General features: G+C 59.5%; 88 protein-coding genes and 2 pseudogenes (1 of these 90 running past the window's edge). 41 read left to right on the top strand and 49 right to left on the bottom strand.

Going from position 1 to position 115,343, the window contains the following annotated elements; translation table 11 throughout:
• Positions 1-22, top strand: partial view of a DNA alkylation repair protein gene (locus BLL42_RS26195; RefSeq protein ID WP_071555464.1) — the 3' end only. Its footprint begins 1,082 nt before the window's first position; only the last 22 of its 1,104 coding nucleotides appear in the window; its start codon lies beyond the left edge, outside the window; it ends in the stop codon at positions 20-22.
• Positions 23-536: 514 nt separating this feature from the next.
• Here BLL42_RS26195 and BLL42_RS26190 read toward each other — a convergent pair.
• Complete coding sequence (locus BLL42_RS26190) at positions 537-1,436, bottom strand: LysR family transcriptional regulator (protein ID WP_071555463.1); 900 nt, start codon at positions 1,434-1,436, stop codon at positions 537-539.
• A gap of 134 nt (positions 1,437-1,570) precedes the next feature.
• Between BLL42_RS26190 and BLL42_RS26185 the strand changes: the two genes are divergently transcribed.
• Entirely contained in the window at positions 1,571-3,220 is a 1,650-nt protein-coding gene (locus BLL42_RS26185; protein ID WP_071555462.1) for a GMC family oxidoreductase, read from the top strand.
• Positions 3,221-3,389: 169 nt separating this feature from the next.
• Entirely contained in the window at positions 3,390-5,012 is a 1,623-nt protein-coding gene (locus BLL42_RS26180; protein ID WP_071555461.1) for an MFS transporter, read from the top strand.
• Positions 5,013-5,094: 82 nt separating this feature from the next.
• On the opposite strand, the gene BLL42_RS26175 is transcribed toward BLL42_RS26180, so the two are convergent.
• Positions 5,095-6,528: a serralysin family metalloprotease gene (locus tag BLL42_RS26175; protein WP_071555460.1), complete on the bottom strand. Its 1,434-nt coding sequence runs from the start codon at positions 6,526-6,528 to the stop codon at positions 5,095-5,097.
• A gap of 279 nt (positions 6,529-6,807) precedes the next feature.
• Here BLL42_RS26175 and BLL42_RS26170 point away from each other — a divergent pair, with 279 nt between their 5' ends.
• From BLL42_RS26170 to BLL42_RS26140, 7 genes and pseudogenes are all read left to right on the top strand, one after another.
• Complete coding sequence (locus tag BLL42_RS26170; RefSeq protein WP_071555459.1) at positions 6,808-7,161, top strand: hypothetical protein; 354 nt, start codon at positions 6,808-6,810, stop codon at positions 7,159-7,161.
• A gap of 395 nt (positions 7,162-7,556) precedes the next feature.
• A pseudogene (locus BLL42_RS30595) lies at positions 7,557-7,849 on the top strand (hypothetical protein).
• Between the two features lie 285 nt (positions 7,850-8,134).
• Positions 8,135-10,849 carry a magnesium-translocating P-type ATPase gene (gene mgtA, locus BLL42_RS26160; protein ID WP_071555458.1) on the top strand — a complete coding sequence of 905 codons (2,715 nt, stop codon included), beginning with the start codon at positions 8,135-8,137 and terminating at the stop codon, positions 10,847-10,849.
• Between the two features lie 112 nt (positions 10,850-10,961).
• A complete protein-coding gene (locus tag BLL42_RS26155; protein ID WP_071555457.1) occupies positions 10,962-11,171 on the top strand; it encodes a hypothetical protein in 210 nt (69 codons plus the stop codon).
• Between the two features lie 28 nt (positions 11,172-11,199).
• Positions 11,200-12,894 carry a Na/Pi cotransporter family protein gene (locus BLL42_RS26150; RefSeq protein WP_071555456.1) on the top strand — a complete coding sequence of 565 codons (1,695 nt, stop codon included), beginning with the start codon at positions 11,200-11,202 and terminating at the stop codon, positions 12,892-12,894.
• A complete protein-coding gene (locus tag BLL42_RS26145; protein ID WP_071555455.1) occupies positions 12,882-13,235 on the top strand; it encodes a DUF2493 domain-containing protein in 354 nt (117 codons plus the stop codon). Before BLL42_RS26150 ends, BLL42_RS26145 begins: the two co-directional genes overlap by 13 nt.
• A gap of 97 nt (positions 13,236-13,332) precedes the next feature.
• Positions 13,333-15,258 (top strand): DNA topoisomerase III, encoded by a 1,926-nt coding sequence (locus BLL42_RS26140; protein WP_071555454.1) that lies wholly within the window; start codon positions 13,333-13,335, stop codon positions 15,256-15,258.
• An 8-nt stretch (positions 15,259-15,266) separates the two neighbouring features.
• Here the strand turns inward: BLL42_RS26140 and BLL42_RS26135 are convergent, their stop codons facing one another.
• Positions 15,267-15,869, bottom strand: coding sequence for an antibiotic biosynthesis monooxygenase (locus BLL42_RS26135; RefSeq protein ID WP_071555453.1), 603 nt, complete (start codon positions 15,867-15,869; stop codon positions 15,267-15,269).
• Between the two features lie 79 nt (positions 15,870-15,948).
• Positions 15,949-16,593, bottom strand: a complete 645-nt coding sequence (locus tag BLL42_RS26130; protein WP_071555452.1) for a hydrolase — start codon at positions 16,591-16,593, stop codon at positions 15,949-15,951.
• A 176-nt stretch (positions 16,594-16,769) separates the two neighbouring features.
• Here BLL42_RS26130 and BLL42_RS26125 point away from each other — a divergent pair, with 176 nt between their 5' ends.
• On the top strand, positions 16,770-17,663 hold the full coding sequence (locus BLL42_RS26125) for a LysR family transcriptional regulator (protein ID WP_071555451.1): 894 nt from the start codon (positions 16,770-16,772) through the stop codon (positions 17,661-17,663).
• A gap of 101 nt (positions 17,664-17,764) precedes the next feature.
• On the opposite strand, the gene BLL42_RS26120 is transcribed toward BLL42_RS26125, so the two are convergent.
• The 6 genes from BLL42_RS26120 to BLL42_RS26095 form a co-directional block, all read right to left on the bottom strand.
• The gene (locus BLL42_RS26120; RefSeq protein WP_071555450.1) at positions 17,765-18,853 is read right to left on the bottom strand and encodes a polyamine ABC transporter substrate-binding protein; all 1,089 of its coding nucleotides are present in this window, start codon (positions 18,851-18,853) and stop codon (positions 17,765-17,767) included.
• A gap of 49 nt (positions 18,854-18,902) precedes the next feature.
• Positions 18,903-20,204: an NAD(P)/FAD-dependent oxidoreductase gene (locus tag BLL42_RS26115; protein WP_071555449.1), complete on the bottom strand. Its 1,302-nt coding sequence runs from the start codon at positions 20,202-20,204 to the stop codon at positions 18,903-18,905.
• 154 nt (positions 20,205-20,358) lie between these two features.
• The gene (locus BLL42_RS26110) at positions 20,359-21,483 is read right to left on the bottom strand and encodes an agmatine deiminase family protein (RefSeq protein ID WP_071555448.1); all 1,125 of its coding nucleotides are present in this window, start codon (positions 21,481-21,483) and stop codon (positions 20,359-20,361) included.
• Between the two features lie 104 nt (positions 21,484-21,587).
• Positions 21,588-22,688, bottom strand: a complete 1,101-nt coding sequence (locus BLL42_RS26105) for an extracellular solute-binding protein (protein ID WP_071555447.1) — start codon at positions 22,686-22,688, stop codon at positions 21,588-21,590.
• Position 22,689: 1 nt separating this feature from the next.
• On the bottom strand, positions 22,690-23,598 hold the full coding sequence (gene aguB / locus BLL42_RS26100) for an N-carbamoylputrescine amidase (protein ID WP_071555446.1): 909 nt from the start codon (positions 23,596-23,598) through the stop codon (positions 22,690-22,692).
• A gap of 4 nt (positions 23,599-23,602) precedes the next feature.
• Positions 23,603-24,655 carry an agmatine deiminase family protein gene (locus BLL42_RS26095; RefSeq protein WP_071555860.1) on the bottom strand — a complete coding sequence of 351 codons (1,053 nt, stop codon included), beginning with the start codon at positions 24,653-24,655 and terminating at the stop codon, positions 23,603-23,605.
• A 147-nt stretch (positions 24,656-24,802) separates the two neighbouring features.
• Between BLL42_RS26095 and BLL42_RS26090 the strand changes: the two genes are divergently transcribed.
• On the top strand, positions 24,803-25,675 hold the full coding sequence (locus BLL42_RS26090) for a LysR substrate-binding domain-containing protein (RefSeq protein ID WP_071555445.1): 873 nt from the start codon (positions 24,803-24,805) through the stop codon (positions 25,673-25,675).
• 13 nt (positions 25,676-25,688) lie between these two features.
• Here BLL42_RS26090 and BLL42_RS26085 read toward each other — a convergent pair whose 3' ends face one another.
• On the bottom strand, positions 25,689-26,003 hold the full coding sequence (locus tag BLL42_RS26085) for a DUF3303 domain-containing protein (RefSeq protein WP_071555444.1): 315 nt from the start codon (positions 26,001-26,003) through the stop codon (positions 25,689-25,691).
• Between the two features lie 232 nt (positions 26,004-26,235).
• Positions 26,236-27,153: a LysR substrate-binding domain-containing protein gene (locus BLL42_RS26080; RefSeq protein ID WP_071555443.1), complete on the bottom strand. Its 918-nt coding sequence runs from the start codon at positions 27,151-27,153 to the stop codon at positions 26,236-26,238.
• 177 nt (positions 27,154-27,330) lie between these two features.
• On the opposite strand from BLL42_RS26080, the gene BLL42_RS26075 reads away from it, so the two are divergent.
• From BLL42_RS26075 to BLL42_RS26060, 4 genes are all read left to right on the top strand, one after another.
• A complete protein-coding gene (locus BLL42_RS26075; protein WP_071555442.1) occupies positions 27,331-28,659 on the top strand; it encodes an MFS transporter in 1,329 nt (442 codons plus the stop codon).
• Between the two features lie 35 nt (positions 28,660-28,694).
• Positions 28,695-29,951, top strand: a complete 1,257-nt coding sequence (locus BLL42_RS26070; RefSeq protein WP_071555441.1) for a CaiB/BaiF CoA transferase family protein — start codon at positions 28,695-28,697, stop codon at positions 29,949-29,951.
• Complete coding sequence (scpB, locus tag BLL42_RS26065; RefSeq protein ID WP_071555440.1) at positions 29,948-30,748, top strand: methylmalonyl-CoA decarboxylase; 801 nt, start codon at positions 29,948-29,950, stop codon at positions 30,746-30,748. Before BLL42_RS26070 ends, scpB begins: the two co-directional genes overlap by 4 nt.
• Before the next feature lie 164 nt (positions 30,749-30,912).
• Positions 30,913-32,325: a M15 family metallopeptidase gene (locus BLL42_RS26060; RefSeq protein WP_071555859.1), complete on the top strand. Its 1,413-nt coding sequence runs from the start codon at positions 30,913-30,915 to the stop codon at positions 32,323-32,325.
• A 9-nt stretch (positions 32,326-32,334) separates the two neighbouring features.
• Here BLL42_RS26060 and BLL42_RS26055 read toward each other — a convergent pair whose 3' ends face one another.
• The 5 genes from BLL42_RS26055 to BLL42_RS26035 form a co-directional block, all read right to left on the bottom strand.
• The gene (locus BLL42_RS26055) at positions 32,335-32,517 is read right to left on the bottom strand and encodes a DUF1289 domain-containing protein (protein ID WP_071555439.1); all 183 of its coding nucleotides are present in this window, start codon (positions 32,515-32,517) and stop codon (positions 32,335-32,337) included.
• 109 nt (positions 32,518-32,626) lie between these two features.
• Positions 32,627-34,012 carry an ATP-binding protein gene (locus tag BLL42_RS26050; RefSeq protein ID WP_071555438.1) on the bottom strand — a complete coding sequence of 462 codons (1,386 nt, stop codon included), beginning with the start codon at positions 34,010-34,012 and terminating at the stop codon, positions 32,627-32,629.
• Positions 33,988-34,653: a response regulator transcription factor gene (locus tag BLL42_RS26045; protein ID WP_071555437.1), complete on the bottom strand. Its 666-nt coding sequence runs from the start codon at positions 34,651-34,653 to the stop codon at positions 33,988-33,990. Before BLL42_RS26045 ends, BLL42_RS26050 begins: the two co-directional genes overlap by 25 nt.
• A gap of 125 nt (positions 34,654-34,778) precedes the next feature.
• A complete protein-coding gene (locus tag BLL42_RS26040; protein ID WP_071555436.1) occupies positions 34,779-35,216 on the bottom strand; it encodes a hypothetical protein in 438 nt (145 codons plus the stop codon).
• 29 nt (positions 35,217-35,245) lie between these two features.
• Entirely contained in the window at positions 35,246-36,013 is a 768-nt protein-coding gene (locus BLL42_RS26035; RefSeq protein WP_071555435.1) for a COG4705 family protein, read from the bottom strand.
• A gap of 345 nt (positions 36,014-36,358) precedes the next feature.
• Here BLL42_RS26035 and BLL42_RS26030 point away from each other — a divergent pair, with 345 nt between their 5' ends.
• The 4 genes from BLL42_RS26030 to BLL42_RS26015 all read left to right on the top strand — a co-directional run bounded on the left by BLL42_RS26030 (position 36,359) and on the right by BLL42_RS26015 (position 43,549).
• A complete protein-coding gene (locus BLL42_RS26030; protein ID WP_071555434.1) occupies positions 36,359-37,231 on the top strand; it encodes an undecaprenyl-diphosphate phosphatase in 873 nt (290 codons plus the stop codon).
• Positions 37,232-37,846: 615 nt separating this feature from the next.
• Positions 37,847-38,890, top strand: a complete 1,044-nt coding sequence (locus tag BLL42_RS26025) for an efflux RND transporter periplasmic adaptor subunit (RefSeq protein WP_201788739.1) — start codon at positions 37,847-37,849, stop codon at positions 38,888-38,890.
• The gene (locus tag BLL42_RS26020; protein WP_071555432.1) at positions 38,887-42,123 is read left to right on the top strand and encodes an efflux RND transporter permease subunit; all 3,237 of its coding nucleotides are present in this window, start codon (positions 38,887-38,889) and stop codon (positions 42,121-42,123) included. Before BLL42_RS26025 ends, BLL42_RS26020 begins: the two co-directional genes overlap by 4 nt.
• 1 nt (position 42,124) lies before the next feature.
• On the top strand, positions 42,125-43,549 hold the full coding sequence (locus tag BLL42_RS26015; RefSeq protein ID WP_236721937.1) for an efflux transporter outer membrane subunit: 1,425 nt from the start codon (positions 42,125-42,127) through the stop codon (positions 43,547-43,549).
• 90 nt (positions 43,550-43,639) lie between these two features.
• On the opposite strand, the gene bcsC is transcribed toward BLL42_RS26015, so the two are convergent.
• The 9 genes from bcsC to bcsE are packed head-to-tail and all read right to left on the bottom strand — an operon-like array spanning position 43,640 to position 57,393.
• A complete protein-coding gene (bcsC, locus tag BLL42_RS26010; RefSeq protein ID WP_071555430.1) occupies positions 43,640-47,128 on the bottom strand; it encodes a cellulose synthase complex outer membrane protein BcsC in 3,489 nt (1,162 codons plus the stop codon).
• Entirely contained in the window at positions 47,116-48,231 is a 1,116-nt protein-coding gene (gene bcsZ / locus BLL42_RS26005; RefSeq protein ID WP_071555429.1) for a cellulose synthase complex periplasmic endoglucanase BcsZ, read from the bottom strand. The genes bcsC and bcsZ overlap by 13 nt, the downstream gene beginning before the upstream one ends.
• A 4-nt stretch (positions 48,232-48,235) precedes the next feature.
• Positions 48,236-50,530, bottom strand: a complete 2,295-nt coding sequence (bcsB, locus tag BLL42_RS26000; RefSeq protein WP_071555428.1) for a cellulose biosynthesis cyclic di-GMP-binding regulatory protein BcsB — start codon at positions 50,528-50,530, stop codon at positions 48,236-48,238.
• Positions 50,527-53,121: a UDP-forming cellulose synthase catalytic subunit gene (bcsA, locus tag BLL42_RS25995; RefSeq protein WP_071555427.1), complete on the bottom strand. Its 2,595-nt coding sequence runs from the start codon at positions 53,119-53,121 to the stop codon at positions 50,527-50,529. The genes bcsB and bcsA overlap by 4 nt, the downstream gene beginning before the upstream one ends.
• Complete coding sequence (gene bcsQ, locus BLL42_RS25990) at positions 53,118-53,840, bottom strand: cellulose biosynthesis protein BcsQ (protein WP_071555426.1); 723 nt, start codon at positions 53,838-53,840, stop codon at positions 53,118-53,120. The genes bcsA and bcsQ overlap by 4 nt, the downstream gene beginning before the upstream one ends.
• Positions 53,837-54,079 (bottom strand): cellulose biosynthesis protein BcsR, encoded by a 243-nt coding sequence (bcsR, locus tag BLL42_RS25985; RefSeq protein WP_071555425.1) that lies wholly within the window; start codon positions 54,077-54,079, stop codon positions 53,837-53,839. Before bcsR ends, bcsQ begins: the two co-directional genes overlap by 4 nt.
• Positions 54,049-55,677: a cellulose biosynthesis protein BcsG gene (gene bcsG / locus BLL42_RS25980; RefSeq protein WP_071555424.1), complete on the bottom strand. Its 1,629-nt coding sequence runs from the start codon at positions 55,675-55,677 to the stop codon at positions 54,049-54,051. The genes bcsR and bcsG overlap by 31 nt, the downstream gene beginning before the upstream one ends.
• The gene (gene bcsF / locus BLL42_RS25975; protein WP_071555423.1) at positions 55,664-55,855 is read right to left on the bottom strand and encodes a cellulose biosynthesis protein BcsF; all 192 of its coding nucleotides are present in this window, start codon (positions 55,853-55,855) and stop codon (positions 55,664-55,666) included. Before bcsF ends, bcsG begins: the two co-directional genes overlap by 14 nt.
• Positions 55,852-57,393 carry a cellulose biosynthesis protein BcsE gene (gene bcsE, locus BLL42_RS25970; protein WP_071555422.1) on the bottom strand — a complete coding sequence of 514 codons (1,542 nt, stop codon included), beginning with the start codon at positions 57,391-57,393 and terminating at the stop codon, positions 55,852-55,854. The genes bcsF and bcsE overlap by 4 nt, the downstream gene beginning before the upstream one ends.
• Positions 57,394-58,072: 679 nt before the next feature.
• Between bcsE and BLL42_RS25965 the strand changes: the two genes are divergently transcribed.
• The 3 genes from BLL42_RS25965 to BLL42_RS25955 all read left to right on the top strand — a co-directional run bounded on the left by BLL42_RS25965 (position 58,073) and on the right by BLL42_RS25955 (position 60,121).
• Positions 58,073-58,420, top strand: coding sequence for a DUF2946 family protein (locus BLL42_RS25965; protein WP_161492358.1), 348 nt, complete (start codon positions 58,073-58,075; stop codon positions 58,418-58,420).
• 85 nt (positions 58,421-58,505) lie between these two features.
• Entirely contained in the window at positions 58,506-59,531 is a 1,026-nt protein-coding gene (locus tag BLL42_RS25960; RefSeq protein ID WP_071555420.1) for a TonB-dependent receptor, read from the top strand.
• A gap of 110 nt (positions 59,532-59,641) precedes the next feature.
• Entirely contained in the window at positions 59,642-60,121 is a 480-nt protein-coding gene (locus BLL42_RS25955; protein ID WP_236721936.1) for a TlpA disulfide reductase family protein, read from the top strand.
• 109 nt (positions 60,122-60,230) lie between these two features.
• Here BLL42_RS25955 and BLL42_RS25950 read toward each other — a convergent pair whose 3' ends face one another.
• The gene (locus tag BLL42_RS25950; RefSeq protein WP_071555418.1) at positions 60,231-60,584 is read right to left on the bottom strand and encodes a BON domain-containing protein; all 354 of its coding nucleotides are present in this window, start codon (positions 60,582-60,584) and stop codon (positions 60,231-60,233) included.
• A gap of 310 nt (positions 60,585-60,894) precedes the next feature.
• Here BLL42_RS25950 and BLL42_RS25945 point away from each other — a divergent pair, with 310 nt between their 5' ends.
• A complete protein-coding gene (locus BLL42_RS25945) occupies positions 60,895-61,458 on the top strand; it encodes a Spy/CpxP family protein refolding chaperone (protein WP_236721935.1) in 564 nt (187 codons plus the stop codon).
• Between the two features lie 122 nt (positions 61,459-61,580).
• Here BLL42_RS25945 and BLL42_RS25940 read toward each other — a convergent pair whose 3' ends face one another.
• Complete coding sequence (locus BLL42_RS25940; RefSeq protein ID WP_071555416.1) at positions 61,581-62,192, bottom strand: MiaE family protein; 612 nt, start codon at positions 62,190-62,192, stop codon at positions 61,581-61,583.
• Between the two features lie 227 nt (positions 62,193-62,419).
• Here BLL42_RS25940 and uspL point away from each other — a divergent pair, with 227 nt between their 5' ends.
• Entirely contained in the window at positions 62,420-63,286 is an 867-nt protein-coding gene (uspL, locus tag BLL42_RS25935) for a universal stress protein UspL (protein WP_071555415.1), read from the top strand.
• An 83-nt stretch (positions 63,287-63,369) separates the two neighbouring features.
• On the opposite strand, the gene glgB is transcribed toward uspL, so the two are convergent.
• The 3 genes from glgB to BLL42_RS25920 are packed head-to-tail and all read right to left on the bottom strand — an operon-like array spanning position 63,370 to position 70,966.
• Positions 63,370-65,589 (bottom strand): 1,4-alpha-glucan branching protein GlgB, encoded by a 2,220-nt coding sequence (gene glgB / locus BLL42_RS25930; RefSeq protein ID WP_071555414.1) that lies wholly within the window; start codon positions 65,587-65,589, stop codon positions 63,370-63,372.
• A gap of 10 nt (positions 65,590-65,599) precedes the next feature.
• Positions 65,600-68,941, bottom strand: a complete 3,342-nt coding sequence (treS, locus tag BLL42_RS25925) for a maltose alpha-D-glucosyltransferase (RefSeq protein ID WP_071555413.1) — start codon at positions 68,939-68,941, stop codon at positions 65,600-65,602.
• Positions 68,942-68,971: 30 nt separating this feature from the next.
• Positions 68,972-70,966 (bottom strand): alpha-1,4-glucan--maltose-1-phosphate maltosyltransferase, encoded by a 1,995-nt coding sequence (locus tag BLL42_RS25920; protein WP_071555412.1) that lies wholly within the window; start codon positions 70,964-70,966, stop codon positions 68,972-68,974.
• 184 nt (positions 70,967-71,150) lie between these two features.
• Here BLL42_RS25920 and BLL42_RS29855 point away from each other — a divergent pair.
• The 3 genes and pseudogenes from BLL42_RS29855 to mapR form a co-directional block, all read left to right on the top strand.
• Positions 71,151-71,231 (top strand): annotated as a pseudogene (locus tag BLL42_RS29855) (DUF3203 family protein); the annotation flags it as partial.
• 195 nt (positions 71,232-71,426) lie between these two features.
• On the top strand, positions 71,427-72,839 hold the full coding sequence (gene ccoG, locus BLL42_RS25915) for a cytochrome c oxidase accessory protein CcoG (protein WP_071555411.1): 1,413 nt from the start codon (positions 71,427-71,429) through the stop codon (positions 72,837-72,839).
• Positions 72,840-72,936: 97 nt separating this feature from the next.
• Positions 72,937-74,346 (top strand): GntR family transcriptional regulator MpaR, encoded by a 1,410-nt coding sequence (gene mapR / locus BLL42_RS25910; protein ID WP_071555410.1) that lies wholly within the window; start codon positions 72,937-72,939, stop codon positions 74,344-74,346.
• 78 nt (positions 74,347-74,424) lie between these two features.
• Here the strand turns inward: mapR and BLL42_RS25905 are convergent, their stop codons facing one another.
• The 8 genes from BLL42_RS25905 to BLL42_RS25870 form a co-directional block, all read right to left on the bottom strand.
• A complete protein-coding gene (locus BLL42_RS25905; protein WP_071555409.1) occupies positions 74,425-75,171 on the bottom strand; it encodes an SDR family oxidoreductase in 747 nt (248 codons plus the stop codon).
• An 87-nt stretch (positions 75,172-75,258) separates the two neighbouring features.
• Positions 75,259-77,340, bottom strand: coding sequence for a putative bifunctional diguanylate cyclase/phosphodiesterase (locus tag BLL42_RS25900; protein ID WP_071555408.1), 2,082 nt, complete (start codon positions 77,338-77,340; stop codon positions 75,259-75,261).
• A 286-nt stretch (positions 77,341-77,626) separates the two neighbouring features.
• Positions 77,627-79,108, bottom strand: a complete 1,482-nt coding sequence (locus BLL42_RS25895) for an efflux transporter outer membrane subunit (protein ID WP_071555407.1) — start codon at positions 79,106-79,108, stop codon at positions 77,627-77,629.
• Positions 79,105-82,212 carry an efflux RND transporter permease subunit gene (locus tag BLL42_RS25890; RefSeq protein ID WP_071555406.1) on the bottom strand — a complete coding sequence of 1,036 codons (3,108 nt, stop codon included), beginning with the start codon at positions 82,210-82,212 and terminating at the stop codon, positions 79,105-79,107. Before BLL42_RS25890 ends, BLL42_RS25895 begins: the two co-directional genes overlap by 4 nt.
• Positions 82,209-85,313 carry an MdtB/MuxB family multidrug efflux RND transporter permease subunit gene (locus BLL42_RS25885; RefSeq protein WP_071555405.1) on the bottom strand — a complete coding sequence of 1,035 codons (3,105 nt, stop codon included), beginning with the start codon at positions 85,311-85,313 and terminating at the stop codon, positions 82,209-82,211. The genes BLL42_RS25890 and BLL42_RS25885 overlap by 4 nt, the downstream gene beginning before the upstream one ends.
• Positions 85,310-86,623, bottom strand: coding sequence for an MdtA/MuxA family multidrug efflux RND transporter periplasmic adaptor subunit (locus BLL42_RS25880; RefSeq protein WP_071555404.1), 1,314 nt, complete (start codon positions 86,621-86,623; stop codon positions 85,310-85,312). The genes BLL42_RS25885 and BLL42_RS25880 overlap by 4 nt, the downstream gene beginning before the upstream one ends.
• A 178-nt stretch (positions 86,624-86,801) precedes the next feature.
• Positions 86,802-87,302: a thiol peroxidase gene (tpx, locus tag BLL42_RS25875; protein WP_071555403.1), complete on the bottom strand. Its 501-nt coding sequence runs from the start codon at positions 87,300-87,302 to the stop codon at positions 86,802-86,804.
• A 214-nt stretch (positions 87,303-87,516) separates the two neighbouring features.
• Positions 87,517-87,960 (bottom strand): SRPBCC family protein, encoded by a 444-nt coding sequence (locus tag BLL42_RS25870; protein ID WP_071555402.1) that lies wholly within the window; start codon positions 87,958-87,960, stop codon positions 87,517-87,519.
• 272 nt (positions 87,961-88,232) lie between these two features.
• On the opposite strand from BLL42_RS25870, the gene BLL42_RS25865 reads away from it, so the two are divergent.
• Positions 88,233-89,639 (top strand): DUF1254 domain-containing protein, encoded by a 1,407-nt coding sequence (locus BLL42_RS25865; RefSeq protein ID WP_071555401.1) that lies wholly within the window; start codon positions 88,233-88,235, stop codon positions 89,637-89,639.
• A gap of 91 nt (positions 89,640-89,730) precedes the next feature.
• Here BLL42_RS25865 and BLL42_RS25860 read toward each other — a convergent pair whose 3' ends face one another.
• Positions 89,731-90,225, bottom strand: coding sequence for a DUF934 domain-containing protein (locus BLL42_RS25860; RefSeq protein WP_071555400.1), 495 nt, complete (start codon positions 90,223-90,225; stop codon positions 89,731-89,733).
• Positions 90,222-91,895 (bottom strand): nitrite reductase NirA, encoded by a 1,674-nt coding sequence (gene nirA / locus BLL42_RS25855; protein ID WP_071555399.1) that lies wholly within the window; start codon positions 91,893-91,895, stop codon positions 90,222-90,224. The genes BLL42_RS25860 and nirA overlap by 4 nt, the downstream gene beginning before the upstream one ends.
• 430 nt (positions 91,896-92,325) lie before the next feature.
• On the opposite strand from nirA, the gene ccoN reads away from it, so the two are divergent.
• Together ccoN and BLL42_RS25840 are read left to right on the top strand one after the other, a co-directional pair.
• Positions 92,326-93,753 carry a cytochrome-c oxidase, cbb3-type subunit I gene (gene ccoN / locus BLL42_RS25845; protein ID WP_071555397.1) on the top strand — a complete coding sequence of 476 codons (1,428 nt, stop codon included), beginning with the start codon at positions 92,326-92,328 and terminating at the stop codon, positions 93,751-93,753.
• 58 nt (positions 93,754-93,811) lie between these two features.
• A complete protein-coding gene (locus BLL42_RS25840; protein WP_071555396.1) occupies positions 93,812-94,033 on the top strand; it encodes a hypothetical protein in 222 nt (73 codons plus the stop codon).
• Between the two features lie 71 nt (positions 94,034-94,104).
• On the opposite strand, the gene BLL42_RS25835 is transcribed toward BLL42_RS25840, so the two are convergent.
• Together BLL42_RS25835 and BLL42_RS25830 are read right to left on the bottom strand one after the other, a co-directional pair.
• Complete coding sequence (locus tag BLL42_RS25835; RefSeq protein WP_071555395.1) at positions 94,105-94,599, bottom strand: hypothetical protein; 495 nt, start codon at positions 94,597-94,599, stop codon at positions 94,105-94,107.
• 70 nt (positions 94,600-94,669) lie between these two features.
• Positions 94,670-95,440, bottom strand: coding sequence for an AraC family transcriptional regulator (locus BLL42_RS25830; RefSeq protein ID WP_071555394.1), 771 nt, complete (start codon positions 95,438-95,440; stop codon positions 94,670-94,672).
• A gap of 79 nt (positions 95,441-95,519) precedes the next feature.
• Between BLL42_RS25830 and BLL42_RS25825 the strand changes: the two genes are divergently transcribed.
• Positions 95,520-96,212, top strand: a complete 693-nt coding sequence (locus BLL42_RS25825; protein ID WP_071555393.1) for an aspartate/glutamate racemase family protein — start codon at positions 95,520-95,522, stop codon at positions 96,210-96,212.
• A gap of 1 nt (position 96,213) precedes the next feature.
• Here BLL42_RS25825 and BLL42_RS25820 read toward each other — a convergent pair whose 3' ends face one another.
• Positions 96,214-96,735, bottom strand: a complete 522-nt coding sequence (locus BLL42_RS25820) for a GNAT family N-acetyltransferase (protein ID WP_071555392.1) — start codon at positions 96,733-96,735, stop codon at positions 96,214-96,216.
• Between the two features lie 292 nt (positions 96,736-97,027).
• On the opposite strand from BLL42_RS25820, the gene BLL42_RS25815 reads away from it, so the two are divergent.
• The gene (locus BLL42_RS25815; protein ID WP_071555391.1) at positions 97,028-97,321 is read left to right on the top strand and encodes a putative quinol monooxygenase; all 294 of its coding nucleotides are present in this window, start codon (positions 97,028-97,030) and stop codon (positions 97,319-97,321) included.
• A gap of 98 nt (positions 97,322-97,419) precedes the next feature.
• Here the strand turns inward: BLL42_RS25815 and BLL42_RS25810 are convergent, their stop codons facing one another.
• Positions 97,420-97,791 (bottom strand): DUF6124 family protein, encoded by a 372-nt coding sequence (locus BLL42_RS25810; protein WP_071555390.1) that lies wholly within the window; start codon positions 97,789-97,791, stop codon positions 97,420-97,422.
• Between the two features lie 431 nt (positions 97,792-98,222).
• Here BLL42_RS25810 and BLL42_RS30275 point away from each other — a divergent pair, with 431 nt between their 5' ends.
• Together BLL42_RS30275 and BLL42_RS25805 are read left to right on the top strand one after the other, a co-directional pair.
• Positions 98,223-98,741, top strand: a complete 519-nt coding sequence (locus BLL42_RS30275; protein WP_174553342.1) for a hypothetical protein — start codon at positions 98,223-98,225, stop codon at positions 98,739-98,741.
• Positions 98,738-99,340, top strand: coding sequence for a hypothetical protein (locus BLL42_RS25805; protein WP_129586981.1), 603 nt, complete (start codon positions 98,738-98,740; stop codon positions 99,338-99,340). The genes BLL42_RS30275 and BLL42_RS25805 overlap by 4 nt, the downstream gene beginning before the upstream one ends.
• A gap of 95 nt (positions 99,341-99,435) precedes the next feature.
• On the opposite strand, the gene BLL42_RS25800 is transcribed toward BLL42_RS25805, so the two are convergent.
• A complete protein-coding gene (locus BLL42_RS25800; RefSeq protein WP_071555388.1) occupies positions 99,436-104,337 on the bottom strand; it encodes an NAD-glutamate dehydrogenase in 4,902 nt (1,633 codons plus the stop codon).
• Between the two features lie 505 nt (positions 104,338-104,842).
• On the opposite strand from BLL42_RS25800, the gene BLL42_RS25795 reads away from it, so the two are divergent.
• Entirely contained in the window at positions 104,843-105,199 is a 357-nt protein-coding gene (locus BLL42_RS25795; protein WP_071555387.1) for a hypothetical protein, read from the top strand.
• Positions 105,200-105,282: 83 nt separating this feature from the next.
• Entirely contained in the window at positions 105,283-105,501 is a 219-nt protein-coding gene (locus BLL42_RS25790; RefSeq protein WP_054597004.1) for a DUF2970 domain-containing protein, read from the top strand.
• A gap of 10 nt (positions 105,502-105,511) precedes the next feature.
• Here BLL42_RS25790 and BLL42_RS25785 read toward each other — a convergent pair whose 3' ends face one another.
• Positions 105,512-106,597 carry an ABC transporter substrate-binding protein gene (locus BLL42_RS25785; protein ID WP_071555386.1) on the bottom strand — a complete coding sequence of 362 codons (1,086 nt, stop codon included), beginning with the start codon at positions 106,595-106,597 and terminating at the stop codon, positions 105,512-105,514.
• 519 nt (positions 106,598-107,116) lie between these two features.
• On the opposite strand from BLL42_RS25785, the gene BLL42_RS25780 reads away from it, so the two are divergent.
• Positions 107,117-108,775 carry a nitrite/sulfite reductase gene (locus BLL42_RS25780; RefSeq protein WP_071555385.1) on the top strand — a complete coding sequence of 553 codons (1,659 nt, stop codon included), beginning with the start codon at positions 107,117-107,119 and terminating at the stop codon, positions 108,773-108,775.
• A complete protein-coding gene (locus tag BLL42_RS25775; protein ID WP_071555384.1) occupies positions 108,759-109,253 on the top strand; it encodes a DUF934 domain-containing protein in 495 nt (164 codons plus the stop codon). The genes BLL42_RS25780 and BLL42_RS25775 overlap by 17 nt, the downstream gene beginning before the upstream one ends.
• Positions 109,254-109,368: 115 nt before the next feature.
• Here BLL42_RS25775 and BLL42_RS25770 read toward each other — a convergent pair whose 3' ends face one another.
• Complete coding sequence (locus tag BLL42_RS25770) at positions 109,369-112,809, bottom strand: leucine-rich repeat domain-containing protein (RefSeq protein ID WP_330220788.1); 3,441 nt, start codon at positions 112,807-112,809, stop codon at positions 109,369-109,371.
• 217 nt (positions 112,810-113,026) lie between these two features.
• Positions 113,027-114,049, bottom strand: a complete 1,023-nt coding sequence (sohB, locus tag BLL42_RS25765) for a protease SohB (RefSeq protein WP_071555383.1) — start codon at positions 114,047-114,049, stop codon at positions 113,027-113,029.
• Positions 114,050-114,254: 205 nt separating this feature from the next.
• On the opposite strand from sohB, the gene BLL42_RS25760 reads away from it, so the two are divergent.
• Positions 114,255-114,965 (top strand): histidine phosphatase family protein, encoded by a 711-nt coding sequence (locus tag BLL42_RS25760; protein WP_071555382.1) that lies wholly within the window; start codon positions 114,255-114,257, stop codon positions 114,963-114,965.
• A gap of 50 nt (positions 114,966-115,015) precedes the next feature.
• On the top strand, positions 115,016-115,330 hold the full coding sequence (locus BLL42_RS25755) for an SCP2 sterol-binding domain-containing protein (RefSeq protein ID WP_008015934.1): 315 nt from the start codon (positions 115,016-115,018) through the stop codon (positions 115,328-115,330).
• Positions 115,331-115,343 lie beyond the last annotated feature (13 nt).

Below are 115,343 nucleotides of genomic sequence, written 5' to 3'. Positions count from 1 at the left end.
CGCGTTTGAAATTACTCCATGACCCCAGCGGTTTTGATCGGCGTACACCTGCAAGAGATCGGTCGGCTATCAGGCCGCCAAGATCAAAAGATCGCAGCCTGCGGCAGCTCCTACAAATATCACCCACCCACAATGAAGCAGCCCCACCACCACTCAACAGGCCGAGCGTTAGCTCGCCTGCCGCTTTTGATCTTGATCCACCCGCCCCTTCGGGAGGCTGAGTGGAGGTGTTTATCAGGGGGCTGGCGCGCAGCGCCGTACGGCGCAGCCGGACACATCGAGAGGAGGTCGAAGCGAAGCCGACCGTAGGCGATGCCCCCTGATGGACACCGGAGCGAGGGAACGCCGAGCCTAGGCGAGGGGCCGTACGCTTGGGGCGAGACTTTTTGGTTACTTTTGAGGCGTTTGTCAAAAGTGACACGCTGTAAGAGCGGAACCATAAGGGGCCGTTACCGCAGCAACGGATATGTACACCTGCAAGAGATTGGTCGGCTATCAGGCCGCCAAGATCAAAAGATCGCAGCCTGCGGCAGCTCCTACAGTTCAGAGGTGGGCCCAAGCAGCAGCGTCTGCTCGCGATCACACAACCCCACCACGTAATCCCACAACACCCGCAATCGCACCGACTTGTGCAGCTCGCGGCGGGTGCTGATCCAGTAGCTGCGCTGGATGCTCTCGGCCGGCAGCAGCGGCACCAGTTCCGGGTCGTTACTGGCCATGTAGCACGGCAACACGGCGATCCCCAATCCCGAGCGTGCCGCCTGCTGCTGGGCGATCACGCTGGTGCTGTGGAACACCACTTGAGGGTTACGGCAGAAGCTGTTGAGAAACATCAATTCCTGACTGAATAACAGATCGTCGACGTAACCGATCCAGGCATGCCGCGCCAGGTCGTCACGGCTGCGCAACGGTGGCGAGCGATCAAGGTAGGCCTGACTGGCGTAAAGCGCCAGGCGGTAATCGGTGAGTTTACGAGTGACCAGCATATCGGCGGCCGGACGTTCCAGATGAATGCTGATCTCGGCTTCGCGGTTGAGGATGCTGACGAAGCGCGGCACGGCCACCAGTTCCACCTCCAGCCCCGGATAGCGATCAAACAAACCCTGCATGCGACTGGCGAGGAACATGATCCCCAAGCCCTCGGTCACCCCGACGCGGATCTTGCCCAGCGGCGCGCTGGATTGGGTGATTTCCTCCTGCGCCAGCAAGGCGACGTTTTCCATGGCTTCAGCATGTTTAAGCAGTGCTTCGCCGGCCGGCGTCAGTTGGTAACCCTGGGCTTGCTGGACGAACAACGCAGTGCCGAGGCTGGTCTCGATGGCCTCAATGTGCCGCGCCACGGTGGCGTGGGTGGTTTTCAGGCGCCGGGCGGCGGTCAGCAAGCGGCCGCTGCGTTGCAATTCGAGAAAAAACCGCAGGTCATTCCAGTCGAACATCAGCCTTCCTTGAATGCTTGGGAGCAGATCACTGTTTAAAAACGCACAGCAGCTGAGCAAAAACTAACATTCTTTTGCCGAAAACTAACAACTAGGATGGATCCCAATAAGAACAACACGCTGCGAGGTCATGGATGCAACCTGCCGTTGATGCATACGATTACATCGTGGTCGGCGCCGGGCCAGCCGGTTGTCTGCTGGCCAATCGACTCTCCGCCAACCCGCAACACCGGGTGCTGCTGCTTGAAGCCGGCGGGCGCGATAACTATCCCTGGATTCACATTCCGGTCGGTTACCTGTTTTGCATCGGCAACCCGCGCACCGACTGGTGCTTCAAGACCGAAGCGCAAACCGGCCTGCAAGGCCGCAGCCTGAGCTACCCGCGCGGCAAGGTGCTGGGCGGTTGCTCGTCGATCAACGGCATGATCTACATGCGCGGTCAGGCTGGCGACTACGACCGTTGGGCTGCCGAAGGCAACCCCGGCTGGAACTGGAACGACGTACTGCCGCTGTTCAAGCAAAGCGAACACCATTTTGCCGGCGACTCTGCGTTTCACGGCGCCGCCGGGGAGTGGCGCGTCGAACGCCAACGGCTGTCGTGGCCGATTCTCGACGCCTTCCGTAGCGCCGCCGAACAAAGCGGCATCGCCAACCTTGATGACTTCAACCAGGGCGACAACGAAGGTTGCGGCTACTTCCAGGTCAACCAGAAGGCCGGGATACGCTGGAATGCTGCGAAGGCTTTTCTCAAACCGATTCGCCAGCGACCGAACCTCACCGTGCTGACCGACGTCGACGTCGACCGCGTGCTACTGGAAAACGGTCGAGCATCAAAAATCAGTGCGCGCTGGCAAGGCAAGGCAACCACCTTCGTCGCCCACCGGGAAATCATCCTCAGCGCCGGTTCCGTCGGTTCGCCAAGCATCCTGCAACGTTCCGGCATTGGCCCGAGCGGCCTGCTCAAACGCTTGGGGATCGGCGTCGCCCACGAACTCAACGGGGTCGGCGGCAACCTGCAGGATCACTTGCAGCTGCGGCTGATCTACACACTGGAAAACGCCCGGACCCTGAACCAGATCGCCGGCAGCCTGTGGGGCAAAATCGGCATGGGCTTGCGCTATCTGTACGACCGCAGTGGCCCGTTGTCGATGGCCCCAAGTCAACTCGGCGCTTTTGCCCGCTCCGGGCCGGAACAAACCTCGGCGAACCTCGAATACCATGTCCAGCCGCTCTCGCTTGAGCGCTTCGGCGAACCCTTGCATGCGTTCCCGGCGTTCACCGCCTCGGTGTGCGACCTGCGCCCGAAAAGTCGTGGTCGAGTCGAGATTCGTTCGGCCGACCCACAGCAGGCGCCGCTGATTCAGCCCAATTACCTGAGCCATCCCGAAGACCTGCGCGTGGCCGCCGATGCGATTCGCCTGACCCGACGCATCGTTGCCGCGCCGGCCCTGCAACCGTTCAAACCGGTCGAATACCTGCCGGGCGCGGCCTTGCAAAGCGAAGAACAACTGCACGAAGCGGCCGCGCGCATCGGCACGACGATTTTCCACCCGGTCGGCACCTGCCGCATGGGCAACGATGCCGATGCAGTGGTCGATGCCCAACTGCGGGTTCACGGCATTCCCGGTCTGCGCATCGCCGATGCGTCGATCATGCCGCACATCACCTCGGGCAACACCTGCTCACCTACACTGATGATCGCCGAGAAAGCGGCGCAGCTGATTCTCGCCGCCACACCAAGGAGCCTTACGCCAAACCAACTGAACACAGAAGAACACGCGTAGGCGCTGCCGGAGGCTGCGATCTTTTCTGGCTCACCGCCCCGGAAGATCAAAAGATCGCAGCCTGCGGCAGCTCCTACGGGTCGCATTGCATCGACAGGAGCAGCGCCAGCCCACAAGGCCGGCGCTGACAGTGGAACAACAATAAATAAACACTGTGAGGGATACCGACATGTCAGATCAGGTTCAAGCAATAGCCGCAACGCTCCGCGCCGGCACCAGCAAGGAAACTCAGAAAGTCATCTTCGCCTCATCCCTCGGGACAGTATTCGAGTGGTATGACTTCTTTCTCTACGGCGCCCTCGCGGCGGTGATCAGTAAACAGTTTTTTGCCGGGGTCAACGACACCACCGCCTTCATCTTCGCGTTGATGGCCTTCGCCGCCGGTTTCATCGTGCGGCCGTTCGGCGCGCTGGTGTTTGGTCGCCTTGGGGACATGATCGGGCGCAAATACACCTTCCTCGCGACGATCATCCTGATGGGCCTGGCGACCTTCTGCGTCGGCCTGTTGCCGACCTACGCCAGCATCGGCATTGCCGCACCGATCATTCTGGTGGTGCTGCGCATGCTCCAGGGCCTGGCATTGGGCGGCGAGTACGGCGGTGCCGCGACCTACGTGGCAGAACACGCGCCAGTCGGCAAACGCGGTTTCCACACCAGTTGGATTCAGTCCACCGCGACGCTTGGTTTGCTGCTGTCGCTGCTGGTGGTGCTCGGCTGCCGCTACTTCACCGGTGATCAGTTCGAAGTCTGGGGCTGGCGCATTCCGTTCCTGTTGTCGATCGTGCTGCTGGGCATTTCGACCTGGATTCGCCTGAGCCTGCACGAGTCGCCGGCCTTCTTGAAAATGAAAGAAGAAGGCAAGTGCTGCAAAGCACCGATCCGCGAATCCTTCGGTCATTGGGAAAACCTCAAAATCGTGCTGATTGCGCTGTTCAGCATCAACGCCGGGCAAGCGGTGACCTTCTACGCCGCGCAGTTTTACGTACTGTTCTTTCTCACCCAGTTCCTGAAAATGGACCCGGCCCTGGCCAATACCTTGCTGATCGTCAGTGTGGTGATCGGCGCGCCGTTCTTCATTTTCTTCGGCTGGCTGTCTGATCGGGTCGGGCGCAAACCGATCCTGATGATTGGCCTGCTGCTGGCTACCGCGCTGTACTTCCCGATCTTCAAAACCCTCGCCCATTACGCCAATCCGGCCATCGACCGAGCCAGCCAACAAGCGCCGATCACCGTGCTGGCCGACCCGGCCACCTGCACCTTTCAGTTCGACCCGGTGGGCAAGGCACGTTTTGACAGCCCCTGCGACAAGGTCAAAACCTTCCTGGTCAAACAAGGCCTGCCCTACAGCAGCGCAGCGGCCCCTGCCGGCAGCGCGGTGCAAGTCAGCGTGGGTGATGTAAAAATCGACGGTTACGACGAAGCCGCCCTGCGCGGTGCCGTGACCCTGGCCGGCTACCCGCAACAGGCGGACACCCAGTTGATCAACAAACCGATGATCGTCGTGCTGATCGTGGCACTGATCATTATTTCAGCGATGTGCTATGGGCCGCTGGCGGCGCTGATGGTCGAACTGTTCCCGACGCGCATCCGCTACACCTCGATGTCCCTGCCGTATCACATCGGCAACGGCTGGTTCGGTGGTTTCCTGCCGACCGTGTCGTTCGCGCTGGTGGTCTACACCGGGGATATTTTCTACGGGCTGTGGTACCCGGTGCTGATCACCGGGGTGAGCCTGGTGGTGGGCATGATCTGCTTGCGCGAGACCAAGGATGTGGATCTGGACAAAAACTGACGGCATAAAAAAGTCCGCCCATGTTGGCCCTGGGCGGACTTTCACTGCACAGAACCGCGTCTGCGGTCCCTGTCAGCAGAGTTTAGGCCACAATGTCCGTGGTTGCAGCCTGACCGACCGTACCCACGGCAAAGTCCACCGCACCATGGCCGGTAAGATCGACATACAGGCTGGTCTGGTTGGTCGCGGCGAAGTACGTCAGGATCGCGTCGCCGGCATGGCCGGTGAAGCCACTGACGAAGTTCAGCGTGGCGGCACCGGACGAGAACTGCGCGATGCCCGACAGGTCGATTTTGTCCTGACCACTGGTGAAATCCATGATCCAGTCTGGCGCGGTCATGGTCGAATCGGATGCCGCACCGAACACGAAGGTGTCCGCCCCTGCCCCGCCCCACAAGGTATCGCCGCCACCGCCGCCGTAGAGGATGTCGTTGCCGGCACCGCCTTCGAGCAGGTTGGCCACCGCGTTGCCGATCAGCAGGTCATTGCCCGAACCACCGATGGCGTTTTCCAGGGTTACGCCGTGGGCGATCGACACGTTGCCCACCAGACCGCCAACGTCAGAGAACGAGCCTTCGTTGAGGTTGATCTTCTGGTTCTGGCTGAAGCCTGAGAAATCCAGCGTATCGTTACCGCCACCGTCCCACACCGAAAACACCACTTTGGAAGCCGACGACGTGGCGCTGTAAAAGTCACGATCGGCGTTGGAGTTGAAGCCGTAGACGGTGTCCTGGGCACGGGTCTCGAGGTTGGCTCCGTAGAGTTTTTGTACTGCCACGATGTCGTCCATCAACGGCGCCGAGGCGTACGCGCCGCTGCCGTCCTTGCTGAAGTTCTGGCCGGTGTTGCTCTCGCTCCAGTAGCTCATGAGGCTGTAGCCTCGAGTGTCTTGAGCGTAGGTCACGTCGTTATAGGTCGGGTTACCGTTACCCGCGTTGTAAACACCAGGATGGGACAGGCCCAGGCTGTGGCCAATCTCGTGGGTCAGGGTCTGACGCCCGTAGTTGTTAGTGCCCGGCGTCTCGTTGACCCGATACTGATCGTTGATCAGGTACCAGGACTGACCGTCGTAGCTGCCGCCCGAAGGCAAGTAAGCGAACGCAGCGCCACCGGTGCTGACATCGTAGTTACCGAAACTCAGGTGCCCGTCACCGCCTGCCGCCCCTTCCTTGAAGGTGACGTTGGCCACGTCCGACCACGATTGCAGAGACAGTTTCGCCTGGGCTTTCTGCAGGTCGCTGAACTCGCTGAAATGACCCAGCTTCGTGTTGTAGTTCGCAGGCGCCGAGGTCATGAAGCTGAAGCTCAGCTCGACGTTGCCGTTGCCGTCCTTATCGTGCCAGGAGAGGTTCTTGCGCAGGATCTCATCGGCCGCCTGATCTGCCGTGAACGACGGCTTGCCGTTAATCAACCCAGCACCACCGCGATCATACAAGTGGCTGAAGGCATCGACCTGACTGTAGGCCGAACTGACCTGCCCTGAAGAAATGACAGCTTTTGCTTTGGCGTGTGACATCACTTACGTCCTTGTTTCAAATAGTCGGTTCCGATAGACCACGGCGACCCCTTCGCGAGATCGTCCTATCACTCGCCCTGTTGAAGGCGTAACGAAACTGACACAGTTTGAAGCCGTGGGGCTATTGAATTTTTAGATAGCGGGCCGCTCAAGGGCAAAGCGCCATGGCTCTTTTTGGCCGGACTGACGGTACGCCCCTTCATCGCCAGCTTATTGACGACCACCTTCTGCAAGCGCGAGATGTTGAGTCCGGTAGTCATCGGGCAAGGATGGTTCACCATGGCAAAAATCAACGTTTTGGCTGGCAATTTTCTACAAGGCGATAGCGAGTACTACGAAGGGGCGTTCAGACTGAAAACGCTTTCCAATCCAGCGCCCGGGGTCAAAGTGCAAGCCTCGGCGTTCAGAAACCTGGAGGTTGCATCCCAGGACTCCGTTACCAACAAGGATGCCATTGGCTACGGCATCGCCGGCGCCATGCTGCTCGGCCCCGTCGGGGCGATCGCAGGCTACCTGATGGCTGGCAAGGAGACCGAGATCACCTTCATCGCCACCTTCAAGGACGGTAGCCAGCTGTTGGCGGCAACTGACAGCGATACTTACCGGGATATTTCCCGGCACATGAGTCATTAAGCTTTACACGGCAATCCCTTGTGCTCATGACATTCAGTCGTCGTGTCATGAGCACTTCGCGCGGCCACATCGATAATGATCGACTGCAATGATTCTGATCGTCCCTTCTGCACTGTCCTTATCTGTCTAAACCCTTAACAGAGTAGTTTTAAGGTTGACTTCAACGGCCTGCCTCAGTACATTGCGCGGGCCGGTAACTCAGGCCTTTTTTCAACTCACAAAAGAATCCAATGGACACAGTATCTAGACGCTGTCTGGCTGATGCGAATTCGCAGAGCTGGGCACTTAACCCAGAAAATGACGGGACTCGACACCTCGGTCGGGTGAGCTGCGCCAGAGCTTGATGCTCCAACGTAACTTGCCTCCCCGGCGCCAGTCCGGTCGCGAGGCATGTTATGAATTTCAAATCTACTGTAATGCCCGGTGTACGCGCCTTCGCCTCGACGATGCGCGTAAAGCTCTGCCGCGAGCGCCCTGTGGTGGCGGCTCGCTCTCCGTTCTCCCCCCTTCTTCACGCACTCAGACTCACCTGCGTGCCATTTGGCGTGTCTGTCCGTTGAGCGGTCAACTCCAGCAACGCTGGAGCGTCGACGAAAGCCAGGAACCGCCGAGTTGGTGCTTCGCGCACCTCCTGCAACAGACCAGCCTATTGCTCGGCCTGTCCCTCGGGGCACGCACTTTCAGTTGATCTGAAAGTACTTCAACGGGTTTAACCAGCGTTTTCCTTAATAGGGAATTCGGCAACTTTCTATTGCCTATTTAAAACACAAACTTATTGGAGTTCGTTATGGACGAGGCCAGTAGTAGGTTCGCTGCATACCGTTTGATATTGGCCATGCAGCGAACGTTAAAACATAAAAAACACAACAACTTGAATCGATCGCTTACTTGCGACTCGACATACGTTAGCTCGCCTTTAATTAGCTGAGTTGCCGGTGTGTCGTGCCGCAAGACTGCGGCAGGAGCACACGCAATGACCCTTGTAAAAGACCCGAGAAAACACGCCCAAGGCGCCACGAGCGACGACACCAAGCTGTCGATGCGCGCCGCCCGTGAGGCGCAAAACGGCCTCGCGGTCACCCTCGCCAACGTGAAAGCTTCCGCCGACGGCCTGACCGAGCTCGATGCCGAAGGTCGCCTGCAACGCGAAGGTTTCAACGAAGTGGCCCATGACAAGCCGCCTCACGCCATCGTCCAGTTCCTCCAGGCCCTCAACAACCCTTTCATCTATGTCCTGCTGACACTGGCAGGCATCAGTTTCGTGACCGATTACTGGCTCCCGCTCCAGGCGGGCGAAGAAGTCGACCTCACCAAAGTCATCATTATCATGACCATGGTGTCGCTCAGCAGCCTGCTGCGATTCTGGCAGGAACACCGCTCGGCCAAATCGGCAGAAGCGCTCAAGGCCATGGTCCGCACCACCGCCACCGTGCTGCGCCGCCAGCAAATGGGCATGCAACCGCAGCTGCGCGAAGTACCGATGCGTGAACTGGTGGCGGGTGACATCGTTCAGCTGTCCGCTGGCGACATGATTCCGGCCGACATCCGCTTGATCGAATCCCGTGATCTGTTCATCAGCCAGGCGGTGTTGACCGGTGAAGCGTTGCCGGTGGAGAAATACGACACCCTGGGCAATGTAGCGCAGAAGTCCGCATCGACGACGGCAGCCGATCAGGCCAACCTGCTGGACCTGCCGAACATCTGCTTCATGGGTACCAACGTGGTCAGTGGCACCGCCAGAGCGGTGGTGGTCGCCACCGGCCCGCGTACCTACTTTGGCTCGCTGGCCAAAGCCATTGTCGGCTCGCGGGTGCAGACCGCTTTCGACCGCGGGGTGAACAGCGTCAGCTGGCTGCTGATCCGTTTCATGCTGGTCATGGTGCCAATCGTCTTCCTGCTCAATGGTTTCTCCAAAGGCGATTGGGGCGATGCCCTCATGTTTGCCCTCGCAGTGGCGGTCGGCCTGACCCCGGAAATGCTGCCGATGATCGTCAGCGCCAACCTCGCCAAGGGCGCGATGGCGATGGCTAAACGCAAAGTCGTGGTCAAGCGCCTCAACGCGATTCAGAACTTCGGTTCGATGGATGTGCTGTGCACCGACAAGACCGGCACCCTGACCCAGGACAAAATCATCCTCGAGCACCACGTCGACATCAACGGCCGGCGCGATGACTCGATCCTGGAACTGGCGTGGCTCAACAGCCATCACCAAAGCGGTCTGAGAAACCTGATGGACCAGGCGGTAGTGCAGTTCGCCGAGCGCAACCCGAAGTTCAAGATCCCGTTCGCCTATAGCAAAATCGATGAGCTGCCGTTCGACTTCATCCGTCGCCGCCTGTCGATCATCGTCAAGGACAGCCGCGACGATCATCTGCTGGTGTGCAAAGGCGCAGTCGAGGAGATGCTGAACATTTCCAGCCATATCCACGAGAACGGTGTGGTCGTTGCGCTGGATGAACCGCGTCGCAAAGAACTGCTGGCCTTGGCCAACGAGTACAACGAAGACGGCTTCCGGGTGCTGGTGGTGGCCACTCGCGAGATCCCGAAGGCCCAGAGCAAAAACCAGTACAAGACGAGTGACGAACGCGAGCTGGTGATCCGTGGTTTCCTGACCTTCCTCGATCCGCCGAAAGAAACCGCAGGCCCGGCGATTGCCGCGCTGCGTGACATGGGCGTGAGCGTCAAGGTGCTGACCGGCGACAACGCCGTGGTCACCTGCAAGATCTGCCGCGAAGTCGGCCTGGAGCCTGGCACGCCGCTGCTCGGGCAAGACATCGAGAAGATGGACGAGTCGACCCTCAAGCTGCGGGTTGAAGAGCGTACGGTGTTTGCCAAGCTCACGCCGCTGCAGAAATCCCGGGTACTCAAGGCGTTGCAGTCGAACGGCCACACCGTTGGCTTCCTCGGCGACGGCATCAACGACGCCCCTGCCCTGCGTGACGCCGACGTCGGCATTTCGGTCGACAGCGGCACCGATATCGCCAAGGAATCGGCCGATATCATCCTGCTGGAAAAGAGCCTGATGGTGCTCGAAGAAGGCGTGATCAAAGGGCGCGAGACCTTCGGCAACATCATGAAGTACCTGAACATGACCGCCAGTTCGAACTTCGGCAACGTCTTTTCGGTATTGGTGGCCAGTGCCTTCATCCCGTTCCTGCCGATGCTGGCGATGCACCTGCTGCTGCAAAACCTGATGTACGACATCTCTCAGTTGGCGCTGCCGTGGGACAAGATGGACAAGGAATACCTGCGCAAGCCGCGCAAGTGGGACGCCAAAAACATCGGGCGCTTCATGCTGTGGATCGGGCCGACATCGTCGATCTTCGACATCACCACCTTCGCGCTGATGTGGTACGTGTTCTCGGCCAACAGCGTCGAAATGCAGACCCTGTTCCAGTCGGGCTGGTTCATCGAAGGCTTGCTGTCGCAGACGCTGGTAGTGCACATGCTGCGGACCCAGAAGATTCCGTTCTTCCAGAGCACCGCAGCATTGCCGGTGATCCTGATGACCGGGCTGGTGATGGTGCTGGGCATCTACATCCCGTTCTCGCCACTCGGCACGCTGGTCGGCCTGCAACCGCTGCCATGGCAGTACTTCCCATGGCTGGTGGGCACTCTGCTCAGCTACTGCGTGTTCGCTCAGTTGATGAAGACCTTCTACATCCGCCGCTTCAAGCAATGGTTCTAAGGGCCTGACCAAGGCGCGGCTGGCGAGTGACGCCGGCCGCGCCCTCACTCAACGGCGACGTCATGGGCCGCTTCGACGCCCTTGACGCTGTGAGTTTTCATGGAGCACAGACATGAAACCCATCGCGCAATACCTTAAGGCCCTAGCCAAACGCGCACTTCGGGCGCTGCTGGTGATGAGCCTGACCCGAATCGCAACACTGCTCACCTGCGCCAGCGTCAGGCTGTATGCCAGAGGCTGGTTGAGCGGCATTGAAATCAGATTCCTGCTGGGGTTCTCCAGTGCCATACATCGCACCGCCCTGCGGCTTGCGGTCCGTTAGAAAATGAAACAACAAAGGGAGAGTCCTCATGTCGGGAACGACTCTATTGATCAACCTCGCAGGCTCCATCGCACTACTGCTCTGGGGCACCCATATGATTTCTTCGGCACTGTTGCGTGGCTTCGGCACGCAGCTGCGTCACTGGCTGGGAAAAAACCTGAATAACCGCTGGATGGCCTTGCTGTCGGGCGTCGGTATCACCGGCATTTTGCAAAGCAGTACCGCCGTCAGCCTGATGGCCACCTCCTTTACCGCCGCCGGGGCACTGGGCCTTGCGCCTGCATTGGCGGTGATGCTCGGGGCCAATATCGGCTCGACGCTGGTGGTGCAGTTGCTCAGCGTTGATATTTCGATCGTCACGCCCATCGTCCTGCTGGCAGGGTTCATCGTCTTCCGATTGCGCGATGACTCACGCTACGAGAGTGTCGGTTGTGCGCTGATTGGCCTGGGCTTGATGCTGCTGGCGCTGCGCATGCTCGGGTCGACGCTGGGAGAGGTCGAAGGCACACCGATCTTCCACGCCCTCATGCACAGCCTGGATGGCGACATGGTCATTGCCTTGCTAGTGGCGATGCTGCTGACCTGGATCTGCCATTCCAGCGTCGCGGTGGTGTTGCTGATCGCCTCGCTGGCCGGCACCGGCCTGCTCTCGCCCGTGACCACCATGGCACTGGTGCTCGGGGTGAACATCGGTGGCGCCCTGCCCTCGGTGCTCAACGCCAGTTCCAGCGTGGCCCGGCGCTTGCCGGTCGGCAACCTGCTGGTGCGGGTCATCGGTGTGCTGGTGTTCCTGCCGTTCGTGCCGATGCTTGCTCAGACCAGCCAGATGGCTGACCTGACACCCGCGCTGCGAGTGGTCGGCCTGCACACCAGCTTCAACCTGGTACTGGCGCTGGTGTTCATCGGCCTGACAGAACCGCTGGCCAAACTGCTGACACGCCTGTTGCGACAACCGGAACAGGATGTCGACCCCGGCATGCCGCTCTATCTGGATGAAGCCGGTCTTGCGGTGGCGAACATCGGTTTGTCCAACGCGGCGCGCGAAGCCCTGCGGTTGGCCGACATGCTTTCGATCATGCTCAACCGCGTGCTGCAACTGTTCCAGACCTCGGACCAGAGCAACGCCGATGAGGTACGGCGGATCGATCAATCCCTGGACCTGCTGAGCGCAGCGATTCGTGCCTACCTGGCGGATATCGGCCAGGAAGGCATCAGTGACAGCGACGCCGATCGTTCGCAGGAAATCCTGATGTTCGTGATCAACCTGGAACACGCCGCGGACATCCTTTCCAGCAGCCTTGCGCAGTTAGCGGTGCGCCGACTGCGACGCGGCGAAAACTTCTCGGCCTTCGAACTGGGCACGCTCTATCCGCTGCACAACGAGCTGCTGGAAAGCCTGAGTCTGGCGATTACCGTGTTTCTGCGAGAAGACCTTGCAACCGCCCACTATCTGGTCAATCGCAAGGAGTCGGTCAGAAGGCTGGAAGCGCTGGCCAGCCGGGCACACTTTCGTGCCTTGCGCGAAGACAAAAGCGCCTGGGCAGAGTCCGGTGACATCTTTCAACGGTTGCTGCGCGACTACCGGCGCGTGCATCACCACATCGCAGCCCTGGCCTACCCCGTGCTCGAACGCGCCGGGGAACGCGATATCGAGAGCAATTACCTCGCAGATATTCATCCAGCAACCACCCGCGACAAGGATGAACTGCGATGCGCGTCCTGATCTGTGCCGGGCGCTATTACGCCGATACCCGTACCTGCCGCCGAGTGCTGGAGGCCTTCCAGTGCCTGAACGAAGTGCGCGTGCTGATCCACGGAGGCAATCAGTTCCTCGGCGGCGAAATCGAAGACTGGGCCCGGGAACTCGGTGCCGACATCGTGCGCTATCCCGCCAACTGGCAACAGCACGGCAAACTGGCGGAACGTCTGCGTAACACCTTCATGTTGCGCGACAGCCGACCCGATATCGTCATTGCGCTGCCCGGCGGCGAAGACACCGAAGAGCTGGTCGCACAAGCCAGAACCGCCGGTATTCAAACGCTCTTGATGGACGAGCGGGCCTAGCCCGCCTTAACTGTACATCCATACAGATAAAGGTTGATCCGGCCGCCCTCACCGCGCATGCTGTGCACCTCTCAAACCCTGATGACTGATGGTGGTTATGCGGCTGTTTCTCTGTGAAAAACCTTCCCAGGCCAAAGACATTGCGGCAGTGCTCGGTGCCAGCCGGCGCGGCGACGGCTGCTGGCTGGGAACAGACGTCACAGTGACCTGGTGCATCGGTCACCTGCTGGAAACCGCACCGCCGGATGCCTACGACGCACGCTATAAACGCTGGGTTCTGGAAGACCTGCCGATCATTCCCGAGAAGTGGAAGATGCTCGTCAAACCCAAGACCGCCAGCCAGTTCAAAGCGGTCAAACGGCTGCTCGGCGAGGCCGATGAGCTAGTGATTGCCACCGACGCCGACCGTGAGGGTGAGATGATTGCCCGTGAGCTGGTGGAGCATTGCCGCTATCGCGGGCCGATCAAGCGCCTGTGGCTGTCGGCGCTGGACGATGCTTCGATTCGCAAGGCCCTGGCGACGCTCAAACCCGGCGCCGAAACCTTTAGCCTCTATCACTCGGCACTCGGGCGCTCACGCGCCGACTGGCTGATCGGCATGAACATGAGCCGCCTGTTCACCCTGCTCGGGCGTCAGTCCGGCTATCAAGGCGTGCTGCCGGTTGGCCGCGTGCAAACCCCGACCTTGCGTCTGGTGGTGGATCGTGACCGCAGCATCGCCGACTTTGTACCGGTGCCCTATTGGGCCATCGAGGTGCAGTTGCTGCACGACAACACCCCATTCATCGCCCAATGGCGAGCGGCATCGGATGTCTGTGACGAGCATGACCGCTGCCTGAATCAGGTGCTGGCCCAGGCAGCGGCCGCGGCCATGCGCAACGCTGCCGATGCGCGACTGGTCAAACTGCGCACCGAGCGGGTCCGCGAAGCCGCCCCGCTGCCGTTCGACCTCGGAACGCTGCAAGAAATCTGCTCGAAAAAACTCGGCCTCGGTGCCCAGGAAACCCTGGATGTGGCCCAGGCGCTGTACGAAACCCACAAGCTCATCACTTACCCGCGCAGTGACTGTGGCTACTTGCCGCTGAGTCAGCACAGCGAAGCACCGGGCATTCTCGCCGCCCTTGGGCGCGCCGATCCGGGCCTCGGCGAACTGCTCAAGTACCTTGAGCCACAACGCCGGTCGCGGGCCTGGAACGACGCCAAGGTCAGCGCCCACCACGGGATCATCCCTACTGCTGCGGCAAAAAACCTCGAACGCCTGACCGGCAAGCACCGTGCGGTCTACACCTTGATCCGTGCGCGGTATCTGGCGCAGTTCCTGCCCAATCATGAATACGACCGCACCCAGGCTGACTTTGACTGCGCCGGGCAAGCATTGCGTGCGGTGGGCAAACTGATCGTCGAGCCAGGCTGGAAGCGCGCACTGCCGGAAGCGTTGGCGCCGGCGAAAGGACGGGGAGCACCGGCACCGCAGATGCTTCCGGCACTGGCTGAAGGGTGCGACTACGCCATCGCCAACGTGATCCTGAAGGATCTCTGGACCCAGCCACCCAAGCCGTTTACCGAAGGCGACCTGATCAAGGCGATGAAGAACGTCGCCAAATTGGTGGAAGATCCGCTGCTCAAGCAAAAACTCAAGGACACCACTGGCATCGGCACCGAGGCGACCCGCGCCGGGATCATTCAGGGGTTGCTGGATCGAGGTTATCTGACCAAGAACGGCAAAGCCCTGGCCGCCACACCACCGGCCTTCAGCCTGATCGACGCCGTGCCCCGAGCCATCGCCGACCCCGGCACCACAGCGATCTGGGAACAAGCCCTGGACATGGTGCAAAGCAGCGAGATGAGCCTTGAGGAATTCGTCGCCAAACAAGCCGCCTGGATGAGCAAGCAGGTAGGCCGCTGCACCAGTCTGCGCCTGACCATCAGCGGTCCGGCGAGCCCGGCCGGCAAACGCGCGACACCGTGGAAAAACAAACGTAAAACCGCCAAACGCAAAACCGCACCGGCCACCAAACTGTAGGAGCATCTCTACCGCTCAGTCGATGACCTCGCGCATGAGCCCGATTGCGGCTGCAGCCACTTTCCGAACAGGTGCGTCACCCGAGGCATGAACACGTAGACCACCAGCAGCACAATGCTTGCCGTGATCAGCACATTGCCTTGCACATAGCCGCCCAGCCAGGGCTGCCAGCCGAACAGAGGCTTGAACAGCATCGGTACCAGAAAGCTCAAGGGCAGGATCACCAAAAAGGTTATGCAGGCCTGTTTCCAGCGTGGTGGTGGGGACGGCGTGGCAGCATCGACCGGGGTAAACCAGAACTCGTGGTGGGTATTGACCTCGGTCTGGTCACCATCGGCGAGCAATGGCTGCGCCTCTTCGACCAGCTTGCGGCGATCCTCGGAGTCAAGCCAATGCTGCAATTGTTCAGTCGTGGCGAAGCGCAGCACACTGGTGAACTGAGCCAGCCCCAGGCTTTGCCCGCGCATCACATCAATGCCCAGATGCCCTGGATATGTGCGCGCCATGGCGATGGTACGACGCAACCAGTTTTCGTACGCCTCATCCCCGCCCTTTTTGACCCGGTGGCGCACCAGCAGTGTGACTACGCCTTCCGACAATTCGATGTTCATGACTGACTCTCCGACCATGACCCCAGGCTGTGACGGCGCAGCGAACTGCGCCGTTGAGCCTCTGTATTTTTTTTGCGGCTCACTTGACCTGACGTTGCGGCGCCTTGTGCACCATGGTGTAGGCGTAATCCACGCCCATGCCGTAAGCACCACTGTGTTCCCGCACCAGGTCCATCACCGCGTCGTAAGTCTCTTTGTGTGCCCAGTCACGCTGGTACTCGAGCAACACTTGCTGCCAGGTCACCGGCACCGCTCCAGCCTGGATCATCCGCTGCACCGACATGTCGTGAGCTTCTTTGGTGGTCCCACCCGATGCGTCGGTGACGATGTACACCTCGTAGCCTTCGGCCAGTGCTTCCAGCGCCGGGAAGTTCAAGCACACTTCAGTCCAGAGCGCGGCCATGATCAGTTTCTTGCGACCGGTGGCCTTCACCGCCTCCACCAGTTTCTTGTCTTCCCAAGAGTTCATCGAAGTGCGCTCGATCGGCTGCTGATCCGGAAACACACTCAGCAATTCCGGCCAGATGTAGCCGCTGAAGCTTTCGGTTTCGACCGACGTCAAAATGGTCGGCACGTTGAAAATCTTCGCGGCTTTGGCCAGCGCAACGGTGTTGTTCTTCAAGGTCTGACGGTCGATCGATTGCACGCCGAACGACATTTGCGGCTGGTGGTCGATCAGGATCAGAGCGGAGTTGGTTGGGTTGAGCAATTCACGGATAGACATGGCGTGTTCCTTTTGATGTCGGTGTTCTGGATGAATGAGTTCGATTGACTGCAAGGCTCGGTGCGTACTCTCGTTGGAGGCGGTGCGCTACCGGCTTGGAACCTAATGTAGGCTCTGGATAAAACAGAAACAATCACCTAAAATTCATAATCATTATTTCCAAAATAGGGACAGTCTTGGACCGGATCGAATGCATGCGTGCTTTTGTCGCCACCGTCGGCGCAAACGGCTTTGCCGCCGCAGCCCGAGCGATGGATGTGCCACGCTCAAAAGTCAGCAAACAAATTCAGGCACTGGAAGAGGCCATCGGTGTGCAACTGCTTCAGCGCACGACGCGCAGCCTGCATCTGACCGAGGCCGGCGCGGAGTACTACGAAGCGGCGCGTGAAGTGATCGCTTCGGTGGACGAAGCCGAGCAACGTGCGCGTAACGGAATTGGCGAACTACGCGGCGTGCTGCGGGTCAACGCACCGATGTCGTTCGGTCTGCGACGGCTCGGCCCGCTGATCCCGTTGTTTCATGAGCAGCATCCGAACATCGAGCTGCAACTGGTCCTGAGTGACCAGCAGGTCGACCCGGTACGCGGCGGCTTCGATGTGACCATCCGCATCGCGAGCCTGCCGGACTCCTCCCTGGTGGCCCGACTGTTGGCGCCCGCTCCGCGGATCATGGTCGCCTCCCCGGCCTATCTTGAGCGCGCGGGCACACCGCAATCGCCAAAGGACCTGAGCGCACACCAATGCTTGAATTATGGCTATCTGCAGAGCGGCGTCAGCCTGCAACTGAGCAACGGCAACGAGACGCAGCGCGTGCACGTCACCGGCCCGCTGCATGCCAACAATGGCGACCTGCTGGCCCAAGCCGCCGAGGCCGGCATGGGGATCGCCTTGCTGCCAGGTTTCATCGTTGAAGAGGCTCTGGCGGCCGGCAGGCTGGTAGCGGTGTTGTGCGAATGGCAAGCCCCGCCGATCACCATCAACGCGGTTTACTCGTCTGCACGTCGGGTTCCGCAGAAGACTCGGGCGTTCATCGAATTCTTGGTGACGGAACTCGCACAAGAGCGCAGTTGAAGTGGATGACAGCCTGAAGGCAGCATCCTTGCTGCGGTGCTTCGAGCGCCTCGGCCAAGCGCAGGCTGGCGTTGCCGACCTGCGTTTGTGTGGGCGCGGGGTTATGTTCCGCTTTTGATCTGAGTCCATAGACGGCTGCTCAGGCGCATCCCGGCGGGCGACATGGTCTTGATCGGAAACAGGGTATCGAGCACCGCTTGCGGTGGGTAGGCCACCGGATTGTTGCGCAGCTGCGGTTCGATGTACGGCAGCGACGCAGCGTTGCCGTTGGGGTATTGCACGGCATTACTGATGTTGGCGATCACCTGCGGGTCCAGCAGGTAGTTCAAGTAGGCGTAGGCGTTATCCAGGTCCGGCGCGCCCTTCGGGATAGCCACCATGTCCACGGCGACGGTGGAACCTTCCCTGGGAATGCTGTAGCCGAGGTTCACCCCATTCTTGGCCTGCTTCGCAGTGGCCATCGCCTGCAACACGTCGCCGCTGAAGCCGATGGCCACGCAGATATTGCCGTTGGCCAGGTCGCTGACGTATTTGGATGAATGGAAATACAGGATCGACGGACGGATGGCCTGCAACGCCTGCTCGGCGCGCTTCAGGTCAGCCGGCTGCTCGCTGTGAGGATCGATACCCAGGGCGTTGAGCGTGATCGGCACCATTTGCGTCGGGTTATCGAGAAAAGCCACGCCGCACTGTTTGAGCTTCTGGATGTTCTCGGGCTTGAACAGCATCTGCCAGGATTGAGTCACATCGGTATCGCCGAAAATCGCCTTGATCTTGTCGACGTTGTAGCCAATACCCACCGTGACCCACATGTACGGAATCGCGTAGCGGTTGCCCGGATCGCTGGCTTCGAGCGTCTTCATCAACTGGGGATCGAGATTTTTCCAGTTCGGCAGTTTGCTCTTGTCCAGCGGCTGGATCGCCCCGGCCTGAATCAGCCGCGGCAAGAAGTGGTTGGAGGGGCTGACCACGTCATAACCGCTGCCACCAGTCATCAGCTTGGCCTCGGTGGTTTCGTTGCTGTCGATGACATCGTAAGTGGTCTTGATCCCGGTCTGACGAGTGAAGTTGGTCAGGGTGTCGGGAGCGATGTAGTCACTCCAGTTGGCAATGCTGACGGAGTCTGCCGCCTGCACTGCACCTGCAGACAACGCCAGGGTTAACAGTGCCGTGGTTGTGCGATTGATCATGGTGCCGACCTCTCTTGTTGTAATAGTGCAGCGAACCTCGCTGCGGCGGTTAACGTTCGTGTCGGGCGCGCCGGACTTCCCAGCCCATACGCAATGTCGCACCGATGTCGAATAACGGCCGAGGCGGCAGGTAGCCGGGCCGGGCCTGGGCAAGGACATCGCGCAACACCGGGGAGTCGCTGCCAGCGGCCATTTCCGCCAGCAGCCGCCCCCACAGGGTGCCGCGCGCGACCCCGGAGCCATTGCAGCCGGCCACCCCGTGCAGGCGCTCGGCGATGCGACTGAAATACGGTTCGCCGGAACGGGTAGCGCTCAGGTGCCCGGTCCAGGTGTGCTGCAGATCTGTCGCCGTGATACCGGGAAAGCGTTTCTGCAAACCCAGCAGGTGCTGGTGCTGACGCGCTGCAAGGTCGGACCCGTTAAGGTCGCGCTGGCGATATTCGACGGTATTGCGGATCAACAGGCGGCGACCCGGCAGCAGGCGCACCGTTGCCCCACCCGGCAAGGTCGAGAGCACGCCCCAGCCCTGGTCGTCGAAGAGCGTTTGCCAAGGCTCACCGGTCAGGGGCCGAGTGATGCTGGCGCTCAGTTCCAGGGCGAAGGTGCCACTGCGATGCAGGCCGACCCGGGGCAGAAAGGCCCCCACGCAGACCAGCACTTGCGCGGCCTCGACTTCACCCTCAGCGGTCCGCGCCCGCCAACCCTTGCCGGCGATCGGTTGCAGGTCATCGACGCTGCTGTTCTCGTAAACCTCGACCTGAGCCGGCAACCGGTCCAACAGACCTTTGACGTACTTGGCCGGCTGCAACAAGCCATTGCCGCCAGCGCAGTGGATCGCCCGCTGGTAGAAGCGGCTCCCCAGTCGCTGCTGCAAGGCTTTGCCCTCCAGGCTTGAGGCGCTGGCACCGGCGGCGTTGAGGGTAGCGACACACTGCTCGCTGTGATCCAGCCGCTGCGGCTGGTGGACCGCAAAGTGGTAGCCGGCTTCGCTGAATTCGCACTTGATGTCGAGCTCGGCAATGCGCTGGCGCACCTCTTTGCCTGCAGCGACGCCAATGCGCGAAGCGAGCTGATAGGCATCATGGCCGGGCTGGCCGATCAGTTCGTCGAGCCCCGGCAATTCATGGCTGACGACAAACCCCGAATTACGCGCCGAAGCCCCCTGAGCCACACGTTGGCGGTCGAGCAGCACGATGCGCTGCTGGGGAAACATCTGCGCCAGACTGTGGGCGGCCGAAAGGCCGGTAATGCCACCACCGATAATCAGCCAGTCGGTTTTCTGCGAGCCTGTCAGCTTCGGCCGCTGGGGCGATTCACCCGCCAGGGCGATCCAGCCACATACATTGTTCAATGCCTGCCACTCCTTCACGATCCATGCGCGCAGAGCATCTTTGTCATCACTCTGACCGCGCTACATGCCTACAATTTAAGAGGATCAGTGCCAGGTTTCGAACGTTATTAATTCATCCAGCTATTCGAAAAACGCATAAATAAATACCTTCAGGCTAAGCCAAAGGTTGGTGACTGGTCACACAGTGGATACCGCCACCACCGGCGGAGATTGCGTCGATATTGAGCTGCACCACCTCTCGGTCCGGGTAGAGCTCAGACAACAGATCAAAGGCTTTCGTATCTGCCGCTTTGTCACCAAACTCGGGCGCAATGACCGCACCATTGATCACGAAGTAGTTGATATAGCCCGCGGCGAAGTCTGGATTGCTTTTGCTGAACATACTCGTTCGTGGATTGAGCGGAGGCGATACGGTGTGCACTTGCAGCGGGTGGCCATCGGCATCAGTGGCATTCTTGAGAATGTCCAAATGGGCAAGCGTCACTTTATGGTCATAAGACTCAGGGTCGTTGTCGAGGTTGGCGATCAGTACCCCAGGTTTGACAAAGCGGGCGTAGAAGTCGACATGGGCATCGGTGATGTCCTTGCCTTTGATTCCAGGCAGCCAGATGATTTTTCGCAAGCCAAGCCTGTTCTTCAGTTCTTCCTCTACGTCTGCCTTGCTCCAACCGGGATTGCGGTTGGTATTGATCCAGCTACTTTCGGTCATGATCCCCGTGCCGTGGCCATCCACTTCGATACCGCCACCCTCGCCAACCAGTTGGCTGCGGATATAGCTGGCACCCGTTGTCCGGGCGGCCAAAGCGGCCAGCTGCGCGTCATCGGCATGCTGCTGTTTGTTGCCCCAGCCGTTGAAGTTGAAATCCACGGCGCCGAGCCCACCTTCTCCATCGATGACGAAGTTGGCCCCGATATCGCGCATCCAGATATCGTCCAGCTCCGTGACAACCAAGGTGATGTTGCTCGTACCGCATTTTTCTTCAGCCAGATCCCGCTCGCTCTCACGGCAGAACACGGTGACCGGCTCATAGTTGGCGATGGTGCGGGCGATTCGGCCCAAGGCATCTTGCACGTAAGGCGTGAAGTCCTCGTGGATGGCCTCCTGTGCCCCAAAGGCGATAAAGGCCTGCTGGTGTTTGTCGCCCTCATCCGGCATATGCCAGCGGCCTTTGATGGCTGCCTGCACCCGGGACGCATTGAGGCCCAGCCCCATGGACGTGGCTGCGCCCAGACTGGCAACGACCGATACCTGCTTGATGAATTCACGACGTGTCGACATCTGTACCTCTCTGTTCCTGTCGGGCTTTGTCTTGGCGGACTGCGCCTGCAGCCGCCAATTTTTCCATCTGGGGCAACGCCGACCCTCTGGAGATCGGCTTGCCGTCATTTAGCGGCTGTCTTGAACTTGGTCCAGGCACGCATGCGCGCACGCATATCAGCCTGGGGAATGTCTTTGCCCGGGATCAGTCGTTCGTAAGTGGCCTCATCGAGGTAGATATCCGGGTTGTTACGCATCATTGAATCGACGCTCGGACGTGCCTTGGCGTTGGAGGTAGGGTAACCGGTGAAGTTACTGATGGCTGCCATGTTCTCCGGGCGCATGACGAAGTTGATGAACGCATAGGCGTATTCTGGATGCTTGGCGTCGACGGGGATCGCCATGGTGTCCATCCACACCGTGGTGCCCTCGCGCGGGATGTGATACCGGAACGTGGTTTTCTTGCCTGCGGCATCTGCAGCCCGTTGTGCCTGCGTCATATCCCCGCTGTAACCGAGCGACAGGCACAGGTTGCCGTTAACCAGATCGGTCACCGGTTGTGACTGGAATTTGCGGATGTACGGCCGTAGTTTGAGCAAAAGCTCACTGGCCGCTTCCAGGTCCTCCGGCTTGGCGCTGCGCGGCTCACGGCCGAGGTAGTTGAGCGCGACCGCCAGCACTTCGTCCGGCGAATCGATCAGGGAGATGCCGCAGTCCGCAAATTTGGCGGCCAGTTCCGGTTTGAACAGCAAGTCCAGGCTATTCACCGGCGCACCTGGCATGCGCTGGTTAATCTGCTCGGCGTTGTAGGTCAGGCCGATGGTGCCCCACGTGTAGGGTACGGTGGCCTTGCTCGAATAGAGATAATGCGTCCGTAGTTTCTGCAGACCTGGCTCGATGTCATCCAGGGCGGTGAGCTTTGACTTGTCCAGTGGCTGCAGGCTGCCGGCACGCATCAGGCGCTCGCCAACGGTGTCGCCCGGAAAGATCAGGTCATAACCACTGCCGCCGGCCATCATCTTGGCTTCCAGCGTCTCACTGCCATCCATGACGTCGTAGATCACCTTGATCCCGGTTTCGGCGGTGAACCTGGACAGGGTGTCCTCGGCGAAGTAATCGGCCCAGTTGTACAACCTCAGGGTCTTTTCCTCCGCTTGCACCGACGACAGGGCACCGCTTAGCGCCAACCCCAAGGAGCAGAGCAATAGTTTTTTGGTAACGTTCATGTCAAACCCCTTGAGTATTCCAACGAGCATTAATGTGACGACCATCCTGGCTTAACAGCGCCCCGTACATGTCTGGACGGCGGTCGCGGTAGATGCCCCAGGTCAGGCGCTCTTCGCGCATGGCGGACAAGTCCAGGCTGTGTACCAGCACACCACAGCTGTCGCGGTCAGCTTCGGCGAGGAGCTTGCCCTTGTGGTTGCAGATAAAGGACGAGCCGTAGAAGTTCATCTGCAGGGTTGGATCGGTGGTCGCCACTTCTCGGCCGATGCGGTTGGCGGCCACCACCGGCAGGAGGTTTGCGGCCGCATGGCCGCGCATGGTCATCTGCCAGTGGTCACGTGAATCCAGTGCTGCGCAGCCGGGTTCAGAGCCAATGGCGGTGGGAAACAGCAAGACTTCGGCGCCCATCAACGCCAGGCAGCGTGCGGTCTCGGGGAACCACTGATCCCAACAGATGCCCACACCGATGCGCCCAAAAGCCGTGTCCCAGACCCGAAAGCCGGTATCGCCAGGGCTGAAGTATTCCTTCTCCTGATAACCGATGGCGTTGGGTATATGCGTCTTGCGATACACCCCCAGCAGTTGCCCATCAGCATCGGCCACGCTCAACGAGTTGAAGTAGGCATTGCCCGCCTTCTCGAACCAGCTCAGCGGCAGCACCACTCCCAACTCCTTGGCCAGCGCGGCAAAACGCTTGAGTACACGGCTGTCTTGATATTCTTCGGCCAGCGCCAAGTGTTTATGACTTTGCTCGATACAGAAATACGGTGTGGCAAACAGCTCCTGCAACAGGATGACCTGGGCGCCCTTCGCCGCCGCCTCACGTACCCATTGCTCGGCCTGATCGAGGTTCTGTTGCAAGTCCCAGGTGCAGGGCATCTGGGTGGTGGCAATCGTCAACAGGGTCATGGCATCAACCCTCCACTGGCCAGGCGGGCTGTTGCTGGGTGATGCAATGCACACCGCCGCCGCCATGGGCCAGATGATTGATCCGCACCGGCACCACCTCACGCCCGGGGAACGCCTGACCCAACACTTCGGCAGCCGCATTGTCGGCATCGATGCCGTAGGCCGGCATGATGATGGCGTTGTTGGCGATGTAGAAGTTGGTGTAGGAGGCACAGAACACCTCAGCCTCGGTGTCCACTGCATCGGTGGCTTCATACAACTCGATCAGCTCAAACGGTCGACCTTGGGCATCGGTTGCCAGCTCCAAAGCACGACGGTTTTCTCGTACCACCTCGGCATACACCGAGTTCTTGTCGTGAGTGGCGTCCACCAGCAGCACGCCAGGGCGGGCGAAAGCGCACACGCCATCGACATGGCCGTCGGTCATGTCGCCAGTCACATAGTCTGGATCGCCCGGCAGCCAGACGGTCTTCTTCACGCCTAACAGGCGAGTGAAGATCTCCTCCATCTCAGCCTTGTTCATGCCTGGGTTGCGATTGGGGTTGAGCAATACCGACTCAGTGGTGATCAACGTACCTTCGCCGTCCACATGAATGGCACCGCCTTCGTTGCTCAGCGAGGGGGCAAAGCACTTCAGCCCCAAGTGATTGAGTGCGCGGCGAGCCAGGCTTTCGTCCAGGTCATGGGCTGACTTGCCGCCCCACGCATTGAAGCGCCAGCTCACACCGGCCAGGCCCAGTTGCGGATGGCAGACAAAGCTCGGGCCGGAGTCCCGGCACCAGCTGTCGTTCACCGCCAGCTCGATCAGTTCAATGTTTGGCCCACACAACGCTTGGGCACTCGCTACAGCAGAAGGGTCAACAACCATTTTCACCGGTTCAAAACGGGCAATGGCGTTGGCCACGCGAGCGAAATCCTCTTGCACCAGCGCCAATGTGACCCCCCAACCCGACTCCCAGAGTGCCTTGTTGTGCGGCCAAACCATCCAGGTCGCTGCGTGCCTGACCCATTCCGCCGGCATCCACCAACCGCTGTTCCGAATTTCACTCTGCTGCATGACGTGCTGCATGATAAAAAGCCCTTTTAGTTAAGTTATTGTGTTCACTAAAACTGCCTACGTGGTCTTGGCATGCATGCTACGTCCGCAAAAACAGGCAAACAAACGATGGATTTTGTAGATAAATGATTAGAGGAACTTATCAGTATGCTCAAGCACTGGCCGCCTCTCGGCACCCTTCGTGGCTTTGAAGCTGCCGCCCGACTAGGCAGCTTCCACAAGGCCGCCGAAGAGCTGCACCTCACCCAATCGGCGATCAGCCAGCAGATTCGCAGCCTGGAGGCGTACCTGGAACAACCCTTGTTCTTTCGCAGTGGACGCAGCGTCAGCCTGACCGATGCCGGTCACGACTTACTCAGCACCACCCAGGCACTGCTACAGCAACTCGCCGTCGGAATTCGCCGCCTTGGGCAGTACCACAAACCCAACCAACTCGTACTCAACACCACCCCAACGTTCGCCCGTCACTGGTTACTGCCACGCCTGGAAGATTTCCGCCGCCAGCATCCGGAAGTTGATCTCTGGATATTCAGTACCGATGAAGTCCCGGACATGACGAGCCAGACCATCGACCTCGCTGTGCGAGACGACATCAGCTCCCAGGCCGAATGCAGTTTCAAGGTGCTGCACGCTGACCGCCTTTACCCGGCTTGCCACCCGAGCCTGTTGGCGGTGCCCAGCGAACAGCGCACAACCCTTCACGGTGAGCGGGAAATGGACTGGAGTCACTGGGCGGTGGAGGCTGGCATTGATGTAGGCCAGAAGGATCAGGGGCTGAACTTCTCCGACCCCGGCCTGCTGCTGGACGCCGCGTGTGCAGGGCTCGGCATCGCCTTGGTCAGCCAATTGTTGAGTCGGCAAGCGCGCGCCAATGGGCTGTTGCAACCCTTGGTCGAGGACACCATTCGCGGCCCCAACTGGGCCTTGCTGACCCATCGTGACAGTGAGAACAACCCGCTGGCGCGGAGCTTCAGTGAGTGGTTACTGAGCAACCTGGCAGCAGGCAGCCCGGTAACTTAGACAATGGCAACGATCACTGGCGTTTCAGTCCATCGCGCCAGGCAATGGCTTCGAGTTCGACCCGGACCGCGTCCTCGACGGCAATCACAGGGCGCGCCTGGAATTCAAACGCAGGAAACGTCGAGCAAACCTTGTGAACCGCCAGCGGATCGTCGCAGTCCACCAACATGTGTCCACCCCACTCACCCACACGCACAACAAACACCTCGATCTTGAAATTGTCCGGTGCTTTCCATTGACCGAACACTTCAAGGATCCGTTTCTGCGCACTCTCGTACTCCGCAGGCGAACCTTGTGGTCGTTCGAACCAGCTGATCATGTACTTCATTGCCATCCTCCTTTATTGCGGGGATACAAGGCGGTTATGCGCTATGACAGCTATCCCGTTTGCGTGCGGGTTTCAGTAGAGGCAAGGATAGTTCTCGATGCAGGGCAATGCCATTCAAGACAGGCACACCTGGGCGGCAAAGGGTCACCTTCCCCCAGTCGTTGATGAGCAAGCGGCGATGACCTCGCTCATCAGCCTGATCCTGACTGCAGCCACTTTCCGAACAGGCGGGTCATTGTCCGTCCGCCCACCCCGGGTGGCGGCCAAACGCCTCGAACAGTTCAAATATGGTCGCCTTGACCTTTTGTACCGCGTTGCTCTGCACGGCCGTGTCAGGCCAGCACAGCGACAGCTCGCGCGTGAACAGCCGATGATCGATCCTCGCCAGCTTGAGCTTGTGTTGATCCAGTTCAACATGGGCGGCCGCCCACGGCAGGATCGTGACGCCCAGCTTTGCCAGAACGGCTGAGAACAACACGTCCGTGGAGTTGGCTTCGAACTCAACCTCACAGTGCAGTCCGGCCTCCTGCAATGCCGACTCGACTCGGCTGCGAATCGTGTTCGGTGCACAGGGCAGCACCAGCGGCATCTTCGCCAGGGCGTCGATCGTCACCGGCCCATCGGGTAACGAAAATTCCGGCCACGCAATCAGGTACAGCGTTTCGGTGAGCAGTCGCTGCGAGATCATCCCACGGGTTTCGACCACATCGACATTCACCGCGAGCGCAACCCGCCCGACCGTGATCAGGCCGCCCAGCTGGGCGCTCGGGGCATCGATCAATTCCAGCTTGATACCCGGATAGCGACTGCGGATGGTGCGTGCGAGCGGAATCGCCAACATACGCGCCGTACTCGATGGCATGCCGACCGAGACCTTGCCCTGCGGGAATTCGGCGTCCTGACGCAGCAGTTCGCGGGTGCCGTCGGCCTGGCGCAGCAGCTCGATGGCATGCCGGTACAGCGTCTGCCCGGCCGCGGTGGGCACCACGCCCTGCACGCTGCGCTCGAGCAATTGCGTGTCCATATCCCGCTCCAGATTGCGCATCTGCTGGCTGATCGCGGGCTGCGCGATATGCAGTGCTTCACTGGCGCGGGTGATAGTGCCGCACTCAACCACCTTGATGAAATACCGCAACTGGCGAAGGTCCATGAGGGGGCATCCAAAGCATCTGACTCTATATAAAAATCCGATGGGACCAAAGGAATTTCATATTTGTAGCTTATGAGATGCGCTGCCTAGACTGATTTCACAATAAACGAAGCGCTGACGACGGCCACAGCCTCGCAGCGCCTCAATAGGCCTGATCAAGGTCAATGGGAGATCTTAATGTCTAGAGCATTAACCGCATCAGTAACGAGCGTGAAGCCGATCAAAACGCCCCTGACCCGCGAGCAGATTCGCGGCTTCTGGACCGTCTACCTGGGATGGGTGCTGGATGGCGTGGACTCGGTGATCTTCGCCCTGGTTTTGATTCCCGCCCTGACCGAGTTGCTACCCAGCTCGGGCATCACCCCAACCCCCGCCAACATCGCCATGTACGGTTCTCTCCTGTTCGGGCTGTTTCTGATCGGCTGGGGTCTGTCGTTTATCTGGGGGCCCCTGGCCGATCGCTTTGGCCGGGTCAAGATGCTGGCAGCGAGCATTCTGGTGTACTCGCTGTTTACCGGGGCCGCGGCTTTCTCGGAGAACATCTGGCAGTTGGCGGCGTTTCGACTGATTGCCGGGATCGGCGTCGGCGGCGAGTGGGCGCTGGCCGGCACCTACGTCGCCGAGAGCTGGCCGGAGGACCGGCGCAAGATGGGCGCGGGTTACCTGCAAACCGGCTACTACTTCGGCTTTTTCATTGCCGCGTTGCTGAACTACACCGTCGGCGCAACCTACGGCTGGCGCGTGATGTTTCTGTGCGGCCTTGCACCAGCGGCGGTGGCGATCTACACCGCATTGAAAGTCAAAGAACCGGCCCAGACACACAAGACCGCGCACCACGCCGGACGTCCTCACGCCCCGACCGCTGCCACTCGCACGTCGTGGTGGGAAATCTTTGCACCGGCCTTTCGCCGACGCACGCTGACCAGTTCTGCACTGGTCGGCGTCGCCATCGTCGGCTTGTGGGCCGGCTCGGTTTACGAAGCGACGGCCGTTGTGACCCTGGCGACCCGCGCCGGTATCGACCACGTCGGGGCGGTGCATCTGGCATCCATTGGCGCGGCGGTGCTGTCGCTCAGCACCATCCTCGGCTGCCTCGTCGCACCCTGGCTGGCCGAACGACTGGGGCGACGGGTTGCGCTGGGCATCTACTTCGCCGGCATGGCGACATCGATCGTGGTCGCCTTCGGCTGGGTGTTCTATATGGACGACGGCCTGCATCTGTTCATGGTGTCGCTGATGTTTCTGGGCTTCTTTGGCGGCAACTTCGCGATTTTCTCGCTCTGGCTGCCCGAGCAGTATCCGACCCGGATCCGCGCCACGGCGTTCGCCTTCAACGCATCGGTCGGCCGCTTCATCGGCGCCGGCGTCAACTTCCTGCTGGCCGCTGCGATCCACTGGCACGGCTCGCTCGGCGTCCCCATCGCCTGGACCGCTGCAGCCTTCGTGGCCGGCATTCTGATCCTGCCGTTTGCCGTCGAAACGCGTGATCAGCCGTTGCCGCAATAGCCCGCAGCTGATTCAAACATTTACTGGAGAACCGTATGCAAGCTTTGCAAGGCGTGAAGATCGTCGACTTGAGTCGCGCACTGTCGGGGCCGTTCTGCACCATGGTGCTGGCGGACCTCGGCGCCGATGTGATCAAGATCGAGCCCGGCCCGACCGGCGACATGAGCCGGACCTGGGGCCCGTTCGACCGGGGCGTGAGCACCTACTACCTGTCGTGTAATCGCAATAAGCGCGGCCTGTGCATCGACTTCCGCAACCCCCAAGGGTTGGCCGCGATCCAGCGGCTGATCGACGATGCCGACGTGGTGATCGAAAACTTCAAACCCGGCACTCTCGAGAGCATGGGGCTCAGCTATGACGTGCTCAGCGCGCGCAATCCGCGGCTGATCATGGGCAGCATCAACGCCTTTGGCACCGACGGCCCGATGAGTAGCTGGCCGGGTTTTGACCAGATCGCCCAGGGCTACTCGGGGTTGATGAGCCTCACGGGGTTCGTCGATGGCGACCCGACCCGCACCGGTACGGCCATCGGCGACCTGACCTCGGGCATGTGGCTGGTAACGGCGGTATTGGCCGCCCTGCTGGAGCGCGAACGCAGCGGTTACGGCCAGCACGTCAGCACGTCGTTGCTGGCCAGCCTGGTCGGATTGTTAAGTGTGCACGGTCAACGCTACCTCAGCCTGGGCGATGTCCCCCGCCGCACCGGTAACGCCCATTCAGTCATTGCGCCTTACGGCGTGTTCCAGACGCTGGACGGCCCGCTCAATCTGGCGCCGATCACCTCGGCCATGTGGGGACGTTTATGCGTGCTGCTCGATGTACCCGCGCTGCCGGACGACCCGCGCTTCGCGACCAATGAAGCCCGGGTCGAGCGGCGGGACGAGTTGAAAGCTATCCTGGAAAGCCGCTTGAAAACCCGCAGCAAACGCGCGTGGACCGAACTGTTCATCGAGGCAGGCTTACCCGCCGGCCCGATCAACACACTCGACGAAGTGTTCGACGACCCGCAGGTGCTGCATAGCCAACTGACCAGGACACTCATGCACCCGACACTCGGCGCACTGCGCCAGGTAGTGACCCCGGTGTTCAGCGCAACCGACGCAGCAGAACCTGCGCCTGGCGTCAGCCAGCGACCACCGCCGCTGCTCGGTGAACACACCCTCGAAGTCCTGCGCGAGGCAGGTTTCGACACGGCGTCGATCAACGCACTGCTGGCCGCGAAGGCCGTGTATCAGGACACCAGTAATTCGCCAGCCATGGCATCCGGACAATCAACAGAAACCGCACAATGAGCCCGACGCAAACCTCCTCCGCCACCGTGACCGTCAACATTGTCGATGAACGAATCGGTCGGCTGATCTTCAGCAACCCCACCCACCGCAACGCCCTCAGCGCCCAACTGCTGACGGCCCTCGACGAAAGCCTCGCCGCACTGGCGTCACAACGCATACCGGTGGTGATACTGGGCAGCGAAGTCGGCCAACCCGTCTGGAGCGCCGGCCACGACATCCGCGAACTGCAACACGACCACGACCCGATTGCCTATGGCAAGCCGCTCGAAAAAGTGTTGCGCCGCATCCGCGCCTACCCCGGCGTGGTGATTGCCATGATCTCCGGCTCGGTATGGGGAGGCGCGGTCGACCTGGCGATGAGTTGCGACCTGGTCGTCGCCGATCGCAGTGCGAGCTTTTCGATGACGCCGGCAAACATCGGTTTACCCTACACAACGAGCGGGCTGCTGCGCTTTTTCAACAACCTGCCGATTCACGTATTGAAGGAAATGTTTTTCTGCGCACAGAAGCTCGATGCAGAACGCGCCGAGCACTTTGGTGTGGTGAACCGGTTGGTCGACAGCGATGCGCTGGAAGCGACTGCGCTTGAACTGGCACACACGATTGCCGGCAAAGCGCCACTGGCCATAGCGGCGGTCAAGGAGCAATTGCGCATCCTCGAAGACCTGCAACCGATGCCCGTCCAGGCGATGGAACAGATCGCAGAACTGCGTCGACAGGCGTGTGAGAGCAGCGACTTTGATGAAGGGCTGGCGGCATTTGCGGAGCGCAGGCCTGCGGTGTTTGGCGGTCGGTAAGACACGCTGACTATGCTTTCTATTCCCACGTTGATACTGTCACCCACCCGACCCATTACCCGCTCTGGTTTGAGAACCGGCATCTTTGGAGGCATCGCATGCGCCCTCAACGCAAAAGCATACCGCTGTCCTTCTCGAGGCCATGGGCGGGGCGTGCGCAGCGCATGCATACGCGGCACTGGCTGCGATCGATCCTGTGCCTGAGCATGATCGCGCCCTGCATGGTCAGCGCCGAGTCAAGGCCCGAGCATATGGTCTATTTGCGTACGATTGATCCGAGCATCGAACAAGACATCCGCTATGCCAGCGCTCACAACTTCACCGGACACCCACTCGACGGCTACGGCGCGGCGGAGTGCCTGTTGTCGCTGGACGCTGCCAAGGCCCTCGCGCGAGTACAAACGGCGCTGCGCACGCAAGGCTACGGCTTGAAGGTATTTGACTGCTATCGGCCCAGCCGTGCTGTCGCCGATATGGGGCGCTTCGCGACGGAACCGGGTGACCCACGCAAGGCCGAGTTCTATCCACGCGTAGACAAGCAAGACTTCTGGCGTCTGGGTTATGTGGCACGGGTTTCGAATCACTCCAAGGGCGGCACGCTGGATCTGACGCTGACAGGCCCAGAGGGGCTGCCCGCCCAGACATGGAGCCCCTCGGCCGCGCAAGTCGACTGTGCGGCACCCTATGAGCAGCGTTGGCATGACGGTGCCGTCGACATGGGAACAGGTTTCGATTGCTTCGATGAGCGAGCGCATACCGATAGTCCAACGATCAACGCGACCGCCAGAGACAATCGCCAGCGACTCAGCAATGCCATGCAAAAAGAGGGATTTTCCGGGTACTCGAAAGAATGGTGGCACTTCACCTACACCGGGAAAGATGCATTGAAGAGCGTCATGGATTTCCCTATTACGGCGCAGGTGCTGGACACCAGCAACCAACTCATTGTGGTCACGACAAAAAACTGGACGGATGTCCAGGGAACCGCCCAACGCTATGAGCGGCACGGGAAAACCTTTCAGAAGTACGGAGCGTCGTTTCCGGTGGTTGTAGGCCAAAGCGGACTGGCCTGGGGCAAGGGTCTCAGTGTCGTTGACCAGCACGAGGGGCCGGTCAAACGCGAAGGTGATGGCAAAGCTCCTGCCGGCCTGTTCAAACTGGGAACAGCCTTTGGTTACGACAGCACGGCCGACACCAAACTGCCTTACCTCCCTCTTACATTGACCACCGAATGCGTGGATGACAGCCACTCAAAACACTATAACGAGCTTGTCGGCGGGTCGACGATCGCCAAGGACTGGACCAGTTCCGAACACATGCGTCGCGATGACGACCTGTATCGAAAAGGCATTTTTATTGAGCACAACACGCCGGCGTCCCCCGACTCGGGCTCGTGCATTTTCTTCCACATCTGGCGCGCCCCCACCTCCCCGACGCTTGGCTGCACAGCCATGGACCCAGCAGATATTGCTCGTTTGTTCAGCTGGCTGGATCCTCGTCAGTCCCCTCTACTGGTTCAGCTGCCAGAAACGGAGTACGAGCACCTTCGCGAAAGCTGGAACCTTCCCGAGCATTGATCCACCGGCTCACGCGTTGTTTTTTTTCAGACTTTGCAGGCGCAGATTCGCGCGCTGCACGGCGGCCATTTTTTCGGGGCGCTTCATGCGCTTCCATTTTCTGATGTCCTCCTTGATGCGACCACAACTCACACACAGCTCACCGCGCAGCTGACAAACGGAAATACACGGATTTTCGATATCCTTGGCCATGGTTCAATCCCGAGTCGAGCGCTGGCGCGCCAAGCGTTGAATGAGTCTCTAAAACCGGCCGAGGAATGCACGGGCCGGCGAAGTGTTCTTTTCGCAAATAAATCTGCGCCTACAGATGGGCGGCAGGGGGAACGCTGCGGGAAATCAATGACGGCAACCACACCGAGACACACAACCCGCTTCTTGCTGCCTCATCGCAAAACCCCAAGCGGATCCATGCCCCGTTACGTTCCGCTACTGCCTTGACGATGGACAGCCCCAGCCCGGACCCTACCTCATGGCTCCCGAGGCTGCGATAAAACGGATCGAACACACGCTCCCGCTCCTCAGCCGCAATCCCGGGGCCGGAGTCCTTGACCTGCAACAGCGCCCCGCCCTCCTCCATATCCACCGAAAGATCAACCCGTCCGCCCACGGGTGTATAGCGAATGGCGTTATCGACCAGGTTCTTGACCATGGCGAGCAGGTCAATCTCGTTGATCAGCACCTGCACATCCTGTTCGTCCTCGACACCGATGTCGATATGCTTGACCTCGGCCAGCGGCAGCAAGTCCTCCAACACACGACGATAGACGCCATGCACGGAAACCGGCGTGGTGGGCAGCGTAGAGTTCGATTGAGCGGTGGCCAGCGCCAACAGTTGATCAATCAGATTTTTGCCGCGTTCGATCCCCCGCCGCAACGCAAACAGACGCTCTCGGGCCAACGTCGACATGTCTGCGACGGCCAGGCGCTCCGCTTGCAGGGACAGGGCCGTCAGGGGCGATCGGAGTTCGTGGGCAGCGTCGGCGACGAAGCGACGCTGGGTCTCCATCGACTGAGCCACTCGGTTGAGCAATCGATTGATGGCCAGCACGAAGGGGCGGATCTCGGCGGGCAAATGGTTTTCGTCGATGGGGTGAAGTTCCTGCTCACCGCGCTGGTCGATTTCAGACGCCAGTGCCGCGATGGGCCGAAACAGCTTGTGCACCAGATCGGCCACCACCAGCAAGAGCACGGGAAACAGAATGAGAAACGGCAACAGGCCGCGCCAGGCGCTCTCGCGGGCATCCTTGTCGCGCGCGCCGGTTTCCTGCGCGACGGCGATTCGTTCGCCACTTTTCAAGGTCTTGACCAGCACACGAAACGGTTCGCCACCGACGTCCAGCGTCGACAGGCCGTCGGCCAGCGTGGTCGGCAGTGGCAGCGGTTCTCCGGCATCCACGTTGCCCGACGCGTTGTTGCCATCGCTCAGGTACTGAACGATGACCCTGGATTCTTCATCGTCGCCCTCGATACCCTTGCCTTGCGCCGGATAGGCCAGCGTCATTTGCTGACGCTCGAACAGCACGGCTAACTGATGCAGGGTGTTGTCCTGCATTTCCAGGGCTTCATCGAATGCCGAGACGAAGGCGAAAATGCCGGCCACGATAGCGACGATCAGGATGGCCAGCGACAGGGAAACGGACAGCCTGACCTGGACCGACTCGCTCAGTCGCCTTTTGAAACCATCCATCCCATACCCCTGACATTCTTGATGACATGGCTACCCAGCTTGCGACGCAGTGCATGGATCAGAAACTCCACCGCATTGCTTTCCACTTCATTGCCCCAGCCATAGATACGGTCTTCAAGCTCGCTGCGCGAAAGAATCGCCCCCGGCCTGATCAACAGCGCCTGCAGCAACGAAAACTCGCGGCTGGAGAGCTGGATCTCCGGGTTTTCTTCGGTGCTGGCTTGTTTCGAAATCGGGTCCAGCGACACCACGCCGTTGCTGAACACCGGCAGCGCACTGCCGCCTTTACGGCGCAGAACGGCACGCATGCGGGCCAGCAGTTCCGCCATTTCAAAGGGTTTTAGCAGGTAATCGTCAGCGCCGCCATCGAGGCCGCGCAAGCGATCGTCGAGGCTGTCGCGAGCCGTGATGATCAGCAGTGGAACGCCGTTGTTGCGAGCCCGAATGCTGCTCAATACCGCAAGGCCGTCCTTGCCGGGCAGGCCGAGGTCAAGCAGCACCAGGTCATAATGTTGAGTCTCCAGCGCAGTCAGGGCGGTCAGGCCATTTTTGACCCAGTCGGCGGCGTAACTGGCATCTTTCAGTGCGTCCTGGATCGCCTCCCCGATCATGGGGTCGTCTTCGACCAGTAATATCCGCATGTCCCTCTCCGGTGATAAGTGAGGCTCGACACCCACGCGGGTATACACCTGCGCAATGCGTGTCGAGCCTGCATTGAATCACCTGTTCAAGCGTGTGCGAAGCGATTTATGGGCAGTGAAAGACCTCAGCTTTTTCCTTGCAGCGAATTGAAGGTTTTCAGCAAATCATCCATTGCCGCCTTGCAGTCACCCTGTTTCGGGCTGCTGGCGCGCAAGGCCTCAAGTGCACTGTCGATGGATTTGTCCAGAACATGCCAGTCGCTGGCAGCACGCGGCTTGATGCCGGCCTCTGCTGAGTCCCAGGACAACTCCAGGTCCTTGATTCGCGTTTTCGCGCCCGGCAGGTCGTTTTTACTCACGAGATCGGCGACGTTTGCCGCAATGCCCTGGAACGCCGACAGGTCGCCCAGTTTCGAGGCCGAGTTCTGCTGAACACTGGCCACGCCCGAAGCAGCACTCGCTTTAGAGGCGTCAGCAGGTTTCGAACACCCTGCGGCCAGGCCAAACACGACGATGGCTGAAAGGATGGCGGCTTTACGAATGACGGTTTGAACGTAGACCATGATGATTCCTTGATGGGCTTTTGAACGGGTTATTCAGTGACGAGTTTGCGATTGCCGACACTCATCTGAGCGGCGGCCACCAACATCAGGATGACGCTGAGGAAAATCGCGCTGGTCCACATGGCGCCCATGCCGAGGCCGCCATAGGTCTTGGCTTGAGTCAGCAAGTCTCCCAGGGAGGCGCCAAAAGGACGGGTCAGGATGTAGGCGATCCAGAAGGTCAGGACCGCATTGCCGCCCAGGCGCCAGGCGGCGAACGTCACGGCGATCAACGCGCCGAAAATCACCGCGCCCAGTGTGAAACCAAGACCCAGCGCCTCGGTGGCCAGGTCGCCGGCCGCCGTGCCCAGCGCAAAGGTGCAGAGCACCGTCGTCCAATAGAACAATTCCCGGCGCGGCGTGACGATTTCAGTGATCGAGAGGCTGCGCTCCAACCCGTACCAGACCATGAAATTGATCGCCAGCAGTACGGAAAAAACCGCCGTACTGGCATACAGACTGACGCCCAGCTTGTCAGTGAGCACATCGGTAATCTGCGTTCCGACGACACTCACCAGCACCACCGTCAGCCAATAAATCCAGGGGGTGTAGGCGCGGGTACGAAGTTGGCCGAACAGTGCAATCGCCAATAGCACCGCCATGCCGATACTGGTGACACTCTGCCCCAGACCCGCATCGACGGCGAGAAAGTCCGCGCCGGTTTCACCCACGGTGGTGGACATGATCTTGATGACCCAGAACGACAGGGTCACCTCGGGGACTTTATTGAGCCAGTCAGCTTTCGTAAGCGGCTTCATGTGGATGCTTCTCCTTGACAGCGCTGCAATTGGCGCAAGGGAGAGACTACGCAGGCAAACTTAGCTGGGACTGAGGAACCTCGATTGTCGGTCATGAAGCGAACATAAAATCCCGGCCAGACCTGTACACATGGGCTTCGCGGGTGCTCTCGGCTAGAAAAATCATCTCAACAGCCTGTAGCAAACAGTTACAAATAAGGCCATCATTCAGCTCGCAGTCACCATGAACGACCGTCTGATAGAGCGGTTCAGTCCAGAATCATTTGTCCACTGCCGAGACTGTCCGAGCGTCGTATCGTGTTTTCGGGGGGCAGTGGGAAAGCCTTACTTCTTAAGGAAAGTATTTTGACAAACGTCTGTACCAGCGGCCTTGATATTGGCTTTGCTTCTCTGGATTACCTGCAAATTGGCATCCTGGGCATCATTCAAGGCATCACCGAGCTATTACCCATTTCATCCACTGCGCACATGCGAATCGTACCCGCCCTTCTCGGCTGGCCCGATCCCGGCTCGGCGTTTTCCGCCGCGATGCAACTGGCCGCGCTGGCCGCGGTCGTCAGCTACTTCTGGCGTGATGTACGGGAAGTCGTCACTGGAAGCATCGGCGCCGTGCGGCAGCGTGATTACAGCAACCAGTCGTTCAAGCTGGCCGTTGCCATTGTGCTGGCGACCATCCCGATCGGCATCGCGGGCCTGGCCTTGTCCTCGCTGCTCAATACGTGCAATTCACCCTTGAGAGGCCTGATGGTGATTGGTATCTCGTGCGTGGTGATGGCCGTTTTGCTGGCAGCGGCAGAGCTCAGCTGCCGCCATCAGCGCGTCGTGGGCCAAATGCGCCTGCGGGATGCATTGATCGTCGGTATTGCGCAGATTGGCGCGCTGATACCGGGTGTTTCCCGCTCGGGTTCAACGCTCACCGCAGCGCTTTTTCTCAACTTCAAACGCGAAGAAGCCGCGCGCTTCTCATTCCTGCTTGGGTTGCCCGCTATCGCGTTGGCCGGCTTGAAAGAGCTGTGGGTGCTGTATCATGCACAGATCCCGGCCGAAGCGTGGTCGCACCTGATTTTCGGGTTGGTGATCGCCAGCGTGTCGGCGTTTTGCGCCATCTGGGGCCTGATGAAGTTCCTGGAAAGGTTTTCCACCTGGCCCTTCGTTATCTACCGGGCGGTACTGGGTGTTTTCCTGATTGTCGCGGTCAGTACCGGGCTGTTGAGCTAAACAACGTTCAACGCTGATAAAGCCCGGCCACCGTGCCGGGCTTTTTATTGTCCTAAATAACCCTAAGCAATCCTACAACCACCTCGCCATCCTGGATAAATAAAGGCCTACTGTAGTGGTCAACTAATCCCGGACACGACGTTAAATTTCTTCTCAGCCTGAGCGGGCACCAGACCGGGCTTTTTCACCTCTGATGGAATCAACCAGTCAGCGCCCTACCCTCGCGCCATCTGATCAATCAACGGGTGGACGGACGTTGAGACAACCATCGCGAATGGAATCACGTTTGTCGCCAGCCTCTCGTGAATTCATTGTCTATAGTCTCTTGGGCTACGGTTGGATATCGACACTGTATGAGCGATTGGCACAGAACCGCCTGTCTGTGCTGAGCCCTGTAACAGCCATCAATGGCTGGCCTGTTAAGAAAGCCCTCTATTTGATTGACGCAGGGCTGTCGCATTGACTTGCAGCGGAGGCGTCACAATCATCATGGTTATACCCCACGTCCATGTACCCTTGTTGCGCCTTGTATGGATCGTCACTGCGCTTTCAATACTGGCGGGCTGCGGAAAGTCTCCCAGCCCTCCTTCGTATGGAGAAGTCGAGGTGACCGTTGTGACGGTCGCTCAGCAAGATACGCCGGTTGACTTCGAATTTACCGCTCAAAGCCAGAGTTCGCATGAAGTAGAGATTCGCGCGCGCGTTGACGGTTTTCTCAACAAGCGGGTCTATACCGAAGGCCAGCCGGTTCAGGCAGGGCAAACTCTCTTTCTGATGGACCCCAAACCATTCGAGGCAGCGCTTCAGACGGCCAACGGTCAACTTGCACAGCAGCAGGCCCGCTATACCGTGGCCAAAGCGAACCTCGCCCGCGTCGTTCCTCTCGCGGCTCAAAATGCACTGAGCAAGAAGGACCTGGATGATGCCATTGGCAGCGAGCAACAGGCCAAGGCCGCTGTCATCGCCGCCCAAGGCCAGGTGCAGACGGCGCAATTGAATCTCAGCTATACAACCATCAAGTCCCCGATCAGCGGTGTGTCGAGTTTCGCCAGGGTGCAGGATGGCAGCTACGTGGCGGCGACCTCGGCGGGGCCGCTAACCTACGTGTACCAACTTGATCCGATTTGGGTCAATTTCAGCGTTTCTGAAAATGAGCTGCTGGGGTATCACAACCAAATCACCAATGGGCAACTGCGGTTTCCGGCGAACCAGGATTTTGAAGTCTCGCTGGAGCTTGCCGACGGCAGCCTGTTTCCTGCGCGCGGTCGCATCAATTTCAGCAACCCGGCGTTCAGTTCACAGACCGGCACCTTTCTTGTACGAGCGGTATTTGACAACCCCAAGGGCAGTCTGCGTCCAGGGCAGTTCGTGCGGGCGAAGGTCTCTGGAGCCGTGCGGCCCAAGGCGATTCTGGTGCCGCAGCGCTCGGTACAACAGGGGGCGAAAGGGCATTTTGTCTGGGTCGTCGACAACGAGTCCAAGGCGCATCCACGAATGGTCGAGGTCGGCGCCTGGCACGGTGATGACTGGTTCATTACGCAGGGTCTTCAGCCAGGTGAACGTGTGATTGTCGATGGTGCAGTCCGGGTCGCCGCCAATGCGCAGGTGAAGATCATCACGGCCTCTGCTGAGGCAAAACCGACGGCGTCAGCTCAATGAGCATCTCTCATTACTGCATCGACCGGCCCATTTTCGCGGCCGTCATCTCGATCGTCATCACTCTCGGTGGCGCGGTGGCGATGTTCAACTTGCCCATCTCGCAGTACCCCGACATTACGCCGCCGCAGATCACCATTTCCACCAACTATCCAGGTGCCAGTGCGGATGTGGTGGCGGATAACGTAGCCGCACCGATCGAGCAGCAAGTGAATGGCGCCGACAACATGATCTACATGAACTCGTCGAGCTCATCGACAGGTAACTTGACGATCAATGCCTATTTCAAGATTGGCACCGACCCGCAACTGGCGCAGGTGGATGTACAGAACAGGGTGAACCTGGCGCTGCCGCAACTACCTGCCTCGGTGCAGTCACAAGGTATCCAGGTACAAAAGAAATCGTCGGCATTCATGATGGTCGTGGCGATCTACTCGCCCACCAACCGATACGAATCAAACTACATCGCCAATTACGCCAATATTTATGTGCTCGATGCGTTGAAACGCATACCGGGCGCCAATCAGTCGAGCATCTTCGGGGCGCCTGACGCTGCCATGCGCATCTGGTTGAGGCCGGATCGCATGGCTCAGCTGGGTATTACGGCCGCCGACGTCCAGACGGCGATTGCCAATCAAAACCAGCAGTTTGCAGTTGGCCGTATCGGTCAGTCACCTACGGGGTCGCCGGTCGAGCAGTCATTTGCCGTGACGACCACAGGCAGGTTGAGCACGCCGACCGAGTTCGACTCAATCATCCTCCGAGCGGCCAACGGCGATGCCGCGACCGTGCGGCTCAAGGACGTCGGGCGGGCCGAACTCGGGCAAAAGGACTACTCGATTCGCAGTAAATTCCAAGGGTTGCCCGCGACGGTCATGGCCGTTTACCAGCAACCGGGCGCCAATGCCCTTGACGTATCGAAACAGGTCCGCGCAACGCTGGAGGAGATGAAAAAGTCCTTTCCGGAAGGGCTGGATTACAGCATCGCAATGGACACGACCGATTTCACCCGAGCGTCCATCTCCGACGTCATCAAGACCTTTTTTGAAGCGCTTGTGCTGGTTGTCATCGTCGTCTACGTGTTCTTGCAGAGCCTGCGTGCCACGTTGATTCCGGTTCTTGCGGTACCGGTGTCGATCATCGGTACATTCATGGGCATGCTTGCATTGGGTTTCTCGATCAACATGCTGACGCTGTTCGGCATGGTGCTTGCCATTGGCATTGTGGTGGATGACGCGATCGTCGTGATTGAAAACGTCGAGCGCAATATGAATGTCCATAAGCTGAGCCCAAAAGAAGCCGCAAAGAGAGCCATGGACGAAGTCTCGGGGCCGGTCGTAGCCATTGTGCTTGTGCTGTGCGCGGTGTTCGTGCCGGTTGCGTTCCTGGGCGGTATCACCGGCCAACTCTACAAGCAGTTCGCGATCACCATTGCGATTTCGGTGGTGCTCTCCGGGATTGTCGCGCTCACGCTTTCACCGGCGCTGGCAGCCTTGCTGTTAAAACCAGGGCACGCGGAAAAGCACGGTTTCTTCAAATGGTTCGATAGTGTTTTTGAGCGCGGGACCGCGGGTTACACGCGCATGGTCAAGCTCGTGATCAAACGCTTCGCAATGGCTTTGATGTTGTTCGTCGGGATGATTGTACTGGCCGTGATTATGATGAGATCGATTCCAACATCGTTCCTGCCGCCGGAGGATCAAGGTTACCTGCTTGGCGCTGTCATCATGCCGGATGCCGCAAGCCTGGACCGCACCGGCCAGGTCAGCCAGCATGTCACCGATTTTTTCATGAAGCAGGATGCCGTCAGCAGCATCACGGTTGTCGACGGCTATAGCCTGCTCGATAGCCAGAACAAGAACAACGCGTCGACATTCTTTGTGGGGCTGAAAGGTTTCGACGAACGCTACACGGCCGCGAACGCCAGAACACAGAATGCCCGCGCAGTAATGATTGAGACCAATCGGGAACTGTCCAGGGTGAAGGAAGGCGTCATCATTCCCGTAAACCCTCCATCGATTCCAGGACTCGGCACGACAGGAGGCACGGAAATATGGATTCAGGGCAGCGGCGACGGGACCATTGCGCAACTGGCCGCTGTGGTGAAGGACTTCGTTGTCAAGGCGAAACAACGGCCGGAGCTCTCGGGTGTCACCTCTACGTTCAATGCGTCGGCCCAGCAACTGCTGGTCACGGTGGACCGTGACAAGTCGCAAGCGTTGGGTGTCCCGGTCGAGGATGTGTACAGCGCCATGCAGATGATGTTCGGCTCGCTGTATGTCTCGCAGTTCAGCCAATCGAGTCGACTGTGGGAAGTCATTGTCCAGGCGGAGCCTTCGTATCGCCTCAACCCCGAGAGTTTGAATCAGATATTCGTGCGCAGTACGTCCGGCAGTATGGTTCCACTCAAAGCGATTGCATCCTACCAATTCGTCACGGGCCCTGATCTGGTAACGCGCTTCAACAACTTTCCAGCGGTCAAGGTCACAGCGAACGCTGCACCAGGCTACAGCTCGGGTCAAGTCATCAGCGCCCTCGAAGAGTCTGCTCAACAGGTGATACCGGCCGGCTATGCCATTGGCTGGAGTGGTGAGGCCTATGAAGCACGGCAATCAGGAGGAACTTCGGGCCTGGTGTTCGTCTTCGGCATCGTCATGGTGTTCCTGATTCTTGCGGCGCAGTACGAGAAGTGGAGTCTGCCCATCGGCGTGTTGATGGCCGTACCTTTCGCGCTGTTTGGGGCATTGCTCGCCATTCTTCTGCGCGGTCTGGAGAATGATGTCTACTTCCAGATCGGCCTGACGATGCTGGTTGCGCTAGCGGCAAAGAATGCGATTTTGATTTTCGAATTTGCGGTGTTGAACCGGGATCAGGGCTTGTCACCCTACGATGCAGCCGTCACGGCGGCGACCGAACGCCTTCGCCCCATCGTGATGACTTCATTGGCCTTTATCCTCGGTTGTGTGCCACTCGCCATTGCGGTGGGGGCATCGGCAAACAGCAGGCACTCCATTGGCACCGGCGTCATCGGCGGGATGCTCGGAGCGACGGTCATCGCGGTGTTCTTCATCCCCATGTTCTTCTACGTGCTTGAGTCAATGTCAGAGCGTAAGGCCGGAGCCAACAAACAGCCCGACCCACACGATGGCACGCCGGACGTTGCCCGTTCGCCTTTGTCTGCTTCAGAGACAAGTATCGCAGCGTCTCCACTGTCGACCAAACCAAGGGGTGAATGACGTGCGCACGCCTTGGTCTTTACTCTCACTGGTTCTTGCCCTTGGATTGAGCGGCTGTGTCCTGGGGCCCGACTATGCGCGACCCAAAATAGATTCACCGCAGTCATTTCGCTTTGAACAGAAGGATGCCTCAAACCTGGCCAACAGTGCCTGGTGGGAACAGTTTCATGACCCCGTGCTGAATAATTTGATCGCCGTGGCGCTCCAGGAAAACAAGGATGTGAGAATTGCCGCGGCACGCGTAGAGCAGTTTCGTGGCCAGTTCGAGACCACTCGATCCCAGTTGTTTCCGCAGGTGGGTGCAGGCGTGAGCGCTGAGCGCCAGCGTGCCTCGCAGGTCGGTCCACAACCACTGCCATCTGGCATCGGCCCAGTCTTTAATCAGTATCAGGCGAGTCTGTCGGTCAGTTGGGAACTTGATCTCTTTGGTCAGTTGCGGCGGCAGACGGAGGCGGCCAATGCAAACCTGTTGGCGAGCGAAGAGGGACGCCGAGCGACAATTCTGTCGCTGGTGGCATCCGTTGCGTCTTCGTACATCAACTTGCGCGATCTCGACCGGCAGCTCGCAATCACGAATGCGACGATTGCAAGCCGCGCTGGTGCAGTAAAGGTCTTCACACAGCGTTTTTCAGGAGGCGCAGTGTCTCAGATGGAACTGGCACAAAGTCAGTCTGAGTACGAGGCAGCTCTGGCGACGATGCCGCAGATCCAGATTCAGATTGCGCAACAGGAAAACGCGTTATCGGTGCTGCTCGGTCGTAACCCTGGCCCCATTCTACGAGGCCGTGAGCTGGCTGAACTGACCCCTCCGGTGGTGCCGGGAGGGTTACCTTCCGACTTGCTTGAGCGTCGCCCTGACCTGTTGGCAGCCGAGCAGAATCTCGTTGCCGCCAACGCACTGATTGGTGCTGCGCGGGCTGAGTATTTCCCTTCAATATCCCTCACGGGACTGTTGGGTTCATTGAGTGGGGAATCATCGAAACTGTTCACGGGGCCGGCGCGTGTCTGGTCATATGCGGCGAATTTAGGGATGCCGATCTTTACCGCAGGAGGTATTGCCGGTCAGGTGAAACAAGCCGAAGCACAACAGCAACAAGCGTTATTCCAGTACCAAAAATCGATTCAGGTCGCATTTCAGGAAGTCGACGACGCGCTCATTACGCTGCAAAAGTCCCGCGAGCAACTCGTCACGCAGAACCGTCAGGTCGACGCGTTACGCACCTATGCGCGGCTTGCTCGCTTACGTTTTGACGGGGGGTACACGAGTTACATCGAAGTGCTCGACGCCGAGCGCAGTTTGTTTAGCGCGGAATTGAATTACACCCAGACCCAGGGTGCCGTGTTCGTGTCGCTCGTCAATCTCTATAAGGCAATGGGAGGTGGGTGGGTCGTCAAAGCCGAGCAGATGACCTCCAACGATTTGTAGCAGAGGGCGAGAAATGGCTTTCGCGAGCGCTGACAGGGCAGCCAGCGGCGCACTCAAGTCGGCGCGCTGGCAAACGCCTGCTGTGGCGCTCTAGCGCATATCCGCATAAGGCGAGATCGGCTCCACCGGTAGCGGCAGGTTGCCCTGCCAAGGGTCAAACGTGTAGCGCAAATACAGCAAGGCGCGACTTGGGGCGTAGCCTTCGCTGTGCTGCCAAGTGATACCGGTACCCAGCACCAAATTGTCGGAAAGGCGACGCTCCACGAGGCCCTGGAGACGGACGTTGATGCCGTTGCTGCTACTGCCACTCTTGGTCAGGGTCGGGTCGGTCACCAGGACGCTGGTCACGGTCGGGTTGGCCACCAGGAACTGCTGATACCGTTCGATTTCGTTGGTGTATTTGGGGTAGAGGTCTGAGCCGTCGATTTTCGCGAACGACCAGCCTACCGAGCTTTCGAGCAACGCCGACCAGTCGGCGTTGCGCCAGGCATAGTTCACCGGCACGCTGACCGAGTAGTATTGCTGTGGGCTGTAGTAGCCGCCCTGGCTGAGGGTGTCTTCGCTTAAGTCCTTGTCGTATCCCATGTACATCAGCGTCAGGCCAGTACGCAGACGTTCGTCGGCGCGTTCCACCAGGCGATAGTAATAGCCGCCCATGGCGGTGCGCCGCTGGTTGTTCTCAACGTTCTGGCCTATCAACCAATGACTGCTCAGGCTGGCCCACACGCCATCATTGCCGCCTTGGTCATGGCTCAGGCCCAGGGTGAAACCGTTGGCCGTAACGCCGCCCCACTGGGTTCCGGTGACCGGATCGACCGCACCGGCATACGACACCAGTGAGTTGGTCAGGGGCCGCCGCGAGGCCGTGAGCCGGTAACCCAGGCTGTTCCAGTCACCGCTATAAGTGACGCCGCCCACCCAGTTGGACACCGTGAATTCTTGCGGCGTATGGCCAAGGTCAAAGGCCCAGCGATCATCGTGCCAGCCCATGCCCAGCAGGGTGCCGCGGACGCTCTGCGAGGAGGTGGCACAACCACCCTGCACCACCGCGCACAAGCCGAACCGGTCCGTGCTGGAGAAATTTGCGACATCCAGATTGATGTCTTCGGCCTGAACGAAACCCTGTCCTTGCGCCACCGGCGCGTCGATGCGCAGGATGGTGGTCTGGGTGGTCAGGTCCGAGACCCCCGATGAGCTGTTGTCGGTGCGCCAGGCGAGGTCATGGTACAGGTTCACCGTCGGATTCTGCTTTTGGTACAGCTCGTCGACGTCGCTGCGGATGCTGCGCTGCATCCAGTCATCGCTGTCCTTGGCACGGCTGGCCAAGGTCATGGCACGGTTGTCGCGTGGCTCGGCCTGTTGCGGCTCGATCATCTTTGCCGCGCCCATGCTGCGCGCATAGTCATCCAGAGCCCGCTGCGGCTCTTCTCGGGACAGCAGACGCGCCGCATCCCGATAGACCAGCGGATCACTTTGCGGGGTCTTGAGCAACTGCGTGAACAGCGCGCTCGCACGCGGCTTGTCGCCCAGCGACGCCCAGGCATTGGCCAAGCGGCGCTGAAACGACGCATCGGTCGGTACTGGCGCCGTCACTGCCATAAGGCTGGCCTTGGCGGCGCTCGGCTGACCCCGGGCGATCAGTACTTCGCTCAGGCCCAGTTGGGCCTCGGTATTTTTCGGCGCGCTGGCCAGTACCTTGCGGTAGCGGCTTTCGGCCTGCGCCAGGTCGCCACGCTGCTGGGCCCAGTCGGCCAGGGTCAGGTAGTCGTCAGTGGTCGGCGCGCTCATCAGCAGCGCTTCGGCCTGAGCTTCATGGCCGCCGTCGCGTAGTGTCCGGGCCTTCGCAAGCAACTGGCGACGCTGCAGACGTGCCCACAGCTCGTTCATGTTGTCGCTCCAGGCGGCACGGGGGATCTGTTGCAGACTGCCCATGGCATCGTCGTCACGATCACCATTAGCCAGAAACAGGCCGTGGGCATAGCGCGCTTCGGTGTTCTGGCCCTGACGTTGTAACAGCCAGTGGAAGCTTTGATCGGCCTCGGCATTGCGGCCCAATTCGCGCTGGGCATTGGCCAAGCGGTACACCAGCCAGGGATTGTCCGGGTCCAGCACGCGAGCCTTGCTCAAGGTTACTGTCACCTGCGCCCAATCGCTGCGTCGGGTAGCGTCATCGGCCTGCGCATTGAGGCGATCCAGCGTCAGCCCCCGACGCACGCTTTGGAACTCTTGCTGCTCCTTGGGCGTCAGGCTGTCGAGGTAGTGCTCGGCCTTTTCCGGTGACTGCGACTGGTACAGGCGGACCATCGCACGCACCACGCTTGCGTTGTCCGGATCGAGCTTGCGCGCCCGCACCAGCAGGGCTTCTGCGGTGATGTCATCGGACTCGCCCCGGGCAGCGTAGGACAGGCCGATCAGCGGCGCAGGATCGTTCGGCTTGGCTTGGTTCGCCTGCCGGTACCATTTTTTCGCGACGGGATAATCCTTTCGCTCGAGGGCTTCGTCACCCTTTTGCAGCAGCATCCATTGGTAGTTGGCAGCCTTGAGATCCTGCCACTTGGTTATCCAGGAGGTGTCCTGCTCGATGGCCGACGCTTGGACGAAAGCGTTGTATGCCGCTTCGTGCTTGTTTTGGTGCATCAACGAAATACCCAGCGAACCGATCAGGCTGGAGTCTTGCGGATAACGCTTGATCGCCCGAAGCAAACTGGCTTCAGCGCCGACATTGTCGCCGGCATCGAGCAATGCCTTGCCTTTGACTCCGGCCTGCCAGGCGGGATCAGCCAAATATTGCTCCTGCGCTTGCAACTGTTTAGTCGCGTCCGCGCGCAAGTTGGTGTAGGGGTAGAACTTCAGAAAAGCTCGCCAGCCCTGCGCGGTTTCGTGCCCTACCGGTTGTTTGAGCCAATAGTTGTATTCGCGCTCGGCAGCGTTGTTGCTGGCGTTCGGATCGCCAGCCAATTGATGCAGGACGTTCAGCGCCTCGGGATCACGTTTTTCGGCAAACAGCAGGCCGGCCAAGGTCTGGCGCAGCGAGGCATTGCCGGGATACTGCCGGTCCAACTCGCGTAACTGATCTATCACCACCGGCCGCTCAGCCTTGATGCCACCACGCACGTTCAGATATTCCAGAGCCGTGGCAAAGTCCGGCATGTCATCACCGAACAATTGCCGATAGGCTTTGGCCGCGTCTTCGGAACGGCCGGCGACGGCCAGCAGGCGCGCCTCCTGCAGAGCCCTCTGACCATCGGTGCCGTGCATTTTCAACAAGTTCTCGGCCTGACGCAGGGCCGCAGTGCCTGGCACCTGCTGGCGCATTTGAGCGACCAGGCGTTCGGCTTCCGGCTGATTTTTTTGCAGCAGTGCCTGGCGGACTTCAACGACTTTCACCAGCGGATTGTCCGGTGCAATCAGTTCCAGACGAGCCAGCGAGTCATGCACCAGGTCTTCGCGGTACAGAGCCTCACCTATGCGGACCTGCTCCAGCAGCCATTGCTGCTGGTCGGGCGGGCTGAGAGGCTGGCCCAGGGCGACCCCATAAACGCTGCTCAACAGCAGCCCAAAACCGGTCAATTTGTGCATGCGGCAGTCCAGTTTGGCACGAGGCGTCCGTTTTTATCGAAGCGATAACGTTGTTGATCCCAGCCCTGCCCGAACAACGTCAGCGACTGGTTGTAATAGGCATCCGCCAAGGGCGGCTGTTGTTGCAGGCGTTGGCGTTGGGCCTTGAGGGCACCCACACTGCCCGGGCTGGCGGCCAGCAAGGGCAGCAAGGCAGCACTGAAGCCGACTGGGCCGGTGCCATTGTCGAGGCCGGTGATTGTGTCGACTTTTTCCGGAACATGGCCCAGCCGTGCAGTCAGGTCCAGCATGGGTTTGAAGTGCTCGATCAACCCGGTGCGCCCCGGCGCATCCTTGTCCAGCATGCCCAGCCAGAGGTAGACACGAATGGCGTCATAGCTACCAACAGTGCCCTTCTGACTGTCCACGGCCCAACCCTGCCCGGGTTTCCACAGTTGCCAGTCGGATGCCAGGCCCTTGGGCGAACTTTCGATCAGTAGACGCTCGGTGTTGCTGGCCAGCTCCGCCCAGATCGGTGCTTCCTGGGCGAAGCGTGCCAGCAATTGCGGCGGCAGATAGCTGGCATTCAGACGCCAACCCTCGGCATTGTCGAATCCGACGTCGCCGGGCAACAGCATCAGGCCCAGGCCCGGCAGCTTGCGCAGGCTTTGCGCAGCACTGCGCCAGAGCAGGTTGCGGCCCAATGCCAGGTAAGTCGGTTGATGCCACAGACGCCCGGCTTCCAGCAGGCTATAGGCGATCCACAAATCGGCGTCGGTGGCGTTGTTGCTATCAAGTACCTGCCAGCGGCCAGCTTTGTCGCGACCCCACCGCCACGCCGGAAGCTGCCGGTTCAGGTCTCCACCGGCCAGGTTGTCCTGGGTCCAGCGCAGCACCTTGGCGAAGCTATTGCGGTCATTGCCCAGCAGGGCGAAAAACAGCCCGTAGCTCTGCCCTTCAGACGTGGAGATCAACTGCTCCGAGGAGTGGTCAATGACCCGTCCGTCCGAGCTGAGCAGCGCCTGACGATAATGCTGCCAGGCCGGCCAAGCGCATTCAGCAGCGCCGGCAAAACCAGGCGCTACGATGATCGCGGTCAAAGCCAGCGCGAAGAAAGCTTTCACCCGACTACTCCTGACCAGCCAGGCGACGACGGGCGGCCCAACGCAGTGCGCGCCACAGCAGGAACGCTGTCAGCAGCACACTGATGGTGGCCATGACCGCCAGCAGGATCGGGTGCTCGGACAATTGGTACCAAAGCAGCAGCCACCACGGAAGGTGGCCGACGAAGTACTGCTGGCCCACCCAACTGCTGTCTACGCCACTGCTGCGAATCAGCGTCACGGAACCGGCAACGGCGTCCATTTTTCCCGAGTCGCCCAAGGTGTCGCGCAGCAGTTGGTAATCGGCGTCATCGCTCGCCAGCAAGGCCACAATGCTGCGCTGCTGGTGATACGGCGACTGCAAGCCGACGATCGCGGCGATCGGTGCCTGGGCACTGACTTCGACGCGGTTGGCACCCAGGTCGCGTTCATCGCTGAACTGGCCGGCACGGGCCGACTGGCCGCTCCGCTCATTGGACGGTTTGAGTAGCCAGGCACGCGTCTTGTCCAGCACCAGATTGGCATCGGCACCATCGCCCACGCCCGGCGCCATAGCGCCGAATACCAGCAGATCGGCATCCGCCCCGGCGTCGTCCCAGTTGTCCAAGAATCGCAGGCCAAACGCTGGCAGGCCTGAGCGCGCAGAGATTCCGGCAATGGTCTCGAACACCGTACTCAGTTGCACAGGGCGACTGTGGGTCGGGACCATCACCAGGGTTTCCGACAGGTCAGCCATGCGGCTGTATGGAAAACCGCCTCGGGCAAAGGCGCGCAGGTCGGGCATGGCGATGTAGTGATAGTAGCCAGACAAGTCAATGGTCGACTCTTCATCGATCACGGCCTGGTTGTTCACCGGCAGCGAAGTCTGGCAACGGTCGCGCTGGGAACTGCTGAAAGTGCTGGCGAAGTTGAAGTCAAAACGCAGGGTATTACGGTCGCCAATCTTCAGCGCTGGCACCAGCAGCTTGTCGCTGAGGTTAGCCGACTCGTTGGACAATACCGCCAGGCGCAGCTCCTCCAGGCGGCTGTCGGTCTTGCTTAGCAGCGGCAGACTGGTGATGAACTGGTTGTTCAGGCTGATGGTCAAGCGCGACTCGTCGTTGACCGACGGTGGCGTGTAACGAAACTTGGTTTGCAGCGGGATCCCTTGGTTACGCCAGACGAACAGGTCAGGCGGCAGATTCACGTCCACGGTGATGGACCGTGGCTGCAGACCGTTGGCCTGAAGCTGCTCGGGGTACTTGATCAACTCGGCGAAGCGTACCGAGCGGTCCGTGCGCATCCAGTTCGGCGCGTCATAAGGCACCCGAGGTTTGAGCTGCTCGACCTTGTTGACGGTCACGTGCGTGCCACGGAACGCGCCGGCGCCCAGGGCCAGGGCGCGGGCAGCCACAGCCAGGTCATCGTCGTTGCGACCCAACACCAGCAACATCTTGCTGTAGGGATCCTGCGGGTTGTCGATCATCTGTACAACGGGCGCGTCCACCACCGGGAACTTGTTTGTGTCAGCCAGGAAGGACGGACGATGATCGTTGGTGGCAAAGACAATGACCGACTTGGCGCGACGGTGTTCATCGGCGGGCGGCAGCTGGTCGAACAGAACGGGAAACCGTGCACCACGCCAAGCGGCCTGGCTGCCGAAATAGGACGCCAGGATACCGGCTGCACGCTGCTCGCCCAGGGTCGGCGCATCAGCGAAGACCAAATTGATGACCGGCTTGTCCTGGCCTCGGATGTCGAAGAAAGGCATCGGAAAATAAGCCAGGTCGTTCTTGAGCGTTAGTGCCTGTTCCTGCAATTGGATCTGACTACTGCGCCCCACGTTCAACCACAGCGTGCTGTTGGCCGGGTCTTCACAGATATCGGTGTAGTGGCCGACGAACTCCAGGCGTACGCGGTTGAAGTCCGAAATCAGACGCGGGTCCAGGACTACCGATTGGTTGACCCTCTTACCCAACTGGTCCTTCTCGATCGGCACAACGCTCATCAGCACGTCGTTGAGGTACACACGTAAATGCGAGGTCTGTGGCAGCAGCGAAGGCGACGGCGTGTACTCCAGCTGCAGTTTCGCGTCACTGGCGATGCGATCGCGGCGCAGGCTGAATTCGATCTGGTCGCTATTGTGGATACCCAGCAACAGGCTGTCGGCGGGACGGCCCAACTGCTCGAAGCTGTACGCGGTGCTCCAACTCGGTACGTTGCTGACCGCGGCCGGCGCGACAGGAACAGGAACAGGAACAGGTGCGGTGGTGGCCAAGGCGCAACCGGCGGCCAGGAGCGCCAGACTGGCAACAAGGGATTTGCTGAAGTAGCGGCTCATGGTGCGCTCACTGATGGGGAGTTGGGAATTGGGGCAGCCGCCGGCATGCGTGGCAGGAAACTGACCACCCAGCGCAACATTCGCAAAGGCGGGCCGGCGATGCGGCGGATCCAGGCAGGCAGGTATTCGTAGAGGCGGTAGTAACCGGTGCCGCCAAGTTTGAGAATGTCCACGAGGCTGTGCAGCGGGCGATCCGGGGTGAAGTTCTCGTTCCAATTGAGCCAGGCGTCGGCGCGGGCAAACGTGCACTGCACAAAGTCGATTTTCTGTTGTGCATTGAGGCCGGTGAAGCTGATACCGATGAAGTTCTTGTGGCTGCGGCTGATATAGCCCGGGAACAGGAATTCACGAGTGCCGCGCTGCATCATCAGCGAGATGCTCCCGCCCACCGCTAGCGACAGCGAGGTGTCGAGCTGGATGCCTGCGCCACCGTCGGAATAGTCCTGCAACATGCCTGGGTAACAGTGACCACTCTCAAGGCGCACTGCAGCGGGCAACTTGACGTATACACGGTGGGTCTGGCGAACCTGGCGCACTTCCGCGGCGACCGCCACGGCGCCCCCGATGATCAGCAGGTTGTAGGCCACCCAGAGAATGCTCACCACAACGGTAACGATCTCGTCGCGGGGGCCGCAGATCAGACGCCAGACGGCAAAACCCAGGCCGGCAATGTTCAGCAACGCCAGTAGCAAGTACGGCTGGGCGATTTTCCAGTCAAACTGGTTCTGCTCCATCAGGCCGCCCTTGGCGGTGACGTTGAACTTGCCCTTCTTGGGGTTAAGCAGTGCAACGGTGGTGGGGCGCGCGATGTACCAGGCCAGTACGGTCTCGTACACCTCACCCCAGAACGTCCGACGATAGGCGCCCTGCATCCGCGAGTTGGTGAGGCTTGCGTGGATCATGTGCGGCAGCACGTACAGCAGGATCATCAGCGCCGGGGCGTAGATGATGTAGGCATGCAGGAACAAAAACGCCAGCGGTGCCATCAGAAACACCAGGCGCGGCAGGCCGGCCAAAAAGTGCATCATCGCGTTGGCGTAGCAGATGCGCTGGAAAAAGCTCAGGCCTTTTCCGAGCAAGGGGTTGTCGGTGCGGAAGATCTGCGCCATGCCACGGGCCCAGCGAATGCGCTGGCCAATGTGCGCTGACAGGCTTTCGGTTGCCAGGCCGGCCGCTTGCGGCACCTTGATATAGGCCGAGTTCCAGCCGTTGCGGTGCAGGCGCAGCGCCGTGTGGGCGTCTTCGGTAACTGTCTCGACGGCAAAGCCGCCGATCGCGTCCAGCGCGCTGCGCCGCAGCACCGCGCATGAGCCGCAGAAAAACGCCGCGTTCCACATGTCGTTGCCGTCCTGAATCAACCCGTAGAACAGCTCGCCTTCGTTGGGCTGCTCGCGGAACACATTGAGGTTGCGCTCGAAAGGGTCCGGTGACAGGAAATGGTGCGGGGTCTGCACCAGCGCCAGTTTCGGATCACGCAAAAAACCCCCGGTGGTCACTTGCAGGAATGAGCGCACAGGTATGTGGTCACAGTCGAAAAGGGCGACCAGCTCGCCGTTCAGTTGCTTCAACGCGTGGTTGAGGTTACCGGCCTTGGCATGACGATTGTCGCTGCGAGTGATGTAGCCCACCCCTACTTCGGCGGCGAACTGGCGGAAACTCTCGCGTCTGCCGTCGTCGAGAATGCAGATGTTCAGCTTGTCGGCCGGCCAATCAATGCCCATGGCCGCGTACACGGTACCCCGCACAATTGACAGGTCTTCGTTGTAGGTCGGGATCAACAGGTCGACGCTGGGCCACAAGCGCGTGTCGCGCGGCAGCGGCGCCGGTTTTCGGCCCAAGGGCCAGCACGTCTGGATGTACCCCAGGATCAGCACCACCCAAGAATAGGTTTCGGCCACCAGCAGGATCATCCCGCACACCAGATCCAGGGGCTGGTTCCAGTTCAGGGTCGAGGTGTAGCGCCACCACAGGTAACGGCACGAGACGATGGTCGACAACACCACCATCAATAACGTCGGAAAGCGTCCCGGAACCCGCCGCACCAGCATGGCCAGGCCCCACAGCAACAAGACGAATACCAGCTGGGCGACGTAGCCGAAGGGCTCGGTGATGCACAGCAACGTAAAAATGAAGGCGACGACACCAATGGCCGCGTTGACCAATCGTTGGTTGTGACGGTCCAGGCCTTTCCACCAACGGCTGCTCTGGCGAATCTGCTGGCTGGCCTCGGCGCGCCGGGGTAACTCTTCCAACACCTTGCCAATCCGCGTCCATAGCCGCAGGTACAGCGCCCCGACGGCCTTGAGCCAGGCCGGGGTCGACAGCGTCCACGCCCGCGGCCTGTCTGGGCGAACCAGCAGCAGCCAGAGGCTTTGCACCGCATAGCGCACCGGGTCGCCCAGGCTCGGTGCCTTGTTGGTCAGTTGCGGATACCAGCGCTTTGGCTGATCGAGCACAGCGCGCCAGTTCGGTGACTCCAGACGCAACAGTAACCACGCCAGGGCGCTCATTGTCGCCAGCAGCAGCGCAACGGGCGGCGCACAGTCATAGCGCCGACGCAGGTGAACATAAGGGAAAACGCGAGCGATCATACCGTCCCCAAGCGTCGAGTCAGGCACCAGGTGGCCAGGCTCAGCACATCCTGGGCAGCCAGACTGGCTTCGGCATAAGCACCCACCGGTTTCTTGAACGCCTGGGCTTCGCGCATGGCTTCATCCTGATGCACGTTGAGTGGCAGCAGGCGGGCACCATATTGTTTGCGCCAGATCAGCAGCAGGTCGCGCTGCAATTGGCTGACCGGGTCGAAGCGGTTGATCAGCAGATGCTCGCTGGGGGCTTCTTCCTGCTGCAACAGCACATGGCAGGCGGCATCCGCCTCGACAATCTGCAGGCTCAACGCACAGGGTCCGACACGAGCATGACCGGGCAGTCGCAAGGGCACATCGAACAGGATCCAGTCAAAGTGTTCGGCAAGGCTAGCCTGTCGGCGGCGCCATAGATTCGACTCGTTTAGCAGGTGCTGCTCGATTTGATCCTGCTCTTCCAGTTTCAGGCGGCCGTAAGGCAACACGCTCAATCCCGGCTCCACAGTCCAGGCCTGAGTGTTCCATCCCTCCCCGTCGATCATGGCGCGCGCCCAGCCGCCAGGTTCGCTGACGCTGACGTTGAAGTGCAGGCGAAGCAGGTTCTCCGGGCACATGTCGACCAGCAGCACGCGCTCGCCAAGACTATGCAATGCATGCCCAGTGGCCGCTAGCAACGAACTGGTGCCGACGCCGCCGCGCAGACCACGCAGACTAAGGGAGGTCACGGCAGCGTCTCCCGCTCGGACTTCTGCATCATTGGCTGGACCACCGGTTGCAGGCGATCCATCTCCGCCAGCAGTGGCCAGCGATGCAGGGCCTTTTGCATTTCGATCTGCGCAGACGTGTCCACGTAGTCCAGTTCGGGCAGCTCAAGCTCCAGTTTCAGGCGGGCGATGTCATCGGCACGATCCGCACGCGACTGCACCCCGGCCTTCACTTGAAGCGCTGTGGGTAGGGCAGCCATCCTGCTTTCTCCTTGATTCGTATGTAAGGTTTTCCGCCGTAGTCAACGACCACCGTGCCAGCGTTTTCAGAGACTGCCGCCGTCTGCGGCAGGTTACTCAGCAGGGCCGACCAGCTAGGACCCTGGCCATCCGCCTCGGGTTGGGCGCTGTACAGGCGACTGATGAGTTCCGACAGGGCCAGGAAACTGCTCGGTTCGGTAACGTGCAGGGGTGCAGCATTGGGGTTGTGACCCATGCCCACCAGCTTGATGCCGACCGGCACGTGGGTGATGGACTGACTCGGGATCTCGCGCATGCCGGATATCTGCATGCGGTCGCCATGCAGCGCCGCGCCATGCTCCGGCACGATCACCACCACCACCCGACGGCCACTGAGCTCCAGTTGTTTTATGAAGCCATTGAGGTCATCGATCAGCCCCTGGGCAAGCGGTTTGTAATCGCCACTCTTGGTCCCGCCATCAGCGGTCAGCATGCGGTTGCCGTCATGCAGGGTGGTGGTGTTGTAGAACAGCGCCACGCGATCGCTCTTTTCTGCTTCGCGGTGCTTCCACCAGGTGTCCAGTACCTGAGCATCGCGCAGGATCGGCGCACCGTCGAAGCCCACCAGTGCACGCGGCAATTTGCTGGTACTCACAGCGGGGCCCGGCAATGAACCTTGGGCGCGGACTTCGTCAAGGAAGCCTTCGAACTGCCCGGTGTGGTTGAGCATCACTTCGCTGGAAAAGCCCAGCTTGCTCAGATCGTCCATCAACAGGCATTGCTCCGGGGCTGTGCCGTAGAGCTTGCTGTGCGGTACCTGCCCACAACTGGCGCGCAACAGGCGGATGGCCGCCGGACCGCTGTAGGAAGTGGCCGAGTTGAAGCTGTCGAAAACAACGTCCATCTGCTGGAACAGCGTGTTATCGCGCAGGCCCACGGCTTCCAGATCATCCCAGGCCATGGAACAGATATTGATCAGCAACAGGTCGAAAGGCTGCACAGCAGAAGTCGCAGGCTTGAACTCCACCTGACGCCCCGCCTCGGTGCTATAGAATTTTTGCAGGTAGGCTTCCAGTGTCGCGCTGTCCGGGACGGCCGTGCTCACCGCAGCCACGGAGGTGCTACTGGCCGGCGCCGCGACCGGCTCGCTGTCGGAGTGCAGGGATAGCACATTGGCGCCGGCCAGCCAGGCTAAACCCAGCACGCTCAGGGTGGTCAGGCGCAGCCAGTGCCGGACGAAGGCATAGACCACCACCAGCACAGCCAGCAGCGCACACAGGTTCCAGTCGATGAAACGACCCGCCAGCTCGACCGCGTATGCACCGGAGAACTCCAGCACACCAGGCTGGGCCAGCAGGCGGCTGAAGGGAGGAAACCAGGTGTCCTGATAAAACAGCGCAACGCCCACGGGGATCGCAACGACTGTGCGCAGGATGCGCAGATAACGATGCGGCAACGGCAGCAGCAACGCCGCAGCGAATACCAGGTTAGGCAAGACCTGCAGGTTCAGGTAACCCGCCCACAGCAGTACGAACTTGAGGATGAAATACAGATTCCAGGGACCCAGTCCCGGCCAGACGCGCACTGACGCCGGGTTAATGACTTCATACCGGCTCATGGGGCTCCCCCTGGACAGGGGCGCGACGACGCACGCCACGGGATTTCAGGTAACGCGGGGGCAAGAGGCCCTGCACAACGGACAGAAAATGGCGACCAAACCTGATCAGTACCACGATCAGTGCCAGGGTCAGCAGGCTGCTGAGGCCAATCACCTGGATCAGCTCGGAATAACTCATGAACAGGGGTCCGTAATGGGTAGTGTGGTGCATTGAGGCGAATAGGCAGCACGCCCGGCGGCTTCGGCGGAGCTACCGGCCGTTCGTTCTTCTGCCAGAACGAACGTGGGAGGCAGCAAGGGCGCCGTGAGGAAGTCCTCGCGCGGCAACGCTTCAACGCCGGGGAGAATCTCGAAATCGCTGAAGAGATCACGCCAGGCCAGCCGGCAGATATTCCCCAAGGCGGGTTCCAGCCCGTCCGCGCGACAGGCAAACAGGAACAGATAAAAGGCACCGTCGACCACACAGGCAACGTCACCGAAACGACGCAAGCCGATTTGATTCAGGTACTGCTCGATTTCCAGGCCACCGCGCGGTATCAGTCGGAGCAGTTGATGGCTGATTTCGCCAGAGGCGCCATTATAGACGCGCTCCACCATGCTGATGAATTCCCGGGGCGTTAACAGACCGCGCTCGGCGGGCGGCCGCAGACGTTCGAATAGCGATTGGAAGTCGGTGGTGCGGCTCCGGCGCCAGGTCTGGCCCTGGGCACTGTCGATGATGCTGAAGAAGTGCGCCAGCGTCGTCCCATAGGGCACGGTGATGTTGGCACCGCAGGACACCAGCAAACGCTCGTCCCGATAACGCAGGCAGGGCTCCATCTCGCGTACGATGATCTTCAGCGCGATGCCGCAGCGCTCGCGCAGGGCGTGAATCTGACGGGCCAACTCTTCGACCTGCAGGTTGCTGTCGATGGCCACGATGATGCTGGCCGCACGAGCGTGGCTGGCTTGCTGGAGCAAATCCTCGCGGTTCTCGAACAGCCTCCACTGATCCGACAACGGCGGCGAGCCTTCAAGCACCGAACGCTGGGTCAGGTAGATTCGCTGGTCATCGGTATGGGTCAGTTGCACATTGGCCTGCTCATTGACCGATAGCGCAAAACCGTTCTCCTGCAAATCGAGCTCGAACTCTTGCCCGCTGCATACGCCCCGTTCGCTGTGCCAGTAGTGCAATTGATAACGAATACCACCATCACGGCGATAGAGTTGAGCGAGCCCGGAGATCGTATCGTTGAGCCGCAACAAGCGCTCATGCAGTTGATGCGTCTGCCCATGGCTGATCACCAACAGGGTGCATTGGCGTCCGTCCAGCCATTGCCTCAGGGACAGGCAGCAATGCCGCAACTCTGGCGCGACGTCGCTCTGCCATGCGCTGTCCGGCAGCATCAGCACAATGGTCGTGCCGGCAACCGGAGCAGCACGGGTCAGTTCGCCGACCAGCGATTTGAGAGTCAGGCCGATGTCGGCTTTTTTGATGTCGAACAGCTTCAGCTGACCAGGACCGGTATCTGCCGCCAGCTTCTCGGCAAGGTCCTGACTTGAATGCTCGCAGCACACCAACATTGCTCGTGCATTGACCGGCATCGCTGCCAGGCACTGGACCGCCAGCGCGGCAGAATCGCTCACCCGATCCACTGCCACCCAATAAAGCCCGCCGTCGCGCAACAAGATCTGCTCATCACGCAGGTGGCGGATACCTAAGGTGACCTGACTCAAATGTAGCTCCCTTTCCTTTGAACCGGATGCGGCGCGATCAGCACCTACTCCCCGGCACAGCTTTGCAAGGGAGTCATTTTGCTGACGACTGATACTAGAGCTCCGAGCCAGGCTCCGAGCCAGGCTCAGAGTCAGACGTTAGTCAGCATAAATAGAATGTCGCACTGCCAAGCAGCCCCCTAATGATGCTCAGGTAGTGGCTTTCAAAGCAATATTGAGCGGCTAGAAGAAAACGAGACGCTGCATTCTCCGCCGATCACCATTCCCAGACTCTCTTACTACCTCGGTAATGGCGCGCAATTGTGATAATGCCGGACTGCCACTGTCAATAAGTCGTAACAAACAATGTCAAATATTACGAGCAAACGGTTAAATCCAATATTTCGCCATTTTTTTGGCGAAAAGAAGGTCAGTCTGGTCGCGGATTGTGGCGCAATGTCGCAGGCATTGTTGATGCGTTGTGCTTGTTACCATAGTTTGTCACCCTTGGCGCCGACGAAGGACGAACGTCGTGGACGAACGTCGCGGACGAACGTCGTGGGATCAGCACTAGCGTTAGCGAGCCGGGCACCTGGATTGATGTGCCCCCAAGGCAATACCCGTATTTCGATTTTGCCATTTCGGCCTGATAACAATTAACGACGCTCCTTTCGTATCCATGTCCCGGATTCCCCACTCATTGCGTCAGCTTGCCATGTGCCTGGCCATGCTTGCAGCGTTGCTGCCGAGCGCGATGCTGTGGCTGCCTGCTGCACATGGGCAGCCGATGGAGATGGGCGAACACTGCAACATGGCCGGACACGTTCAGGCCCCAGCTACCGGCAACCCCACTGCGCCGGACCAGTATCACGAATGCCACTGCCTGTTGTGCGTCGTGCATGCGGTAGACATCGGTTTACCGCCCAGCATCGTTCAATGGCAGCACTCCGGCCACACAGACATAGCCCTTGCCCAAGCGGCCTATAAACCGTACGTCAGCGCCGTCTGGCTGATCTCGGAGCCACGCGGCCCGCCTGTTCTTTCCTGATTTCTTTTGCGATGAACAACCATCCCCTGCCTGCTCGGGATGCTTGCCCCTATGCGTTGCAACTTCATCAAGGAATGCCCTCTCCATGGTCATGCCATCACTGCGCCGTACCCGGCGTACCGTATTGCCGTTCGCGGTTTTGTCTGTCACCGCTCTATTCCCGCACCTTGCGCTGGCTTGTGCCAGTTGCGGCTGCACCCTCAGCTCCGACTGGGACAACCTGGGCATCAGCAACTCGTCCGGGCTGAAACTGGATCTGCGCTACGACTACCTGAATCAGAACCAGTTGCGCAGCGGTACCAGTACCATTTCCCCAAGCGCCGCGAGCCAAATCTCCAACAACGGCAATGCCCAGGAAGTGGAGAAGTACACGCGCAATGATTATCTGACACTGGGTCTGGATTACAGCTTCAATCCGAGCTGGGGCGTGGATCTGCAAGTGCCTTATATCTTTCGCAGCCACAGCACGCTGGGCACCGCATCAGACGGCACCACGCCGGGCGATGGTGGCGGTCAGTACGACTCCAAGACCTCCAGCCTGGGGGACGTCAAGATTATCGGCCGCTACCAGGGGTTTACGCCGCAGCATAATTTGGGCGTGATGTTTGGCTTGAAACTGCCCACCGGCGCGCATGACGACACTGCTGCGTCGAGCGATCCCACCGCTCCAGATCCGGTGGCCATTGATCGTGGCCTGCAACCCGGCACCGGCACCACCGATGGCATTCTGGGTGTCTATTACATGGACTCCCTGAACAAGAACTGGGACTACTTCGGCCAGGCATTGGTGCAGAAAGCGCTGAACTCCAGCGATCACTATCGCCCCGGCGATGGCGTCAACCTGAACGTGGGCCTGCGTTACATGGGCAACGCCTACGTCATGCCGCAAATTCAGCTGAACGTGCGACACGTCGAGCACGATGACGGCGCCAATGCCGACACCATCAGTACTGGCGGAACGCTGGCCTACCTCAGCCCGGGCGTGACAGTACCGCTCGGCAAAAAGGTCTCGCTTTACAGTTTCGTGCAGGTGCCGGTGTATCAAAACGTCAACGGTGTGCAGCTTGCTCCGCGCTATACGGCCACCATGGGGGCTCGCTACTCGTTCTAGTTCGCAGACTGATGATGTCGGGCGTCGGTGACATTCACCGACGCCTTGTCGCGGTATTTTGATGATCGGAACCCGAGGAAAACCTGATGTCCGCAAAAAGACTACTGCCGTTGTTCGCGCTCTGTTGCAGCCTGGTTTGTCTGCCCGCATGGGCGATTGATGTAGGCGAGCATGCTCCGAACCTGACGGCAAAAACGCTGAATGGCGAAACGTTTGATTTACAGAAACAGGCTGGCCAGGTGGTGATTGTGAATTTCTGGGCGTCCTGGTGCGAGCCGTGTCGCGAAGAAATGCCGGCCATGGAGACCTATTACCAGCAGCACAAAGGCGAAGGGCTAAAGATTATTGCGATCAGCATGGATGAGCCAGAGGATGATCAGATGGTGCAGAAGGTCATGGCCCATTACAGCTATCCTGCGGCGTTCCAGCGTGATGCTGACTTCAAAGGATTTGGCCGAATCTGGCGCATGCCGATGACCTACATCATCGATAGGCAAGGTGTGGTGCGTAAGGACGGCAGCGTGGGAGACCCGAAAATCAATCTGCCTTTGCTGGATAAACTCGTGACGCCATTACTGACAGCGCATTGAGTCAGTGGTCAGGTAATTGCCGAAGGATACCCATTCAAAAAGCACCCGACACTTCTGCTCTGCGCCGCGCTCCCCAGCCGGGAGCGCGGCACTCACTGGGTTGCCGGCGTCATTGGTCATCCATCTTTTTTGCCGACGATTGAGGCCGATACTCGGTGCTCTCTTCAGCGTTGGGCGCTTCGGGGAGATGCCCTGGAGTGAACACATGAGTCAGCAAGTCTTTGGCATCGATTTCGTTGACGCCATTCACCGAACGGGCGAGCTCTACCACCCGTTCGCATTCTTTATGGGTGTTAACGCGGCCGCTCAACGCCACCGTACCTGCATGGGTTTTGACATTGACATGCATGCCGAGCGTCGGTTCTGAAAATGCCAGGGCCGACCTCACCCGGGTAGTAATCCACGCGTCGTGAACGGCCATTCCCAGATTATGAGAGTAATGCTGGAAGGAGTGAGTTTTCATGGAGGACCTCTCTCGTGTCATCAACAGATTAATTATAGTGCGGCTGCTGTGAGCGGTCGGAGCGCTGTCCCCCAACACGTCCGCTTTAGTCGCTCTGTGCCGGGCGCAAGCGTGCGCTACCGAACAGACCCGCGCCGCCCGCCGTGATTTACCGGGAGCCACCACCACCACCACCACCACCACCACCACCACCACCACCACCACCACCACCGGGGGTCAGGTATTACCCCAGGCCGTACTATCCCGATTCGTACAATTCCAATGGATATCCTCCACCCGGCTATTAGCTCCGTAGCCGCATGAACCCCGATTGACCGCCGCTCACACCGATATATCCCATGCGGCGGTCGTCAATTCGACAACTCAATCCGGATATAAAGACATGAAAAGCTTCGTACTTAAAGCGGCTGTGCGGGCAGCGTTGATGCTGGCATTCCTCACCACTTCTGTCTCGGCACAGACGACAGCGAGCAGTCCTGCCGCACCGTCACAGACGGCTGCCACTCTCGCTAAAAAGCACATGGACGTTGTAGAGAAGAGGATCAGTGAACTGCACGCCAAGCTGAAAATCACCGACAAGCAGTCAGCACAATGGGATGCCTATGCGCAAACCATACGCGACAACGCGCATAACGCCGATACAGCCTTTGTGGAACGTGCAGGGAAGCTCTCATCGTTGAATGCCGATGACGCGATGGTGTCCTATGCCAAATTGGCCCAATTGCACGCAGACAATATGCAGAAGCTTGCAACGACGTTTAGCGCCCTGTACGGCAGGTTTTCCGACGATCAGAAAAAACATGCCGACACGCTGTACCGCAATGAAGAGGAGAAACGGGAGGACCGGCAGGAGTCAGCGAAAAAATCTCATTGATATGCCACGACCTTCAACCAGGCGAACCGACCACTGCGGGGCCGGTTCCCACTGGAACGCAGCGGGCCGCTTTTCAGAGGACGTTCATGTTCTTAAGCGTTTTTAACAATTCGCCTGTTTTTTCACTGACTTGCCGCAGGCACGCCACTGTGGAAGCGGAACTCGACGTCCGGGGACTCGATCAGTTCCTGCTCGGCAGCGCGAACCTTGTCGATCACCTGTGCAATGTCCTTGGCGTCGCCGTACTGGTAGGCCAGTTTCAGATACCCCTGGAAATGCCGCGCCTCGCTTTTCAGCAGGCCGAAGTAGAACTTGCCCAGTTCTTCATCGAGGTGGGGCACCAATGCTTCGAAACGTTCACAGCTGCGCGCCTCGATAAACGCCCCGACCACCAGCGTGTCGACCAGTTTTACCGGCTCGTGGCTGCGCACCACTTTGCGCAACCCCGAGGCGTAACGACCGGCGGACAGCTGGCGCAGTTCGATCTTGCGCTTTTTCATCAGGCGCATGACTTGCTCGTGATGCACCAGTTCTTCCCGGGCCAGGCGTGACATCAAATTGATCAGGTCGACATGCGAGTGGTACTTGGCGATCAGGCTGAGCGCGGTACTGGCGGCCTTGAACTCGCAGTTCTTGTGGTCGATCAGCAGGGTTTCCTGGTCGGCCAATGCGGCCTGAACCCAGCCATCGGGCGTGCGGCAGCCAAGGAACTGGTGAATTTCAGGAAGGATCATTGGCTCACTTCCGACCGTTCAACAGGACCATTGGGCAGGACGGCGACGATTTCAGGGTTCAGTAACATGAGGCTCACGGGCAATAGGTTCACAGCGAAGGGGCCCGATTATACTTGCCTGTCGGCAGACCACCAGTCGCGGCACTTGATATACATCAAGACCCGAGTTCACGACCAGCAACTATAGTTGTGCAACGACGTGTTTTTCATTCATCGGAGATTCCGACCATGCAAGCCATCCGCAGCATCCTGGTGGTCATTGAGCCCTCGCCCAACGAAAGCCTGGCCCTCAAACGCGCCAAGCTGATCGCCGGAGTGACCCAAGCGCACCTGCATTTGTTGATCTGCGATAAAGAGCACGATCACTCGGCGCTGTTGAGCGTGCTCAAGGCCAGCCTGCTGGAAGACGGCCATAGTGTCACCACCGAGCAAGCCTGGAACAAAAGCCTGCATGAAACCATCATCGATGTGCAGCAGGCCGAAGGCTGCGGGCTGGTGGTCAAGCAACACTTCCACGACAACCCGTTGAAAAAAGCCCTGCTGACCCCGGAAGACTGGAAGCTGCTGCGTCAGTGCCCTAGTCCGGTGTTACTGGTGAAAACCTCGAAACCCTGGACCGGCGGGACGATTCTGGCGGCCATCGACGTGGGCAACAACGACCCCGAGCACCGCGTGCTGCATGCGAGCATCGTCGATCACGGCTTCGACATCGCTCACCTGGCCAAGGCCCAGTTACACGTCATCAGCGCCCATCCGTCGCCAATGCTCTCGGCGGCCGACCCGGTGTTCCAGCTCAAGGAAACCATCGAAGCCCGCTACCGCGAAGCGTGCAAGGCGTTCCAGGCCGAGTTCGACATCGACGATGATCATCTGCATATCGAAGAAGGTCCGGCCGATGTGCTGATCCCCCACATTGCGCAAAAATTGCAGGCCTCGGTAACCGTCATCGGCACCGTGGCGCGTACCGGGTTCTCGGGGGCCTTGATCGGGAACACCGCGGAAGTGGTGCTCGATTCGCTGGAAAGCGATGTGCTGGTGCTCAAGCCACAGGAAATCATGGATCACCTGGAAGAATTGGTGACCAGCGGCAAGTAAGTTCAACCGACTGCGGCTCCTGCGCAGGATCACAATCCCCGCAGGAGCCGGCAATCAACGCAGTTCCGTGCATCAGTTCAACATCAACCCTGCGGCCGCAACATCAACACCGCCAACGGCGGCAGATTCAGTACCAGCGACAAGTCCTGGCCGTGGCTGCCCTCCTCTTCGGTAAACACACCGCCGCCGTTGCCATAGTTGGAGCCGGCGTAGATGCCCGCGTCGCTGTTGATCACTTCATTCCAGCGCCCGGCGACTGGCACGCCAATCCGATAGGCCGGACGCGGCACCGGCGTGAAGTTTGCCACCACCAACACCGGCCGTCCTTCCTTGCTCCAGCGCAGCCACGCGTAGACGCTGTTGATCGCGTCATCACCGATCAGCCATTGGAAGCCCTGTGGCACGTCATCCTGATCGTGCAGTGCCGGCTCTTCGCGGTAGAGCTGGTTGAGGTCTGTCACCAGCTTTTGCACGCCGCGGTGTTCCGGGTATTGCAGCAAGTACCAATCGAGCTGCTGATCGTGATTCCATTCGCGCCACTGGCCGAACTCACAGCCCATGAACAGCAGTTTTTTGCCCGGATGAGCCCACATGAAGCTCAGGTAAGCGCGCAAGTTGGCGAACTTCTGCCAGCGATCGCCGGGCATCTTGTCGATCAGCGAATGCTTGCCGTGTACCACTTCGTCGTGGGAAATCGGCAGAATGAAGCGTTCGGACCAGGCGTAAACCAGGCCAAAGCTCAGCTCGTTGTGGTGATGGGCGCGGTAGACCGGGTCCTGCTGAATGTAATGCAGCGAATCGTGCATCCAGCCCATGTTCCATTTGTAGTCAAACCCTAACCCGCCCTGCTGCGTGTCTTGGCTGACACCCGGCCAGGCCGTGGACTCCTCGGCAATCACCAAGGCACCGGGGGCTTCGAGGTCGATCACCTCGTTGAGGTGGCGGACAAAATCGATGGCTTCAAGGTTCTCCCGACCGCCATGGCGATTGGGTACCCACTCGCCAGCCTTGCGGGAATAGTCGCGATACAACATGGACGCTACCGCATCGACCCGCAGCCCATCAATGTGAAAATGTTTCAGCCAGTGCAAGGCTGACGCCAGCATGAAGCCATGCACTTCGGTGCGTCCAAGGTTGTAGATCAGCGTGTCCCAGTCCTGGTGAAAACCTTCCAGCGGGTTGCCGTACTCGTACAGCGCGGTGCCGTCGAACTGCGCCAGGCCGTGGGTGTCGGTGGGGAAATGCGCCGGCACCCAATCGAGGATCACCCCGATGTCGGCCAGATGGCAGGTGTTGACGAACGCGGCAAAGTCATCGGGCGAGCCGTAACGGGCACTCGGGGCGAATTGCGATAACGGCTGATAACCCCAGGACCCGCCAAACGGATGCTCCATGATCGGCATCAACTCGATGTGGGTGAAGCCGAGTTTCTGCACATAAGGAATCAGATGCTCGGCCAACTCGCCCCAGTTGTACTGGCGTGCTACTTCACCGACGTCGTCCACCTCACACTGCCAGGAGCCGGCATGCAACTCGTAGATCGACAGCGGCGCGCTCGGGCGGTGGCGCTCACCACGCGATTGCATCCAGTCCTGGTCCTGCCAATCGATGCGCAGCGGTGAGGCGACTTTCGAGGCGGTGTCCGGCGGCAACTGCGTTGCAAGCGCCATGGGATCAGCCTTGAGCGGCAAAATGCCTTGAGCACCGAGAATTTCATACTTGTACGCCTCGCCTGCCTGCAAGCGCGGAACAAACAGCTCCCACACGCCCGACGGATGACGCAAGCGCATCGGGTGACGGCGACCGTCCCAGACGTTGAAATCACCGACCACCGAGACCCGTCGGGCATTCGGCGCCCACACCGCAAAACGCACGCCGTCGACGCCCTCGACGTTCTTCAACTGCGCCCCCAGACACGCGCTGAGATCCCGGTGATTGCCCTCGGCGAACAGGTACAGATCCATCTCGCCCAACAACGGGCCAAAGCTGTAAGGATCCTCTGCGGTTTGCTCACCACCGGCCCAACGGGTGCGCAACAGGTAAGCCTGGGCCCGGTCGAAATGCGCGACGAACAACCCCGGCACTTCGGTGGCGTTCAAGCTACCGAGTTCTTCGCCGGAGTCACGGGCGATCACCTGCACGCTCAAGGCCTCAGGCAGGTAGGCACGAATGAATTGACCGCCCGCCCCGTCTGCGTGGGGTCCGAGTATCGCGAACGGATCCTGATGCTCGGCACGCACCAATGCCTCGATGTCTCGCGCTGCCGGCAGCAACGCTTCTTTCACATGTCCCCGCTCCATCATGACGGCTCCTTCATAACTGCTTTCCACCGCTATAGGAAAAGGGTTTGAGTCCACTCAACAACCCATACAAACCGTGCAATGGCACGGGCAACCAGGCGGGACGATTTTCGGCTTCATACACCACTTCATAGGCCGCCTTCTCCAGACTGAACAACGCCAGTGCGTCGTCTTCGGCCGCAGGATCCTGCCATGCATGAGCAAGACTAGCTGTTGCCTGCCGATACGCCTGAACAAACGCTACCGTAGCCTCACGCAAATACCGTTCCGTCACTCGCTGACGTGCCGCCAGCACCTGCGCGGAGCCATCGACCCCCTGCCCGCTCAGCGCCATTGCCGCCGCGTAATCGAATGAGCGCAGCACGCCGCTTACATCCTTGTACGGACTGTGTTTGCCCCTTCGCTCATGCAACGGTCGAGCCGGTTCACCTTCGAAATCGATCAGGTACGCATCGCCCTTGATCACCAGCACCTGGCCCAGGTGCAAATCACCGTGAACCCGCATCTGCAAACCGCCCACGGCTTTTGTCGCCAAGTCCTGAATGTGCGTGAGGATGGTTTTTTTCTCTTCCAGCAAACGCACCACCAGCACCTGATCCCCCGGGCTCAACCCGCTCTGATGCTGTTCAAGCAACTGCAAGGCATGCTCCAACTGCGCAGCAATCGCTTTCGCCAACACCTGCTGATCCTGGTGCGTGGTGACCCGCGAGCCAAACGCCGGGTTGTCACTGGGCGCCGCCAATAGCTGATGCATTTCCCCAAGGCGTTGACCGAGCATGCCCGCGAAATCTTTCAATTCAGCGAGCGCGTTGTAGCACTGTTCCTGTTCGGACATTGCCTGCGCCAGCTCATCGCGAATTGCCCGCTCAAGGTTGTTCTGGGTCCATTCCCAGGCATCGCCCTGATTGCTCAGATACCCTTGGGCGATCATCAACAGATTGTCTTCACCTTGCCCATCTCGGCGAATCACCGAGCCGAGCAACGGTGAAATGTGCTCGAACCCGGCAGCGGTCAAATACGTGCTCATCTCCAGTTCCGGGTGTACGCCGCTGGCCACTTTGCGGATCAGCTTGAGTACCAGGCTGCCGCCAATCACCACGGAGCTGTTGGATTGCTCGGCCGTCAGGTAGCGCACATCGGGGTCAGTGCCCAGACCGAGTGTCGCCAGAGCGGCGGTGGGCTCGAAACGAATCTCGCCATCGCGGGTGGCCAGCACCGCCTGCGCCTGCATTGCCTGCAATACCGCACGAATGAAGCTGTCGAGGCTGAAAGCATCCGTCACCAACCCCACCTGCCGCCCGCGCCGCACCCGTGCCAAGGCCAACTGCTGTGGCAATGCGGCGCCCACCTGGTCTTCGGCCAGAAATCCGAACGGCAGCTGGTAACGACTGGTCTGACCGTCGCTGACAACCTCGATTTCGCTGAACAGCACCGGATGCTGCGGATCACCAAAACGCACACCGTAAGCGATGTGCACTGTTTCGATACGGGAGTCCTTGCCGGCGAACCAACGTCGATTGTGCAACCAGCTCGGCAATGCACTTTGCTCCAGAAGGGTGCGCGACGGTGCTTCAAGCAGCTCTTCCATGCGCTTTTTTAGTACCAGGGTGGTGAAGTCCGGCAAGCTTTGCGCAGGCTCGACGTGCCAGCTCGGCATCTGGTTTTCCGCCGCCAGCACAAACCAATAAAAACCGTACGGCGCCAGGGTCAGCAGAAAGTTGAGCTGGCCAATCGGCGGGAAAGCGTTACCGCCGAGCATTTCCACGGGAACCATGCCAGCGAAGGCCGAAAGGTCCAGCTCGGCCGCCTGGGCACTGCGCGACACGTTGGCCACGCAAAGAATGATTTCGTGCTTGCCGTCATCACCGGTGTACTCCCGTGTATAGGCGAGAATCCGCCGGTTACTTGGCGAGAGCATTTTCAACGTGCCCCGACCGAACGCCTTGGACTGTTTGCGGATCGCCAACATGCGCCGGGTCCAGTTCAGCAATGAATGCGGATCGCCAGCCTGGGTTTCGACGTTCACCGACAGGTAACCGTAGAGCGGGTCCATGATCGGCGGCAGCACCAGACTCGCCGGGTCGGCACGGGAGAACCCGCCATTACGGTCGATCGACCACTGCATCGGCGTGCGCACCCCATCGCGGTCGCCGAGGTAGATATTGTCACCCATGCCGATTTCGTCGCCGTAATACAGAGTCGGCGTCCCCGGCATCGACAGCAGCAGGCTGTTGAGCAATTCGACGCGGCGCCGATCACGCTCCATCAGCGGTGCCAGACGTCGGCGAATCCCGAGGTTGATCCGTGCGCGACGGTCAGCCGCGTAGTAGTTCCACAGGTAATCGCGCTCCTTGTCGGTGACCATCTCCAGGGTCAGCTCATCGTGGTTGCGCAGGAAAATCGCCCATTGGCAGTTGGCCGGAATCTCCGGCGTCTGGCGCAGGATATCGGTGATCGGAAAGCGGTCTTCCTGGGCCAGCGCCATGTACATGCGCGGCATCAGCGGAAAGTGAAAGGCCATGTGGCATTCGTCGCCGTCGTCGCCATGTGCATCACCGAAATACAACTGAGTGTCTTCCGGCCATTGATTGGCCTCGGCCAGCAGCATGCGGTCCGGGTAATGGGCGTCGATCTCGGCGCGAATCCGCTTGAGCACCTCATGGGTCTCGGGCAGGTTCTCGTTGTGGGTGCCGTCGCGCTCGATCAGGTAAGGAATCGCATCCAGGCGCAGGCCGTCGATACCCATGTCCAGCCAGTAGCGCATGACCGAGAGCAGCGCTTTCATGACCTGCGGGTTGTCGAAGTTCAGATCGGGCTGGTGCGAATAAAAACGGTGCCAGAAGTACTGGCCCGCCACCGGGTCCCAGGTCCAGTTGGACTTCTCGGTGTCGAGAAAAATGATCCGCGTGCCGTCATACTTTTGATCGTCATCGGACCAGACATAAAAATCCCGCGCCGCCGAACCTGGCTTGGCCTTGCGCGCCCGCTGAAACCAGGGATGTTGGTCTGAGGTGTGGTTGATGACCAACTCGGTGATCACCCGCAAACCGCGCTGATGGGCCTCGGCAATAAAACGCTTGGCGTCGGCCAGGGTCCCGTAATCGCTGTGCACACCACGGTATTCGGCAATGTCGTAGCCATCATCGCGGCGTGGCGAGGGGTAGAACGGCAGCAGCCAAATGGTGTTGACCCCCAGATCGGCGATGTAGTCGAGCTTGGCGATCAAACCGGGAAAGTCGCCAATTCCGTCGTTGTTGGAGTCGAAATAAGACTTTACGTGAACCTGATAAATCACCGCATCCTTGTACCAGAGCGGGTCATTGCTGAAGGTGGCTGACCTGGGTTTCTTCGCCATTGGAAACTCCTGAAGTGAGCAATCTACTGGCTAAACGGTTATCCGCCATATCCCGAACGGCTGATTCCACGGTTCGATACGCATCCACTGGGTCTTGCCATACCAGGTCCAGCGGTGGCCGTTCATCAGGTCCTCACCCTGGGTCACTGCGTCGTCAGGCAGGCCCATCTCCCACAGCGGTAATTCGAAGTGCGCCTCCTGGGCGTTGAACGGGTCGAGGCTGACCGCCACCAGAATAAAATTGCTGCCATCGGCCGTGCGTTTACCGAAGTACAGAATGCTGTCGTTCCACGCCGTGTAGACCTGCAAACCCAAATGGCTATGCAAGGCCGGGTTTTGCCGGCGAATGCGGTTGAGCTGAGCGATCTCGGCGATGATGTTGCCCGGCGCATTGAAGTCCCGGACGCGGATTTCATACTTCTCGGAATCGAGGTATTCCTCCTTGCCCGGCACTGGCGCCGACTCGCACAGCTCAAACCCTGAATACATGCCCCACAGGCCCGAGCCCATGGTCGCCAGCGCCGCCCGGATCAGAAACCCGGCGCGGCCCGAGTCATGCAGAAAACCCGGATTGATGTCAGGTGTATTGACGAAAAAGTTTGGCCGAAAGCACTCGCGCCAGGGCGACTGGTTCAGCTCGGTGAGGTACGTCGCCAATTCGTATTTGGTGTTACGCCAGGTGAAGTAGGTGTAGCTCTGGGAGTAACCGACTTTGCCCAGACGCGCCATCATCGCCGGGGTGGTAAAGGCTTCGGCAAGGAAGATCACCTCGGGATACAGCGCCCGCACATCAGCGATCAGCCACTGCCAGAACGGCAGGGGTTTGGTGTGGGGATTGTCGACGCGAAACATCGTCACCCCCTCCTTGACCCAGCCGACCACGATGTCCCGTAGCTCCAGCCACAGGCTGGGAATCGCCTCGCTGGCGTAGAAGTCGACGTTGACGATGTCCTGGTACTTCTTCGGTGGGTTCTCGGCATATTTGATCGTGCCGTCCGGCCGCCAATTGAACCAACCCGGATGCTGCGCAAGCCACGGGTGGTCCTGGGAACATTGAATGGCGAAATCCAGGGCGATCTCCAGCCCATGTGCGGTGGCCGCCGCGACCAGACGACGGAATTCCTCGCGACTGCCCAACAACGGATGAATCGCCTCGTGCCCACCTTCGACGCCGCCAATGGCATACGGGCTGCCGTGGTCATCGAAACCTGCGGTCAGGGAATTGTTCGGGCCTTTGCGATAACGGCGACCAATCGGGTGAATCGGCGGGAAATACAGCACGTCAAAGCCCATGTCCTGAATCATCGCCAGACGTGAGTGCACATCGTTGAAGGTACCGTGACGCGCCGGATCGTCGGTGATCGAGCGGGGAAACAACTCATACCAACTGGCGAACTGCGCACGTTCGCGCTCGACATCCAGCGGGTACTCCGGACTCAGACTGAGATAGGGACGGTGATCGGCCTCGGCCATCAACCCGGCACTGCGCGGGTGCAGAAACAGCGCGACTTGCTCGATTTCGAGCAGCCCGGCCAGTTCATGGTACAGCGCCGCAAGCTTCTCGCTCAGATGACCGTCACTGCGCTCCGCCGCCTGCAGCACCTGGGTGCGCCCTTCTTGCAGCTCCAGGCTGACCGGCACACCCACGGCGTGTTTCTTTTCCAGTTCATGACAGAAACTGGCGAACTGATCGATCCAGGCCTCGATACAGAATCGATACTGCCCAGGCGTTGCGACACTGAACTGGCCTTGCCAGGCGTTATTGCCCAGATCGGTCATGATTTCGCTTTGCCAGATCGAGTCGGCCTCAGCGCGCCAACGCACCCGCACCGCGAGTGTATCGTGACCGTCGGCGAAGACCTTGCTGGTCACCGTCACCGCCTGCCCTTCAATAGCCTTGGCCGCAAACTGGCCGCCATCGATCACCGGCATCGTGTTCTCGATGACAATCCGCGGCAGCAGCAAGGCCTGCGACAGTGGCAGTTGCGGGTTGTACTGCAGCTCAGTCGGTTTCTCGGTCGTCATCGAGCATCACCCCTTACGCCCCATGGACGCGCTTGTGCTTGATCGTGTGCTGTTTGCATGACGCTACTTAGGTTCCGAGCGCCTGGCCTTGCTAAAAGTTCAGCTGGATTTTTGGCGGATCATCGACGGAATCAAATTGATCCGCTGACAACCCACCGAGAGAAGCCAAGCACAAAAGAGGCCAGACGCCGACGCATTAACCGTAGCAGGTGCCACCGATGGTCGTCGGCACCTGAAGGTCACCCGCAGTGATTCGGTGATTTGACTGACGCAGATCACAGACCGCCGCAGACGCCTGTGACAGGCGCTGCCGCCGTGCCTGCCGGGGTGCATCAAGTTGTCGCAGTGCCGGATCAAAAACCCATCTGATCCGCTTTTTAATCCAATACCTGAGCCTGTTATGCAAACAGATCGGCGGTCATAGTTCATCTGCCTGATGGAGGCTGATGAGCGAAAGACCATGAGCGATAGAATCCCCGTCCGATTAGTAGAAACATTCGAGCCTTCGCGTCCAAAGATGAAGGCCAAACCCAGCGACAACCAGATTCACACCCGCAGCTTCACCGGTTTGTTCCGCACCTTGCGCCTGAGCGGTGCGGGGTTTCTGTTTCTGGCGTTTTTCGGCACCGTCTGGTTGAACTGGGGTGGCCGACAGGCCGTCCTCTGGGACTTGTCGGAAAGCAAATTCCACATCTTCGGCGCGACGTTCTGGCCGCAGGATTTCATCCTGCTCTCGGCCCTGCTGATCATCTGCGCCTTCGGCCTGTTCGCAATCACCGTGTTTGCCGGGCGGGTCTGGTGTGGCTACACCTGCCCGCAGAGCTCCTTCACCTGGCTGTTCATGTGGTGCGAAAAGGTCACCGAGGGCGAGCGTAACCAGCGGATCAAGCTGCAAGCCGCACCCTGGGGCCTGAACAAACTGATGCGTCGCTCGGCCAAACACACGATGTGGTTGGCCATCAGTGTGCTGACCGGCCTGACCTTTGTCGGGTACTTCACACCGATCCGCCCACTGGCCAATGAACTGCTGACCCTGCAAATGGGTGGCGTCAGCCTGTTCTGGGTGCTGTTCTTCACGGGCGCGACCTACATCAACGCCGGCTGGCTGCGTGAAGCCGTGTGCATGCACATGTGCCCCTATGCGCGGTTCCAGAGCGTGATGTTCGACAAAGACACGCTGACCATTTCCTACGATACCGCCCGTGGCGAAAGCCGTGGCCCGCGTAAACGCGAAGTGAAGCCTGCCGACGTAGGGCTGGGCGATTGCATCGACTGTCACCTGTGCGTGCAGGTCTGCCCGACCGGCATCGACATCCGCGACGGCTTGCAGATGGAATGCATCGGCTGTGCGGCGTGTATCGACGCCTGCGATTCGATCATGGACAAAATGGGCTATGCCCGTGGCCTGATCAGCTATACCTCCGAGCATGAGTTGCAAGGTGGCAAGACTCACCTGCTGCGGCCTCGGTTGATCGGCTACACCGCGGTGCTGCTGGTGATGATCGGTGCACTGGCACTGGCCCTGATGGAGCGGCCGATGGTGTCGCTGGACGTCAGCAAGGACCGAGGTCTGTTCCGCGAAAACAGCCTGGGGCAGATCGAAAACATCTACAGCCTCAAAGTCATCAACAAAACCCAGCAACGGCAAGACTATCGTTTGTCATTGGTGGACGGCGACGGCTTTCAGTTGCAGGGCAAGACCGAGCTGAGCCTCGCGCCGGGGGAGATTGTCGATGTGCCGGTGTCTGTGGCGATGACCACCGACAAGCCAAGCAGCAGCTCGCAGAAGATCAGCTTCAAGATCACCGACAGTGATGAGCCTTCGGTGAACAGCGTGGCGCAAAGCCGTTTTGTTGCACCGTTGAATCGTTGAGCCTTTAAGATGCAGAGTCTAAAAGATCGTCCGAACGCGGTCCGAACCTGCGGCAGCTCCTGCATTGTTTCCTGAATGACACCAACCCGGGCACTTGATGAAACGCTACGAAAAATTCGCTGACGACATTGCTGAACTGATCCGCTCCGGGGTGCTTGGCCCTGGTCAGCGCGTCCCCTCGGTGCGTTACGCCAGCCAGACTTACGGCGTCAGCCCGTCCACTGTGTTTCAGGCGTACTATCTGCTGGAACGTCGCGGGCTGATCCGTGCCCGGCCGCGCTCCGGCTACTTCGTCAACACCCACGCCCCGAGCCCGTTCTCGGAGCCGGTGATCAGCAGCCAGGTTAACGAGTCCACCGAAGTCGATGTCAGTGAACTGGTGTTCTCGGTGCTGGACTCGATCAAAGACCCGACCACCGTGCCCTTCGGCTCGGCCTTCCCGAGCCCGACGCTGTTTCCACTGCAACGCCTGTCACGCTCGCTGGCCAGCGCCGCCCGGGAGATGGACCCGCGCATGGTCGTCACCGACATGTCGCCGGGCAATCCGCAATTGCGTCGGCAAATCGCCCTGCGCTACATGGTCGGCGGCCTGATGCTGCCCATGGAGGAACTGCTGATCACCAACGGTGCACTCGAAGCGCTGAACCTGTGCCTGCAAGCGGTCACCGAACCCGGCGACCTGGTGGCCATCGAAGCCCCAGCGTTCTACGCCAGCCTGCAAGTGCTGGAACGCCTGAAGCTCAAAGCGGTGGAAATTCCGGTACACCCGCGCGATGGCATCGACCTCGGCGTGCTGGCGCAAACCCTTGAACGCCACCCGATCAAAGCCTGCTGGTGCATGACCAGTTTCCAGAACCCGATGGGCGCGACCATGCCCGAGACCAAGAAACAGGAACTGGTCGAGTTGTTGCGCAGTCATCAGGTGCCGCTAATCGAAGACGACGTCTATGCCGAACTCTATTACGGTCAGCAAGCACCGAAACCGGCCAAAGCCTTCGACACCGAAGGGCTGGTGATGCACTGCGGTTCCTTCGCCAAGAGCCTCGCCCCTGGTTACCGCATCGGCTGGGTCGCCGCCGGGCGCTATGCGCAGAAAATCGAACGCCTGAAACTCATGACCTCACTCTGCGCCTCGATGCCGGCCCAGGCGGCGATCGCCGATTACCTGCAACACGGTGGCTACGACCGCCACCTGCGCAAACTGCGCTACGCCCTCGAAGAGCAGCAAAGCGCCATGCTTGCCGCCATCGCCCGCTACTTCCCGGCCCAGACCCGCGTCAGCCAACCGGCTGGGGGGTACTTCCTGTGGCTGGAACTGCCTTCGCAGATGGATTCGTTGAAGTTGTTTCAGATGGCGCTGGCGCAGGGAATCAGCATTGCGCCCGGACCGATCTTTTCACCGACCCAGCGATTCAGGAATTGTATTCGGTTGAACTATGGAAGCCCTTGGGATGAGGCTGCTGAGAAGGCAATGGAAACCTTGGGACGGATTGTGCGGTCGTTCTAAAAGCAAAAGATCGCAGCCTCCGGCAGCTCCTACAGCATTGCGTATGTCCGTAGGAGCTGCCGGAGGCTGCGATCTTTTTTAGCGCCCACCCGCCAGATCAACAAAGGTCCCGGTCGCATAAGAAGCCTTGTCCGACAGCAACCAGATAATCGCCTCGGCCACTTCATCCGGGCGACCGCCGCGGGCCATGGGAATGCCCGATTCAAGCTTGCTGACACGATCCGGGTCGCCGCTCAGGGCGTGGAAGTCGGTATAGATGTAGCCGGGACGTACCGCGTTGACGCGGATGCCTTCACCGGCGACTTCCTTGGACAGGCCGATGGTGAACGTATCCAGCGCGCCTTTGGAGGCGGCGTAATCAACGTATTCACCCGGTGAACCGAGGCGCGAGGCGACCGAGGACACGTTGACGATGCTACCGCCCTGCCCGCCGTGTTTGGGTGACATGCGCAGCAGTGCATGCTTGGCGCAGAGGATCGGTGCCAGGACATTGGTTTTCAGGATTTTCAGAATGCGAAATTCGGACATTTCATCTACGCGCGACTTTTGCCCGACGGTACCGGCGTTGTTCACCAGCGCAGTGACTCGACCCAGCTCAGTGTCAACGCGGTGGAACAGGCTGATCACTTCGTCTTCGATGCTGACGTCGGCACGTACCGCAATCGCCTGGGCGCCGAGCGCACGGACTTGCTCGAGGACCTGTTGCGCGGCCTGCTCATCGGCCTGGTAGTTGATGCAAATTCGATAGCCCTGCTCAGCGGCCAAGAGCGCTGTAGCGGCGCCGATACCGCGACTGCCACCGGTAATGACGATGACTTTGTCCATGCTGATTCCCCCATTCAAACCCGAAGCCTTGCGCCGCAAGAATACCTGCCGGCGTCAGGTTTTGCATGGCCAGCGATCAGTCTGGCTTCAGACCGTCACCCTGTGCTCGGCCCGGTGGATGTCGACCATGAACTTTTCGGCCGGTAACGGGTGGCCGAGCAGATAACCCTGCAACGAATCACACCCCAGCTGGGTCAGGAAGTCCTGCTGCACATCGGTTTCCACGCCTTCGGCGACGATGCGCAAACCTAACGCCTGACCGAGGGCGACGATGGCCGAGACGATCGCCGCGTCATCGCTGTCGCGCTCCAGGTCGCGGACAAAACCACGGTCGATCTTCAGTTCATTGGCCGGCAGGCGCTTGAGGTACATCAAACTCGAATAACCGGTACCAAAGTCGTCGATGGACAGGTCGACGCCCATTTCCGAGAGCTGCGCAAGCACCGTCATGCTCGCGTCAGCATCGCTCATGGCGGTGGTTTCGGTGATTTCCAGGGTCAGGCTGTTGGCGGGCAAACCATGAGTGGCCAACGCTTTGGCGACGCTTTGAACCAGTCCGACATGGCAGAACTGCAACGCCGAGAGATTCACCGCAATGCGCCAGTGGGTGTAACCCTGGACGTGCCAGACGCTCATTTGCCGGCAGGCTTCGTTGAGCACCCAGTCGCCGATCGGGATGATCAACCCGGTTTTCTCCGCCAGCTCGATGAACTTGTCCGGCAGCAGCATGCCCTGGGTCGGGTGTTCCCAACGCAGCAAGGCTTCGGCACCGATTGGCAGACCATTGCTGGCATCAAACTTGGGTTGGTAGTGCAGGCTGAATTGCTGTAGCTCGAGCGCATTGCGCAAATCCTGCAGCATTTGCAGTTGCTTGCGAGCGTTGGTATTCATCGAGGCATCGAAGAAACTATAGCCGTTCTTGCCCGTGCCTTTGGCGTGATACATCGCCGCATCGGCGTTCATCAGCAGTTCTTGCGGGGTCTGTCCGTTGCCAGGGTATACGGCAATACCAACGCTGGCAGAGATCTGCATGTCGTGTTCGGCAACCCGGAACGCGCGTGAGATCAACTCCACCTGACGCGCCGCCAGTCGCAAGGCATCGTCAGGTTCGGCGAGCTGCACCAGCAAGACGAATTCGTCACCGCCAATCCGTGCCAGCGCGTCCTGGCTGCGCAGGTCCTCGCGCAAACGCATGCCGACTTCACGCAGCAACTGATCGCCGATATGGTGACCAAAGGCATCGTTGACCGGTTTGAAGCCGTCCAGGTCAATGAACATCAACGCGAAACAACCGCCCTGCTCCTGCACCACCTGCATGGCTTGATCGATGCGATCGGCCAGCAGCACACGGTTCGGCAATCCGGTCAGGGTGTCGTGCAACGCCAGTTGGGTGAGTTCGCGGTTGGCCAGGGTCAAGGAGTTGGCCAGTTCAGCAGTACGTGCTTCAAGGCGCGCATCGAGGATCGAGGTCAGCAACGCGATGCTTAACACCGCCAGGGTGGTGACCAGCACCAGGTTGTCCAGGCCCTTGCCACTCAAACCGTCGAGCGCGGCGCCACAAAAACTGCCCTCGGGAAATTGCGCTGCCGCCATCCCGGTGTAGTGCATGCCGACAATCGCGATGCCCATGATCACCGCGGCGCCGCCACGAACGAGGCGCACATACGGGGTGTTCTGGCGCAAACGAAAGGCAATCCACAATGCCGCGGCCGAAGCGCCGACCGCGATCGCCAGCGAGGCACCAAACAATGTCGGATCGTAATCGATACCCGGCTGCATGCGCATGGCGGCCATGCCGGTGTAGTGCATGCCGCTGATGCCCGCGCCCATGATCAATGCGCCGAACGCCAGTTGCCAGCCTGGCAAACGCGGCTGGCTGACCAGCCACAGCGCGAACCCGCAGGACAGCATCGCGATCACCAGCGACAACGCGGTGATGGCAAAGTCGTATCCGAGGATGACCGGCAGCCTGAACGCCAGCATCCCAATGAAGTGCATCGACCAGACGCCCACGCCCATGGCCAACGCACCACCCGCCGTCCACAGGTGAACCGCCCGGCCTTTGGCTGTTGCGATGCGACCGGTCAGGTCCAGGGCGGTATAGGAGGCAAGAATCGCCACGCAAAGGGAGATCAGAACCAGAGCGGGGGAATAGCTACCGATGAGCATCAGAACTTCTCGTGGCCGCCCCGCCGGACTGCATCCATGCTCATGGGGGCAAAGTGCGCGATTGTACTGTTTCCATCAACGAACGCACTCACAAACTAAGCAGAAGGCCATTAGTGCGACGGAAAGTCTGTAACGCGCTCGAACATGCCCTTACAGGGCGTAAGCCTGCTCGATCTGGACAGACTGAAATCAACAGATCGCCGCCTTCGGCAGCGCCTACGGCTGGCGGTATTTCTGTAGGAGCTGGCGAAGCCTGCGATCTTTTCAAAGCACTGCCGATTGCAACCTACGGCTGGGTCTGGCCATCCCAGCCACCGCCCAATGCGGCGATCAAATTCACACTGGCGATCAGCCGGCTTTGCTGCAAGGTCAGTACGCTGCGTTCATTGCTCAGGGCCGTGGCCTGGACCACCACCACATCAAGGTAGGCGATCAACCCGGCCTTGTACTGGTTCAGGGTCAGGCGCAATGACTCACGGGCCGCGTCCAGCGCTTGCTGACGTACCGCCGCTTCGTCTTCCAGCACCTTGAGTTGCACCAGATAGTTTTCGACCTCGCGGAACCCGTCGAGCACGGTTTGCCGGTACTTGGCCACAGTCTGGTCGTAGACCGCCTCGGTGCGGTCGACTTCCGCCGAGCGCTGGCCGCCGTCGAACAGGGTCATGGCGAGTTTCGGTCCGACCGACCAGAAACGGTTCGGCAGGCTGATCAGGTTGGAATAGGTACTGCTGCTGTAACCGCCGGACATACTCAACGTAAGGTCCGGGTAGTAAGCAGCTTTGGCCACGCCGATGTGGGCGTTGGCAGCGATGATCGAACGCTCGGCGGATGCGATGTCCGGGCGGCGCTCCAGCAGTTGCGAGGGCAGCGTCAGCGGAACCTGCGGCAACGTTGGAATGTTCTGGGTTTCAGCCAGATTGAATTCAGCCGGCGGCAAGCCGATCAGCACGGCAATTGCGTTCTCGAACTGCGCACGCTGCCAGATCAGGTCGATCATGTCGGCCTGAGTACTTTTCAGCTGGGTTTGCGCCTGAACGACCGCGTCCTTGCCGGAAACGCCGGCGCGGTACTGATTTTCGGTCATTTGCAGCGAGCGCTGATAATTTTCGACCGTGGCTTGCAGCAGGCGCTTTTGCTGGTCGATCACTCGCAATTGCAGGTAGTTCTGCACCAACTCCGATTGTTGACTCAGGCGCATCGCGGCCAGGTCGGCAAAACTCGCTTCGGCACTGGCCTTATCGGCTTCCAGGCCACGACGCAGTTTGCCCCAGACATCCGCCTCCCAACTCACCCCAAGCTGAGTGTTATAGGTGTCGCGGATGCCGCTATTGGTACTGCTCAGGCTTGAACTGCTGCTACCAGTGCCCTGACTCGAACGGGTTTTCCCGGCGCTCAAATCAACCGTTGGAAAAAACGCACCTCGGGCACTGCGCACCAAGGCCTGAGCCTGACGGTATTGGGCTTCGGACTGGGCAACGGTCTGGTTGGCACTGTTGAGTTTTTCGACCAGCCCGTTGAGCGGCTGATCACCGTACAGCTCCCACCAGGCGCCACGCGCCAATGAGTCACTCGGAGTCGCCTGACGCCAGCCGTCTGCCTGCTTGAACTGCGCTGGCTCAGCCACTGGCGGGCGCTGATAGTCCGGGCCAATGGCGCAGGCACTGAGCATCAAGACGCTGAGCGAAAGACTCAGCAAGCGCGAGCCGCGGGCCGAAACCAGGCACCGGGCCGTCGGTGCGTCAAGGTTGAGTGGGCAACGGTCAGTCATAGCGGAGTTTCCAGAGAAGCATCGGTACGAACCCCACGCCAGCGGTTGACCCGATGGCGCAAACGGTCGAGATAGAGGTAAACCACCGGGGTGGTGAAAAGCGTCAGCACCTGGCTGAAGATCAACCCGCCGATGATGGTCAAGCCCAGTGGCTGACGCATTTCCGCGCCTTCGGCAGTACTGAGCAACAAGGGCAAGGCGCCCAGAATCGCCGCCAGAGTGGTCATCAAAATTGGCCGCAGGCGCAACAGGCAGGCACTGCGAATCGACTCCAGCGGTTCCATGCCCTGATGGCGTTCAAGCTGTAGCGCGAGGTCGATCATCAGAATGGCGTTTTTCTTTACCACGCCGATCAACAGAAACAGCCCGAGCAGCGAAATCAGGCTGAACTCGCCGCCCAGCACATAGATCGACAGCAACGCACCGACACCTGCCGAAGGCAATGTCGAAAGGATGGTCAGCGGGTGCACATAACTTTCGTACAGCACGCCCAACACCAGATACACCGCCACCAGCGCACCGAGAATCATCCACGGCTGACTCTTCTGAGTCGCGGCAAAGGCGTCGGCAGTGCCGGCCATCTTGGCGATCACTTCTTCCGGCAGCCCCAATTTGGCAATCGCCCGTTCGATGGCGGCCGAGCCTTGTTCAACAGTGACGCCTTCGGCCATATCAAAAGAGACGCTCTCGGAAGCGAACTGCCCTTCATGACTGACCCGATCGTTTTCCAGGCTGTTTTCATAGTGAGCAATCGCCGACAGCGGAATGCGCGCGCCGGCAGCGGTAATCACCTGAACCTGATTGAGGGTGATCGGGTCCTGGGCGTATTTCGGATTGACCTCCATCACCACCTGATACTGGTTGAGGCTGTCGTAAATGGTCGAGATCTGGCGCTGGCTATAGGCGTTGTTCAGCACCGCGGTCACCATCGACATGTCGACACCCAGGCGTTTGGCCTGGTCACGATCGACCACCAGTGTCACCTGCGCGGCACCTCGCCCTTCGCGGGCGTCAATGGCCGTCAGTTCAGGCAGTGCCTTGAGCGCTGCGACAACTTTCGGGTACCACTCGCGTAACGCCGATAAATCACCGCTTTGCAGGATGTAAGTGTATTGCGAAGTGGTCTGTTCGCGGCCACCGCCAAACTGCAAGTCCTGGTCGGCCATCAGCATCAACTGGGCCCCGGCCACCTTGGGCATTTCCTTGCGCAGGCGCTCGATGACTTTCTGCGCAGAAATATTGCGTTCCTTGATCGGCTTCAGGCGCACCAGCATGAAAGCGTTATTGGTGCCGTTGGTACCGCCGATAAAACCGGCAACACTTTCCACTGCCTCGTCTTTCAACACTGCGCGGCGGAAGATTTCCATTTTCGGCTGCATGACGTTGAACGACAGGCCATTGTCACCACGAACAAAACCGATCAATTGACCGGTGTCCTGCTGCGGCAGAAAGGTCTTGGGCACCACCACATACAAGGCGATGTTGACGCCAATGGTGATAAACAGACTGAGCAGCGTCAGCCGTTTATGACGCAGCACCCAATCCAGGCTGCTGGCATAGTGTTTGACCATCCAGTCGTTGGCGCGCCGGCTGGCGCGCTGCAAACGGTTTTCCTTGCCTGGCATGTGGGGTGTCAGCCAGCGGGCACAGAGCATCGGCGTCAGGGTCAGCGAGACCACCAGCGACACCACGATGGACGCCGCCAGGGTAATCGAGAACTCACGAAACAGGCTCTCGATGATCCCGCCCATGAACAGAATTGACAGGAACACCGCCACCAGCGAGACGTTCATCGACAGCAAGGTAAAACCGACTTCCTGGGCGCCCAGGTACGCCGCCTTCATCGGCGCAATGCCTTCGTCGATGTGCCGCGAGATGTTTTCCAGCACCACGATGGCATCGTCCACCACCAGCCCCGTGGCCAGAATCAGCGCCATCAGCGACAGGTTGTTCAGCGAAAAACCATAGAGGTACATCACCGCAAAGGTGCCGACCAGCGACACCGGCACCGCCAGCGTCGGGATCAACGACGCGCGGAAGTTACCGAGGAACAGGTACACCACCAGAATCACCAGCGCCACGGCAATCAGCAGGGTCATTTCCGCTTCGTGCAGGGTTGCCTTGATCACCGGTGAACGGTCCATCGCCAGGTTCAGTTTGACGCTGGCCGGCAACACCGCCTGCAACGCCGGCAACTGCGCCTTGATATCGTTGACCGTTTTAATGATGTTGGCGCCGGCCTGGCGGTTGATCACCAACAGCACCGCCGCGTCATCGTTGAAGAAACCGCTGTTGTAACGGTCTTCGACACTGTCGCGGACCTTGGCCACATCACTCAGGCGCAACGCCGAGCCATTCTGGTAGCGAATGATCAGCGGCTCATAATCCTTGGCCTTCTCCAACTGGTCGTTGGCCTGTACCTGCCACATCCGCTGATCGTCTTCGATCGAGCCTTTGGGCCGGCGCACGTTGGCATTGGCAATGGTGTTGCGTACATCATCCAGCGCCACGCCGTACTGGTTCAGCAGTTGTGGCTCAAGTTCGATGCGTACCGCCGGCAACGAGCTCCCACCGATTTGCACTTCGCCGACACCGGGCACCTGAGACAGGCTTTGCGAGAGGGTCGTCGAGGCCAGGTCGTAGAGCTGACCTTTTTCCAGCACGTCCGAGGTCAGCGACAGCACCATGATCGGCGCCTGGGACGGGTTGACCTTTTTGTAGGTCGGCATGCTGCGCATACCGCTGGGCAACAGGTTGCGCGAAGCGTTGATCGCCGCTTGCACTTCTCGCGCCGCGCCATTGATGTCGCGGTCCATGTCAAATTGCAGGATCACCCGGGTCGAACCCTGGCTGGAACGGCTGCTCATGGTGTTGACCCCGGCGATGGCGCCGAAGGATCGCTCCAGCGGCGTCGCCACGGTGGACGCCATGACCTCGGGGCTCGCGCCCGGCAGGCTCGCTTGAACCACGATCACCGGGAAGTCCATTTGCGGCAGTGGCGACACCGGCAGCAAGCCGAAACTCACGCCCCCCAGCAACATGATCGCCAGGCTCAGCAGCATCGTCGCTACCGGCCGGCGAATGAAAGGTCCGGACAGGTTCATGGCTGCTCTACCGGCTCCAGGCGCTCAGGCGCAGGCCGCCAGCGCCGACCAAGGCGGTCGAAGTACAGATAGATAACTGGCGTGGTAAACAGCGTCAGCACCTGGCTCACCAGCAGGCCGCCGACCATCACCAGACCCAATGGCTGGCGCAACTCCGCACCGGAGCCGGTGGCGAGCATCAGCGGCACAGCGCCAAACAACGCGGCCAGGGTGGTCATCAGAATCGGTCGAAAACGCAGCAGCGCCGCCTGGTAGATCGCCGTCGCCGGGTCCATGCCCTGATTGCGCTCGGCGTCGAGGGCGAAGTCGATCATCATGATCGCGTTCTTCTTGACGATGCCGATCAGCAAGATGATGCCGATGATCGCGATCATGCCCAGGTCATTGCCACTGAGGATCAGCGCCAGCAAGGCGCCGACCGCCGCTGATGGTAGCGTCGAGAGAATGGTGATCGGGTGAATGTAGCTCTCGTACAGCACACCGAGCACGATGTACATGGTCACCACTGCCGCCAGAATCAGCAACAAGGTGCTCGACAGCGAGGCCTCGAACGCCTGAGCGGCACCCTGGAACTGAGTCTGCACACCCAGCGGCATGCCGATGTCCTTCTGCACCTTGTTGATCAGCTCGACGGCCTGGCCCAACGCTACGCCGGGCGCAAGGTTGAAGGACATCATCACCGCCGGGAACTGGCCGATGTGCGCAATCGCCAATTGCGCCTGGCGCTCTTCGACGCGGGCCAGGCTGGACAACCGCACCTGGCCGCCATTGGTGGTCTTGACATGAATCTGTTCCAGCGCCTGCGGGCCGATCTTCTCGCCGTCCTGCGCCTGCATCACCACGCGGTACTGGCTGGCCTGGGTGTAAATGGTCGAGATCTGGCGCTGGCCGAAAGCGTCGTACAGCGCGTCGGTGATGTTTGACACCGAAACACCGATTCGCGAGGCGGCATCGCGGTCGATCACCAGATAGACCTGCAAACCCTTGTCCTGCAGATCGCTGGCAACGTCGGTCAACTCTGGCTGTTTGCCCAGCGCCTCGACCAGTCGCCCGCTCCACAGGCTGAGCATGTCGGCATCCGGCGACGACAGGCTGAATTGGTACTGCGTGCGGCTGACCCGGTCTTCGATGGTCAGATCCTGCACCGGCTGCATGAACAGACGAATGCCCACCAGTTTATTCAACTGCGGCTGCAACCGGCTGATCACCTGGGCCGCGCTCAGATCACGTTCTTTGTGCGGCTTGAGATTGATCAACAAGCGCCCACTGTTCAGTGTCGCGTTGTCGCCGTCGATACCGATATAGGACGACAGGCTTTGCACCGCCGGATCGGCCAGAATGACCTTGGCCAATTCCTGCTGACGCTGGCTCATGGCGGCGAAGGAAATCGACTGCGGTGCCTCGGAAATGCCCTGGATCACCCCGGTGTCCTGCACCGGGAAGAAGCCCTTGGGCACCACGATGTACAGGAACACCGTCAGGCCCAGGGTGGCGATGGCCACCAGCAGGGTCAGCGGCTGATGCTTGAGTACCCACTGCAACTTGCGCCCGTAGGCGGCGATGAGCCAGTCGATCCACACACCGCTGGCCCGGTAGAAACGGCCCTGCTCTTCTGGCTTCGGCTCACGCTTGAGCAACCGCGCGCACATCATGGGCGTCAGGGTCAGGGAAACCACCAGGGAAATCAGAATCGCCACCGCCAGGGTAATCGCAAACTCGCGGAACAGACGCCCCACTACATCGGCCATGAACAACAGCGGAATCAATACCGCGATCAGCGACAGGGTCAGCGAGATCAGGGTGAAACCGATCTGCTTGGCGCCCTTGAGCGCCGCCTGCAACGGGCTGTCGCCCTCTTCGATGAAGCGCGAAATGTTTTCCAGCATGACGATCGCGTCGTCCACCACAAAACCGGTAGCAATGGTCAATGCCATCAAGGTCAGGTTGTTGACCGAAAAACCGGCCAGGTACATCACGCCAAACGTACCGATCAACGACAACGGCACCGCAATCGACGGAATAATCGTGGCACTGGCCCGGCGCAAAAACAGGAACGTCACCATCACCACCAGGGCAATGGCAATCAGCAGCTCGTGCTGCACGTCGGTGACGGAAGCCCGGATGGTCTGGGTGCGGTCGGTCAACACGGTGACGTCGAGGCCGGCCGGCAGGTTGTCGGTGATGCTCGGCAACAGGGCCTTGATCCGGTCGACCACCTCGATTACGTTGGCGCCTGGCTGACGCTGGATGTTCAGCAATACGGCCTGGTTTTCATTGGCCCATGCGGCGAGGCGTTCGTTTTCGGCGCCGTCGACGATCTGCGCAACATCCTTGAGCCGTAACGGCGCGCCGTTCTTGTAGGCCAGGATCAGTTCGGCGTAGTCCTTGGGCGCGGTCAACTGGTCGTTGGCATCGAGCATCGAGACCCGGGTCGGACCGTCAAAGTTGCCTTTGGGCTGGTTGACGTTGGACGCGGCGATCAAGGTGCGCACGTCCGAGAGGTTCAAGCCGTTGGCCGCCAGGGCTTCAGGATTGACCTTGATCCGCACGGCCTGACGTTGGCCACCGGCGATGCTGACCATGCCGACGCCACTGATCTGGGCGATTTTCTGCGCCATGCGCGTGTCGACCAGATCATTGAGTTTGGGCAGCAACATGGTTTTTGAGGTGATCGCCAGGGTCAGCACCGGGGTGTCCGCCGGGTTGACCTTGTTGTACACCGGCGGTGCCGGCAAGTCCTTGGGCAACAAGTTGGTTGCCGCGTTAATGGCCGCCTGCACCTGCTGCTCGGCAACGTCCATGTTGACGTCGAGGCTGAAGCGCAGGGTCAGCACCGAGGCGCCACCGGAACTGGTCGAGGCCATTTGGGTCAGACCGGGCATTTGCCCGAACTGGCGCTCAAGTGGCGCAGTGACCGCACTGGTCATCACATCCGGGCTCGCGCCCGGGTACAGGGTCATGACCCGAATGGTCGGGTAATCGACCTGAGGCAGCGCCGAGACCGGCAGCAATTTGTAGGCAATCATGCCGGCCAAAACAATGGCCAGCATGCTCAGGGTGGTGGCTACCGGGCGAAGGATAAACAGCCGCGAGATGTTCATGCGCGGCCCTTGTGCGCCTTGCCAGTGGCTTTCGGATCAGTCTCGGCGCTGGTCGATGGGTCCTGGTTATCCGTCGGGGTCGCCGGCGCGGCGTTGCTGTCGTTGACCACCTCGACTTCACTGCCCTCCTTGAGGCGGTCAGTGCCTTCCAGTACCACGCGATCACCGGGTTTCAAGCCTTCGTTGATCACTGTGTTGTCGCCATCGCTGGCGCCGATTTTCAACGGGCGAATGGTGACTTTTTTATCACCGTCCAGGACATAGACAAAGGTGCCGTTGGTGCCGAACTGAATGGCTGCCGAAGGCGCCAGCACCACGCCTTTGAGGGTGTCGGCCAGCAGTCGGACGTTGACGAACTGATTCGGGAACAGCGCCAGATCGCGATTGTCGTAGCGTGCCTTGAACTTCAGCGTGCCGGTGGTGGTGTCGATCTGGTTGTCCAGGCTCTGCAAGACACCGCTGGCCTGCAATTGGGTGTCGCCACGATCCCAGGCCTCAACCGGTAGCTTGGCACCTGAGTGGTAGCGGGCCAGCACGGTGTCGAGACTGTTTTCCGGCAAGGTGAAGACCACGCTGATCGGCTGGGTCTGGGTGATGATCGCCAGGGCGGTGGTGTCGTTGGCGGCCACCAGGTTACCGACGTCCAGCTGCCGCAGACCGACGCGCCCGGTAATCGGGGCACGGATTTTGGTGAACTCCAGATTGAGTTTGGCGTCGTTGACCGCCGCCTGATTGGTCTTGACCGTGCCCTGGTACTGCCCAACCAGCGCGGCCGCGGTGTCGAGGGTCTGTTTGGCGATACTGTCTTGCGCATACAAACCGCGATAGCGCTCCACATCCACAATCGCGTTTTTCAACTGTGCCTGGTTCTGCAACAACGTGCCTTCGGCCTGGAGCAAGGCGTTCTGGTAAGGACGCGGGTCGATCTCGGCGAGCAGGTCGCCAGCCTTGACCATCTGCCCTTCTTCGAACGCAATCTTCACCAGTTCACCGCCCACGCGACTGCGCACATTAATGGTGTTCAGCGCAGTAACCGTGCCAAGGGCTTTGTAGTACAGCGGAAAATCACCCACCACGGCTGGCGCGACCCGAACCGGGACGGGGCCGGTAGCACCGCCAAAACCCGGACGCATCCCACCCGGCTTGCCGACATGCCCGCCCGCTGCTTTAGGGGCAGCGGCGTCTTTGTGAGCCGCACTGCCTGGCCAGAACTTCCAGCACAGGCCAGCAATGACCAACAGGACCAGCAGGCCGAAGAGCCAGTGACGGGAATGACGAGAAGCAGAGGATTGCATGGAGTGATCAACCATTGGGCGCGTGTGGGCATCTTTATATGGGAGGGTGAACGATAAGCACTGACGGAGTTTAAGCAAAGCGCCTTTACCGGCAATTTACCTTCAACCTGCCTTTGCGAATATTTGCTAAACCACTGAAGCACAAATGAAAACGGCCTGGACAGAGCCAGGCCGTTGATCATTGTAAAACCTGTTACTTCAAAACGGCCAACGCCGCTTCATAGTTTGGTTCTTCGGCGATTTCTTTAACCAGTTCGCTGTGCAGCACGGTGTCGTTTTCGTCGAGTACAACGACTGCGCGCGCGGTCAGGCCGACCAGAGGGCCGTCAGCGATGGCAACGCCGTAGTTTTCGATGAACTCACGGCCGCGCAGGGTCGACAGGTTCTGAACGTTTTCCAGACCTTCAGCGCCGCAGAAACGTGCCTGGGCGAACGGCAGGTCAGCCGAAATGCACAGTACAACGGTGTTGGCCACGTCGTTGGCCTGAGCGTTGAACTTGCGTACCGACGTGGCGCAGGTCGGAGTGTCAACGCTTGGGAAGATGTTCAGCACTTTGCGTTTGCCGGCGAAGCTTGCCAGGGTCACGTCGGACAGATTGCCGGCCACCAGGGAAAAGGCTGGCGCCTTGGAACCGGCTTGTGGCAGTTGGCCGTTGACTTGAACCGGATTGCCTTTGAGAGTGACTTGAGCCATGAACGGAGTCCTTCTGAACGTTGTTGTGGAGAAATTCGAAGAGGCCGAAGTTAACCACGAAATGGTCCGGCGACCTATGGCCAGATACAAATTGTGATAGGTCGTCGCCCAAAGTGGATACAACACACGCACCCCGTAGGAGCTGCCGCAGGCTGCGATCTTTTGATCTTTAAAAGCACAGATCGCAGCCTGCGGCAGCTCCTACGGGGGCGGTTCAACCCAATAATCGAAGCATATTGCGATGCCGCGCCTTGAAAATCCGCCGCATGTAGGCATTAACCATCAACCACTCCAAAGGTGCACCACCAATGGCGGCGTAGGTCACGCGATCGGTGTACAGCGTCCCGCCCTCCACTGCTGCGACCCGGTGTTCATGACGAAATGCCGCCATCGGTCCCTTGAGCATTTCGTCGATGAAATGGCTGTCGCTGACCTCACGAATCGCCACGGTCCAGGTCGCTGGAATAACGCCGAACATCCAATGACGAAAACTGAACTCGCGACCGGCAGCGATACGCAAGTCGTTCACGTCGATGTTGCCCAATGGCGTCACCCGTTCCGGGAAGATTTTCGGGAAGTTGCTGCCCTCAAGGCAAAAATCGAGAACGTGCGCGGGCGTACGTCCTTTGATGAGCGTGGAGAGTTCCAGAACAGGCATTGACAGTGACCTTCCTTTGAGCACGAATGCCAGCAGATTAGCACTCGCCACTTAACCCATTACAGCGCTTTTGACGTGCAAACCTGTGAATAGGCCTAGTATTTTGGCGCACGAAATTCAGGTGACTTCATGCACAAAGTGACCCGGTAACGACCCGCAATGACGTACGCCTTTGTGCGGTCACCGAAACTTGTTTCGACAAAAACCGCAAACTCGACGACATTACGCCCCTGCTGTAACACCTGAATCGCGCTTATCCATAGGACTGTGCAATGACCATCGAAAAACCGACCCGCCTGTTGCTCGCCGGTCTCTCTCTGTTACTGAGCGCAAGCGCCTGGGCAGATTTCAGCGCCAGCCCCGAAGAAGCCCGGGGGATCGCCAAAGACGCGTATCTCTACGGCTTCCCGGTGGTGGAGATGTACAAGACCCTGTACACCCAGGCGGTGGACAAAAGCGGCCCGAACTTCAAGGCACCGTTCAATAAGATCGGCAATACGGCAAGGGTGTTCACCACCAAGGACACTGCGTTCGTCACCCCCAACCCGGACACCCCCTACTCGTTCGTCTGGATGGACCTGCGCTCAGAGCCTGTGGTCCTGACGCTGCCACAGATCGCCGAAGAACGTTACTACTCAGTACAGCTGATCGACCTCTACACCCAGAACTTTGCCTACCTGGGCACCCGCAGCACGGGCAACAAGGGCGGGACCTTCATGATTGCCGGTCCCGATTGGCAAGGTCAGCAACCGGTCAAGATCGATCGTCTGGTGCGCAGCGAAAGCAACATTGCCTTCGCGCTTTACCGCACGCAGCTGTTCGATGAAAAGGACCTGGAGAAGGTCAAGAAAATCCAGCACGGCTACAAGGTTCAGACGCTGAGCCAATACCTGGGACAGCCGGCCCCGGCCGCTGCGCCAAAAGTCGATTGGCCAAAACCGACCGCTACCATGAGCGACAGCCCGGAGCTGTTCCGCTACCTGAACTTCATGCTCGGCTTTGCCCCGGCACAAGACGTTGAAAAAGACCTGCTGGCGCGTTTCGCGAAGATCGGTATCGTGGCCGGCCAGCCGTTTGACCTCAAAACCCTCACCACCGAACAGCGCAAGGCCCTCGACGATGGTATTGCCGATGCCAAGGCCGAGTTCGCAGCACTCAAAAAAGACAAGATCGATACCCATCAGGTGACCCGTGGTGATTTCTTCGGCACCCGTGATCACCTCAACAACAATTATCTGTACCGCTATGCCGGCGCCAACATAGGGATCTTCGGCAACTCCGCCGATGAAGGGACCCATTTCAGTTATCTCGTCGACAACCAGGGCAAACCGGCCAACGGCGCGAGACACAGCTACACCCTGCACTTCGACAAGGATCAGCTGCCACCGGCTGATGCGTTCTGGTCGCTGACCATGTACGACGGCAAGACCAAGCTGCTGGTGCCCAATCACAAGAAACGCTACCTGATCAACTCGCGCATGCTGTCCACACTCAAGCGCGATCCGGACGGTGGCCTGACCCTGTACTTGCAGCATTCCGAGCCGCTCAAGGATCAGCGAAGCAACTGGCTGCCGGCGCCGCACGGCCCGTTCTACGCAGTGTTGCGCCTGTACCTGCCCAAGCCTGAAGTCGGTAACGGCCAATGGAAACTGCCGCCGTTGACGCCGATCAATCCGTAACCCGGGGCCCCGGCGTTGAAGTGATACGCAAAGAATCGCAGGCTCCAGCACCTGTCTGCCGGAACCTGCGCTCTTTAAGCGTATGCGCCGCTCAACGCCGGCGAAACAACGGTCGTGGCTCGATCACCGAGCGACCGTAATGCACACTCATCCCCACCAGCCCCTTGAGTGCATCTTCAGCGCATTTGTCGTCACGTACCGCGAAGGCATCAAAACCGCATTGGCGCATATGGCTGAGCTGGTCACGCAGTACATCGCCAATCGCCCGCAACTCACCCGTCCAGCCCAAACGCGTGCGCAACAGGTAAGCCTGGCTGTAGGCCCGGCCATCGCGAAAACTTGGAAACTCCAACGCGATCATGGGTATTAGTTTGAGCCACGGCTTGAGACTGTCGACCTCGTCATCCGGCCCCAGCCACACCGCGTCTCGCGACGGATGATGGTCGATACGGCGCATCCGCCACTGGGCCAGCGGCAAGATCAGCGGTCCCGCTGGCAGTTCGCTGTCGACCTCCCTGATCAAGGTCCACGGATCGTCGTCGACCTTGAGCGCCACACCTTCGCGCAATTGCAGCAGATTGTTCATGCCACGACCTCCAGGGTCTTTGGATAAATACGCTCTTTGAACGGCTCCAGACCAATGCGCTGCAAGGTGTCGAGAAACAGCTCCTCGCTCTCGCGGTAACGGACGAAGGTCGCGATGATCCGCTCGATCACCTGCGGCACTTCGGCTGCGCTGAACGACGGGCCGATGACTTTGCCCAGTGCGCTGTTCTTGCCCTGCGCGCCACCGAGGGTGATCTGGTACCACTCGCTGCCATTCTTATCGACGCCGAGGATGCCGATATTGCCGATGTGGTGGTGGCCGCAGGCGTTCATGCATCCGGAGATGTTGAGGCTGATGTCACCCAGGTCGTGGAGGTAGTCCAGGTCATCGAAGCGTGCCTGGATTGCCTGGGCGATGGGGATCGATTTGGCATTGGCCAGCGCGCAGAAATCACCACCGGGGCAGGCGATGACGTCGGTCAGTAAGCCAATATTGGCGCAACCCAGTCCGCGTTCGCAGGCCAGGCACCACAACGCGTACAGGTCAGCCTTGGGCACGTCTGGCAGGACAATGTTCTGTTCATGGGCGATGCGGATTTCACCGAAACCGAACTGCTCGGACCAATCGGCCACCGCGTCCATCTGCGCGCCGGTGACGTCTCCCGGCGGCGAGGCCATGCCGGGTTTGGTCGACAGCACCACGCTGGTGTAGCCAGGCACTTTGTGCGGCTGCACGTTACGCGCGACCCAACGTGCGAACGCCGGGTTCTCGGTCAGGCGAGTGCCAAAGTCCAGGTCAGTATCGGCCAGTTGCTCATAGGTTGGCGGCACGAATGCGCTGGCGACGCGCTGGTATTCGACGTCAGTCAACTGTGCCGGGCCGTCCTTGAGGTGTTGCCACTCCTGCTCGACTTCCTGAGCGAAGGCCTCGATACCCAGCGCCTTGACCAGAATCTTGATCCGCGCCTTGTACTTGTTGTCGCGCCGACCGTGGCGGTTATAAACCCGCAACACCGCCTCGACGTAAGACAGCAAGTGCTGCCACGGCAACCCTTCACGGATCTGCAAACCGAGAATCGGTGTGCGCCCCAGACCGCCGCCAACGATCACCCGCAGCAGCATCTGCCCGGCCGCGTCGCGGTAAAGGTAGAGACCGATGTCATGCATCATGATCGCCGCGCGGTCGTGTTTCGCCGAGCAAATGGCGATTTTGAATTTGCGTGGTAAAAACAGGAATTCCGGGTTGATGGTCGACCACTGCCGGAGAATTTCCGCCAAGGGCCGTGGATCGATCAGTTCGTCTGCCGCAACACCGGCGAAGGCTTCGGTGGTGATGTTGCGCACGCAGTTGCCGGAGGTCTGGATCGCATGCATTTCGACCTCGGCCAGGCGCGCCAGTATGTCCGGTACCTGGGCCAGTTCGATCCAGTTGAATTGCATGTTCTGCCGGGTGGTGAAGTGCCCGTAGCCCCGATCGTAATCCCGGGCGATGCTCGCCAGCGTGCGCATCTGCCGGGCGCTGAGGGTGCCGTAAGGAATGGCGACCCGAAGCATGTAGGCGTGCTTTTGCATGTACAGGCCATTTTGCAGGCGCAATGGCAAAAACTCTTCCTCACTCAAGGCTCCGGCCATGAACCGTTCGACCTGATCGCGAAACTGCGCAACCCGTTCAAAGACCAGGGCCCGGTCGTAGTCATCGTACTGATACATGGTCCTACCTCGTCAGTGCTAACCCCAAACCCACACACCCCGTAGCAGCTGCCGAGCCCGCGAGGCTGCGTTCGAGGACGAAGTCCTCGCAAATCCTGTGCACGCGGTGTGTCTGTCATACCGCGTCGTCTGGATTACGAGCGCTGCGCACTCGAACGCAGCCTCGCGGGCTCGGCAGCTGCTACGGGGTGAGTAACCGAGGGTGCTTGTGTGGTGGTGACTATGAATCAGCAGCTCAGGTGGTTACAGATTCAGCTAAAAACTAAAAAACCATATCAGGGCGCGTCAGATCACCGCAGGCAGGCCTTCAATCTGATCCGTATTAATGCAGTTTTTCTGAGCCTGTTTTGTTTATCCCATCGTTTCTACAGTGAACGGCATGCCAGACCGGGTGGCCTGGCAAGACTTTGCAACCGTGGAAGCATTGACCATGAGCACAGCAACAATCGGACAGGCCTATAACTACAAGGTCGTCCGCCAATTCGTCGTGGCAACCGTGGTATGGGGCGTTATCGGGATGGCGATGGGCGTGTGGATCGCCTCGCAACTGGTGTGGCCGGAGGCAAACCTCGACTTGCCCTGGACCACCTTCGGCCGCTTGCGTCCGCTGCACACCAGCCTGGTGATTTTCGGCTTTGCCGGCAGCGCGCAGTTTGCTGCCAGTTACTACGCGGTCCAGCGCACCTGCCAGGTGCGACTGTATAGTGACAAGCTCGCCGCCTTCACCTTCTGGGGCTGGCAATCGGTGATCGTCAGCATGCTGATCACCCTCCCGCTGGGCTACACCACCACCAAGGAATACGCCGAGATCGAATTCTCCGGCGCGGTGTGGATGACGGTGGTCTGGGTCGCCTACGCCATTGTGTTCTTCACCACCGTGGTGCAGCGCAAGACCAAACACATTTACGTCGGCAACTGGTTTTTCGGCGCATTCATTGTGGTGATCGCCATGCTGCACGTGGTCAATCACCTGTCGATTCCGGTGGACTGGTTCAAGTCCTACCCGGTGTATTCCGGGGCCACCGACGCCATGGTGCAGTGGTGGTACGGGCACAACGCGGTGGGCTTCTTCCTGACCACCGGTTTCCTCGGGATGATGTATTACTTCGTGCCGAAACAGGTCGGTCGGCCGGTGTATTCCTATCGTTTGTCGATCGTGCACTTCTGGGCGCTGATCACCCTGTACATCTGGGCCGGTCCGCACCACTTGCACTACACCGCGCTGCCGGACTGGGCGCAGTCGCTGGGCATGGCCATGTCGCTGATCCTGCTGGCGCCGAGCTGGGGCGGGATGATCAACGGCATGATGACCCTCTCGGGCGCCTGGCATAAATTACGCACCGACCCGATCCTGCGCTTTCTGGTGTTGTCGCTGGCGTTTTACGGCATGTCGACCTTCGAAGGGCCGATGATGGCGATCAAAACGGTCAACGCGCTGTCTCACTACACCGACTGGACCATCGGCCACGTACACGCCGGGGCGTTGGGCTGGGTGGCGATGATCACCTTCGGTTCGCTGTACCACATGATCCCGAAAGTCTTCGGCCGCGAGCAAATGTACAGCACGCCATTGATCAACCTGCACTTCTGGCTGGCGACCATCGGCACGGTACTGTACATCGCCTCGATGTGGGTCAACGGCATCACCCAAGGGCTGATGTGGCGCGCCATCAACGACGACGGCACCCTCACCTACTCCTTCGTCGAAGCCTTGCAGGCCAGCCATCCGGGCTTCATCGTGCGTTTCGCCGGCGGTGTGTTCTTCCTCAGCGGCATGTTGCTGATGGCCTACAACACCTGGCGCACCGTGCGAGTCGCCGACCTGAAAATCGCCGAGAGCGCAGCACAGATCGCTTGATCCTACCCATGACGCAAGCCTCATTGGCTTGCGTCTCTCATCTCAGGGAGTGTTCGTCATGATCGAAGTCATGCTGGATCTGTTGGGCGTGGCGTGCCTGTATTTTTCGGTGGAGTACTGCTTGCGGCATCAGTCGGTCGAGAGTCTGGACGATGCCAGTCTGATCCCGTTTGCCGATGACCCGGAAGTAGCACGGCGGGTGGAGTTGGCCACCGGCAAGACCGTCAAGGCAGTTGCACCCGAAGCGGCCAAGCCAGGCTGGGGGAATCTGGAGATTTGACGCAGTCCAGTGAGGGAGCGAGCAAGCTCGCTCCCTCAGGGGTTACTTGTCGGTCACAAAACCTGTAGCGCTCAACCCCGCTCGCGGGGTATCAGGCTCTGCAACTGTAGGGCGAGAAAATTCGCATCGAAGGCAAAGATGTCCGGGTCTTTCAAACCATTGGTCTTGCGCCATTGCCAGTCAGCAGAAGGTGGCTGGCACACCAGCGACACACTGCCGTAACGCGCAGCGGTCAGGCCCATTACCGCCAGTGAAATCAGCCCACCGGCACCCATCACTTCCGGCACGATGTCCACCGGTTTGCCGGCAATCAGAATGCTCAGTTTTTCGGTCTTGAACGTCGAGCTCTCGACCGGCACGTTCGCCCCGAACGCCACATAGTCTTCGCGGCTCACTTCCAGCAGGTGCGGCGTCTTGACCGGTGCCAGCCACTGTTCGATCTGCCCGAACAACTCGCCAATACGCGTCGCCCACACCGCCGATTGGGTTTCAAACAGCTGCTTCTTGTGCGCTTCGCTTTCTGCATAGTGGCGAAGCATCTCACCCAGTTGCTGTACGTCGTCCATTACTGTGTTCCTTTGGTTGAAGCAGTACTGCGGAGTTTGAGCATGGCAGATGCACGCTGCCGGCGTACGACTAAAAGCGTGAGCGGTATTGGCTGGGGGTCATTCCCAGCAGTTTGCGAAAGGCACTGCCCATGTGCGACTGATGGGCGAAACCGCTGTCCTGGGCAATTGCCGCCAGTGGCAGCGAGCTGCGCTCGATCAGCCGCCGCGCCGCCTGAACCCGAACTTCGACCAGATACGCGTGAGGCGTGAGGCCGATGACCCGGGTGAAGTCACGTAGCAAGCGCAGTTCGGTCTGGCCGCTGGTGGCTGCCAATTGCGCAAGGGTCAACGGCTGATCGAACTGCTCGGCGATCTGCTCCAGCACCCGCGAGAATGCGTGCGGCGCCTGGCGTTGAGGTTTATCGACGATCGGCAAACCGGCGAAGGCCAAGGCGCACTCGTCCAACGCGAACTGGTCTGGCTGTGGATCAAGCAGCAATCGCCGGACTTCGCGCCCCAGCGCCAACGCCTGAGCATGGCCGCCCAACTGAACCCGATGGGTAAACAGGGATCTCGGCTCGTCAGCCAACGGCTCGCTCCAGCGCGCCAACAGATACTCGCCGCCCACCGGCGATTCGGAAAACACTTCCACGCCCGCCGGGGTATAAGCCAGCACGCCCGGCCAGGTGTCGAAATCCACCCGACGATCCGACTCGATGGCATGCACGCCCTGCTGACGCTCCAGCGTCACACCAAGGGTTTGCCCGATTGCCGGATCGCGAGCACTGTAGGCCGCACGCGGCAGGAGTTGCAGGCAGAGCTTGCCACTCAGCAGCCTCTGACTCAGCGGGCCAGGCATGTGAAATTTCCTGATAGATCTAGCCAATGCGCCACGGGAAACTCGCTTGAACAGAAGTCAGCCATCACAGGAGCACACCATGCGCACCATCGGCCTTATCGGCGGCATGAGCTGGGAGTCCAGCGCCGAGTACTACCGCCTCATCAACCAGCAGGTTCGCGACCGGCTCGGGCCGTTGCGCTCGGCGAAATTGCTAATGTACAGCGTTGACTTCGGCCCTGTCGAACAGGCCCAGCGCGACGGGCGCTGGGATGACGCGGCGCTGATTCTGGCGGATGCCGCCCGCAGGCTTGAAGCCGGTGGTGCCGAGTGTGTGGTGCTGTGTACCAACACCATGCATAAAGTGGCCGAACAGATTCAGGCAGTGATTTCGGTGCCGTTTCTGCACATCGCCGACCCGACAGCTCAGGCCGCCATGGACATGGGTGCGATGACCGTCGGCTTTTTGGGCACGGCCTTCACCATGGAACAGGACTTCCTCAAGGATCGGCTCAAGGCCAAGGGTTTAACCGTATTGATCCCGGATGTCACCGAACGGCAGGCCGTGCACCGGATCATCTACGACGAACTCTGCGTCGGGGTGATCAGCGAAGCGTCACGCCAGGTTTACCAGCAGGTGATTCAAGCGCTGGCCGCGCGTGGCGCTCAGGCGATCATCCTCGGTTGCACGGAAATCGGCCTGCTGATCAAACCCGAACACAGTGAGCTGCCGCTGCTCGACACCACCGCACTGCATGCGCAGGCGGCGGTGGCATTCGCCTTGGGCGACTGACTCAGGAAGCCTTGAGCAGACGGCGCAAACGCGCCATGCTCAGGGCATCCACCAGCAGGCCATCGCGCACCGCATACTCGCGAAACAACCCTTCTGTGTCGAAGCCAAACTTGCGGTACAGCGCAATTGCGGCTTCGTTATCCGCATACACTGACAGTTCGACCCGTTGCACGTTCATCCAGTTGTCGGCGAGGTCGAGCACCGCCGCGAGCAGCCGGGAACCAACGCCCTTGCCTTGCCACGCGACCGCCACGCCCATGCCGATGTTGGCGCAATGGCTGCGACGAATTCGCGAAACCTGCTCCAGGCCGACATTGCCAATCACCTGACCCTGGTGCAGCGCCACCAATTGCACGACGCGTTCGTTCTCCGGTGCCAGACGCTTGCGCCAGACTTCAGTGGACTGAAACGGCATTTGCAGCACTTGGCGAGCGACCGCCGGATCGTTGTAAAGCACGGTGATGCCCTCGATATGGGCTTCGTTGAAACGCTCAATGGTGATGATGGGATCGGCGGCAGGCATGGTGATTCGTCCTTGACGGTAGTGTGGCAGTCGAGTCTAAACGGATCATCACCTGGGTGACGACAGCAATAGTGTGGCGAGGCGCGGATATTGATGAGGTGCAACTTCTTCCCGACACCGATATCGCCCTGGACCGTCTGCGCGACATTTTGCAGCAAGTCTGTTGAGGTCTATTGGCCTGCTGCTTTTACTGCCAATTGGCTGTTGGCCGCCACCGGGCACAGGCCTATCCTGCACAAGCGTTATTCCTCCGTGAGCCAAAACCGTCCGGCTTGATAAAGGAGCGTGTGCGATGCCCAACGAAATAATCAATACGGTCCAGGTACACGCCGCGGCTGGCTGCTCGGATGAACTGGGCAGGCAATTGCAGAAGATCGTCGACACCTTGCGTGAACTCCCTGGCTGCGACGCCTACATGGTCGACCGCTGCCCGGAAGACGACAATCGATGGACGGTCAGCGCCCACTGGCAGTCCGAAGCCGCCATGCGATCGCACTTCGACTGCCCGCAAGTGCAAGGCTTCATCAGCCTGATCGACAGCCGACTGGCCAGCAGCGTCGATTTCAACAGTTTTCCCATCCGCTAAAAACAAGATCAAAAGATCACAGCCTGCGGCAGCTCGCCGATTGAAGTATCCCGCGTAGGAGCTGGCGCAGCCTGCGATCATTGCCCAACCTCTGGCGACTACGCTGGTTCAGGTGGATCGAGGTGATCCAGTGCGCGATTCACTGCCAACTCAGCCAGAGAAATCATCTGCTGAATCGCCAGCGCGGTATTGCGCTTGGGGCCTTCGAGTTCAAACGCCAGATCGCTGGCCATGACATTGGCCGAGGCGAGCGTCTCGCAGGCGTGGGCGAGTAGCGTTTCAGAGTCGACGTCGGGGGCGATGACGAAAATGCAGCCGGGGCGTCGGTCGGCTAACAACTGCTTGGTCTCGGGCAGTACCAGGTAATGATCGAGCGCACGGTGCGCGGCGGCGTGGAGTTCTTTTGAATCGAGGGAGGCGTAGGGGGAAACCGGGTCGGTTTCTGGAGGGTTCGGCGTAGGTTTAAACATTGGGGGTCATCCGTTAGTAGGGCTGCAACCATTGCGCTACTAAACGAAAGGGTGGCAGCTGTGCGCAAGTTAGTAGACCGGGTAACCCACCAAAACCGGCGCGCCCGAGGGCGCCATGCGCACAGCTACCATCAAGTGCAGGGAAGCCCTGACTGGATGACGCTCGTGCTGCCGTTGGAAAGTTAACGCAGGCTACTAAACCCGATCACTGATGGGCAGTGACACGGAAACAATAGAGGCGACGACCAAAGCGCACAAGCCGGCGGATTCTGGCGCAGGTGTAGGCCGCGACGCAAGGCGCTGTAGCCTCTGATGGGCATTGCGTGGGCAAGCTTAAACACCCGTAGCAGCTGTCGAGCCCGCGAGGCTGCGCTCGAGGACGAAGTCCTCGCAAATCCTGCGTATGCGGTTTGCCTGAAAGAACGTGTTGCTTGATTTTACGACCGCTGTGTCCGGATGCGGCCCAGACCGACGCAGCCTCGCGGGCTCGACAGCTGCTACGGGCGCAGCCCTGTAGCTGCCGCAGGTTCGGGCCGCGCTCGGACAATCTTTTCGTTTTTCTGTACGCCATTGGTCCCCTGACCTTCTCGAATATTGTCTGTTTGATTGTCGAGGGTGGCGCACTAGATTGGTCCCTGACCACTAACCCACTGCGGGTGAAAAACCATGAACGTTTTGCGCTTCTGTGCCGCTCCCCTTGTTGCTCGACCCTGACCGTTTCCACCTCGGTATTCGCCCATGAGGCCGCCGGTCATCAGGAAAAGGTTACCGTGCTGCAAGACCAGGTGCTGCTCAATACGGGGCTTTCTTTATTTAGCACTCAACCCTTTATTCGGTTGACTGCTTCGCGGCAATATCGGGCAACTGTTTTCCGTTATCAATTAATGCCACGTCCATTATTCTGCAAATTCGCACGACGCGAACCACTCAGAACAATGGAGATTTTATGAGTACGGAACAGGAAAGATCATTTATTGCGTGCATCCGATGCGATGAAACAAAGATGAAATTCTTCGATCAAATGCTCTCCAGCAGCGCAGGCCAAGACAATCTTCTGACCACCTTTCATCGATATTCTGAAACCACGAAGAAAATGGTACGGGCTCAACGGGCGCAGGACGTCAACACCCGCACTCGTTCGGATGAGATGATTGTGTACTTCCGGTGTCATGGCGATTACTACAACATTCAGATTCGTAGCGAAGCGTATTTCGGGAAATATTTCAGCAAAAACAACGTGGGTATTCTGGGAGCGTTTCCAGGTGCCGGTGGCGACACAACTTCATTTAATTTGCTGAATCTCGATCAAGGCATCATCACCCTTGATGATCTCAAAACAAACGACGCCACTGTTTATCTCAAGGCCCGCCATGCGGGCACTGTAAAAAGACAATTGATACAGAACCCGAAAATTTACTGTTATGGCGATCAATCCGGGGACACTGTGACGTTCAACCTGAGGATCCTGGAACGCAACGTCCCCTATCCAACCCGTGCTGAACCCTATCCCTTGTACATCGAGCCAAGACCGCACTCGGACGATGATTGATGATCCCCGTCAGTCATACGCGAACCCTACGCAACGTCTGAAAATAAAAAAAGCCCCGTATCTTTCGATACGGGGCTTTTTCATTCAACGCCTGATCAGGCCACAGGCTCCAGCTCGGCGCTGGCAGTGACAGCGGCAGGCACTACCGCTTGACCACTCAACGCCAGGTCCAGCAGTTCGCGGTTGGCTACCGCGTACATGGCGTAGTCGGTGCCGCTGGCGGCACGGATATCCACCAGCATGGCACGCCAGCGCTCGATCATGCCCCGGTTCTGGTCCATCCACACTGCCAGACGCGTTTCCACGTCCTGAGTGCCGTCGCCCTGTTGCAGGACCGAGATGGTGATCGCCCGTTGTTGCCAGTCGATGTCATCGCGGAACGCTTCACGGGCCAGTGCTTGCCAGTTGTTTTCCACCGGCAGAGCGCTGATCTGTTGCAGGTACCAGGTGATGTCCAGAGCGCTGCCCACGGCGAAGTAGGCCTTGGCCACGTCCGCTGCGTTCTGGCCGGTCACGTCCGCAGCCTCGATGATTGGCAGCAAGGTGTACAGGTGAGTAGTGCCTGCAACCATGCGCGCCAGCAACTCAGGTACGCCAGCGGCGACGTAGGCCTGATAGCGGGTCTGCCAGCCTTCGCGGGTCGGACCTTCCAGCAGTTCGTCGAGCTTGAGGCCCAGGGCTGCCAGATGTGGACCGAAGTGTGCGACGTCTCGCGCTGCGTTCTGCTCGTTGCGACGGCTGCGCAGGAACCAGCGAGTGGCACGACGGCCCAGACGCATCAGTTCATCCATCAGCTCCAGTTGTACGTCGGCCGAAACCTGGTAATCCAGTGCCTCTATCTGACGGAACCAGTGCGGGAGATGGAAGATGTCACGCACGATCACATACGCACCGGCCACGTTCGCCGGGCTCATGCCGGTCGACTCTTTGAGTCGTTGAACGAAGGTGATGCCCATGTGGTTGACCAGGTCGTTGGCGATCTGGGTGCTGACGATCTCACGCTTCAGACGGTGACGACGCATGGCCTCGGAGAACTTGCTGACCAGCATCGGCGGGAAAGCGGTTTCCATGTCGCGGGTCAGGTAATCGTCGTCCGGCACTTGCGAGTTGAGCAGTGCTTCTTTCAGGTCGATCTTGCTGTAGGAGATCAGCACCGACAGCTCGGCACGGGTCAAGCCATGACCTGCCGCAACGCGCTCGTTGAGCAATTCCTCCGACGGCAGGAACTCAATGGCACGATCCAGCTTGCCACGGCCTTCCAGGTCGTTCATCAGACGCTTGTACTCGGCAATCCGCTCGTAGGCACGGCGGGCTGCCAGGGACAGGGCCTGAGTCTGCTTGTAGTTGTTGCCGAGCACCAGACCACCGACTTCGTCGGTCATGCTGCCAAGCAACTGATTACGTTGCTTCTCGGTCATGTCGCCGGCCTGAACCACTTCGTTCAGCAGGATCTTGATGTTGACTTCGTGGTCGGAGCAGTCCACGCCACCGGCGTTGTCGATGAAGTCAGTGTTGGAGCCGCCGCCATTGAGGCCGAATTCGACACGACCCAGTTGGGTCATACCGAGGTTACCGCCCTCGCCCACGACTTTGCAGCGCAGTTCGTTGCCGTTCACGCGCAGTGCATCGTTGGCCTTGTCGCCGACATCGGCGTGGCTTTCGCTGCTGGCTTTGACGTACGTACCGATACCGCCGTTCCACAGCAGATCCACTGGCGCCTTGAGCAAGGCATTCAGCAGTTCGGTCGGGGTCAGCTTGTCGGCCTGAATGTCGAAACGCTCTTTCATCTGCGGGGAAATCGCGATGCTTTTCGCGCTACGAGAGAAGATCCCGCCGCCTTCAGACATGATGCTGGTGTCGTAATCCGACCACGCCGAACGCGGCAGATCGAACAGACGCTGACGCTCGGCGAAGCTGTTGGCTGGCTGTGGATTCGGGTCGATGAAGATGTGCAGGTGGTTGAACGCTGCAACCAGTTGCAGCTTCTCGGACATCAGCAAGCCGTTACCGAACACGTCACCGGCCATGTCGCCGACGCCCACGACAGTGATGCTGTCTTCCTGGACGTTGATGCCGCGCTCGCGGAAGTGACGTTGTACACCCACCCACGCGCCTTTGGCGGTGATGCCCATTTTCTTGTGGTCGTAACCGGCCGAGCCACCCGACGCGAAAGCGTCACCGAGCCAGAAGCCGTAGTCGATCGCAATACCGTTGGCGATGTCGGAGAAGGTCGCAGTGCCCTTGTCCGCTGCCACTACCAGGTACGGGTCATCGTCGTCGTGACGCACGACGTTGGCCGGCGGAACCAGCGCGCCGTCTTTCAGGTTGTCGGTGATGTCCAACAGACCGGAAATGAAGATGCGGTAGCAGGCGATGCCTTCTGCTGCGATTTCATCACGGCTGCCACCCAGCGGCAGACGACGCGGCAGGAAGCCGCCTTTGGCGCCCACTGGCACGATGACCGAGTTCTTCACTTGCTGGGCTTTTACCAGGCCCAGGACTTCGGTGCGGTAGTCTTCTTCACGGTCGGACCAACGCAGACCACCGCGAGCAACGTTGCCGAAGCGCAGGTGCACACCTTCAACGCGTGGCGAGTACACGAAGATTTCGAACTTCGGCACTGGCTTCGGCAGCTCAGGAATGGCGTGCGGGTTGAACTTGAAGCTGAAGTAGGACTTGTTCTGACCGTTGGCGTCGGTCTGATAGAAGTTGGTCCGCAGGGTGGCCTTGATAAGGTCCAGGTAACGACGCAGGATCCGGTCTTCGTTCAACACCTGAACATCGTCCAGGGCGGTCAGAATCGCGTGCTCCAGGCGCTGTTGCTTGTCGTCGAGGTCGTCGGCGGTCAGCTTGCGGGCCAGGTAGAAACGGGTTTTGAACAACCGGGTCAACTCGCGAGCGATGTCGGTGTGGTTGTTCAGGGTGCTGGCGATGTAGCCCAGGTCGAAGCCCAGACGGATCTGCTTCAGGTAACGGGCGTAAGCACGCAGCAACGCCACGTCGCGCCATGGCAGGCCGGCGGTCAGTACCAGACGGTTGAACGCATCATTTTCCGCATCGCCGCGAACGATGTGGACGAAGGCGTCCTGCAGGGTGTCGTTGAGCTGCTGGATGTCGAGTTCCAGGCCTTCGGCGGCAGTGAACGCGAAGTCATGGATCCAGAACTCGCGGCCATTGTTGTGACGCAGGCGATAAGGGAATTCACCCAGCACGCGCAGACCGAGGTTTTCCAGGATCGGCAGTACATCGGACAAGGCCAGCGGGGTATCGGCGTGGTACAGCTTGCAGTGCAGCTCGCGCTGACCGGACACCTGACCCAGCGGCTGATAGAAGCTCATGACCAGTGGATTTTTTTCGCTCAGGCTCAGCAGGTGCTGCATGTCGACCACAGCCGAATGCGCGGCGAAGCGCTCACGGTAGCCGGCCGGGAAGCCTTTCGGGAAGTCTGCCAGCACATTGGTGCCCTGGGCTTCACCGAAACTGTCGACCACCAGGTTTGCGTAGTCGTCCTGCCAGCTGCGGCACGCCTGAACCACTTCTTTTTCCAGAAGCAGCGGGTCGATGTCCAGACGGTTCTTCGGGTCAACCCGCAGAATCAGTTGTACACGGGCCAGTACGGACTCGGAGAAGAAGGTCCAGAATTCGCAGTCGCTGGCTTTCAGGCGATCCATCAGCACTTGCTGGATCTTCTGACGCACTTCAGTGGAGTAGATGTCGCGTGGCACGTAGGCCAGGCAGTAGCAGAAGCGACCGTACGGGTCTTTGCGCAGGAACACGCGAATCTTGTTGCGTTCCTGGATCTGCACAATCGACATCACGGTGCTGAACAGCTCGTCGACCGGGGTCTGGAACAGATCGTCACGCGGCAACACTTCGAGTACCTGGGCCAGTTCCTTGCCCAAGTGCGCCTTGGCCTGGAAGCCGGAGCGCTGTTCGATGACGTCGACCTTGCGGCGGATGTACGGAATGACCCGCACGCTTTCGCCATACACCGACGAGGTGTACAGGCCCATGAAGCGGCATTCCTTGATGACTTTACCGCTGGCATCGATCTGGCGGATCGACACGTAATCCGGGTAAGCCGGACGGTGTACACGGCTCGGGTGCGCAGCCTTGGCGAACGACAGTGGAGTCGGTTCGCGCAGGTAGTTCACGGCGTAGTCTTCGATACGCAGGTCTTCAGCGGTCAGGCCGGCACGCAGCAATCGGGTCAGGCCCAGGAACGAGTTCTGGTCGTATTCGATATGGCCGCCATCCTGCCCATCGCGAACCACGAACTCTTCGTAACCCAGGAACGTGAAGTGGTTACCCACCATCCACTCGAGGAAGCCCTTGATCTCGCTCTTTTCGTCGGCATCAACGGCAAACTTGCTTTTGTCGATGCCGTCGATCAGCTCCTGGACCTTGGCTTTCATCGGTTCGAAATCGGCGACCGCAACGCGGACTTCACCGAGAACCTGTTCCAGTTCCTTGCTCAATACATTGAGTTCGGCGGTATGGGCGCAACGGTCGATCTCAAGGTACATCAGCGATTCTTGCTGAATGCCGTCACCGTGGGTGCCTTTAGGCAGGATTTCCAGCAGTTCGCCCTTGGCGCCGCGACGCACGCTCAGCACCGTAGTTTGCAAGGTATGAATGCTGTAACCACGACGGTTAAGCTCAGTGCGCACCGAGTCCACGAGGAATGGCAAATCGTGGTGCAGCACTTCGACCGCCGTGTGGGTCGACTGCCAGCCGTGACGTTCGTAATCGGGGTTGTAAACGCGCACCTGTGGTTGTGCGTGGTCAAAGCGCTCAAGCAGGCGCCAGGCAGAAAGGGTGCAGCCGGCGAGGTCGGACAACCGGCGCTGGGTCAGCTCATCGAGTGAAATAATGCCGAAGAATTGTTCAGCGAACAGCGCCACTTGTGGCAGTGCCTGTTCACTGATGTGCTGCGCCAGTGCCGCTTGCAGTTGGTGCTGGAAGTCGGCTTTGCTGGCTGCGGTGAAGAACGCCATCTGTGGTACTCCGCTTGGGCTTGTTATTGATGGAAGCGTCGCGTGCAAAACCCCTATCGGGGCGATCCGTCACCCTGTTCCTGAATCTCGGGCAGAGGTTATCAGGGTGACAGGTGGGTGAAGCTGGACGAGACACTCAGGTCACATTCACCTTCCATGAATGGGCATCTGTAAAAACGACTACCGACAGAAAGGGTAATGCCTTTACAGGTGTCCATCCGTTGCGCAGCTTAACGAGTGCGGCAAGTCCCGTGCTTGCGATGCTGCGACATATTCGGTCAACGGTACGTAACTCATCGGCAGCGCATCGAACAACACTAGCAGCCGCGTGAAAAAAAGACGGTTTTATGCCCGGATTTACGGCACATCCGTACCAGAAATGACCGGTAACCCCTCTAGTGTTCACAACACGCCTTCAGACACACAGCCGAGCAGAAATTCCCTCGGACTGGCAGAATCGGCTTTTTGTCGTTTTCATAACGCTCGTTGAGCGAGGAATATCCCCATGCAACTGACCACCGCCCACCTGATCGCCAACCCGTGCGACGACGAAGAAGACAACATGGCCATGCTCTGCTGCCACAGCAATCAGGGCGACATGTTTTTGATGACTCGCTACCCGGATGAAGATGAGCTGGAAATCACCCTTGATGGTGAACCATCGACCCTCGACGGTGTGAAAGTCACCCTCAGTCCTACCCGCCTGCTGATCGAAATCGCCGCCGCTGACGCCGATGCACTGAATGGCGACGATCATCTGGAAATCCACCACAGCACCGCGCCGGCGGATCTGGCTGAAGTGGAAGAAACATTACAGAACATTCTCAAGGGCACGGGCACTTATGTGAGCCAGTTGACCTGACCTGCGATGGCGGCCTCACAGCCGCCGCATCCCCCGGGAAGATTGACTATGCTTGCCTCACACACACCGGTGACGAGGGATTTATGGACGATCCAGTCGACAACAAACCACCCAGCTTCTGGCAAATGCTGCACAGCGTGATGGCCGCGGCGTTCGGCGTGCAGAGCGGAAAGAACCGCGCCCGCGACTTCACGCACGGCAAGCCAAGTCATTTCGTGATTTTAGGCATTCTGTTCACCGCAGTTTTTGCGCTGACGCTGTTCGGTATCGTGAAACTGGTCCTGCATCTGGCCGGGGTTTAGTCGCCCAACGTCAGTGCATGAGGGTTTGCAGGCTGAACGGATAGCGATAACTCAGAGGACGATCCTTGGCCGACAGGCTGCGGAAATTCACGCCGTAGTTCTGCGTGGCACCCATGGCCAGCAATCGCCTGGCCTGCTCCCGATCAATCAACTGCAACAGCGGGACTTGCCGGTCACGGCCGCCATATCGTTCGACATGGACGCCCTGATCATAGTCATACAACTGCACCAGCGCCCAGCCGCCCAGGCTGAAGTGCCCGCCCAGCAATACACTGAGACGACCATCCAGCAGCGCCTGCAAGGCTGCCGGCGAAGTATTGACGGTGCCGAACAGCGCGCCCTTGCCCGGCGTGCCGCCCGCTTCTTCATAGGCCTGCATCGCCCCGAACGCCATTTCATCGTTGGCCGTCCAGATCAGCGACGTCTTCGGATAGCGCTTGAACAGCAACGTCGCCTGCTCATGGACGCGCTGACGGCTCCAGGCGCCGTACACCAGTTGCCGCAAATGCACCTCGGGGTGCTCGCGCAACGCCCGCATCATGCCCTTTTCACGCAACTGCGAGGCCGGCGTGATTTTCAAACCGGCAAACGCCAGCAACTCAAGTTTCTGGCCTGGGGCGACAGGAGGATGCAGGCGGATCAACTCCTTGAGCATCAGGTAACCGCCCTCCTCATCGTTGGGCACCAGGCTACCAAGCCAATTGGGATACTTTTCCTCGCGATTGCCGAGCAACGCCAGTTGATCGGCGCTTAGCGCGCTATTGACGATAAACAGCTTCACGCCGCTGCCCTCGGACAGCCGCAAAATTTCCGGCGCAACATATTGCTCGTTGGCGAACACCAGATAGTCCGGCCGATTTGGCCCTTGCAGGGCTTCACGGGCCTGTTTGATCGTGGTTTCAGGCTCGCGCTCGGAATACAGCACCTGAAGGTCCATGCCCAGATCCCTGGCAGCGGCCTGCATGAATTGCGAATAGCTGAGCCAAAAGGTTTCCGTAGAGGTGCCGGGGCTCAGGAACAGCACCGACGCCGCCTGGGCACACGGTCCCAAGACCGAACCAAGCGTCAGCAGCACACCACACAGAAACTTCAACATTAATCGTCCGAGCCCCGGGAATTCACCGCGCAGTATAGCCAGCGAACGTCCGCAAAACGGGTTTATTCCGGTTTTTGTCCGACAATCGTCGGAACCGGGCCCGGACAGGGTCGCTATTGGTGACTGACCCAGAACACTGCTGTTCCTACGACCAGGATGATCAGGAACAAAATCGCCCAGGCATCGACCGTACTATCGCTTTTCCCTGCTTTGGTTGGGTTGCTCATTGCATCGCCTCTTGTCGGTTTTATCGGTGATTGCAGAAAGACTCAAGCACAGTTAAGTCGAGGATTGCCCGCACCACAAATGTGGGTAAGACAATAGCCAGCCTCATTAGTCGATTTGGTTCTTTATATATACTCAAACATCACTTTTGCGCATAAACGCAAACTGGTATCTTGCCTCGGCTCCGTGGGGAGTGCGCGGCCGTGCGCGCAGAATTGCCAAGGCAATATCGGAATCAAGCCAGCGAAAAACGCAGCTGTTCCTGATTGACCCAAGCCTGAGAACAGGACCTATATGTACGTATACGACGAGTACGATCAGCGGATCATCGAGGACCGCGTCAAGCAGTTCCGTGATCAGACCCGACGCTATCTGGCAGGCGAGCTGAGCGAAGAAGAATTCCGCCCCCTGCGCCTGCAAAATGGCCTTTATATCCAGCGCTTCGCCCCGATGCTGCGAGTTGCCGTGCCATATGGCCAACTGACTTCGCGCCAGACGCGAATGATGGCCAGGATCGCCCGCGACTACGACAAGGGCTATGCCCACATCAGCACCCGGCAGAACGTGCAGTTCAACTGGCCGGCGCTGGAAGACATTCCGGACATCCTGGCTGAGCTGGCTACCGTGCAGATGCACGCTATCCAGACCAGCGGCAACTGCCTGCGAAACGTCACCACCGACCAGTTCGCCGGTGTCGCTGCCGACGAGTTGATCGATCCGCGTCCGTGGTGCGAAATCGTCCGTCAGTGGACGACCTTCCACCCGGAATTCGCCTATCTGCCGCGCAAGTTCAAGATCGCCATCAACGGTTCGACGTCGGACCGTGCAGCCATTGAAGTCCATGACATCGGCCTTGAGCCGGTGCACAACGCCGCAGGCGAACTGGGTTTCCGGGTGCTGGTCGGTGGTGGCCTCGGTCGTACGCCTGTCGTTGGCGCATTCATCAATGAATTCCTGCCGTGGCAAGACCTGCTGAGCTACCTCGACGCCATTCTGCGTGTGTACAACCGCTACGGTCGTCGCGACAACAAGTACAAGGCGCGGATCAAAATTCTGGTCAAGGCCCTGACGCCTGAAGTCTTCGCACAAAAAGTCGACGCGGAAATGGAACACCTTCGCGGTGGCCAGACCACGCTGACCGAAGCCGAAGTGCATCGTGTCGCCAAACACTTCGTCGATCCGGACTACAAAGTCCTGGACGATCTGACGGCAGAGCTGGCTGATCTCGATCAGCAACACCCTGGCTTCGCCCGTTGGCGCACCCGCAACACACTGGCTCACAAGAAGCCGGGTTATGTCGCCGTGACCCTGTCGCTCAAGCCGACCGGCGTTGCCCCGGGCGACCTGACCGACAAGCAACTCGATGGCGTTGCCGACCTGGCCGACCGCTACAGCTTTGGCCAACTGCGCACCTCCCACGAGCAGAACATCATTCTGGCTGACGTCGAGCAGAGCCAATTGTTTACCCTGTGGGGTGAATTGCGCGAGCAAGGTTTCGCTACGCCGAACATCGGCCTGCTGACCGACATCATCTGCTGCCCGGGTGGCGACTTCTGCTCCCTGGCCAACGCCAAGTCGATCCCGATCGCCGAATCCATCCAGCGCCGTTTCGACGACCTGGACTACCTGTTCGACATCGGCGAACTGGACCTGAACATTTCTGGCTGCATGAACGCCTGTGGTCACCACCACGTCGGCCACATCGGCATCCTCGGAGTGGACAAGAAAGGTGAAGAGTTCTACCAGGTATCCCTCGGTGGCAGCGCCAGCCGTGACGCCAGCCTGGGCAAGATCCTCGGCCCGTCCTTTGCCCAGAACGACATGCCTGATGTGATCTCGAAGCTGATCGACGTGTACGTGGAACAACGTACCGAAGACGAACGCTTCATCGACACCTATCAACGTATCGGCATCGACCTCTTCAAGGAACGCGTCTATGCAGCGAATAATTAAGAACAACGAAGTCATCGACGAAACCTGGCACTTGTTGCCCAAGGACGCGACCTTCGACGGCATTTCCAACTGCGACGACCTGATCGTGCCGCTGGCCCTGTGGCGCGATCACGCTCATGCCCTCAAGGCTCGTGATGGCGGTTTGGGCGTGTGGCTGGACGCCGATGAAGAAGCCGAGGAAATCGGTGACGACGTTGATCAGTTCCAGGTCATCGCCCTGAACTTCCCGGCCTTCACCGATGGGCGTAACTACTCCAACGCGCGCCTGCTGCGTGACCGTTACGGCTACAAGGGTGAACTGCGGGCGATCGGCGATGTACTGCGCGATCAATTGTTCTACCTGCACCGCTGCGGTTTCGACGCTTATGCATTGCGTGCCGACAAAGACCCGTACGAAGCCCTGGAAAGCCTCAAGGACTTCTCGGTGAGCTATCAGGCCGCCACAGACGAACCGCTGCCGCTGTTCCGTCGCCGCTGATCGACCAAAAGCCTTGAACCTGCGGTGCGTGCGCCGGGGCTCAAGGCTTTTTTTGTCCTGCAAAATCACCTCGCGCGGGCGACTGGTGTTATCCCTCCGCTGTGCCTGGCGCCCTCTATAGATTTATCCCGGTCTGGGTGCGATGGGCCACAATCCATTGCAGGCTGTCTACGTCAGTTAACGGATTGCCTGAAAGCAACAGGTTGCCCTGGACCACCGACTGCATTCGAACCGCTTCTGGCACTCGGGTAATCTGGTTATCACGCAGATCCAGACTTTCCAGGTAAGGACGATCGAGAATGCCGATCGGGCAAGTCCTGAGACCCGCGCCCCGCAGCTTGAGTTGGCGCAATTCAGTCATTTGAATCAATAGCGGCGGGACACCGAGCGGGTTTTCGCTTAGATCGAGTACCTGAAGTCGGGTGAGCTCGGCGAGTTGGCCTGCGGTTTCCTCTGTCAGGACCAGCCTGGTCGCTTTTAGATTAAGGATCTCAAGCTGACGCATATCGGCGATGGCGGGCGGCAACCGGCCAACCTCGATCCCGTTCTGATCAAAGAGGCGTAAATCGACGCCCTGCATATTCAACGAGCGAAGATTGGGAAAACATTCGAGGAATCCGTTAAGACTGCCGCGCTGCGCTAACTTGAAATTCGGCATGGTGAGCGCCACTACATCGTTCAACTTGACGTTGAGCTGCGGGAGGTGGTGCATCTGCTCAAAGTCCATGTCCAGGTGAAAGCCAATCAGCTGATCATTTTGATAGACCCGGCTGTCTGGCCCGCTACGTCTTTGCCAAATAGCGATCAGCTCCTCGGCCAGTTCATATCGGGTATCACGTTCAATCTCCATCCACTCCTCTATGCGCGCGTCGTTCTCCTCCTCGATCTCGGTGTCGCTCATCCCAAGCGCATCCTCATCCCCCACCAACAATAGCTCGATATCCATGTCTTCAATATCATCGGTGATGTCTTCGATCCAACCGGTGATGTCGACACGTAGTTGCTCGGTCTGCAACCTCAACCGATCAAGATCAGCCTGAGCCCGAGCGCCCACACTCAATAGAAAATCATCCGCTTGCTCTGTCGTGAAAGCAGGATAAATCTCTTTAACCTGAAGCCTCATCATCTCCGTGGACAGCTCACCGGACTGCGCGGTGTTCGGGAATCCACCGCCGTGCAACCCGATACGCTGAAAGGTCAACCCGGAGTCCATCCTGTGCAGCCCGAGCATCAATTCGGAGCGCGGCAGGACGTTTTCCCGAATTTTGAGCTGCAAGTCCTGCCATTCATGGTCTGGACGCAAACCGAAGGCCGCGCGTTGTTCTTGCGGCACAAGCCCGAGAAGCGCTTGGTCAAAGTCAGCGGTACCGACCCGCCCGTAGAGCGCCTTGACTGGAGTCGCACGTGACCAGCCCGGCAGCCGTTCCAGCGTCTGCAAAACGAGCACATCGCTGTCGGCGTTTTCGACCGACTTCAGATAGAGCCCCTCATAGGCGCGGCACAGGCGTACATGCTGCTCGTACTGTTGCGCCTTGCCACTCAACTGCCCCAGCACTCGCTTGGTGTCAGCCAGTGTGTGGGGCGCAGCAATGTCCACTCCCGACCTGTCGAGCATTTGCTCCACTGCACTTTTCGGCAAACCCGGGTATTGATGCTGAAACAACCTGACCCAGTCATTATCCGAATGCTGTAGCGCGTTGTAGCGCTGCTTGAACTGTTCGACTCGCGTGCTCTTTAGCTGCTCGGCCTGCGTCGAGCCTTCGGGTAGCGCGTCAATGGCTCGCTGCAGATCCTGATCGAGCGTGAAACGACTGATGGTATCCGCCAGCACCGGAGCCGGTGGCCGCTGCCCGGTGTGCATCAGACGTAATACATCATCGTCCACCGGGCTGACATGAGCGATCTGGGCCAGAACCTCATCGCTGAATGACTGGACACTCGGCCCAATACCTCGCATCAGTTGTACCCGCTCAGCGCCAGAGGCGTGAGGTGCAACCTCTCCGGCCACGAACGAGGACTCGCCGGACAAGGGCTCATCCACAACCGCGGGTGCCGGACCGGACTCAGACCCGATGCCGACGGAATGTTCCTCGGCCTTGATGGCTGTCCCTTCCGCGGCCAGTGGCAAGGCATTGAGCAAACCGAATACGGTGCGTGTGACACCTGCCGAGCGCTCTTCAGAGGTCTTGCCATCAACCGCCTGAGCCAACCCATAACCGGCATCGATCAGTCCGGCCAACGCCAACAAACCTTCGCCCCCGGGAACAAACAACGCCAAGGGACCAAATTTGTTGATCCATTGCACAATGGGCTCGACCACCGCACTCAAATCATCCCGATTGACCTGGGCATCGTCACGAATCGTTTCAATACTTGCCTGGGTCGCTTGCTTCATCACCAACACCCACTGCGCGAAGGGATCGGTTGGAGACGTTGCGACCTTGAAATGAACGTAATCGGCAGGATCCCAGTAACCATCATCGTTGAAAAAACCATGGCCTTTCTTCAAATGATGTTGTTCAGGGTAAATCGACATGCCGTCCAACGCGGTCGACACGCCAGCGTGAAACGTGCCGTCCTGCCGGTCATCTTCGGAAAAATGCGCTGCCAGAGCCTCCTTCCTGGCAACGTCCCCACCCACATCGACCACCCATTTGTGCAACGCCTTTTGATCGGCAAACTCGTGAAACGGAGAAGAGTTGCTCGGGATATAAAGCAAAATCCGCTCACTGGTTTTCTCCCGAAAGCTCCAGATATCGCTCGATACATAACGGTAAATGACCAGACGCGCAGCCTCTATGGAAGACTCGATAGTCGCCCAGGCCTGCAATTGCTCAACCGTCAGTTGCTCCCACGTTTGCTGCGCATCGAACCCGGCAGCCCGCAGTGCCAGATTGAGTCCATCCTGGGTCAGGCTGTTTTCCTGGCGCTGCAAATAAGCCGCCATGACAAATGCGGTCTTGACCGAAGTGCGCAGCGGAGAGCCTTGCGGTGCAAGACAGACCTCGTCGGAAGGCCACGCAGCGTGCACATAAGCGGTGTATTTGTCCTTGAACTCCAGCTCCCACACCCACTTCTTGAACTCTGCCGGCTGCAGCTTTAGCTGAGTGCTCGGGCCGTAGAGCTGAGGAACGGTCTGACGGTAGATGCCCTCATAGTCCCGGAACCCACCGTCTGGCTTGATAGACTGATCAATCTCGACGATTTGGACTTCCGGGCCCACGACAGGAGGCGTGTACAGGCCGAATGCCGTTTCCCCGAAGCGACCCGCGCCCACGGCCTGATAGTTGGACAGCAAGGCCTGTACCAGGCTTTGCGACTTTCTGACTCGGCCTTGCTGCACGTTCTGTTGCGCAGGGTAGCCATAGAAACTGTAATTGAGATCGACCAGGCGAGCGGCCAATGGCGCTGCCCCCCAACGCTCCTCGATCAGCTTCGCGGCATATTGGGTCGGGGTCTGGGGCAATACAGCGTCCAGTGCAAGGCTCGACAGTGGCTGTTTGTTCTGAGTAAATAACCGGCTGGTGACAGGGTGGTGTTGACTCTCTAGCGCCATCATTTGCAATCCTTTGCAGTTGATTTGGGAATTAAGAGCTTATGCATCGCCTGCCGCAAAAAAAGCAGGAAATATCTTCAATCCGGTGGGAAAACGCGACTGTCTCACAAGACCTGACATGCAGAGGGTAAACACCCGCGACTGAGCCTATACAGACAGCGCCGAGCATTGCACTCGACGCCGTAATAACGGGCCCGCACTGGCGAGCCCGTGCGCCTTACCAAAAGCGCTGCTGGGTGAGACGGCTCCACCACGCCAACAAGACCCGATCAATCGAACCGCTGGCCGCCAGACCGACGCGTTCTTGCAGACTCTTGCGTTCGGCATAATGCAGGTGAAACAACTCTGCGCCCTTGGCCCGCTCGGCAAGGTATTCATCGCTGGTTTTCAGTTCATCGACCAGCCGTTTTTCCAACGCTGCAACGCCCAACCAGACTTCACCGGTGGCCACTTCATTGATGGCCAACTGCGGCCGGTAGCGCGAGACGAAGTTTTTGAACAGTTCGTGAGTGACATCCAGGTCTTCCTGGAACTTCTCCCGGCCTTTTTCGGTGTTTTCGCCAAACACCGTCAGCGTGCGCTTGTACTCGCCAGCCGTCAGGACTTCGAAGTCGATGTCGTGCTTTTTCAGCAAACGATTGACGTTAGGCAACTGCGCCACCACACCGATCGAACCCAGAATGGCAAACGGTGCGCTGATGATCTTCTCGCCGATACACGCCATCATGTAACCGCCGCTGGCCGCGACCTTGTCGATGCACACGGTCAATGGCACACCGGCCTGACGAATGCGCGCCAATTGCGAGGATGCCAAACCGTAGCTGTGGACCATGCCACCGCCACTTTCCAGACGCAGTACAACTTCGTCCTTCGGCGTGGCCAGGGACAGCAGTGCGGTGATTTCATGGCGCAGGCTTTCAGTTGCCGAAGCCTTGATGTCACCGTCGAAATCCAGCACGAACACCCGAGATTTGGCTTCAGGTTTTTTCTTCAGCTTTTTCTCGGCCTTGGCTTCAGACTTGCGCACGGCCTTGAGCTGATCCTTGTCGAGCAGCGTCTGCTCCAGACGCTCACGCAGCTCTTTGTAGAAATCATTCAGTTTATTGACCTGCAACTGGCCCGCGGACTTGCGCCGGCCTTTGCTGCGCAGCGCCGCAAAGCTGGCCAGGACCACCAGAATGGCAATCACCAGGGTCACGGTTTTAGCCAGAAAACTTGCGTACTCGGCAAGAAACTCCACATCGACTCCTTAACTACAGTGCGCCGCTGAACACGCAGGCGCGTATACCTTCAGCATACCCATGCGGCCGCGTTGCGACCAGTCATGAAACCTTCTGTAACGGGCCTCCAACGAGCATTTCAAACAAGCGTATGTTTTTTCATTGACAGCTCATCGGCATCCTCATAACCTCGCCAAACCTTCAACGTACCGGGATGACACGGACGTGGGCAGCATCTATTTGATTCGACATGGCCAGGCCTCTTTCGGTGCAGACGACTACGACGTGCTGTCGCCGACCGGTATTCGTCAGGCAGAAGTGCTCGGCAGTCACCTGGCTGAACTGGGGTTGAGTTTCGACCGCTGCCTGTCGGGCGACCTGCGTCGCCAGCAACACACCGCCAACAGCGCCCTGGCACAATTCGGCGCTGTCGGCCTGCCGGTGCCGCCTCTGGAAATCGATTCGGCCTTCAATGAGTTCGACGCCGACGCGGTGATCCGTGCACTACTTCCAGACCTGTTACCCGAAGAGCCTGAAGCGCTGAACATCCTGCGCAATGCCGCGCAGAATCGCGGCGAGTTTCAGCGAATCTTTGCCTTGATCATCGAGCGCTGGCTGGCCGGTACTTACGACCCGCCGGGTCTGGAAAGCTGGCCTGGCTTCGTCGAACGGGTCCAGGCCGGTTTGCAGCGTATTCTCGAACAGGCCGACAACACCCAGAAAATCGCCGTGTTCACTTCCGGCGGGACCATCACTGCCCTGCTCCACCTGATTACTCAAATGCCGGCCAGGCAGGCCTTTGAACTGAACTGGCAAATCGTTAACACCTCGCTCAACCAACTGAAGTTCCGTGGTCGCGAGGTGGCGCTGGCTTCCTTCAACAGTCATGCACATTTGCAGCTGCTGAAGGCCCCGGAACTCATCACTTTCCGTTGAGTCCGGATCACTGTGACCCTTGCTGTAACACTTCATAAAAGGATCGAACCATGACCTCCGTAGCTGACGCCGTACAAGCCATGAAAGCCAAGTTCAACCCAGCCGCTGCTGCCGGTCTGGACCTGGTTTTCGGTTTCCGCATCGACGACACCAAGAACTTCTCGCTGATCGTCAAAGACAGCACTTGCGAGCTGCAAGAAGGCGAAAACCCTGACGCTCAAGTGACTCTGGTCATGGACGGCGAAACCCTGGAAGGCATCGTCGACGGCTCGACCGATGGCATGCAAGCGTTCATGGGCGGCAAACTGCGCGCTGAAGGCGACATGATGCTGGCCATGAAATTGTCCGAGCTGTTCCCAAGCTAAGACGGCGGCTCCC

The sequence above is a fragment of the Pseudomonas frederiksbergensis genome (assembly GCF_001874645.1).
GTDB classification, from domain to species: Bacteria; Pseudomonadota; Gammaproteobacteria; order Pseudomonadales; family Pseudomonadaceae; genus Aquipseudomonas; species Aquipseudomonas frederiksbergensis_B.
Note: the sequence above shows the minus strand (reverse complement) of the source record. Positions and strands in the feature narration are given on the sequence as shown.

Bases quoted from the DNA above. Each gene is read 5' to 3' on its own strand.
- BLL42_RS26190 (WP_071555463.1), bottom strand. From the start codon at position 1,436: ATGTTCGACTGGAATGACCTGCGGTTTTTTCTCGAATTGCAACGCAGC.
- BLL42_RS26185 (WP_071555462.1), top strand. From the start codon at position 1,571: ATGCAACCTGCCGTTGATGCATACGATTACATCGTGGTCGGCGCCGGG.
- BLL42_RS26180 (WP_071555461.1), top strand. From the start codon at position 3,390: ATGTCAGATCAGGTTCAAGCAATAGCCGCAACGCTCCGCGCCGGCACC.
- BLL42_RS26175 (WP_071555460.1), bottom strand. From the start codon at position 6,528: ATGTCACACGCCAAAGCAAAAGCTGTCATTTCTTCAGGGCAGGTCAGT.
- BLL42_RS26170 (WP_071555459.1), top strand. From the start codon at position 6,808: ATGGCAAAAATCAACGTTTTGGCTGGCAATTTTCTACAAGGCGATAGC.
- mgtA (WP_071555458.1), top strand. From the start codon at position 8,135: ATGACCCTTGTAAAAGACCCGAGAAAACACGCCCAAGGCGCCACGAGC.
- BLL42_RS26155 (WP_071555457.1), top strand. From the start codon at position 10,962: ATGAAACCCATCGCGCAATACCTTAAGGCCCTAGCCAAACGCGCACTT.
- BLL42_RS26150 (WP_071555456.1), top strand. From the start codon at position 11,200: ATGTCGGGAACGACTCTATTGATCAACCTCGCAGGCTCCATCGCACTA.
- BLL42_RS26145 (WP_071555455.1), top strand. From the start codon at position 12,882: ATGCGCGTCCTGATCTGTGCCGGGCGCTATTACGCCGATACCCGTACC.
- BLL42_RS26140 (WP_071555454.1), top strand. From the start codon at position 13,333: ATGCGGCTGTTTCTCTGTGAAAAACCTTCCCAGGCCAAAGACATTGCG.
- BLL42_RS26135 (WP_071555453.1), bottom strand. From the start codon at position 15,869: ATGAACATCGAATTGTCGGAAGGCGTAGTCACACTGCTGGTGCGCCAC.
- BLL42_RS26130 (WP_071555452.1), bottom strand. From the start codon at position 16,593: ATGTCTATCCGTGAATTGCTCAACCCAACCAACTCCGCTCTGATCCTG.
- BLL42_RS26120 (WP_071555450.1), bottom strand. From the start codon at position 18,853: ATGATCAATCGCACAACCACGGCACTGTTAACCCTGGCGTTGTCTGCA.
- BLL42_RS26110 (WP_071555448.1), bottom strand. From the start codon at position 21,483: ATGTCGACACGTCGTGAATTCATCAAGCAGGTATCGGTCGTTGCCAGT.
- BLL42_RS26105 (WP_071555447.1), bottom strand. From the start codon at position 22,688: ATGAACGTTACCAAAAAACTATTGCTCTGCTCCTTGGGGTTGGCGCTA.
- aguB (WP_071555446.1), bottom strand. From the start codon at position 23,598: ATGACCCTGTTGACGATTGCCACCACCCAGATGCCCTGCACCTGGGAC.
- BLL42_RS26095 (WP_071555860.1), bottom strand. From the start codon at position 24,655: ATGCAGCAGAGTGAAATTCGGAACAGCGGTTGGTGGATGCCGGCGGAA.
- BLL42_RS26090 (WP_071555445.1), top strand. From the start codon at position 24,803: ATGCTCAAGCACTGGCCGCCTCTCGGCACCCTTCGTGGCTTTGAAGCT.
- BLL42_RS26085 (WP_071555444.1), bottom strand. From the start codon at position 26,003: ATGAAGTACATGATCAGCTGGTTCGAACGACCACAAGGTTCGCCTGCG.
- BLL42_RS26080 (WP_071555443.1), bottom strand. From the start codon at position 27,153: ATGGACCTTCGCCAGTTGCGGTATTTCATCAAGGTGGTTGAGTGCGGC.
- BLL42_RS26075 (WP_071555442.1), top strand. From the start codon at position 27,331: ATGTCTAGAGCATTAACCGCATCAGTAACGAGCGTGAAGCCGATCAAA.
- BLL42_RS26070 (WP_071555441.1), top strand. From the start codon at position 28,695: ATGCAAGCTTTGCAAGGCGTGAAGATCGTCGACTTGAGTCGCGCACTG.
- scpB (WP_071555440.1), top strand. From the start codon at position 29,948: ATGAGCCCGACGCAAACCTCCTCCGCCACCGTGACCGTCAACATTGTC.
- BLL42_RS26060 (WP_071555859.1), top strand. From the start codon at position 30,913: ATGCATACGCGGCACTGGCTGCGATCGATCCTGTGCCTGAGCATGATC.
- BLL42_RS26055 (WP_071555439.1), bottom strand. From the start codon at position 32,517: ATGGCCAAGGATATCGAAAATCCGTGTATTTCCGTTTGTCAGCTGCGC.
- BLL42_RS26050 (WP_071555438.1), bottom strand. From the start codon at position 34,012: ATGGATGGTTTCAAAAGGCGACTGAGCGAGTCGGTCCAGGTCAGGCTG.
- BLL42_RS26045 (WP_071555437.1), bottom strand. From the start codon at position 34,653: ATGCGGATATTACTGGTCGAAGACGACCCCATGATCGGGGAGGCGATC.
- BLL42_RS26040 (WP_071555436.1), bottom strand. From the start codon at position 35,216: ATGGTCTACGTTCAAACCGTCATTCGTAAAGCCGCCATCCTTTCAGCC.
- BLL42_RS26035 (WP_071555435.1), bottom strand. From the start codon at position 36,013: ATGAAGCCGCTTACGAAAGCTGACTGGCTCAATAAAGTCCCCGAGGTG.
- BLL42_RS26020 (WP_071555432.1), top strand. From the start codon at position 38,887: ATGAGCATCTCTCATTACTGCATCGACCGGCCCATTTTCGCGGCCGTC.
- bcsC (WP_071555430.1), bottom strand. From the start codon at position 47,128: ATGCACAAATTGACCGGTTTTGGGCTGCTGTTGAGCAGCGTTTATGGG.
- bcsB (WP_071555428.1), bottom strand. From the start codon at position 50,530: ATGAGCCGCTACTTCAGCAAATCCCTTGTTGCCAGTCTGGCGCTCCTG.
- bcsA (WP_071555427.1), bottom strand. From the start codon at position 53,121: ATGATCGCTCGCGTTTTCCCTTATGTTCACCTGCGTCGGCGCTATGAC.
- bcsR (WP_071555425.1), bottom strand. From the start codon at position 54,079: ATGGCTGCCCTACCCACAGCGCTTCAAGTGAAGGCCGGGGTGCAGTCG.
- bcsG (WP_071555424.1), bottom strand. From the start codon at position 55,677: ATGAGCCGGTATGAAGTCATTAACCCGGCGTCAGTGCGCGTCTGGCCG.
- bcsF (WP_071555423.1), bottom strand. From the start codon at position 55,855: ATGAGTTATTCCGAGCTGATCCAGGTGATTGGCCTCAGCAGCCTGCTG.
- BLL42_RS25960 (WP_071555420.1), top strand. From the start codon at position 58,506: ATGGTCATGCCATCACTGCGCCGTACCCGGCGTACCGTATTGCCGTTC.
- BLL42_RS25950 (WP_071555418.1), bottom strand. From the start codon at position 60,584: ATGAAAACTCACTCCTTCCAGCATTACTCTCATAATCTGGGAATGGCC.
- BLL42_RS25940 (WP_071555416.1), bottom strand. From the start codon at position 62,192: ATGATCCTTCCTGAAATTCACCAGTTCCTTGGCTGCCGCACGCCCGAT.
- uspL (WP_071555415.1), top strand. From the start codon at position 62,420: ATGCAAGCCATCCGCAGCATCCTGGTGGTCATTGAGCCCTCGCCCAAC.
- glgB (WP_071555414.1), bottom strand. From the start codon at position 65,589: ATGATGGAGCGGGGACATGTGAAAGAAGCGTTGCTGCCGGCAGCGCGA.
- treS (WP_071555413.1), bottom strand. From the start codon at position 68,941: ATGGCGAAGAAACCCAGGTCAGCCACCTTCAGCAATGACCCGCTCTGG.
- BLL42_RS25920 (WP_071555412.1), bottom strand. From the start codon at position 70,966: ATGACGACCGAGAAACCGACTGAGCTGCAGTACAACCCGCAACTGCCA.
- ccoG (WP_071555411.1), top strand. From the start codon at position 71,427: ATGAGCGATAGAATCCCCGTCCGATTAGTAGAAACATTCGAGCCTTCG.
- mapR (WP_071555410.1), top strand. From the start codon at position 72,937: ATGAAACGCTACGAAAAATTCGCTGACGACATTGCTGAACTGATCCGC.
- BLL42_RS25905 (WP_071555409.1), bottom strand. From the start codon at position 75,171: ATGGACAAAGTCATCGTCATTACCGGTGGCAGTCGCGGTATCGGCGCC.
- BLL42_RS25900 (WP_071555408.1), bottom strand. From the start codon at position 77,340: ATGCTCATCGGTAGCTATTCCCCCGCTCTGGTTCTGATCTCCCTTTGC.
- BLL42_RS25895 (WP_071555407.1), bottom strand. From the start codon at position 79,108: ATGACTGACCGTTGCCCACTCAACCTTGACGCACCGACGGCCCGGTGC.
- BLL42_RS25890 (WP_071555406.1), bottom strand. From the start codon at position 82,212: ATGAACCTGTCCGGACCTTTCATTCGCCGGCCGGTAGCGACGATGCTG.
- BLL42_RS25885 (WP_071555405.1), bottom strand. From the start codon at position 85,313: ATGAACATCTCGCGGCTGTTTATCCTTCGCCCGGTAGCCACCACCCTG.
- BLL42_RS25880 (WP_071555404.1), bottom strand. From the start codon at position 86,623: ATGGTTGATCACTCCATGCAATCCTCTGCTTCTCGTCATTCCCGTCAC.
- tpx (WP_071555403.1), bottom strand. From the start codon at position 87,302: ATGGCTCAAGTCACTCTCAAAGGCAATCCGGTTCAAGTCAACGGCCAA.
- BLL42_RS25870 (WP_071555402.1), bottom strand. From the start codon at position 87,960: ATGCCTGTTCTGGAACTCTCCACGCTCATCAAAGGACGTACGCCCGCG.
- BLL42_RS25865 (WP_071555401.1), top strand. From the start codon at position 88,233: ATGACCATCGAAAAACCGACCCGCCTGTTGCTCGCCGGTCTCTCTCTG.
- BLL42_RS25860 (WP_071555400.1), bottom strand. From the start codon at position 90,225: ATGAACAATCTGCTGCAATTGCGCGAAGGTGTGGCGCTCAAGGTCGAC.
- nirA (WP_071555399.1), bottom strand. From the start codon at position 91,895: ATGTATCAGTACGATGACTACGACCGGGCCCTGGTCTTTGAACGGGTT.
- ccoN (WP_071555397.1), top strand. From the start codon at position 92,326: ATGAGCACAGCAACAATCGGACAGGCCTATAACTACAAGGTCGTCCGC.
- BLL42_RS25840 (WP_071555396.1), top strand. From the start codon at position 93,812: ATGATCGAAGTCATGCTGGATCTGTTGGGCGTGGCGTGCCTGTATTTT.
- BLL42_RS25835 (WP_071555395.1), bottom strand. From the start codon at position 94,599: ATGGACGACGTACAGCAACTGGGTGAGATGCTTCGCCACTATGCAGAA.
- BLL42_RS25830 (WP_071555394.1), bottom strand. From the start codon at position 95,440: ATGCCTGGCCCGCTGAGTCAGAGGCTGCTGAGTGGCAAGCTCTGCCTG.
- BLL42_RS25825 (WP_071555393.1), top strand. From the start codon at position 95,520: ATGCGCACCATCGGCCTTATCGGCGGCATGAGCTGGGAGTCCAGCGCC.
- BLL42_RS25820 (WP_071555392.1), bottom strand. From the start codon at position 96,735: ATGCCTGCCGCCGATCCCATCATCACCATTGAGCGTTTCAACGAAGCC.
- BLL42_RS25815 (WP_071555391.1), top strand. From the start codon at position 97,028: ATGCCCAACGAAATAATCAATACGGTCCAGGTACACGCCGCGGCTGGC.
- BLL42_RS25810 (WP_071555390.1), bottom strand. From the start codon at position 97,791: ATGTTTAAACCTACGCCGAACCCTCCAGAAACCGACCCGGTTTCCCCC.
- BLL42_RS25805 (WP_129586981.1), top strand. From the start codon at position 98,738: ATGAGTACGGAACAGGAAAGATCATTTATTGCGTGCATCCGATGCGAT.
- BLL42_RS25800 (WP_071555388.1), bottom strand. From the start codon at position 104,337: ATGGCGTTCTTCACCGCAGCCAGCAAAGCCGACTTCCAGCACCAACTG.
- BLL42_RS25795 (WP_071555387.1), top strand. From the start codon at position 104,843: ATGCAACTGACCACCGCCCACCTGATCGCCAACCCGTGCGACGACGAA.
- BLL42_RS25790 (WP_054597004.1), top strand. From the start codon at position 105,283: ATGGACGATCCAGTCGACAACAAACCACCCAGCTTCTGGCAAATGCTG.
- BLL42_RS25785 (WP_071555386.1), bottom strand. From the start codon at position 106,597: ATGTTGAAGTTTCTGTGTGGTGTGCTGCTGACGCTTGGTTCGGTCTTG.
- BLL42_RS25780 (WP_071555385.1), top strand. From the start codon at position 107,117: ATGTACGTATACGACGAGTACGATCAGCGGATCATCGAGGACCGCGTC.
- BLL42_RS25775 (WP_071555384.1), top strand. From the start codon at position 108,759: ATGCAGCGAATAATTAAGAACAACGAAGTCATCGACGAAACCTGGCAC.
- BLL42_RS25770 (WP_330220788.1), bottom strand. From the start codon at position 112,809: ATGGCGCTAGAGAGTCAACACCACCCTGTCACCAGCCGGTTATTTACT.
- BLL42_RS25755 (WP_008015934.1), top strand. From the start codon at position 115,016: ATGACCTCCGTAGCTGACGCCGTACAAGCCATGAAAGCCAAGTTCAAC.